This window comes from Hymenobacter gelipurpurascens, assembly GCF_900187375.1.
Classification (GTDB): Bacteria; Bacteroidota; Bacteroidia; order Cytophagales; family Hymenobacteraceae; genus Hymenobacter; species Hymenobacter gelipurpurascens.
In genome coordinates this window covers 922,746-1,037,819 of record NZ_FYEW01000002.1, presented here as the reverse complement: position 1 = coordinate 1,037,819, position 115,074 = coordinate 922,746, and the positions used below count along the sequence as shown (strand labels likewise).

Annotated in this window: 97 protein-coding genes and 1 tRNA gene (2 of these 98 running past the window's edge); 55 read left to right on the top strand and 43 right to left on the bottom strand. The window is 57.5% G+C overall.

Annotation, left to right across the window (positions count from 1 at the left end):
- From CFT68_RS16200 to CFT68_RS16190, 3 genes are all read right to left on the bottom strand, one after another.
- Nucleotides 1-543 carry the 5' portion of a DUF1206 domain-containing protein gene (locus CFT68_RS16200; protein WP_088844569.1) on the bottom strand. 294 nt of this gene lie to the left of the window's left edge, so 543 of the gene's 837 nt are visible here — the first part of the coding sequence; its start codon is at nt 541-543; its stop codon lies off the left edge, out of view.
- 46 nt (nt 544-589) lie between these two features.
- Nucleotides 590-1,042 (bottom strand): hypothetical protein, encoded by a 453-nt coding sequence (locus CFT68_RS16195; RefSeq protein ID WP_088844568.1) that lies wholly within the window; start codon nt 1,040-1,042, stop codon nt 590-592.
- Between the two features lie 441 nt (nt 1,043-1,483).
- On the bottom strand, nt 1,484-2,485 hold the full coding sequence (locus CFT68_RS16190) for a DUF5694 domain-containing protein (protein WP_212590424.1): 1,002 nt from the start codon (nt 2,483-2,485) through the stop codon (nt 1,484-1,486).
- A 469-nt stretch (nt 2,486-2,954) separates the two neighbouring features.
- Between CFT68_RS16190 and CFT68_RS16180 the strand changes: the two genes are divergently transcribed.
- Nucleotides 2,955-3,278 carry a hypothetical protein gene (locus tag CFT68_RS16180; protein ID WP_088844566.1) on the top strand — a complete coding sequence of 108 codons (324 nt, stop codon included), beginning with the start codon at nt 2,955-2,957 and terminating at the stop codon, nt 3,276-3,278.
- 112 nt (nt 3,279-3,390) lie between these two features.
- Here the strand turns inward: CFT68_RS16180 and CFT68_RS16175 are convergent, their stop codons facing one another.
- Nucleotides 3,391-3,609 carry a CsbD family protein gene (locus CFT68_RS16175; RefSeq protein ID WP_088844565.1) on the bottom strand — a complete coding sequence of 73 codons (219 nt, stop codon included), beginning with the start codon at nt 3,607-3,609 and terminating at the stop codon, nt 3,391-3,393.
- Nucleotides 3,610-3,740: 131 nt separating this feature from the next.
- Nucleotides 3,741-4,046 carry a hypothetical protein gene (locus CFT68_RS16170; protein WP_088844564.1) on the bottom strand — a complete coding sequence of 102 codons (306 nt, stop codon included), beginning with the start codon at nt 4,044-4,046 and terminating at the stop codon, nt 3,741-3,743.
- A gap of 219 nt (nt 4,047-4,265) precedes the next feature.
- On the opposite strand from CFT68_RS16170, the gene CFT68_RS16165 reads away from it, so the two are divergent.
- A complete protein-coding gene (locus tag CFT68_RS16165) occupies nt 4,266-5,801 on the top strand; it encodes a hypothetical protein (RefSeq protein WP_088844563.1) in 1,536 nt (511 codons plus the stop codon).
- A 246-nt stretch (nt 5,802-6,047) separates the two neighbouring features.
- On the opposite strand, the gene CFT68_RS16160 is transcribed toward CFT68_RS16165, so the two are convergent.
- Nucleotides 6,048-6,377 (bottom strand): hypothetical protein, encoded by a 330-nt coding sequence (locus CFT68_RS16160; RefSeq protein ID WP_088844562.1) that lies wholly within the window; start codon nt 6,375-6,377, stop codon nt 6,048-6,050.
- Between the two features lie 231 nt (nt 6,378-6,608).
- Here CFT68_RS16160 and CFT68_RS16155 point away from each other — a divergent pair, with 231 nt between their 5' ends.
- Nucleotides 6,609-7,061 carry a DUF6799 domain-containing protein gene (locus tag CFT68_RS16155; RefSeq protein ID WP_141106592.1) on the top strand — a complete coding sequence of 151 codons (453 nt, stop codon included), beginning with the start codon at nt 6,609-6,611 and terminating at the stop codon, nt 7,059-7,061.
- A gap of 38 nt (nt 7,062-7,099) precedes the next feature.
- Here CFT68_RS16155 and CFT68_RS16150 read toward each other — a convergent pair whose 3' ends face one another.
- A complete protein-coding gene (locus CFT68_RS16150) occupies nt 7,100-9,187 on the bottom strand; it encodes a WG repeat-containing protein (RefSeq protein WP_088844560.1) in 2,088 nt (695 codons plus the stop codon).
- A 65-nt stretch (nt 9,188-9,252) separates the two neighbouring features.
- Between CFT68_RS16150 and CFT68_RS16145 the strand changes: the two genes are divergently transcribed.
- Both CFT68_RS16145 and CFT68_RS16140 read left to right on the top strand, forming a co-directional pair.
- Nucleotides 9,253-9,654 (top strand): hypothetical protein, encoded by a 402-nt coding sequence (locus tag CFT68_RS16145; protein ID WP_088844559.1) that lies wholly within the window; start codon nt 9,253-9,255, stop codon nt 9,652-9,654.
- A gap of 170 nt (nt 9,655-9,824) precedes the next feature.
- A complete protein-coding gene (locus CFT68_RS16140; RefSeq protein ID WP_088844558.1) occupies nt 9,825-10,853 on the top strand; it encodes a hypothetical protein in 1,029 nt (342 codons plus the stop codon).
- Between the two features lie 15 nt (nt 10,854-10,868).
- On the opposite strand, the gene CFT68_RS16135 is transcribed toward CFT68_RS16140, so the two are convergent.
- Nucleotides 10,869-11,267: an RlpA-like double-psi beta-barrel domain-containing protein gene (locus CFT68_RS16135; RefSeq protein WP_141106591.1), complete on the bottom strand. Its 399-nt coding sequence runs from the start codon at nt 11,265-11,267 to the stop codon at nt 10,869-10,871.
- Between the two features lie 579 nt (nt 11,268-11,846).
- Here CFT68_RS16135 and CFT68_RS16130 point away from each other — a divergent pair.
- The 3 genes from CFT68_RS16130 to odhB all read left to right on the top strand — a co-directional run bounded on the left by CFT68_RS16130 (nt 11,847) and on the right by odhB (nt 17,902).
- Nucleotides 11,847-13,043, top strand: coding sequence for an L-dopachrome tautomerase-related protein (locus tag CFT68_RS16130; RefSeq protein WP_170934831.1), 1,197 nt, complete (start codon nt 11,847-11,849; stop codon nt 13,041-13,043).
- Nucleotides 13,044-13,250: 207 nt separating this feature from the next.
- On the top strand, nt 13,251-16,100 hold the full coding sequence (locus tag CFT68_RS16125) for a 2-oxoglutarate dehydrogenase E1 component (RefSeq protein WP_088844555.1): 2,850 nt from the start codon (nt 13,251-13,253) through the stop codon (nt 16,098-16,100).
- A gap of 131 nt (nt 16,101-16,231) precedes the next feature.
- The gene (odhB, locus tag CFT68_RS16120; protein ID WP_088844554.1) at nt 16,232-17,902 is read left to right on the top strand and encodes a 2-oxoglutarate dehydrogenase complex dihydrolipoyllysine-residue succinyltransferase; all 1,671 of its coding nucleotides are present in this window, start codon (nt 16,232-16,234) and stop codon (nt 17,900-17,902) included.
- A 367-nt stretch (nt 17,903-18,269) separates the two neighbouring features.
- On the opposite strand, the gene CFT68_RS16115 is transcribed toward odhB, so the two are convergent.
- The 3 genes from CFT68_RS16115 to yedA form a co-directional block, all read right to left on the bottom strand.
- Nucleotides 18,270-18,659 (bottom strand): group III truncated hemoglobin, encoded by a 390-nt coding sequence (locus tag CFT68_RS16115; RefSeq protein WP_088844553.1) that lies wholly within the window; start codon nt 18,657-18,659, stop codon nt 18,270-18,272.
- Between the two features lie 229 nt (nt 18,660-18,888).
- The gene (locus CFT68_RS16110; RefSeq protein WP_245815418.1) at nt 18,889-21,636 is read right to left on the bottom strand and encodes an alpha-L-rhamnosidase-related protein; all 2,748 of its coding nucleotides are present in this window, start codon (nt 21,634-21,636) and stop codon (nt 18,889-18,891) included.
- A 111-nt stretch (nt 21,637-21,747) separates the two neighbouring features.
- Nucleotides 21,748-22,671 carry a drug/metabolite exporter YedA gene (gene yedA, locus CFT68_RS16105; RefSeq protein WP_088844552.1) on the bottom strand — a complete coding sequence of 308 codons (924 nt, stop codon included), beginning with the start codon at nt 22,669-22,671 and terminating at the stop codon, nt 21,748-21,750.
- 235 nt (nt 22,672-22,906) lie between these two features.
- Between yedA and CFT68_RS16100 the strand changes: the two genes are divergently transcribed.
- The 7 genes from CFT68_RS16100 (at nt 22,907) to CFT68_RS16070 (ending at nt 28,427) form a co-directional block, all read left to right on the top strand.
- Complete coding sequence (locus CFT68_RS16100) at nt 22,907-24,568, top strand: M1 family metallopeptidase (RefSeq protein ID WP_245815417.1); 1,662 nt, start codon at nt 22,907-22,909, stop codon at nt 24,566-24,568.
- A gap of 360 nt (nt 24,569-24,928) precedes the next feature.
- A complete protein-coding gene (locus CFT68_RS16095) occupies nt 24,929-25,426 on the top strand; it encodes a Crp/Fnr family transcriptional regulator (RefSeq protein ID WP_088844551.1) in 498 nt (165 codons plus the stop codon).
- Nucleotides 25,426-25,638, top strand: coding sequence for a helix-turn-helix domain-containing protein (locus tag CFT68_RS16090; protein WP_088844550.1), 213 nt, complete (start codon nt 25,426-25,428; stop codon nt 25,636-25,638). Before CFT68_RS16095 ends, CFT68_RS16090 begins: the two co-directional genes overlap by 1 nt.
- 542 nt (nt 25,639-26,180) lie before the next feature.
- Complete coding sequence (locus tag CFT68_RS16085; RefSeq protein WP_088844549.1) at nt 26,181-26,564, top strand: hypothetical protein; 384 nt, start codon at nt 26,181-26,183, stop codon at nt 26,562-26,564.
- A 159-nt stretch (nt 26,565-26,723) separates the two neighbouring features.
- On the top strand, nt 26,724-27,164 hold the full coding sequence (locus tag CFT68_RS16080) for a hypothetical protein (RefSeq protein ID WP_088844548.1): 441 nt from the start codon (nt 26,724-26,726) through the stop codon (nt 27,162-27,164).
- An 84-nt stretch (nt 27,165-27,248) separates the two neighbouring features.
- A complete protein-coding gene (locus tag CFT68_RS16075; RefSeq protein WP_088844547.1) occupies nt 27,249-27,935 on the top strand; it encodes a carboxypeptidase-like regulatory domain-containing protein in 687 nt (228 codons plus the stop codon).
- A 36-nt stretch (nt 27,936-27,971) separates the two neighbouring features.
- Nucleotides 27,972-28,427, top strand: a complete 456-nt coding sequence (locus CFT68_RS16070) for a hypothetical protein (RefSeq protein WP_245815416.1) — start codon at nt 27,972-27,974, stop codon at nt 28,425-28,427.
- 127 nt (nt 28,428-28,554) lie between these two features.
- Here the strand turns inward: CFT68_RS16070 and CFT68_RS16065 are convergent, their stop codons facing one another.
- Nucleotides 28,555-29,304 carry an SDR family NAD(P)-dependent oxidoreductase gene (locus CFT68_RS16065; protein ID WP_088844546.1) on the bottom strand — a complete coding sequence of 250 codons (750 nt, stop codon included), beginning with the start codon at nt 29,302-29,304 and terminating at the stop codon, nt 28,555-28,557.
- Between the two features lie 277 nt (nt 29,305-29,581).
- On the opposite strand from CFT68_RS16065, the gene CFT68_RS16060 reads away from it, so the two are divergent.
- Together CFT68_RS16060 and lpdA are read left to right on the top strand one after the other, a co-directional pair.
- Nucleotides 29,582-29,962: a winged helix-turn-helix transcriptional regulator gene (locus CFT68_RS16060; protein WP_088844545.1), complete on the top strand. Its 381-nt coding sequence runs from the start codon at nt 29,582-29,584 to the stop codon at nt 29,960-29,962.
- A gap of 414 nt (nt 29,963-30,376) precedes the next feature.
- Complete coding sequence (gene lpdA / locus CFT68_RS16055) at nt 30,377-31,783, top strand: dihydrolipoyl dehydrogenase (RefSeq protein WP_088844544.1); 1,407 nt, start codon at nt 30,377-30,379, stop codon at nt 31,781-31,783.
- Nucleotides 31,784-31,848: 65 nt separating this feature from the next.
- Here lpdA and CFT68_RS16050 read toward each other — a convergent pair whose 3' ends face one another.
- Nucleotides 31,849-32,322: a TlpA family protein disulfide reductase gene (locus CFT68_RS16050; RefSeq protein ID WP_170934830.1), complete on the bottom strand. Its 474-nt coding sequence runs from the start codon at nt 32,320-32,322 to the stop codon at nt 31,849-31,851.
- A 220-nt stretch (nt 32,323-32,542) separates the two neighbouring features.
- Nucleotides 32,543-34,219 carry a vWA domain-containing protein gene (locus CFT68_RS16045; protein ID WP_088844542.1) on the bottom strand — a complete coding sequence of 559 codons (1,677 nt, stop codon included), beginning with the start codon at nt 34,217-34,219 and terminating at the stop codon, nt 32,543-32,545.
- Between the two features lie 304 nt (nt 34,220-34,523).
- On the opposite strand from CFT68_RS16045, the gene CFT68_RS16040 reads away from it, so the two are divergent.
- From CFT68_RS16040 to CFT68_RS16030, 3 genes are all read left to right on the top strand, one after another.
- A complete protein-coding gene (locus CFT68_RS16040) occupies nt 34,524-34,910 on the top strand; it encodes a hypothetical protein (protein ID WP_088844541.1) in 387 nt (128 codons plus the stop codon).
- Between the two features lie 90 nt (nt 34,911-35,000).
- Nucleotides 35,001-35,261 (top strand): hypothetical protein, encoded by a 261-nt coding sequence (locus CFT68_RS16035; RefSeq protein ID WP_088844540.1) that lies wholly within the window; start codon nt 35,001-35,003, stop codon nt 35,259-35,261.
- A 77-nt stretch (nt 35,262-35,338) separates the two neighbouring features.
- Nucleotides 35,339-35,773 (top strand): hypothetical protein, encoded by a 435-nt coding sequence (locus tag CFT68_RS16030; protein ID WP_088844539.1) that lies wholly within the window; start codon nt 35,339-35,341, stop codon nt 35,771-35,773.
- Nucleotides 35,774-35,834: 61 nt separating this feature from the next.
- Here CFT68_RS16030 and CFT68_RS16025 read toward each other — a convergent pair whose 3' ends face one another.
- Complete coding sequence (locus CFT68_RS16025; protein ID WP_141106589.1) at nt 35,835-36,692, bottom strand: hypothetical protein; 858 nt, start codon at nt 36,690-36,692, stop codon at nt 35,835-35,837.
- A gap of 249 nt (nt 36,693-36,941) precedes the next feature.
- Here CFT68_RS16025 and CFT68_RS16020 point away from each other — a divergent pair, with 249 nt between their 5' ends.
- A complete protein-coding gene (locus CFT68_RS16020; RefSeq protein WP_088844537.1) occupies nt 36,942-37,589 on the top strand; it encodes a porin family protein in 648 nt (215 codons plus the stop codon).
- 91 nt (nt 37,590-37,680) lie between these two features.
- On the opposite strand, the gene CFT68_RS16015 is transcribed toward CFT68_RS16020, so the two are convergent.
- Complete coding sequence (locus tag CFT68_RS16015; RefSeq protein WP_088844536.1) at nt 37,681-38,385, bottom strand: LytR/AlgR family response regulator transcription factor; 705 nt, start codon at nt 38,383-38,385, stop codon at nt 37,681-37,683.
- Nucleotides 38,386-38,526: 141 nt separating this feature from the next.
- The gene (locus tag CFT68_RS16010) at nt 38,527-39,621 is read right to left on the bottom strand and encodes a sensor histidine kinase (RefSeq protein WP_088844535.1); all 1,095 of its coding nucleotides are present in this window, start codon (nt 39,619-39,621) and stop codon (nt 38,527-38,529) included.
- A gap of 224 nt (nt 39,622-39,845) precedes the next feature.
- On the opposite strand from CFT68_RS16010, the gene CFT68_RS16005 reads away from it, so the two are divergent.
- The gene (locus CFT68_RS16005) at nt 39,846-41,192 is read left to right on the top strand and encodes an erythromycin esterase family protein (RefSeq protein ID WP_088844534.1); all 1,347 of its coding nucleotides are present in this window, start codon (nt 39,846-39,848) and stop codon (nt 41,190-41,192) included.
- A 143-nt stretch (nt 41,193-41,335) separates the two neighbouring features.
- On the opposite strand, the gene CFT68_RS16000 is transcribed toward CFT68_RS16005, so the two are convergent.
- Nucleotides 41,336-41,794, bottom strand: coding sequence for a cold-shock protein (locus tag CFT68_RS16000; protein WP_088844533.1), 459 nt, complete (start codon nt 41,792-41,794; stop codon nt 41,336-41,338).
- Nucleotides 41,795-42,194: 400 nt separating this feature from the next.
- Between CFT68_RS16000 and CFT68_RS15995 the strand changes: the two genes are divergently transcribed.
- A complete protein-coding gene (locus tag CFT68_RS15995) occupies nt 42,195-43,325 on the top strand; it encodes a putative sensor domain DACNV-containing protein (RefSeq protein WP_088845105.1) in 1,131 nt (376 codons plus the stop codon).
- A 104-nt stretch (nt 43,326-43,429) separates the two neighbouring features.
- Here the strand turns inward: CFT68_RS15995 and CFT68_RS15990 are convergent, their stop codons facing one another.
- The 6 genes from CFT68_RS15990 to CFT68_RS15965 form a co-directional block, all read right to left on the bottom strand.
- A complete protein-coding gene (locus tag CFT68_RS15990; protein WP_170934829.1) occupies nt 43,430-45,703 on the bottom strand; it encodes a T9SS type A sorting domain-containing protein in 2,274 nt (757 codons plus the stop codon).
- Nucleotides 45,704-46,329: 626 nt separating this feature from the next.
- The gene (locus CFT68_RS15985) at nt 46,330-46,950 is read right to left on the bottom strand and encodes a pseudouridine synthase (protein ID WP_088844531.1); all 621 of its coding nucleotides are present in this window, start codon (nt 46,948-46,950) and stop codon (nt 46,330-46,332) included.
- A 124-nt stretch (nt 46,951-47,074) separates the two neighbouring features.
- A complete protein-coding gene (locus CFT68_RS15980) occupies nt 47,075-47,596 on the bottom strand; it encodes a DinB family protein (RefSeq protein ID WP_088844530.1) in 522 nt (173 codons plus the stop codon).
- Between the two features lie 58 nt (nt 47,597-47,654).
- A complete protein-coding gene (locus tag CFT68_RS15975) occupies nt 47,655-48,629 on the bottom strand; it encodes a helix-turn-helix transcriptional regulator (RefSeq protein ID WP_088844529.1) in 975 nt (324 codons plus the stop codon).
- 41 nt (nt 48,630-48,670) lie between these two features.
- On the bottom strand, nt 48,671-49,477 hold the full coding sequence (locus tag CFT68_RS15970) for a hypothetical protein (RefSeq protein ID WP_141106588.1): 807 nt from the start codon (nt 49,475-49,477) through the stop codon (nt 48,671-48,673).
- A 166-nt stretch (nt 49,478-49,643) separates the two neighbouring features.
- The gene (locus CFT68_RS15965) at nt 49,644-50,792 is read right to left on the bottom strand and encodes an MFS transporter (protein ID WP_212590423.1); all 1,149 of its coding nucleotides are present in this window, start codon (nt 50,790-50,792) and stop codon (nt 49,644-49,646) included.
- A 310-nt stretch (nt 50,793-51,102) separates the two neighbouring features.
- Between CFT68_RS15965 and CFT68_RS15960 the strand changes: the two genes are divergently transcribed.
- Nucleotides 51,103-52,596 (top strand): pectate lyase family protein, encoded by a 1,494-nt coding sequence (locus CFT68_RS15960; RefSeq protein WP_245815415.1) that lies wholly within the window; start codon nt 51,103-51,105, stop codon nt 52,594-52,596.
- A gap of 86 nt (nt 52,597-52,682) precedes the next feature.
- Here CFT68_RS15960 and pckA read toward each other — a convergent pair whose 3' ends face one another.
- Nucleotides 52,683-54,296, bottom strand: a complete 1,614-nt coding sequence (pckA, locus tag CFT68_RS15955) for a phosphoenolpyruvate carboxykinase (ATP) (protein WP_088844527.1) — start codon at nt 54,294-54,296, stop codon at nt 52,683-52,685.
- Between the two features lie 363 nt (nt 54,297-54,659).
- Between pckA and CFT68_RS15950 the strand changes: the two genes are divergently transcribed.
- A complete protein-coding gene (locus tag CFT68_RS15950) occupies nt 54,660-55,583 on the top strand; it encodes a helix-turn-helix domain-containing protein (RefSeq protein ID WP_170934828.1) in 924 nt (307 codons plus the stop codon).
- A 177-nt stretch (nt 55,584-55,760) separates the two neighbouring features.
- On the opposite strand, the gene CFT68_RS15945 is transcribed toward CFT68_RS15950, so the two are convergent.
- Nucleotides 55,761-56,438 (bottom strand): head GIN domain-containing protein, encoded by a 678-nt coding sequence (locus CFT68_RS15945; RefSeq protein WP_088844525.1) that lies wholly within the window; start codon nt 56,436-56,438, stop codon nt 55,761-55,763.
- Nucleotides 56,439-56,701: 263 nt separating this feature from the next.
- On the opposite strand from CFT68_RS15945, the gene CFT68_RS15940 reads away from it, so the two are divergent.
- Nucleotides 56,702-57,379: a hypothetical protein gene (locus CFT68_RS15940; RefSeq protein WP_088844524.1), complete on the top strand. Its 678-nt coding sequence runs from the start codon at nt 56,702-56,704 to the stop codon at nt 57,377-57,379.
- Between the two features lie 105 nt (nt 57,380-57,484).
- Here CFT68_RS15940 and CFT68_RS15935 read toward each other — a convergent pair whose 3' ends face one another.
- A complete protein-coding gene (locus CFT68_RS15935) occupies nt 57,485-58,621 on the bottom strand; it encodes a hypothetical protein (protein ID WP_088844523.1) in 1,137 nt (378 codons plus the stop codon).
- Between the two features lie 239 nt (nt 58,622-58,860).
- Between CFT68_RS15935 and CFT68_RS15930 the strand changes: the two genes are divergently transcribed.
- Nucleotides 58,861-59,478, top strand: a complete 618-nt coding sequence (locus CFT68_RS15930) for a GrpB family protein (protein WP_141106587.1) — start codon at nt 58,861-58,863, stop codon at nt 59,476-59,478.
- A gap of 143 nt (nt 59,479-59,621) precedes the next feature.
- Here CFT68_RS15930 and CFT68_RS15925 read toward each other — a convergent pair whose 3' ends face one another.
- Nucleotides 59,622-60,488, bottom strand: coding sequence for an AraC family transcriptional regulator (locus tag CFT68_RS15925; RefSeq protein ID WP_088844521.1), 867 nt, complete (start codon nt 60,486-60,488; stop codon nt 59,622-59,624).
- Between the two features lie 664 nt (nt 60,489-61,152).
- On the opposite strand from CFT68_RS15925, the gene CFT68_RS15920 reads away from it, so the two are divergent.
- Nucleotides 61,153-62,412: a tetratricopeptide repeat protein gene (locus tag CFT68_RS15920; RefSeq protein ID WP_088844520.1), complete on the top strand. Its 1,260-nt coding sequence runs from the start codon at nt 61,153-61,155 to the stop codon at nt 62,410-62,412.
- Nucleotides 62,413-62,498: 86 nt separating this feature from the next.
- Here CFT68_RS15920 and CFT68_RS15915 read toward each other — a convergent pair whose 3' ends face one another.
- The 5 genes from CFT68_RS15915 to CFT68_RS15895 all read right to left on the bottom strand — a co-directional run bounded on the left by CFT68_RS15915 (nt 62,499) and on the right by CFT68_RS15895 (nt 69,414).
- Nucleotides 62,499-63,086 carry a phospholipid scramblase-related protein gene (locus tag CFT68_RS15915; protein WP_088844519.1) on the bottom strand — a complete coding sequence of 196 codons (588 nt, stop codon included), beginning with the start codon at nt 63,084-63,086 and terminating at the stop codon, nt 62,499-62,501.
- Nucleotides 63,087-63,243: 157 nt separating this feature from the next.
- Nucleotides 63,244-64,056 (bottom strand): subclass B1 metallo-beta-lactamase, encoded by an 813-nt coding sequence (bla, locus tag CFT68_RS15910; protein WP_088844518.1) that lies wholly within the window; start codon nt 64,054-64,056, stop codon nt 63,244-63,246.
- Between the two features lie 206 nt (nt 64,057-64,262).
- The gene (locus CFT68_RS15905; protein ID WP_088844517.1) at nt 64,263-65,786 is read right to left on the bottom strand and encodes a hypothetical protein; all 1,524 of its coding nucleotides are present in this window, start codon (nt 65,784-65,786) and stop codon (nt 64,263-64,265) included.
- 80 nt (nt 65,787-65,866) lie between these two features.
- Nucleotides 65,867-68,722: a TonB-dependent receptor gene (locus tag CFT68_RS15900; RefSeq protein ID WP_088844516.1), complete on the bottom strand. Its 2,856-nt coding sequence runs from the start codon at nt 68,720-68,722 to the stop codon at nt 65,867-65,869.
- Between the two features lie 236 nt (nt 68,723-68,958).
- Nucleotides 68,959-69,414, bottom strand: coding sequence for a DinB family protein (locus tag CFT68_RS15895; RefSeq protein ID WP_088844515.1), 456 nt, complete (start codon nt 69,412-69,414; stop codon nt 68,959-68,961).
- A 155-nt stretch (nt 69,415-69,569) separates the two neighbouring features.
- Between CFT68_RS15895 and CFT68_RS15890 the strand changes: the two genes are divergently transcribed.
- From CFT68_RS15890 to CFT68_RS15880, 3 genes are all read left to right on the top strand, one after another.
- The gene (locus CFT68_RS15890; RefSeq protein ID WP_088844514.1) at nt 69,570-71,015 is read left to right on the top strand and encodes an aldehyde dehydrogenase family protein; all 1,446 of its coding nucleotides are present in this window, start codon (nt 69,570-69,572) and stop codon (nt 71,013-71,015) included.
- A gap of 294 nt (nt 71,016-71,309) precedes the next feature.
- On the top strand, nt 71,310-73,355 hold the full coding sequence (locus CFT68_RS15885; RefSeq protein ID WP_170934827.1) for an FAD-dependent oxidoreductase: 2,046 nt from the start codon (nt 71,310-71,312) through the stop codon (nt 73,353-73,355).
- A 79-nt stretch (nt 73,356-73,434) separates the two neighbouring features.
- Complete coding sequence (locus tag CFT68_RS15880; RefSeq protein WP_088844512.1) at nt 73,435-73,845, top strand: hypothetical protein; 411 nt, start codon at nt 73,435-73,437, stop codon at nt 73,843-73,845.
- Between the two features lie 173 nt (nt 73,846-74,018).
- Here CFT68_RS15880 and CFT68_RS15875 read toward each other — a convergent pair whose 3' ends face one another.
- Nucleotides 74,019-74,807, bottom strand: coding sequence for an SDR family oxidoreductase (locus tag CFT68_RS15875; RefSeq protein ID WP_088844511.1), 789 nt, complete (start codon nt 74,805-74,807; stop codon nt 74,019-74,021).
- A 147-nt stretch (nt 74,808-74,954) separates the two neighbouring features.
- Here CFT68_RS15875 and CFT68_RS15870 point away from each other — a divergent pair, with 147 nt between their 5' ends.
- From CFT68_RS15870 to CFT68_RS15855, 4 genes are all read left to right on the top strand, one after another.
- Nucleotides 74,955-75,467, top strand: a complete 513-nt coding sequence (locus CFT68_RS15870; protein ID WP_088844510.1) for a hypothetical protein — start codon at nt 74,955-74,957, stop codon at nt 75,465-75,467.
- Between the two features lie 212 nt (nt 75,468-75,679).
- Complete coding sequence (locus CFT68_RS15865) at nt 75,680-76,795, top strand: DUF3616 domain-containing protein (RefSeq protein WP_088844509.1); 1,116 nt, start codon at nt 75,680-75,682, stop codon at nt 76,793-76,795.
- Between the two features lie 68 nt (nt 76,796-76,863).
- Nucleotides 76,864-77,379: an acyl-CoA thioesterase gene (locus tag CFT68_RS15860; RefSeq protein ID WP_088844508.1), complete on the top strand. Its 516-nt coding sequence runs from the start codon at nt 76,864-76,866 to the stop codon at nt 77,377-77,379.
- 154 nt (nt 77,380-77,533) lie between these two features.
- Nucleotides 77,534-78,100: a type 1 glutamine amidotransferase domain-containing protein gene (locus CFT68_RS15855; RefSeq protein ID WP_088844507.1), complete on the top strand. Its 567-nt coding sequence runs from the start codon at nt 77,534-77,536 to the stop codon at nt 78,098-78,100.
- Between the two features lie 79 nt (nt 78,101-78,179).
- Here the strand turns inward: CFT68_RS15855 and CFT68_RS15850 are convergent, their stop codons facing one another.
- Complete coding sequence (locus tag CFT68_RS15850; RefSeq protein WP_088844506.1) at nt 78,180-78,710, bottom strand: DUF6992 family protein; 531 nt, start codon at nt 78,708-78,710, stop codon at nt 78,180-78,182.
- Nucleotides 78,711-78,803: 93 nt separating this feature from the next.
- Nucleotides 78,804-79,508, bottom strand: coding sequence for a porin family protein (locus tag CFT68_RS15845; protein WP_088844505.1), 705 nt, complete (start codon nt 79,506-79,508; stop codon nt 78,804-78,806).
- A gap of 203 nt (nt 79,509-79,711) precedes the next feature.
- Between CFT68_RS15845 and CFT68_RS15840 the strand changes: the two genes are divergently transcribed.
- From CFT68_RS15840 to CFT68_RS15825, 4 genes are all read left to right on the top strand, one after another.
- Nucleotides 79,712-79,786 (top strand) — tRNA-Val (locus tag CFT68_RS15840).
- 700 nt (nt 79,787-80,486) lie between these two features.
- Nucleotides 80,487-83,690: a SusC/RagA family TonB-linked outer membrane protein gene (locus CFT68_RS15835; protein WP_088844504.1), complete on the top strand. Its 3,204-nt coding sequence runs from the start codon at nt 80,487-80,489 to the stop codon at nt 83,688-83,690.
- Nucleotides 83,691-83,762: 72 nt separating this feature from the next.
- The gene (locus CFT68_RS15830; RefSeq protein WP_245815413.1) at nt 83,763-85,226 is read left to right on the top strand and encodes a RagB/SusD family nutrient uptake outer membrane protein; all 1,464 of its coding nucleotides are present in this window, start codon (nt 83,763-83,765) and stop codon (nt 85,224-85,226) included.
- Nucleotides 85,227-85,344: 118 nt separating this feature from the next.
- Nucleotides 85,345-86,253: a histone deacetylase family protein gene (locus tag CFT68_RS15825; RefSeq protein WP_088844502.1), complete on the top strand. Its 909-nt coding sequence runs from the start codon at nt 85,345-85,347 to the stop codon at nt 86,251-86,253.
- 99 nt (nt 86,254-86,352) lie between these two features.
- Here the strand turns inward: CFT68_RS15825 and CFT68_RS15820 are convergent, their stop codons facing one another.
- The 3 genes from CFT68_RS15820 to CFT68_RS15810 form a co-directional block, all read right to left on the bottom strand.
- Complete coding sequence (locus CFT68_RS15820) at nt 86,353-87,054, bottom strand: methyltransferase domain-containing protein (RefSeq protein ID WP_245815412.1); 702 nt, start codon at nt 87,052-87,054, stop codon at nt 86,353-86,355.
- Between the two features lie 27 nt (nt 87,055-87,081).
- Nucleotides 87,082-88,272 carry a type III polyketide synthase gene (locus CFT68_RS15815; RefSeq protein WP_088844501.1) on the bottom strand — a complete coding sequence of 397 codons (1,191 nt, stop codon included), beginning with the start codon at nt 88,270-88,272 and terminating at the stop codon, nt 87,082-87,084.
- A gap of 175 nt (nt 88,273-88,447) precedes the next feature.
- A complete protein-coding gene (locus CFT68_RS15810) occupies nt 88,448-89,563 on the bottom strand; it encodes an NAD(P)/FAD-dependent oxidoreductase (RefSeq protein ID WP_088844500.1) in 1,116 nt (371 codons plus the stop codon).
- A 174-nt stretch (nt 89,564-89,737) separates the two neighbouring features.
- Here CFT68_RS15810 and CFT68_RS15805 point away from each other — a divergent pair, with 174 nt between their 5' ends.
- Nucleotides 89,738-90,124 (top strand): T9SS type A sorting domain-containing protein, encoded by a 387-nt coding sequence (locus tag CFT68_RS15805; protein WP_088844499.1) that lies wholly within the window; start codon nt 89,738-89,740, stop codon nt 90,122-90,124.
- Nucleotides 90,125-90,492: 368 nt separating this feature from the next.
- Here the strand turns inward: CFT68_RS15805 and CFT68_RS15800 are convergent, their stop codons facing one another.
- The 3 genes from CFT68_RS15800 to CFT68_RS15790 are packed head-to-tail and all read right to left on the bottom strand — an operon-like array spanning nt 90,493 to nt 96,552.
- Nucleotides 90,493-91,560 carry a flavin-containing monooxygenase gene (locus CFT68_RS15800; protein WP_088844498.1) on the bottom strand — a complete coding sequence of 356 codons (1,068 nt, stop codon included), beginning with the start codon at nt 91,558-91,560 and terminating at the stop codon, nt 90,493-90,495.
- Between the two features lie 16 nt (nt 91,561-91,576).
- Entirely contained in the window at nt 91,577-95,158 is a 3,582-nt protein-coding gene (locus CFT68_RS15795; RefSeq protein WP_088844497.1) for a PAS domain-containing hybrid sensor histidine kinase/response regulator, read from the bottom strand.
- A gap of 23 nt (nt 95,159-95,181) precedes the next feature.
- Nucleotides 95,182-96,552, bottom strand: coding sequence for a sigma-54-dependent transcriptional regulator (locus CFT68_RS15790; protein WP_088844496.1), 1,371 nt, complete (start codon nt 96,550-96,552; stop codon nt 95,182-95,184).
- A gap of 355 nt (nt 96,553-96,907) precedes the next feature.
- Between CFT68_RS15790 and CFT68_RS15785 the strand changes: the two genes are divergently transcribed.
- Together CFT68_RS15785 and CFT68_RS15780 are read left to right on the top strand one after the other, a co-directional pair.
- Nucleotides 96,908-99,139, top strand: coding sequence for a T9SS type A sorting domain-containing protein (locus CFT68_RS15785; RefSeq protein WP_088844495.1), 2,232 nt, complete (start codon nt 96,908-96,910; stop codon nt 99,137-99,139).
- Between the two features lie 378 nt (nt 99,140-99,517).
- The gene (locus CFT68_RS15780) at nt 99,518-100,402 is read left to right on the top strand and encodes a DNA/RNA non-specific endonuclease (protein WP_088844494.1); all 885 of its coding nucleotides are present in this window, start codon (nt 99,518-99,520) and stop codon (nt 100,400-100,402) included.
- 407 nt (nt 100,403-100,809) lie between these two features.
- Here the strand turns inward: CFT68_RS15780 and CFT68_RS15775 are convergent, their stop codons facing one another.
- Nucleotides 100,810-101,376, bottom strand: coding sequence for a DUF4468 domain-containing protein (locus CFT68_RS15775; protein ID WP_088844493.1), 567 nt, complete (start codon nt 101,374-101,376; stop codon nt 100,810-100,812).
- Between the two features lie 721 nt (nt 101,377-102,097).
- On the opposite strand from CFT68_RS15775, the gene CFT68_RS21830 reads away from it, so the two are divergent.
- The 13 genes from CFT68_RS21830 to CFT68_RS15715 all read left to right on the top strand — a co-directional run.
- The gene (locus CFT68_RS21830; RefSeq protein WP_170934825.1) at nt 102,098-102,262 is read left to right on the top strand and encodes a hypothetical protein; all 165 of its coding nucleotides are present in this window, start codon (nt 102,098-102,100) and stop codon (nt 102,260-102,262) included.
- A gap of 381 nt (nt 102,263-102,643) precedes the next feature.
- Nucleotides 102,644-103,507 carry a dihydroorotate dehydrogenase gene (locus CFT68_RS15770; RefSeq protein ID WP_170934824.1) on the top strand — a complete coding sequence of 288 codons (864 nt, stop codon included), beginning with the start codon at nt 102,644-102,646 and terminating at the stop codon, nt 103,505-103,507.
- Entirely contained in the window at nt 103,495-104,256 is a 762-nt protein-coding gene (pyrF, locus tag CFT68_RS15765) for an orotidine-5'-phosphate decarboxylase (protein ID WP_088844491.1), read from the top strand. The genes CFT68_RS15770 and pyrF overlap by 13 nt, the downstream gene beginning before the upstream one ends.
- A gap of 170 nt (nt 104,257-104,426) precedes the next feature.
- Nucleotides 104,427-105,041 (top strand): orotate phosphoribosyltransferase, encoded by a 615-nt coding sequence (gene pyrE, locus CFT68_RS15760; protein ID WP_088844490.1) that lies wholly within the window; start codon nt 104,427-104,429, stop codon nt 105,039-105,041.
- A gap of 124 nt (nt 105,042-105,165) precedes the next feature.
- Nucleotides 105,166-108,195: a phosphoribosylformylglycinamidine synthase subunit PurL gene (locus CFT68_RS15755; RefSeq protein ID WP_088844489.1), complete on the top strand. Its 3,030-nt coding sequence runs from the start codon at nt 105,166-105,168 to the stop codon at nt 108,193-108,195.
- A gap of 2 nt (nt 108,196-108,197) precedes the next feature.
- Nucleotides 108,198-109,247, top strand: a complete 1,050-nt coding sequence (locus CFT68_RS15750) for a phosphoribosylformylglycinamidine synthase subunit PurQ (RefSeq protein ID WP_088844488.1) — start codon at nt 108,198-108,200, stop codon at nt 109,245-109,247.
- Between the two features lie 46 nt (nt 109,248-109,293).
- Nucleotides 109,294-110,223, top strand: coding sequence for a phosphoribosylaminoimidazolesuccinocarboxamide synthase (locus CFT68_RS15745; protein ID WP_088844487.1), 930 nt, complete (start codon nt 109,294-109,296; stop codon nt 110,221-110,223).
- Between the two features lies 1 nt (nt 110,224).
- The gene (locus tag CFT68_RS15740; RefSeq protein ID WP_088844486.1) at nt 110,225-110,608 is read left to right on the top strand and encodes a nuclear transport factor 2 family protein; all 384 of its coding nucleotides are present in this window, start codon (nt 110,225-110,227) and stop codon (nt 110,606-110,608) included.
- Nucleotides 110,609-110,622: 14 nt separating this feature from the next.
- Nucleotides 110,623-111,120 (top strand): GNAT family N-acetyltransferase, encoded by a 498-nt coding sequence (locus CFT68_RS15735; RefSeq protein ID WP_212590422.1) that lies wholly within the window; start codon nt 110,623-110,625, stop codon nt 111,118-111,120.
- Complete coding sequence (gene purD / locus CFT68_RS15730) at nt 111,113-112,402, top strand: phosphoribosylamine--glycine ligase (RefSeq protein WP_088844484.1); 1,290 nt, start codon at nt 111,113-111,115, stop codon at nt 112,400-112,402. The genes CFT68_RS15735 and purD overlap by 8 nt, the downstream gene beginning before the upstream one ends.
- Nucleotides 112,386-113,099 carry a phosphoribosylglycinamide formyltransferase gene (purN, locus tag CFT68_RS15725; RefSeq protein WP_245815411.1) on the top strand — a complete coding sequence of 238 codons (714 nt, stop codon included), beginning with the start codon at nt 112,386-112,388 and terminating at the stop codon, nt 113,097-113,099. Before purD ends, purN begins: the two co-directional genes overlap by 17 nt.
- Before the next feature lie 105 nt (nt 113,100-113,204).
- The gene (purF, locus tag CFT68_RS15720) at nt 113,205-114,716 is read left to right on the top strand and encodes an amidophosphoribosyltransferase (RefSeq protein ID WP_088844482.1); all 1,512 of its coding nucleotides are present in this window, start codon (nt 113,205-113,207) and stop codon (nt 114,714-114,716) included.
- 151 nt (nt 114,717-114,867) lie between these two features.
- Nucleotides 114,868-115,074, top strand: partial view of an AIR synthase-related protein gene (locus tag CFT68_RS15715; protein ID WP_170934823.1) — the 5' end (the start) only. The gene runs 897 nt beyond the window's last position; the window shows 207 of its 1,104 coding nt (coding positions 1-207); the start codon lies at nt 114,868-114,870; its stop codon lies off the right edge, out of view.

Sequence of the window (115,074 nt, the reverse complement as noted above, 5' to 3'; positions counted from 1 at the left end):
GCCTGAGTAGGCACGGTAAATCTGATAAATGCCGCTCCCGATGGTGATGAGGCCTATGGCTATGATAATCCAGTCGCCAGCAGGCCAGCTGAGTACTTTGGCGGTGAGGGTTTGTTGGGTGCTGCCACTTCCGCCACTATCAGCGCTGCCGCTGAAGGCTAACTGCGCCGCGTACCAAGCTACCCCGGCATAGAGCAGGCCACTGCCTGCGTACCCAATGCGCCGCCCGATGCCCTTAGCACCGGAACCCTTGCTTTCAGTGTCGCGCACGGCTTGCGTGAAGCGCCATACAATGTAACCGAGCAGGCCTAGCGCCATCAGACCTAGCAGCACTTGGCCGCCGGGCAAATCCTGCAGCGTTTGTACGGCCTGCTTTTTATCGGCCGTTTGTCCGCCGCTCTGGCCGGTGGCGGCCAGCAGCGCCAACAGGCCCATTAGAATATATACAACACCTTTCGCTGCAAACCCAAACCGGGCTAGTGCCTTGATGCCCGATGAGGGAGAATGTGGAACAGAAGCAAGTAGAGAGTCAGTGGCGGTCATATGTAAAGGGCTCAGGGAGTAAGTAGAGCCTTCTGTACGTAAGAAATCAACTTAAGGGATAAGAGCGCCGCAGGGGCAGCGCTGGCTGAGCGCCGGAGTGGCCTAGCAGCTGAGCAGGCCGGTAGATGCGGGCGCCGCGCTTCAGCAGTCCCTTGTTAAATGGCAGGTCGAGGGTTAGGATGGGCTTGCGGCGGGCTGCCGGGGTCTTCAGCAAGCGCTCTAGGCTGCCGCCGGGCGTCACGTAGGGCACAAACAGCTCATCTGCCAGCTCTACCATCAGCAGATTGCGCAGGTGGGCGGTTTCCTTAGTTACCATCGCCAGGCTGGCATCAAACGGGCTGATAAAGAGCAGGTGCCCCTCCTTAATTTCCTTCGCATACTCCATCGATAGATTGGGCTGAATACCCCGGGCAAGGGCATACAGAATGGGCTGGCGGGCCCCTTGGCGCAAATAGCGGAATACTGACTGCTCCAGCTGGGAATGGAATCCCGACAGCACGCATCGACTGAGCATGCGTTGCTCCAGCGCCCACAGATACGTGGACCGCTCAATACTTGCGGGGTATGAGCGAGAGCAAAAAAAAGCTGTTTTAGGCAATCGAAGTAAATTCCTGTTCCCCAACGTACACAACTCCTCAATTGGAACGGGCATTTCTCAAATGTCTGAAGTACAAACTGTTACACGCTGTATAAACGATTGGCTTATAAATATGTTTTGTATTGATGAGCTTTTTTGCGGTGGTATTTCAATTGGCCTCCGACTACAGCAAACCGTATCACGCGCCTGCATCGTCAGTTGCCACCCCACGCTACACTGCCACTGTAGCTGTAAGCAGATGCGTATGTGGCTGTCTGTGGAGGTGCAAAAGCAAAAAGGTCCGGCGCCAAAAGCCGGACCTTTAAGTAAAACGGGTGGGCGCTGATGCCCTCAACTCGCCGCTTATTTACCTGCCTGCCCCGATGAAGTGGGCCCCGGCGCGCCAGAGAGCGGGCGGTTGGTACCGGCTGCATGCGGCGCAATGGAGGCCTGGAGGTACTTGGTTTTGTTGGTTTTGAGGTAATCAGAAGCGTGTTTCACCTGGTAGTCGGGGTTGGCGGCAAACATTCCTTCCAGCACGCCCACGTGGGCCGCCCCCATGATTACCATCGCCCGCTGTGCATTGGTTTTGCGCTGGGCCCGCAGAATATTGGAATAGATTTTCAGGTTGCGATTGTAGAGCAGCGTAATGTAGTGCGCCCCTATGTAGGCCGTGTCTACCTGGCCTAGGTTGTTGGTATTGGTAGCGGTAGGAGAAAAGGTGCCATCCGTAACCCAGGCCGGCGTATTGAACTGGGCCCGGTGCACAGTGGCCACGGTCGTTAGGTGGTTGCAGAGCGCTATAAAATCGTACAGAGACAGGCTATCATGCTGGGCCATGCGCTTGAGGGGGCGGTACAGCTGCTGCATAAGCTTCAGGTCTTGGTTGTATTTGGCAATATTGTCTCCATTCGTCAGCAAAGATTGCGAGGTAGCGGCGTAATAATCAACACACTGGGGTGCGGGCAAATTAAGCTCTTTGGCCAGCACAAAGCCCATCTGATACCGCTCGCTGCGGCCCGTAGGCAACGACGAAAGCTCCAGCTTGCCGGCGCGGTACAAGGCATATAGGCTGTCTACCTGAGGCTGCTCCCGGGGCTCGGCCTCTACCATCAGCACATCGGGCCGGAAGCGCTTCAGATGCTCGCGCAGCTTGGCCAGCTCGGCCTGCTTCTTGGGGCCATACACATCCGATTCGGGCGTTTTGTTGTAGAGCTGGCTGAGATGGTCGAAGCCAACCACCATCACCTGCTTCTGAGCGGGCGTGGTGCGCTGCGCATTACCGGCGAAAGCAGTGCCGAGCAGCAACAGAACAGCCAGCATTAGGCTAAATGGAATAGAGCGAGGAGCAAATGGAAATAGCATGAGTTTGGAATGAGAAGGTGGTATAGAAAGAGTGGATGTAGTTATCAGGAGAGTGGTGTCCGGTTTCATTCGTTGTATGCTCCAGATATTAAGAGTAATTCAAGCTGTGTGCCGTTTTTATATGGTGTTGATATATAAACACTTGTTTCTATAATCGGCCTTGGGTAGTAAGTGAAAACTGTTCAGAACCGGACAGGTGTCCGGTTCTGCTTAGCCAGCTTGCGCAAGTAGTAGCCAAAACCGGACAATGTCCCGGAGCCTGCATATAGGCTGGGCTGTTGGTAGATGAAATGGCCTTTCCGGGCGATAATCTGCGGCTCTATAGAGAGGAAATCGGGGGGTAGCAGCGGTGGTAAGAACTGCTGGCACAGCGCTTGCAACTACTCTGGCAAGCGCTTAAGTATTCTAAAAAACGGCCTTCTCTTATCTGTAGCGGGCTTTTCTCTACCACTTTCCCTTTCTCTTCGTCATGAAAATCTTCCTGCTTTCGTTTGTTGCTGCTCTAGGCCTGTTCGCTTCTTCTGGTGCCTATGCCGCCGCTCCTGCTTCTGATGGTCCTTACAAGGCTCGCAAAGAAGCCATTAAATATGACCGCAAAGCGGAAGTAGAGCGGGCCCGCCGCGAAGCTGCCCAGCGCAAATATGAGCTGGAACGCCAGCGCCAGTACGCCTTAGAACGCCAACGCCTGGAAGCTCAGCGCCGCCAGCAGCAACAGCAAGCCGCCGAGCGGGCCCGCTGGGAAGCCCAGCACCGCCACGACGACCATGGCCACGATTATGGCTACCGCCGCTAGGCCACTCTCCCTTCCTCACCAGACAAAAAAGAAGTCCCGGCTCATGAGCCGGGACTTCTTTTTTGTTAGCGCCATGTGCTGGTGTGGCACATAGGCCTACAGGATGCTGGACTTAGAAAGTGCGGTGAAACCACGCTTTGATATCGTCGATAGCATCACCAGTTTTGTGCTGCAGCTGTCCGAACCACTCGTCCTGCTTGCCTTCTTCGTAGGTCAGGTCGTCGTCGGTGAGGTTCGACCATTTTTGCTTGGCCTGGCCTTTTACTTCGTTCCAGTTGCCACGAGCCCGCAGCTCCGTTGAGTCGTTGATGTTATTATTATTAGCGTCCATGATTGAAAAGGAATAAGGTGAAGGATGGGAATAGCTATGTATACGGGCCGCGTAGTAGTTGAGTTTATAATCGATCGGCTAATAAGCGTATAAAGGGTATTTGCTTGATAATAAGCCAGCTAAGGCAGCTGCTACTGCTTGCGCTTGCGCCGGAAAGCCCCCATGGGCTCCGAGTTGTGGGTAACGGCAAAATCCTGGCTGGCTAACAGGAACTGGCCTACGGATGGAGGGAGGGCAGTATCGTTGGTTACAGAAGTATTCACGTCGTTGTCCACCACCGGTTCGGCTATTTCTGCATGGCCTAGCGAGGCCAAAACGGGGGCGCCGGCAACGGCGGAGCTTTCCGTCCAACGCTCACGCGGGGCGTGTTGGGCGGCGGCTTGGGTAGCGGTGGCCAACAGGCCTAGCATAGAAAGAATGAGCAGACGATAGCGCATCGGTAGTGAGTAGTTGGATGTGGAAGCAATGATACAAGTCGGCGCAGCAGTAGCCCGACCATAATGCCGCTAAATCGGACTTCTTTAGAAGCGTATTTTGTGATTCAATGACCTGATAGTCAGAGATAAATAAATATTATTTCAGATATATTGAAATAGAATAATTCCATCGGATATTGAGGCAATATCAAGCAGTTAGCTGTTGTCGCGCTACCCATAATGGATGATTTAAGAACTACTCTCGCTACCTTTTCTCCCGACGACCGCACCGATTTCGCCCGCTTTATTCAGCGGCAGCGGCGCAAGCAAAAAGGCCGGATGGATTCGCGCCTCTACGAGCTGCTTTTGCACCAGAAGGAGTACACCACGGAGGAGCTGCTGCTGCGCCTGTACCCCGAGGAGCCCAACCCCACGGCTTACTATGCCCTGCGCAAGCGCCTCATGCGCCACCTCACTGATTACTTACTGCTGCGCCAGCGCCAGCAAGATCCCACGGCCGCCTCCTCGGTGCGCGGGTTGCTTTCCCTGGCGCAGTACCTGTTTGAGGTGGGCGTGCCGCGCCTGGCCTGGAGCACCCTGCGCAAAGCCGAAAAGCTGGCCTGTCAAAACGAACAATATGAGCTGCTGAATACCGTGTACAACCTCCAGATTTCGCAGGCCGGCAGCAAGCACGCCGACGATCTGGAGGACATCATCCGGCGGCGCCACCTCAATAAAAAGTGCGCCGATGAAGAGGAACGGGCCAACATCGTGGACAGCCTGATCCGGCAACGGCTGCGCGCCGCCCGCATAAAAGGGCGGGCCGGTGAGTCGTTTGATAAGATTCTGCAGGAGTTGCTGCGCGAATACGACCTGCAGGAAGCCTTTGCCCGGCGGCCGGCGCTGCTCTACCGCCTGATGTCCATCACACGCTCGGCCATGCTCGTGCGCCGCGACTTCCTCTCCTTCGCGCCCTTCGTGATGCGCTGCTACCACCTCATGGAAAAGCGCCACGGTTTCCAGACGGCGCACCGCGAGGCCCAGATGGGTTTACTCTACATGATTGCCCACGCGCTGTACCGCACGCGCCGCTTCCGCGAATCGGTGGAGTATCTGGAACGGCTGCGCGAGGTGATGGATGCCGGTCCGCGCAACCGCCCGGCGGGCCTCGTGCCGAAATTCACCTTCCTGCTGGCCGCCAACTATGCTTTCCTGCGCCGCAACGCCGAGAGCATCCAACTGATGGAGGACATCCTGCGCACGCCGCTGGCACCCCGCGAGCAGCTTACGGCCCGACTTGGGCTTGGCTTTCATTACTTCGCCGAAGGCCAGTTCCAGAAAACCAACCAAACCCTACTTGCCATTGGCCGCTCCGACCATTGGTGCGAGCAGGAAATGGGCGTAGAATGGGTAGTGAACCGCAACATGGGCGAGATGCTGGTGCAGCTGGAAATGGGCAACCCCGATCTGGCCCTCAACCGCCTGCGCGCCATTGAGCGGCTCATGCGTGAGCGGTTCGGCCAGGATGGTGGCCCCTACGCCACGGTGCTGGTGTACCTGAGCCTAGTGCGCGAAATCATTGATGATCCGGCCGCTGCCCGCCGCCCCGGCTTTGCTGAGCGCGTGACCAACGTACCCGCCTTCGCGCCCCTGGAGCAGGAAGATTTGCAGGCCGTGAGCTTCTACTGCTGGCTGCGCGCCCGCTCCCTGGGCCGGCCCTACTACGAGGTTCTGCTCGAAATTGCCACCGCCCCGGAACCGGTGGCAGTGGCCTAGGCAGTGTGGGAACAGTGGAGCGTAAATAAACAGACTGTCATGCTGAGCTTGTCGAAGCATCTCTACCGCTTCGTTGCAGAGGCCTAGGCCAGTTGAGTTAGCCAGAGGTAGAGATGCTTCGACAAGCTCAGCATGACGGTCTACTTTTTGCTGATAGTTCTTACACTCCGGCTAACACAAAAAAGCCCGTCCCTATCAGGTAGGAACGGGCTTTTGCCGTAGCAACTGGCCTAGGCCAGTGCTGGATTAGTTAGGCTTGGTAGCCTCGTGAATTTCTGCTTTGGCGTCGCTGGCAGCTTCCTTGGTTTCGGCAGCAGCTTTGTCGGCGGCGGCCTCCGTTTTAGCAGCGGCTTTGTCGGCAGTGTTTTCTACGGCTTGGCCTGCGTTTTCAGCGGCGGCTTCGGTGTTTGCGGCGGCGTTGTTGGCTTCAGCAGCGGCAGCATCACCAGCGTTTTCGGCAGCGGCTTCGGTGTTTTCGGCAGCAGCATCAGCGTTTTCTTTACCTTCCTGGGTGCAGGAAGAAGCACCAAACGTAACGGCAGCAGCAACGAACAGAGTCTTGAACAGAGCTTTCATGGGGAGTAAATGAAGGTGAGGTAGATAAACTGCAGCACGACAATGCGCGCCTGTTGAGCTTAATCATCTGGACCGAAAAAAGTAACCCACCGATAGCCAAAAGTTTTGGCCTTGCGTTTGCGCCCTATAACGCGGGCCCGCGTTGTCGCGTAGCCCGTGCAAAAGGTGGCCTAGGCCACTTCAGCAGCTCCCTCTCGTATATTTGTCGCCTTGTTCTTTTCGCCTTTTGCTTTGCTTACTTACCTGCGACCTATAAGCCTGGGCGTATTTCTGTTGATAGCGGCGCCTCAACTGGTGCAGGCGCAATCCAACGATGGCTTCCGCCGCCTCGATGGCACCATGTACATCGTGCGCAACGGCGAGGCCCGCCCAATGTCGCGCGATATTCATCTGCCCAACGGCCGCACCATCACCCGCGACGGCTTTATAGTAGAACGCGACGGCAAGCGCACCGAGCTGGCCGATGGCCGGGGCTGCACACTGCTAGGCCAGTCTACGGCCGTGGCTACCCAGCCCAACGGCCGGCTGGCACTGGCGGCACCCGGCGTACAGGAAAGCTCCCCCGAAATGACAGAAGCCACCCTAATCAGCCAGTTTCAGCGCTGGTGGGGCGGCCCAGGCCGCGGCAAAGGCAAGGGGCATTTCAAGAAGGGCAAGAACAAGCGCAAGCACGACGACGACTAACAGGAAAGTGGCCTAGGCCACTCAGCTGGTGGGGCAGTTCACTCTTTCACTTCCTCGCCTTCCCGATTAATAAAGAAGCTGCGGCCAGCTTGCATCACGCGGGCCCGGTCGTGCTCATCAAAATCGGCCGCATTGGCATAGCGCGAAAACGGCTTGATGCCTTCCGTGGTATCGGCCAGAAACTTCGGCGTGATGAACGTGAAGGCGCCCTGGGTTTTCACGCGAGCCAGCCCCTTGCTGAAGGAATAGGCCTCCTGGAACGTAACTGGTTCTGCGGCAGGCTCATCGGGCCCCGTTATGTAATACCAGCCGCGGTAGTCCAGGACGGCCGCGTGGCCTTCGGCGAAGTCGCGGGCGCTGTAGTAGTAGGCCCCAAACTCCTCGCCTTTCTCATCCAGAAAGGTATAGAGCCGCCCGATGCGCGCCCTAGCATACCCCTCCGAATAGGGAAACAGCGCATCGTAGGCCGGTTTCACGACTTCTTGGCCTTGTTCGTTTACAAAGCCCAGCACCCCGTCGTGCTCCACCACTGCTCGCTTTTCCTTGAACTCCCCGATAGCTCCATACTGAGCCGGCACCAACGTGTCGCCGCCGGCTGAAATCAGCCCCCAGCGGTTGCCTTCCCGGAAAGGAGTAGGTGGCGTGTTGCTGGAGGTATGCAGGCCCCACCAGCCCAGCACCAGCACCGCCGCCCCGGCAGCGGCCAGGCTCGCTCGCGGATTGCGCTTGGCCGCGCTACGCAGCTGCCGCAGCCGAGGGCGCCATTGCCGCAGCCCAGCCAGTAGACCCTGGGCGGCATCGGCTGGGCGGCCTATCTGCGGCCGCTTTAGTCCAGACCAGGGCTTAGGAGAAGGAGCAGTCGGTTGTGTCGGAGTTGGAGTTGACTGCGAGGCGTCGCCAGTAGGCACTGCCGATGAAGCCACAGCGGCAGGTGGTGGGGGAGCGGTGGCTGGTTCAGCGGTCGGCTTGAGCTGCCCGATGAGTGCTTCCAGTTGCTGAATCTTCTGTTCCAGCTCCCGCGTGCGGGCCGCCGACTGCTCCTGGTAGGACTGCATGGTGGCCTCAATGGTGGCTTTTTCCTGACTTTCGACGGCCAGCCGGGAGGCCAGGGTGGCTGCTTCCGGAGCAGCCGGTGCGGCGGCCGACAGCTGTTCTCGCAGGCGGGCAATGCTCTGCTCACGTTCGGCTTCGCGGCTTTCCAGTGCCTGGAGCTGCGTGTTCAGATCGGCCTGCAGACTGGCCCTCATCTGCTCCAGTTGCGCCTTTTCCTGGTTCCTGACGGCCACAATATCCACTTCATAACCCGAGTCGGTGCGGTCGAGCTCGTTTAGGTCTTCGGCCCCGAGCCAGCGCCAGAGCTGCCCGGCTTTCTGGCGGAGCATATCAGTTGGGCTAGGTTGGTAGGGCGTAGGTTGGTCCGGAGTAGGCAGGGAAGGGGCAGCCGTAAGGGGTGGCGCTGCTGACGATAGGCCTAGGTGGGTCGTCAGCTGCTCCAGATCATTTGGCGTCAGATCTATTTCAGGCGTAGCCAGTTGCGCCAGCCGCCGGGTAAAGCGGGCCGGGTCGGGGAGTAGATGGAAGGTAGAAGCCGCTGGCACGGCACTCATGCGCTCCTCTACCTCGGGCCCAAAGCGTACGGGTTCCGCAAACAATACCAAGCCACCGATGAAATTCAGATTGGCCGCATCAGAGGGCAGCAAAGGCGCCAGCCAGGCAGCCAGGGCATCGCGCTGCTGCTGAAACTGTTGGAAGGGGTTGTCGGTGCCGTGCGTACCGGTTAGGGGAGCATCGTTCAGGCGCCACGCGCTAAAGCGGAAATCCGGGATGTGCAGTAGGCCACCCTGCGGCACCAGCAGCAGCAGCGTGATGCTACGCGGCCGCACCACCACGGCATCTAGCTGTAGGGTTTCAGAAGGGGTTTCTACAGGAAAGTTGCCGAGCAGGATGGTTTCCGGGGCCTGCGCTTCTGCGGCTAAAGCGGCGGCAATGGCCTCGAATTGGCGCTGACGCACCGGGTCGGAGAAGGGAGCTGATTGGTAGGTGTGGAGCATAAAGAACAGGCCCGCCCGCAACTTCGCGGCCGTGCTGCTGCGGTACCGGAAGGGGAGCGCAGTACAGTAGGCCAACTTTTCTACGGTTGGGCAAGTATAGCCCTTTACGCTCTCCCGCTCATTTGTTTTCTACTTCTCTCATGGATTCTACTGCCTCCACTCCGCAAACACCCCCTACGCCTACCATTCCGCTGGAAGTAACCGATCAGCAGAACAGCGCGTTACTGGAAGATACCCTGGCTCTGCTCAACACGAACGATCCGAAAAAAGCCGACAAGCACGGCCTCACGGAAATCGACCGGTGGGAAGAAGTGCTCCGCGCGTCGGAACGCCCCGGCCTGGCCAAAATCATTCAGGAACTCGGTACGCTTCGTGAGCAGCTAAATGCCTCAGATACCGAGCCGCATGATTTGGCGGAAACCCTGGCTACCCTGGGCGCCGAAACCAACAAAGTAGCCGACGAAACCTCCGATAATTACAGTGCCCCGCTCAACCAGCTCGGCAAGCTGCTCATCAAGCTCAGCAACGTATTGTCGCGCTAGGCTTTCCCTTTTTCTAGAAATAAAAAAGCCCCGACCAATCAAGGTCAGGGCTTTTTTTGTTGTGGGGCTGCACAGGGTGGCCTAGGCCAGTAGCCACGAGTTTTCGCTGGGTTGCTAGGCCAGTGCTGAAGCCACCGTGTAGCTTTGCACGTTCGTTTGCTTTTTGAGTTATGCCTGATTATCCGCTTTCCGCCGCCGATTTAACGCTCTACGACCCATTTGAGGGGATGCGCTTCAGCCAGCACCTGTGCTTTCTGTGCGGCACGCCCACCACGCCGCCCACCGACTCGGTGCCGGTATTTGCGGAGTGGCTCATGGAGCGCTATAACCTGGCGGAGCGCCCCATCAAGCTGCTCGATATGAGCATTGTAAACTATCAGGACCTGCGCATAGCCTGCTGCCCACGCTGCCGCACGCAGCACGTAGAGCCGCTGGAAGCCCGCGTAGAAGCAGCTGCCAATGAGGGTATTAGTGGCCTACGCCGCCTTGATGAGCAAACGCTGTTCCTGTGGCTGGGCAAAATGTTCTACGGCATCCTGATTACGGAACTGCTCAATGAGCTGGATCCGCTGGCAAAGCCCCAGTACCCATTGGCCGAGAATGCGCAGATGCTGCGGCGCTTTCAGGCTTTCTTTCAGCCCTTGCAGGCCTTGCGCGTACCTATGGAGTACGATGACTTTGTGCCGGGCTCCATCTTTATTCTGGAAGCCGACCCGCGCGAAGACACCATCGCCTTTGAGTACGATGACGACCTGAGTACCATTGCCTTCAGCATTAAGCTTGATAACACGGTGCTCATGGCTTGCCTGGTGGATAATGGCATTATCTACCAGACCATGCGGCGGGTGTACCAGGACGCGCAGCGCCCCTTGCACCCCCTGCAGATTGCGGAGTTTAAGGCCCGCGTGTATTACGCCGCGTATTTGTTGAATGTTATTCCGGATTACTACCCGCGCGCCGTGCAGCCCGGCGATACGGAAGTGGTGATGGATACGCTCATTGACGACGTAACGGGCTCGATTTTTAACCCGTGGGAAAATTCGGCCTACGCGCAGTCGTTGCTGGAAATGTGGAAGCGTTGGCAGATTTCATTGGACGAAATCATGCACGATCCGGCTCAGCCCTTATCCTTCCTATATGACGCGGATGGACACCCCCAGGTGCTGGAGCAGTATTCGGCCGGAGCCGGTAAAAAGTAATGGGAATCTGCGGGCTTAACCAGCCTGCCAGGTAGGCTCAATTGCGGGTAGTTTGCTGAGCTTAATGCTCGGCCAACGACCTTCTAGGCCGTTTTTGCACTCGCGTTCATTCACCAGCACATCCACGCAATGGCGGTGGCGGCGGTTCATGGTGTCATGGATGATATAGACGCCATCCAGGGCGTCGGAAATGCCACTTACCCGTACTTTATCACCGTAGTTGAACGGGCCGCCCCACTTGTCAAGCAGGTCGCGGGATACAGCAAGCCAGCGGGTTTTGCTGGAGTGGCGGGTTGGGATGATGGAGCCATCGGCGGTTTCCATCGGGTTGTCATCGGTCTGGCCCGTTTCAGGCCAGTAGGTAGTAGCCGTAACCGTGTACGACAAGGTCTTGGGGGCCTTTTTTAAGGGCATCACCGGTATAGCTACAGATACCGGGCGGGGGCTCAGGCTGGCAACTGTGGAGGGCAGCGCCAGTGCAGGGACAGAAATAGTGCGGGGGGGGAAGAGAAAGGTCAGTAGGAATAAAGCAATGGACATGATGTGTAGGTTCGTGAACTCTCGCTTGGTCCGGAGAGAGTGGACAGCCGGCCCGACTCGGCTTATGGGAGGATCAAAACCGATTTTCAGCGAAAATAGTTTGTCCTGTGTATGAATGATAGCGGCGCTAGGACCACGAATCAGCAGATAGAAAGCCTAATTAAAGTATAAAAATAGACAATTGATATAATTAATTGCACTTATAATATTTTGTTGTTTACGAGGGGCCAAAGGTAAGGCTAAATTTTTAAATGGTTGATAAGGCCCTTCTAGGCCACCAGGGCCCACTTTATAGCTGAACAGATAGGTTAATGGATCCGCGCTTACGTGAGTGATGGGAGAAGAGTTACACAAACCCGCCACAAACAACCGGCCAAGAGAGGTTTCGTAAAGAGGGCTGGCTGTGCTAGATCCTGCACTGCTTCAATTCCTTCTACTAAGTCCATGTTTGCTATGAAGCGTACTTCTGCTTTGTCATTTGGCTTGCGCGCCACTTTAAGCAGTGGCCTAGTAGCCACCGCACTACTGGCTTCCTGCTCCTCGCCATCCAGCTCCGATACCACCGTTGGTACTACAAATGCTTCCGACACAACTGCGGCGGCTGCTCCAGTGGCGCCTGCCAACTCACCTTTGCAGGTCGTTGCTCAGTTTCGGGAGCCCCAAATGGTGGGCGTAGCGGTGCTGCCCGATGGCCGCATCTTCGCTGACTTCCCCCGCTGGGATAATAACCCGGTGGCGCCTGTGGCGGAAGTAGGCCCCAATAGCAGCGTCAAGCCCTACCCCGATGCCAACTGGTGCACCTGGAACGAGACAGTGCGCAACGAGCCCCAAAAGCACTGGATCTGCCCCCAGAGCGTGTACGCCGACAAAGCCGGAATGCTCTGGGTGCTGGACCCCGCATCGCCGGGCCTGAAAGGTACCGTGCCCGGCGGCCCCAAGCTGGTCAAGATCGACCCAGCCACCAACAAAGTGGTCCAAAATATCAGCATTCCCGAAAGTGTGGCTTCGCGTAAGTCGTATCTGAACGATGTGCGCATTGATACGCAGAACAACTACGCTTACATCACGGAATCTGGGGTGGGCAGCCTGGTGGTGGTAGACTTAAAATCGGGCAAGGCGCGTAAATTGCTCGCCACGCACCCGTCCATGATGGGCGACACCACGCTCAACATTAAGGCCGATGGTCATGAAATGATTGACCCGACCGGTAAACGAGCCCGCTTCAATGCCGATGGTATTGCCCTAAGCCAGGACCTGCAGTATCTGTACTGGAAACCCCTGACCAGCTACAAGCTCTTCCGCATCAAGACGGAAGCACTTCGCAACCCAGCGCTTTCTGATGCTCAGCTAGGCCAGCAGATTGAGGATTTAGGCAAAGTGTCGGCCTGCGACGGAATGGAAATTGATGCTCAGAACAACCTCTATCTGACCGCATTCGAGGATCATTCTATCAAGCGCCGCACCCCCGATGGCAAGATAGAAACCGTATTGCAGGACCCGCGCCTGGAGTGGCCCGATACGTTTGCGTTTACTGCCGACGGCACAATGTACGTTACTACCTCAGCCATTCATAAAACGCCCACCTGGAACAAAGGTGTGGGGAAGCAAGACCAGCCTTACACCATCTTTAAGATGCAACTACCCAAATAGAACCTCCGTATTTCCTCGGACAAAAGCCTTCTCTGCAAACAGGGAAGGCTTTTGTTTAAAATGACTAGATTGGCTGAGCTAAGCCTTTATTATAAGAGTAGATGAATTATTGAGTTGACTCACAGGTTTATTTGAGTATGCGAATATCAGTTTTTGCTTTTTAGTCAGAGACTTTACCTTTACCTCGACCACACCAGCTCCCACCGCATGGACGCTTACTCTTATATCGCCAACGCCCACGGCGAATACATCGACCAACTGTACCAAGCTTATAAGAATGACCCCGAGTCGGTTGACTTTGGCTGGCGCAAGTTTTTCGAGGGCTTCGATTTCTCTCAGCAGTACCCCGAAGGTGGCCTACCGCAGGCTGATGGCGAAGGCGTACTCACCACGCAGGCCAGCACCAACCAAGCCGGCCAGATTCGGGCCGTTGACACGGTATCGGCGGATAAGGAAACGCAGGTGCGTAACCTGATTCATGCCTACCGCAGCCGCGGCCACTTGGTGGCTCTCACCAACCCCGTGCGCCCCCGCAAGGACCGGAAGGCCCGCCTTTCTCTCACCGACTTCGGTCTGAGCGACTCCGACCTAGATACCGTTTTCAAGAACGGCGAGATTCTCGGCCTAGGCCAGTCGGCTACGCTGCGCGACATTGTGGCGGCGCTGCAGAAAATCTACACGCGCACCATCGGGTTCGAGTACATGTACATCCGCGACCCGCAGGTGCTCGACTGGTTCCGGGAGAAAGTGGAGAAGGACTCGCTGAGCTTTAATCCTGGCCTGGACTACAAAAAGCGCATTCTCAAGAAGCTGAATGAGGCCGTTGTATTCGAAAACTTCCTGCACACCAAATTCCTAGGCCAGAAGCGCTTCTCCCTGGAAGGCGGCGAAACGACCATTCCGGCCCTCGATGCTATTATTAATAAGTCGTCGGAGCTGGGCGTGAAGGAAGTGATGATCGGGATGGCCCACCGTGGCCGCCTGAACGTGCTGGCCAACATCATGGGCAAGACCTATGAGCAGATCTTCTCGGAATTCGAGGGCACTGCCGTTCCGGACCTGACCATGGGCGACGGCGACGTGAAGTACCACATGGGCTACAGCTCGGAGGTAGAGGCGGAGAACGGCAGCAAGGTAAATCTGAAGCTTGCCCCGAACCCCTCGCACTTAGAGGCCGTGAACCCCGTGGTAGAGGGCTTCGTGCGTGCCAAAATCGAGCACCAGTATGGCGGAGACTACCACCAGATTCTGCCCATCCTGATACATGGCGACGCCGCGTTAGCTGGTCAGGGCATTGGCTATGAACTTACGCAGATGTCGTTGCTGGAAGGCTACAAGACCGGCGGCACCATTCACTTCGTAATTAACAACCAGGTTGGATTTACTACCGACTTCGAAGACGCCCGCTCGTCTATCTACAGCACCGACCTCGCGAAGATTATCGACGCGCCGGTGCTACACGTGAACGGCGACGACCCCGAAGCAGTAGTATTTGCCGTGCGTTTGGCTACGGAGTACCGTCAGCAGTTCCACGCCGATATCTTTATTGATATGGTGTGCTACCGCCGCCACGGCCACAACGAGTCAGATGAGCCTAAGTTCACGCAGCCCACGCTCTACAACCTCATCTCGAAGCACCAGAACCCCCGCGAGGTATACAACGCCATGCTGGTGCAGCGCGGCGACGTAGACGCGGAACTGGCTAACCAGATGGACCGCGAATTCCGCGACCTGCTCCAGGCCCGCCTGGATATGGTGAAGCAGAAGCCGCTTCCTTACAACTATCAGGCCCTCGAAAATGAGTGGCGCAGCCTGCGGCGCAGCAAGCCCGAGGATTTCGAGCAGTCACCCCAAACGGGCATCAGCGAAGAGGTAGTGCAGAAGGTGGGTCAGGCCCTGACCACGTTGCCCGAAGGCTTCCGTCCCCTGAAGCAGATTGAGAAGCTGATGGAGGAGCGCAAGAAAATGTTCTTTGAAAGCCGCGTGCTCAACTGGGCCGCCGGTGAGCTACTGGCCTACGGCTCGTTGCTGCACGAAAAGCACATTGTGCGCGTAAGCGGCCAGGACGTGCAGCGCGGTACGTTCTCGCACCGTCACGCCGTACTCCACGATGCTGAAACCTCGGCACCTTACAACTCGCTCAACAACATTGAGGAAGGCCAGGAGCAGCTAAGCATTTACAACTCCTTACTAAGTGAGTATGCAGTGCTGGGCTTCGAGTTCGGTTACGCCATGGCTAACCCGACTGCACTCGTGGTGTGGGAAGCGCAGTTCGGTGACTTCGCCAACGGTGCCCAGACGATGATTGACCAGTTTGTGGTGTCGTCGGAGAGCAAGTGGCAGCGCATGAACGGCGTGGTAATGCTGTTGCCCCACGGCTACGAAGGCCAGGGCCCCGAGCACTCCAACGCCCGCCCCGAGCGCTTCCTGCAGCTGGCTGCTGAGAACAACATCATCGTGGCCAACATGACCACGCCGGCCAACTTATTCCACGCGCTGCGTCGTCAGCTGACCTGGGAGTTCCGCAAGCCGCTGGTAGTAATGTCGCCGAAGTCGATGCTGCGCCATCCGCTGTGCGTATCGCCGGTAGAGGAGTTCACTTCTGGCTCTTTCCGCGAGGTGCTAGGCGATGTGTACGCCGATGCCAAGAAGGTGAAGCGCGTGCTGCTGTGCTCAGGCAAAATCTACTTTGATTTGCTAGAAGAGCAGCAGAAGTCGGGCCGCACCGATGTGGCGCTGGTACGCCTGGAGCAGCTGCACCCCTTCCCCAAGAAGCAGCTGGACGCTGAGCTGGCCAAGTATCCGAAAGCCAAAGTGTACTGGGTACAAGAGGAGCCGGAGAACATGGGCTACTGGAACTACTTGCTGCGCTTCATGCGCCGCGAGCTGGAAGATGTGATTTCGCGCAAGCCATCCGCGTCGCCGGCTACCGGCTACAACAAGGTACACGTGAAGGAGCAGAAAGAGCTCGTTGCCCGCGCCTTCGACAAGCCCCGCGAGGAAGTAGCCGATTCCATCATCAAGGAAACTGCCGCCAAAGCGCAGAAAACCGACTAAATAAGCTGACATTCCAAGCAGAGGGAGAAATCTGAGTTACTGGCCTAGAGCCTCGACCCAGATTCCTCGCCTCCGGCTCGGAATGACAGTTCACACGACATCCTCCCGAAAACCCTTCAAAACTCCCACCTATGGGTCTGGAAATTAAAATCCCCGCCGTCGGCGAGTCCATCACTGAGGTTACCATTGCCAAATGGCTCAAAGCCGACGGTGAAACCGTAAAGCGAGACGAAATTATTGCCGAGCTGGAATCCGATAAAGCCACGTTTGAGCTGCCTGCTGAGGCAGATGGCGTCCTGAAAATTCGCGTGGCGGAAGGCGAAACCATCGGTATCGGAACTACCATTGCGGATATCAGCGGTGACGGCGCAGCCAGCGCCCCAGCGGCTCCGGCCCCGGCTGCTAGCGCTCCGGCGGCTTCTGCGGCTGACCCCATCAGCAAAGGCGAAGAAAACCCCGCGGCCAGCGACCAGGCCGGCTACGGTGGAAAGCCTGAGGGTGGTGCAGCTGCTCCGGCCGCTTCAGGTGCTTCCGCCAGCAATGGCGGTGGTACTACGGTGGAGATGAAGATTCCGGCGGTGGGCGAGTCCATCACGGAGGTGACCGTGGCCAAGTGGCTGAAGGAAGACGGCGCCCAGGTACAGCGCGATGAAATCATTGCCGAACTGGAGTCGGACAAAGCCACGTTTGAGCTGCCCGCCGAAGGTAGCGGCACTCTGCGCCACGCGGCCAAGGAAGGCGAAACCATCGGTATAGGCGCTACTATTGCCCGTATCGAAGGGGGCAGCGGCGCTTCAGCTCCTGCTGCTGCACCAGCTGCCGCTCTGGCCGCTAGTCAGGCTGCTCCGGCGGCTGCCGCAGTTTCTGCTTCCAGCACTACGAGCTACGCCACCGGTACGCCTTCGCCGGCAGCTGGTAAAATCCTAGGTGAAAAAGGCATCAACCCCGGCGACGTGCAAGGCTCCGGCCGCGATGGGCGTATTACCAAGGAAGACGCCCAGAACGCCCAGGCTCGTCCGGCTGCACCGGTACCCGCTGCCGCTCCGGCGTCGGCACCTGCTAAGGCTGCGCCTGCACAGGCGGCTCCGGCAGCCAGCGGCAACCGCAACGTGCGCCGCGAGCGGATGAGCAACCTGCGCAAGACAGTAGCGCGTCGTTTGGTTTCTGTGAAGAACGAAACGGCCATGCTCACCACCTTCAACGAGGTGAACATGCAGCCCATCATGGACCTGCGCAACAAGTTCAAGGACAAGTTCAAGGAGAAGCACAGCGTAGGCCTCGGCTTCATGTCGTTCTTCACCAAGGCCGTGTGCGTGGCCCTGAAAGAGTGGCCCGCCGTGAATGCCCAGATCGATGGCACCGACATCCTGTACAACGACTTCTGCGACATCAGCATCGCCGTATCGGCCCCCAAAGGCCTGGTGGTACCGGTAATCCGCAACGCGGAGGAGCTGTCGTTCGATGGTATCGAGAAGGAAATTCAGCGCCTGGCTGGCCTAGCCCGCGACAACAAGCTCACCATTGAGCAGATGACCGGCGGTACGTTCACTATCACCAACGGGGGCGTGTTCGGCTCGATGATGAGCACTCCGATCATCAACGCCCCGCAGTCGGCTATTTTGGGCATGCACAACATTGTGCAGCGCCCCATTGCTGAGAACGGCCAAGTAGTAATTCGCCCGATGATGTATCTGGCCCTGAGCTACGACCACCGCATCATCGACGGCCGCGAGTCGGTGTCGTTCCTGGTGCGCGTGAAAGAGCTGCTCGAAGACCCAACGCGTCTGCTGCTAGGAGTGTAAGCAACTGGCCTAGGCCACTATAACATGCGGTTCGCCGCCTTTTGCCAGTTCGTTAGGAATAGGTAGAAGGCGGCGAATTTGCTTTGAGTCAATATACTAAACACCATAAAGCACGTCATCCTGAGCGGAGCGAAGGATCTTTTCATGCGAGAATAACTGGTCTAGGGCCTCGTGTTGAAATGAGAAGATCCTTCGCTCTGCTCAGGATGGCATTCTATTTATCAAAGGAAGGTTGGGGTAAAATAAAAAAGCCCGCCGGATGTGGATCTGGTGGGCTTTTTTATGGGTGGGATGGGTGGATAAGTGAGGAACGGAGTAAAGGTGGGTAGGTCGGGAAGGAAGGGGAAAGCGGGAAAGTCAGGGTAGGTCAGTCAACGGGCAGGTCACGTGAGCGGGTGGCGCTTAGGCGCGTGGCCAGCTGTTTGGCGAGTTGCTTGGCTTCCTCGGCTTTAGAGCCGGAGAAATGCTCTTCAATGGTGGAAGAGAAAATGGTGAGCCAGTGCTGAATATGTTGGCCGCTGCGGGGCAGGGCTACTTGCTCGGGTAGGGGCTCGCCTTCGGTGCTGCCGTGGCCTAGCAGGGTGCTGCTCCAGTAGCGGTACTGGGTGGTGAGGTAATGAGGCCAGTGAATACGTGCGGCGGCGCCAAAACTAGCTCCCAGCAGCGTGTCATTCGTAGCCTTTTGGCACAGCGTATCAACCAGCGTTTTGATATCACGCTCGGTGCAAATGTCAGGCAGAGTAGCAGAGGTTTTCATAGCTGGCAGAGTGACTAAACTGAGTGGGCTTTCGGATACGTAGCGAATTTACGCAGGTTGCGTCACATTCGCCAATAATCAGAAAAATTTAATTTAATCTTTTTACAATGCAGTGTAGGTATAAGCCGTACACAGAGTGCAAAGTTCCTAAGTTGCTATAAAACAGTGTAGTCAGGCTAAAAGCCTGACTACACTGTTAAAGAGAATATTTTTTGTGGATACCTCCGGATCATCTGACGCGAGTTACTCGCAGATAGTCAAGCATAGCTTGGTTTACTTCGCCATTCATATTGGTGTTGGCTGGCTCGTAGGCCAGGGTAAGCGGGTGGCTTCCTTTCTCAAGCCGCACCAGAACTGGGTTCGAGAAGCCCCAATCCGACCACTCCTCCACGCCACGCTGCGGCAGCACCACAGTGCCCAGTTGCTGCCGGCCCAGGCGCAGCGCCCGGATAGCACATTTGTTGCTGGTGTTGATGGGGCCATTGCCGTTGGCATACCGGAAATCGATGGCGTAAAGCCCGGTTTCCGGAATCTGCACGCGAGTGGTTAAGCTCCGGTTTTGAGTAGTACTGGTTTCCACAAAGCCTTTGCCGGTGTAGCCTTTGTAGGATTTAGGCGATTTACTGGCAGTAGTTTCCAGCTCATAAGTGCGGCGGAATTTATCGGCACTCACGGGCAGCGGCTCGCTGGCGAAGCTCTCAAACCCGGCAGCATCCACGGCCAGCACCTGGTACTCTGTGTAGGCCACTGGCGCGGGCACGGTAAACTCGGGGGTAGTAGTACGGCCTACAAACTGCCCGTTGCGCAGCACCTGGTAGGCTTTGGCACCTTCGATAGGGGCCCAGGTGAGGCGGCCGCTGCTGTAGGCCACTGCCGGCGTCATGGGAGCCACATGGTGGGCCACTTTGTTCTGCGATGCGGTGGCCGGAGCTTCATTAGCCAACTCAATACGAATGCTGTGCGAGCCGGTGAGCGTAGAGTGCACGGTGGCATCGGGGAGGGGCTGGCCGTCTAGCGTGATGCTGCGGATGGTACGGCCGTAGCCGATCAGTTCCACATCCAGCAAAGCTTGGCGGTACTTGAAGCCAGCGAGTTTGCGCGTGCCTTGCAACGCCTGCGGTACGAAAGGCCGGAACGTCAGGCGGTCGGCCTGAAAATCCATCCCGAATACGCCTTTATACACTAGGCCTAGCGTGCCGGAAAGGCTCCAGAGCATATTGCTGCTGTTGATCTGGGTGCCCGCAAAGTCGCCGTTGCTGGCTACAAAGTTCTCCTTGTCCGTGAGGAAGAGCGCAGCCGGGCGGGCCACGGCCATCAGGCTTTCCAGGAAGGAGGCTTCGTTGCCCACTTTGGCGGCGGCCAAGCCCCAGTAACTCTGCACGAAGGGCCACACGGCATTATTATGGTAAGGCGGAATGCCCGAAATCTGGGGGTAGATGCAGGGTACGCCGTAGTCCATGACGGGCGTGCTGGCCACAACCGTACGGGCACGGGCTTCATCAGTTACGCCAAACAGCACCGTCAGGGCCTCGCCCAGCGCCTCCGCTTTCGGCGATACAGAAAGGAAATTGCGGCCGTACAAGAACTGGCCATAGTAACCTTTCTCCTCCAGCCAGAGGTGCTGATTTATGCCGGCTTTGATCTGCTCGGCGGCCTTCCGGTGCTTGGCGGCTACCTCCGAGTGGCCTAGCTTCTCGGCCATCATCGCCAGTACCTGGTTCCCCTGGAAGTGCGCCGCGTTGGTGCCCAGCGTTTCGCTCTGGTAAATGTCCACGGGCTGCATCCACTTGGGGTAGGTTTGCTCGCGCCAGTCCAAGAACGATGACTCGCCGCGCACGAGGCCCGTAGCGGGGTCGTAGGCCACTTGCTGATCATCCTCAATGGAGTTCTTGATGATGGGATACACCTGCCGCAGCCAAGCCTCGTCGCCGGTAGCCTTGTATATTTCCCAGGCCGCGGTGGCCCAGATGATTCGGTCGGTGGAGCAGGGGTAGGCGCCGCCGGTGCCGGTATCCTGAATGATGCGTCCAGTTTTCGAGACCTTGCGCAGCAGGCTAGTTTTGGCTACTTCGGGCTGCAACAGGGCTTGAGAGAGAATGATGCTGTAGCTGATGTCACGCGTCCAGACGCCCGCCCATTCCTGGCCGGTCCGGAAGGTGCCGTCGGGCTCCACGGAGCGCTTGGCCTCTTCCAGGGCCAGGTTATATAGCGCATCCAGCAAAGGGTAATCAGAAGTCAGCTTGGGAAAGGCCGAGACATCCAGCGTGGCTTTCCAGCGGCCGGCGGTGGTTTTGGCATCGGAGTGGGCGTTGAGCACCACGGTGGCTTCGTAGATGCCGTTGCCATCGGGGTCCTTCAGCTCCAGCTGGGGCTTGTTGATGAGGTTGTCGAAGTCCCAGCTAAGCGGCGCGGTGTTGCCGGCCACGAATACGTGCTTGAAATCTTCCTTATAAAGCTTTTGGCCGTTGTAGAGTGGGTAGTAGCCCTGCTTCTGAAAGGCCGCCAGCATGGGCCGCAGGTCCAGCCGAATCTTCAGGGGTGTATTGGGCGCTAGGTAGGTATCGGCAGGTACGGGCGTTTTATCCACGTAGTGCTGCCCAAACACGATGACGGGCGTTTCCAGGCCAGTGCCATCGGCTTTCGGAATGGCCATGAAGATGTGGTCCTGGCCGGGCTGCATCTCGTTGTCCTTGCCGTTGAGGCTGAACTTGAAGTTGACCTGCGGGCTTTGGAACTCGTTGGCCGGGCTTTGATAATCAGAGGTTAGCTCTGTGCGCGATAACGCCCGCGCTGTGTGGCTGCCCTGGACCAGGGAGTCGCGGTACACGGTATAGGCGGCCGACTGCCACACGGGAGCAGCCACTACAGAGGCGGCCGGTGCGGGGGCGGAAGTAGTTGGGGTGTTTTTTGGCATCTGGCAAGAGCCCAGCAGGCCCAGGGTCAGGAGAAAACCGGCGGGGAGGAACGGATTGCGCATAGGAAAGAAGCGAACGGGCGGGAGTCTTAACGTACGAGTGGAAGCGCGGAAAGATGAGGCTCCGGCGCCTGATAGCTGCCTGATACTTGCCTAGGAAACTAGTTGAGGCAGCTACTCCAGTTTTTTCTGCCGCCCGCCCAGGATAACCAAAGCTACGGCCACCACAATGAGGGCAGCTCCGCCCAGCATCCCGGTGTTCAGCTGCTCCCCCGCAAAGGCCCAACCCAGCAGCACCGCCACCACCGGGTTCACGAAGGCATACGTGCCTGCCAGGGCCGGCTCCACCACGCGCAACAGCCAGATATAGGCCGTAAACGCCACAATCGACCCAAACGTAACCAGATACGCGTAAGCCACCCACGACTTGGTAGTGACCTGCGCCACCTCGAAGCCAGCAGCTTCCCCTTTTGCCAGGCCCGCCACCAACATAACGAGGCCGCCACATAGCATCTGCATCCCGCCTGATACGAACGGGGAAGGTGCTGGCTGATGCTTCTTGGAATACAGTGAGCCAATGGCCCACACCAGCGCCGCTATCAGCACCAGCGAAATGCCCAAGGTTTCGTTCCCCGGCAGCGCTACGTGGCTGGCACCGGGCGTGCGGGCCAGCAGATACACGCCGCCCAGGCCCAGCGCTAAACCCACTGCTACCAGCGGCGCGGGCCGGCTGGCTAGGCCACTCCACCACCCCAGCACCGCCAGAAACATGGGCACCGTGGCGACTAGCAGCGCCGTGAGCCCCGAGGGAATGTACTGCTCGCCCAGCGTCACGCCGCCGTTGCCGAAGGCCAGCAAACAGGTACCAATAATCAGGGCCGTGAGCCAACCCTGCCGGGTAGGAGCGGGCTCGCCTTTCCACCGCATGTAGCCATAGAGCAGCGCCCCCGCCAAGGCGTAGCGGGTGCCGGCCATCAGCAGGGGCGGAATGGAATCAATAGCGAACCGGATGCCCAGATACGTGGAGCCCCAGATGATGTAAAGGGCCGCAAAGGCCAGCAGAATGGAAGCGCGCGAAGGGGAGGCAGAAGCAGACATGCCACAAACCTACGTTGGTTTTGCAGAGGTGGCCTAGGTTATGACGCGAAGCATCTGGCTTCGTGCCATATGAGTGAACTTCAAGCAGAGTGCAGCCTCTCGTATGTTAACGTTGCCAAACTAACCGTCATGCCTTTTAGATTCTGCGATGTTCCTAGGCCAGTCTTACCAACAACCAAGCAGCGTTTCGCTCCTGATGCCGTTCTTTATGGCGTACTCACCTCCTGTATTTCCCGTGCGTCCTTTCCTACTGCTTCTCCTGACGGGCCTGCTAGGCCTGTCGCACTCCGTTTCTGCGCAGCTGCTGCAATCCAAAGCCGCCTACTCGCGCGCCGATTCGTTGCGGGGCACGCTCACGCCGCTGCGCACCTGCTACGACCTCAACTACTACCACCTCGATGTGAAGCTTGATGTGGCCAAGAAGTCGTTGAGCGGCTCCAACGAATTCCGGTTCACGGCCACCCAGGATTTCACGCGGCTGCAGTTTGATCTGTTCGCCAATCTGAAAGTGGAGAAGGTGGCCTACGAAGGCAAAGAGGTGCCTTTCACCCGGGAGGCCAATGCCGTGTTTGTCACGTTTCCGCAGCCCATCCGCAAAGGCCAGCGGGCCGCCTTCACGGTGTTTTACTCCGGGCAGCCTACCGTGGCCGAGAATGCGCCCTGGGATGGTGGCCTCGTTTTTACGCAGGACGCCAAGGGCAAGCCGTGGGTAGCTACGGCCTGCCAGGGCGTGGGCGCCAGCATCTGGTGGCCTACCAAAGACCACCAAGCCGATGAAGTGGACAGCATGCTCATCAGTGTCTCGGTGCCGAAGGGCCTGAAGGACGTCTCGAATGGCCGCCTGCGCAAAACCACGCCCCTAAAAGGCGGCTACACCCGCTTCGATTGGTTCGTGAGCAACCCCATCAACAACTACGATGTGGCTATGAATGTGGGCGACTATCAGCACTTCTCGGGTGGTACCTACGCCGGCGAGAAAGGACCCCTCACCCTCGACTACTGGGTGCTGCCCGAAAACCTGGCGAAGGCCAAAAAGCAGTTTGCCGATAACGTGCCGCCCATGCTCAAATCGATGGAATACTGGTTTGGGCCCTACCCATTCTATAAAGACGGCTACAAGCTGGTAGATGCGCCCCACCTGGGCATGGAGCACCAGAGCGCCGTGGCCTACGGTAACAAATACCAGAACGGCTACCTCGGCAAAGACCGCTCCGGCACCGGCTGGGGCCTAAAGTGGGACTTCATCATCATCCACGAAAGCGGCCACGAGTGGTTCGGCAACAACATCACCGCCAAGGACATAGCGGATATGTGGATCCACGAGGCTTTCACCACGTACTCCGAAGCCCTGTTTGTGGAAAGCCAGTTCGGCAAGGATGCCGCCCAGGCCTACATCCACGGGCAGCGCCGCAATATCCGCAACGATGAGCCCATCATCGGCCCCTACGGCGTGAACAAGGAAGGCTCTTCTGACATGTATGACAAGGGCAGCAACATGCTCAACGCCATCCGCACTGCCCTCAACAACGATGAGAAGTGGCGCCAGATTCTGCGCGGCCTCGGCAGCACGTTCTATCACCAAACGGTGACTACGGAGCAGGTAGTGGCCTACATCAACCAGCAGAGTGGCCGCGACTTCACCGCCGTATTCAACCAGTACCTGCGCCACACGGGCATGCCTACGCTAGAGCTGCGTTTTGAGCAGGGCCGCACCCTTGCCCGCTGGATTGCCGAAGAACGAGCTTTCGATATGCCCGTGCGCGTCCGCTCCAAAGGCAGCAACTACCAGTTCATCAAACCCACTACCACCTTCCAGCCCATTGAGGTAAGTGGCCTAGCGAAGGACAACGTGGAGGTAGATACTCTGAATTACTACATCGGGGTGCTGGTAGAATAGACCAACGCGCTACCTGTGCTGATGAATGTTTTTTGTCTTATTTATAGAAATAAATCCCATAGTGGGATGAATTAGCTCTATATACTTATTCCGTATTGAACTCAGTTATATTCTTGCGCTAGAATTAAAAAACTTTAATTTTGTTTGATTTTCGCCTGTGATGGATGTTTTGAGGCTAATGATTTAGCTTCTCTAAAAGCATTTGTAACAGGTGAATTGAATTTTTGGCCAGATTATAGAATGGGACTTTTTAGAGTCCTGTCCCAATAATGGTATATCATCGTCATGCTTGTCGCTCCATGAAAAGAGCAAGGTGTTGGTAGGTTGCTGTGTGGTTAGTGTATCCTTTATCTCGTTAGCATGAAATCAACTTCCTCGGCACCCGCCAACTGTCAGGAGTGCCCGCACCTACAGCAGTCCTTGATGGGCTCGTGCCAACTGAGCGAGTTGTCCTTGGTCTCGGTGGGCAAGGTGTATCAGGTGTACCAGAAGGGACAGGTGATTTTTCGGAAAGGAAGTCGGCCGGGTGGCCTATACTGTATCCGGGAAGGCAAGGTGAAGCTCTCGAAACTTACTGGCGATGGCAAGGAGCAGATCATTCGGCTGGCCAAGGAGGGCGACGTGCTAGGCTACCGCTCTCTCATGTCCAACGATATTTACACCACCACAGCCGTAGCTCTCACCGACTGCGTGGTGTGCCAGGTGCCCCGCACTGACTTCTTCAGTATAATTGAGCAAAACGCGCAGTTCTCGCATTCCTTGATGCGCCTGTTGGCCAAAGCCTTGGGCGAAGCGGAAGAGCGCATTCTGCATACGGCCTACAAGCCCTGCGCGAGCGGCTGGCTGAGGCCTTGCTGATGTTGCACCACATCTACCAGCCCGCCGACAACGCCCTGTTCAGCATCCCAATTTCTCGCGAGGATCTGGCAGCGCTTATGGGCACCGCCAAGGAAACGGCGAGTCGGCTGTTGTCAGATTTCCGAGATGAGAGCTTGATCAGGACCCAGGGCAGCCGCATTACCATTCTGGATGTGCAAAAGCTGGCCAAAGTATCGGCACTTTACGATTAAGCACTAAGCGCACCTACCTATTTGCGCTAGCAAAAGGCGGGCGCCGGAAATCACTACTTCCGGCGCCCGCCTTTTGCTGTTTTCATAAGTAACTCGTCAGTAAATAATATAATTCGATTGCCCAAAACCGGATAGCCAACTTCTCCCGTATAACAACTCAGGTTGGCAAGAGGACGAAGCCTAGAAAGAGCGAAGTGGGAGGTGAAGCAAGGCACACTGCAAGAATAGGAATAGCAGACGGTATCATCCCAAAATGGTCTCCCAGGCGAAAAGGATTGGGAAAAATTTAACTACAATCATTTCTCAAAATGATGTCAGTCATTTTTGCAGGCTGAGATAATCAGGAGATTTGTAGAACAAGTCGGGCAACTTGGGTGGTGTTCAGCACCTAGTAGCTTTCTTTTAACTTGTAAATATTTCCTTGTATAATCCTAAATGAGTGGAGTGGCCAACGCGTGGGCCGGAAACCAATCGATGATGGATGGTGGGAAAGCAAGTGTACTCGATTTTTTCTCCTCCTTTTTTCTCTTTCTTATTGAAACATGGCTTACTCAGTTAACAATCCTGCTGGCAAAGTAGTACAGGAAATCCTCAACGATCTGCCCGGTTTGATGGCAGTAGCGGTGGTAGACGTTACCTCCGGCATGAGCCTGGCCTCGCACACCAATGTGCCCAGCATCAACCCCGACACTGCCGCTGCTTACAACACCGAAGTAGTAAAGCAGAAGCAGAAAGCCATGTCGGCCCTGAAACTGCAGGGTGAGTCCATTGATGACATCCTTATTACCCTCTCCAACCAGATTCACTTGCTGAAGCTGACCGAAGCTGGCAACAAGTTCATTTACCTGGTAGTGAACTCCCGCGATACCAACCTGGCTATTGCCCGCGAAGTACTGCGTAGCCACGTAGCTGGCCTAGCCAATTAATACTGGCCAACCAAGTTGGGTAGGGCCGGTGGGGAACCGCTGGCCCTGCCGTGCTTTCAGCTGGTTTGAGTGGCCTAGCCGGCCTAGGTAGTCTGGCAGGCGGGCCCTTTTTCTTGCTCGGTAGCGCGCTAGTGAAGTAGCGCTTATTCGTAGGCCTTTATGCAAATTCCATTTTTACAACGCTTACAGGGGCTCACGGGAACTCCCGTCAACAAGATTGTGGCGGCGGGTGCAGGTGCGGAGAAAGCTGCATCGGAGCGCATGTTGCAGCACGTGCTAGCCGGGTTGCCCGAGGTGCTGGGTGCTGCGGTGGTACAAGTGGCCTCGGGGGTAGCACTAGCTACCTACACGTCCTCCCGCGAGTTTGCTCTCAGCAAAGCCCTAGGCTTCAATGCCGAAGTAGTAAAACAGCAGCAAAAGGCCTTGGCTGCCCTGCAACTCGGGCCCGAAGAGCAACTGGAAGAGATCCTGATTACACTCCATACGCAACTCCATCTGTTGCGCCTGTTGCCAGATGGCAAGCGGTTCCTCTATGTGGCCGTAGACTGCCGCGATACCAATCTGGGTATTGCCCGCGAAGTGATGCGCACCTGCGAGTAGTACTGCAGACTGGCCTACATCGCCTCGGGGAGGAAGTTTCGATTACTCCTGTTCGATCCATTCACTTAACCCCCCATTTTGCTTATGAAATTGACGGCTTCTCCTTTTGATCCGAAAACCGGTGAACTGTTGCCGGTATATCAGGATGCGTACCTGCGCGGCGACCTAAGCAAGGCCTCGGCCAAAGCGGTGGAAGCATACCTGCATCGGGATTCCGATCGGGCGCATACCACGCTCACCCGTTTCCAAGAGCTGCAGGCCGCCGAAGAGGCGGGAACGGCCCCCAGCTGGGTGCAGAAACAATTGCAATACATCCGGGCCGAGCCTGTGCGCTTCCGGCAGCGTGCTACGGCCATGGTGGCCTCGGCGGTGCTGGTAGGCACAGTGGTTTTCGCGGGTACCAACACGCCCACTGAGCGCCTGCCTTCGGATAACATCCCGACGGAAGTAGCCACCGATATGCTGGCCACTTCTGCAGAAGCTGCCGCAGCCGCTTCTGCTATGCGCATGATTACCGTGCGCGGCCAAATCCTGAACGAGAATGGCAAGCCGCTGGCTGGCGCCACCGTGATGCACCCCGGCAGCCGCTACGGCGTGTCTACCAACGCCCAGGGTGAGTATGTGCTGTCGGTGCCCGCTAACACTAATACGCTGAAGTATGGCTACGGTGGCTACCAGGATGAAGAGGTGGCTGTACAGGGGACCAGTACAGCCAAGGTAACCTTGCTTCCGCGCGACCAGCAGAAGAAGCACCGGTGGTTATTTTTCTAGGCGTCTGCCGCGCCTGTGCATGTAGTAGAAGCGTGAGTGAAGCCTAAATCGTACCGCAAAAAATCCTCTCGTCGGCCAGATAAAGCCCCTAAGCCGCTGGCGCCCGACCCTTACGCAACGCAGGTGGTGGAGAATGTGCTGATGGAGCTGCCCGGTCTGCTGGCCGTGGCCGTGGTGGATGTAGCCTCGGGCACTAGCCTAGCGGCGCATACCAACTCCGCATCCATCAACCCAGTTACGGCGGCCATTTACAATGCGGAGGTAGTAAAGCACAAGCAAAAGGCTTTGGCCGCGCTCCAACTATCCGACGAAATTATTGAAGACATTCTTATTACGCTCTCCAGCCAGTTGCACCTGCTCAAAGTCACGGAAGACGGCGGGCGGTTCATTTATTTGGCCGTTAACTCTCACGATACCAACCTGGGCATTGCCAGGGAAGTGTTGCGGGCGCAAGCCCAGCAGCTGGAAGCGCACAGTGGCCTAGCGGCCTAGTTCACAGTCTGTATATAAAAAGTAAGCTCCTCTTCTGGCCACGGAAGAGGAGCTTTTTGCTTTAGTCAAAACGGGTGTGAACCAAGGATAGGGGCCATTTAGCAATGCTGTGGCCTAGAACTAGATCCTATATCTGGGCGGCGCCGCCGTCCACGAACAGCTCAATGCCCGTGATGAAGCTGCTCTCATCGGAGGCGAGGAAGGAAGCGACTTTGGCTATTTCATCCGGGTCGCCTAGGCGGCCGAGGGGGATGGTGCTGACCAGGTGCGTCTTAATCTGCTCCTTTTCTTCTGGGGTGCTGCCGATGCCATCGAGGCCGGGAGTGTCAATGGGGCCGGGGCTCAGGGCATTTACCCGAATCTTACGCTGCTTCAGGTCCAGCGTCCAGTTGCGGGCGAAGGAGCGTACGGCTGCCTTGGTAGCGCTGTACACGCTGAACGCCTCGCTGCCTTTGATGGAAGTAGTAGACGCATTCAGGATAATGGAGCTGCCATCTTTCAGCAGAGGCAGAGCCTTTTGCACCGTAAACAACAGGCCCTTCACGTTGCTGTTGAAAGTTCTGTCGTAGTGTTCTTCGGTGATGGCGCCCAGAGGGACAAGCTCGCCGCCGCCGGCATTGGCAAACACAATATCGAGAGTGCCTTTCTCGGCTTGTACGGTGGCAAATAGCCGGTCGAGGTCGGCGAGGTTGGCCACGTCGCCCTGCACGCCGGTTACGTTGCGGCCGATTTCCTGCACTGCGGCGTCCAGCTCCTGCTGGCGGCGGCCCGTGATAAATACGTAGGCGCCTTCTTCTACAAACCGTTTGGCCGTGGCTAGGCCTATACCGCTGTTTCCGCCCGTGATAACAGCTACTTTTCCTTCTAACTTTTTCATGTGTGTATCCTCGCTGAAGAGAAGTTAAGCTAAGGTTGTGAAAGCTCGCGCGCTTGCTTTGCGCCGGCCGATAAACCAGAGTGGCCTAGGTCACTCCATCCGGAGTCAGCCGCTGATCAAATCGGCTTTCTGCGGCGCCATGCAGGGAGTTGCTAGCGGCTCGTCTGCATTGGTTACACAAAGGAACTGATAATGGTATGGATTTGTATCTATTGGGTAGTATGTTTGTGAAGAAACTAGTTACAAGTACGTTACTAGTAACCTAGAGGTAACTACCATGAAAACTGACCAACTGCTGAACTCTACCTGCGCCATGACCCGCACCATGGGGGTACTCGGCGGGAAATGGAAGCCCCTTATCATCTGGGGAATAGGACGGCGCCGCATCCGGTTTGGGCAGCTGGCAGCCCACATGCCCCTGATATCGCGCAAGGTGCTAGCCGAGCAGCTCAAGGAGCTGGAAGAAGCGGGCCTGATTCTGCGCGAAGCCTTCAACGAGGTGCCACCCCGCGTAGATTATTCCCTTACTGAAAACGGACTGCGCCTGCTCCCCATCCTCAAATCCCTCTGCGACTGGACCAGCAGCTGCGAAGCCGCTGGAACCGCTGCTTCCACCGATGTCCCCATAGCGGAGACAGGATATAACTGCGCTTTATAACTAGAGCTAGAAAACGAGTTCCTCTCCTCAGCTGAGGAGGGGCTAGGGGTGGTTGACCTGGCCTAGAACGAGCCTACACCCGCACGTCATCCTGAGCTTGCGAAGGATCTTCTCACGCCTAAACGACTGGCCTAGCGCCTCGTGCGGACGTGGTAGGATCCTTTGCAAGCTCAGGATGACGTGCGGGTGTAGAAGTCGCCATGGCAACCTCAGCACGCGAGATGTCTCGATAAGCTCTATAAATCGTTCTAGGCCAGTCAACCACCCCTAACCCCTCCTCAGCTGAGGAGGGGAACTCGTTTTCTAGCTCTAATAGCAGCCGAACCCGGTCAGTATTTCACAAATTCACCGCTTCACAACTTCGCCGTCCGTACCTTCGTGCCCGTTGATTTCCACCGAATTCACTCGCTGAATATGAACCAATACGACGTTACCGTCATCGGCTCCGGGCCAGGCGGTTATGTGGCGGCTATCCGCTGCGCCCAGCTAGGCCTCAAAACTGCCCTGATTGAGAAGTACGACACCCTGGGCGGCACCTGCCTCAACGTGGGCTGCATCCCCAGCAAAGCGCTCCTCGATAGCACGGAGCATTTCCACAATGCCGGCCACACCTTCAAGGAGCATGGCATTGAGCTGAGCGACCTGCAGATCAATATGAACCAGCTCATCGACCGTAAAAACGGGGTGGTGAAGGCCAATACCGACGGCATTCAGTTCCTGATGAAGAAGAACAAAATCGACGTCATCAAAGGCGTGGGTTCGTTCGTGGATAAGAATCACATCAAAATTCAGCCCACCGCAGGCGGCGAAGAGCAGCAGATCGAGACGAAAAACGTCATCATTGCGACTGGCTCTAAGCCCACCGTGCTGCCCTTCATCAAGCAGGACAAGCAGCGCATTATCACCAGCACCGAGGCCCTGAACATTCGGGAGGTGCCTAAGCACATGATCGTGATTGGCGGCGGCGTAATCGGGCTGGAAATGGCTTCTGTGTACGCCCGCCTCGGCGCGAAAGTATCGGTGGTGGAGTTCATGGACTCCCTCATTCCAACCATGGACCGCGCCCTCGGCAAAGAGCTGAAGCGCATCCTGGGCAAAATCGGCATCGAGTTCTTCCTGAGCCACAAAGTAACCGGCGCTACCCGTGAGGGCGACGCCGTGACGGTAACCGCTACCAACCCGAAAGGCGAGGAAGTGAAGTTTGAAGGCGACTACTGTCTGGTGGCCGTGGGCCGCGTGCCCTACACCGCAGGCCTGAACCTAGAAGCTGCCGGCGTAGAAATGGAAGAGCGCGGCCGCATTAAGGTCGATGAGCACCTGCAAACCAACGTGCCTGGCATCTACGCCATCGGCGACGTGGTGCGCGGGGCTATGCTGGCCCACAAGGCTGAGGAAGAAGGCGTGTTCGTGGCCGAAACCATTGTAGGCCAGAAGCCGCACATCAACTACCTGCTCATCCCCGGCGTGGTGTACACCTGGCCGGAAGTGGCCGGCGTCGGCTACACCGAAGAGCAGCTGAAGGAGCAGGGCAAGGCCTACAAAACCGGCAACTTCCCCTTCCGCGCCTCGGGCCGCGCCCGCGCCTCTATGGACCTCGACGGCTTCGTGAAAGTCCTGGCCGACAAGGAAACCGACGAAATCCTGGGTGTGCACATGATCGGCCCCCGCATCGCCGACCTCATTGCCGAAGCCGTAACGGCCATGGAGTTCCGCGCCTCCGCCGAGGACGTAGCCCGCATGAGCCACGCCCACCCCACCTACGCTGAGGCCATGAAGGAAGCCTGCCTAGCCGCCACCGAGAACCGCGCGATTCACATGTAATTTCGCGCCGACAACACATACAAAAGAGGCTGCAGCTCCTAGAAGCTGCAGCCTCTTTTGTGTTTCTATTTGCTGTAAGGTTTGTTATCTATGCAAGCTTGAATTATAGGTGAGTACGTTTCTATGATCAGACTCGCACTTGTGGGATTACCTGAGCTTATTTTAACAACTCTTCCCTGAGTATTCACAAAAATGACACAAGGAGTTCCATTCTGAGTTAATTCTATATGTTTATCACTGGTTATTTTATCGTCATAAACTTGAGGGAAATTCAGAGGGTGTGCTTGCAAATGGCGTCTTACTGTTGAAGAGTCATTAAAAGGAAAACCAATAAAATTGACACTCTGATTATATTTCCGGCAAAGCGCATTCATGGCCGCAAATGAAGCTAAATCAGACTTTTTAAAGACAGCGGGAGCATCATCAAGCGTTGCTAACCAGAAGAATAGAACCACCGCCTTATTCTGCATCGGTGCTGTGATAATACTATCGCCAGTATACGTTTGTACCTTAAAGTTAGGGCCGATAGAGCCCTTCATAAACTCACGAATTTGCTCCTGAAAGTGAAGCTTTGCATTCGCACCTTCAATGCTAGTGGTATCAATTCCTTTGGGAAAGTGGCCTAGCTTGTTCGTGCAGATGGCTAGATTTTCTTCAAAAGTGTTTTCTCTCTGAGTTGAACAGGAACATAGAGTACAAAGGAATATGAGGAGTAAAAGTCTAAATCTCATAGTATAAGGTTGGGTTGATAAAGCAGTCCTACGTCTTCTGCACCAGCATAAACCCATCCTTCGTCACTTGGTACTGTTGGCCCTGGATGGTGATGGTTTCGCCTTCCAGTAGTTTGCTCAGGTCCTCAATGTCGCCCTCGATGGTGTGAAGGGAGAAGCCGTGCTTGCGGGCCAAGGCGAGGTAGCGCGGGTTGATGTAGTCGCGCACCCCGCACAGGATGATGCGGACGTGGGCTGTGGTGTTTTTGAGGAGCTTGGCGTCGCGGGGGAAGGTGTAGTTGTCGGCAAGCAGGATGAGGTCCGTGGGGGTGGAGTTGGGGCCGGTGAGCTGCTGGGCGTAGAGCAGGGCTTCAGCGTCGTTTTCGGGCGCGTCGCCGCCCCCGCCGGCCTTCATCGTTTCGATGAGCTTGTTTTTGATGGCCTCGTAGCTGTCGGTGCGCACCTGGAAGAGGCCGCCGGTTTTGCCTACGCGCTTGTCTTTGTCGGGCTGGTCGTTGCCGTCGTTAAAGAACACGAAGGTTTTCTCGTCTTCGAGGGCGCTGAGCTGCAGCCAGGCCAGCAGGTCGTAGGTGTAGGGGAACATGCTGCCGGTGACGTCGGTCACTACCACTTCCTTGCTCCACTCGGGGTGGCGCTGCATCACGCGGGTTACCACGTTGGCATCGGGCGGCAGAGGCAGCTCTACGGCGGCGGTATCGGAAGCGGCCAGTAGCTCGCCGGATTTCGTGATGCGCGCTTCGCAGTAGTCGTTTTTGTGCTGCTTGTTCTTGTGTTTCAGGAACACCCGGTACAGCCGGGCCGCCGAGTCGGGGAGGGTGAAGTTGGTGAAGCCCATGTCGGCTTCACCCAGCAGCTGCAAGGGCCCGATGGGCAACCGAATAGCGCCTTTAGCACTGAAGGGAAACACCTTCCCCGCCACCAGGAAACCAGAGTGGAACGCCACGCTTTTCCGGATGGCTTCTTCCAGCTCAGCGATGCATAGTGGCCTAGCGGAGGGCAGCACCTTCACCGTCTGAATGGTGCCATCGGCGGCTACTGCCAGCTCAAACTTCACCACCTGGGCGTCGCGCTGGGGGCAGTGGTAGAGTCGGCGCAGGCTGCGGGCCATCTGGCGGTTGCTGAAGCGGCTGGCGGGCAGGTTGCAGGCCACCTTTTTGCCGAGGGCTTTCTTGGCGGCTTTAGGGCGCTTCTTTTCCAGGATTCGCAGCTTGCGCGTGAGGCTGTCGAGGTCGGCGCGGCTGGTGGCGGCGGTGGCGTGTCGGGCCACGTACACCACAAACCCATGGAAAAACGGCTGGCACTCGGTGGGGCTGTTGCAGCCGGTTTGCTCCACCAGCGTCCAGGTCACAGACTCATCTTGCAGCAGCCCCGGTAGGCCACTCGCCAGGTTGCGGATGCGGCTGAGGTTTAGCTGACGCTGATTAAAGGTAGGGTTCAGGCGGAAGGCCGTGTACACCAAATCAACCCGCACAATGTGGCGCTCCTGCAGGTGCAGGGCCTTAAGGTCGGCGCCCGAGAAGGTGGAGGGCAGCTGCAGCGCCTCCAGGTCGGGGAGGGGCTGGTAGCGGGCGGTGCGGTAGGCGTTGAGCTGGTCGTAGAAGGTGTTTAGCTCCGCGTCAGATGGTGTGGTTTGGGCGTTGGTGACGCTGGTGGTGAGCAGGAAAATAAATCCACAGAGAAAAGCCCGGAAGGAAATAGAAAACATTAGATAGAATAACGGAGGCACAAGGGAGTGCAAAATAGAGGTTTGCCGGGAGGTGGCCTAGCGTGGGCCGGGGGTAGGGTGCCCGGCGCAGAACATTGGTGCCGGTTTAGTGGCCTAGACGGAGAAGGTGGAACAAGAATCGGCGGCTATTCAGCGTTTGCGAAGCTCGGCAGTGTGTCCATTTACATAGAGTTGTAGAAACCTTGAAGGGCGCCGCTGCGAATACGGTACATACTGCGGAGCCGCCCGGAACGAGCCGACGTGCCACTACAAATTGTCCTGCTGCTTATTAGCCTGCATTCCTATGTCTAAGCACAAGAAGAAGCACTCGAAGAAGGCCAAAGCTGTTGTGCCGGACGACATTTTCGCGGCGGCGGCCCAATCGGTGAAGCGGTTCCGGAAGGTGACCAACGAAATTGCGAAACTCAGCCTGGGGCAGAAGCTGGTAGGCAGCCTGGTGCTGGTGGCCGCGGGCCTGATCTACCTGGATCAGCGTAAGCCCGACGACGACCGACCACGCCCCGCTTCCCGGTTCAACTGGCCTAGGCTGCCCGAAGCCCCGGAAACCGCTGGCGTGCAGGAGGCGGAAGTGGAGCCAGCCCGCGCGCCGGCCGCCCTGAAAAGCCCCAAACCTCGCAAACACCACAGCTCCGCTCCCCGCAAGCCGCTAAATGACGCCGACAACGGGTAGCCCGTAGCTGCGTAGCCCATGCCGCCGTTGCCACGGGCTGCTAGGCCACTTGGGGCGCCCACTACTTTCTCTCATCCTTCACTACATGTCATGAAAAAGACCAAAAACAAAAAGAAGTCGGGCAAGAAGAGCTTGTTCGGCGGGGCCGCCAAGTCGCTCAAGAAGCTGGGCAAAGGCAGCGGCCTAGGCCGCCTGAGCACCACCCAGAAAGTACTGGGCGGGGCGGCGCTGGTAGCCGTGGGGCTTAGCTACTTCGGGAAGCGCCGCATCAGCACGCCGGCCACACCACCGACCTCCGACGCTACGGCCGCCGAACAGAGCCTGGCCTCCATGGAAGGCGCGGATCTGTAGCGGGTTTTCATCAGGCAATTCTAAAAGAAGACCCGGTGTCGGCAGAGGGCCGCATCGGGTCTTTTGCTTCGGAACAGATGAAGCGACTGATAGCAGGTATAGCAGTGAGCATGCTGTTGCTCTGGCCCCTACTGGCCTACGCCAATGACCGGGAGGTGAAATACACGCTGCTGCTCACTGGTGGCATTGGGGGCATACTGGTAGGGGCGGGCCTGTATGCCTTGCTGATGTTTCTGGCGGCCGCTTTCCTGCGTCACCAGGCGCTGCTGGTGGGGGCCATGGTGGGGTGCGTGGCCATTTTTGTCTTCAGCGAGTACACCTCCGTGCAAACGCTTCGGGTGGCGCTAGGCCTACGGGAAAGCCCAGCGGCTACTCCTGTGGCCTTTACCATCTGGTGGCAACTGGGGGTGGTGGTGCTGATGGTGTTTGGTGGGGCTGTGTTGTGGTATTCGCTGCGCCTGTGGCAGAAGCGTCAGCGTAGAGCCATCGGCAAAGACCGGAAACGAGCTTGATGAAAGCGGAGGCGCGCTCTGGCCTAGGCCTGTTTGCCCGGCCTCGCGCTATACCAGGGCGCTAGAGCTTGCGCTTAAGGGTGAACTGCTTGGCCGAGTAGGGCTGCATGGCCGTGAGCTCCTGCTCAATTTTTAGCTGCCAGCCCGGCAGCTTGTTGTGGTCGGCGTATACTTCGCTGTCGTACTTATCCTGCAAGAGCTGGCACTCCACCATCAGCTGGCGGTAGAGCCCCTCTTGTTGGCGCTCCAGCTCCTGGGTGTTGGTAAGCTGCTCCTGCAGCAGCTTGGCAAAGCGGCGGGCGTAGATCTCCGTAATATCAAAATGAAGCTGTTCGTGCGCCAGCGTGCGGGCGTTATTGGGGGAGGGCTTGAAGTACGACTGTTGGCAGTCGAAGTACGTGTCGATGGTGAACTGCACAGTGCCCTGCAGCAGGTTGTTGGCCGCACGGTAGCGCAGGCTACTGCTGGTAGCGGCCTGAAAAGGACGCTCCTCGATGCTGCCCTTAAAGTCAGCCTGCCGGAGGCGGCGGGCTGGGTGCCACAGTACCTCCTTCTCGTAGGGCGTGATATCGGCCACGCGTAGGGCTTTGGCCCGAATGCGGTGGCAGCTGCTCCCATACAGGCTGGGCGCCCGATGCTCATAAATCCGGAGTACGTTGGCTCCCATCTGGCGGGCTTGCGTAGTAGCTAGCTCCAGCACAGTTTCGTAGTCGCAAATCAGGGATAAGCCCACGTTGTCCTTGATATGAATATCGCCGAGTTCTTGCGCCGTATCGGTAAACTCTTCTGTTTCCTTCACCACCAAAAAGCCCTCGTACGCCTTCAGCGGCTGCATAACCTGGGTAGTATGCACTACGGCCTTGGGAGCACAGGCGGTTAGCGCCAGACAAAGCCAAACAACGGGTAAATAATATTTCATATAGAAATAGACAACAAAACTGGCCAGGCGGCCAAACGCCTGTGCCGCAGATACGGCGGCAAAGCTCCTGAAAACGGCGCGCAAACCCTAACGCCGAGCTACTTCCCAACGGCATCCGGCAGCTTTTTCTGCTGGCCTACAACAGCCTACCCGACAAGTACTACTGCGGAGGGCGTTGGTGTATGCAACCGTGGAGGCCAGCCGGAGCTCTCTGTTACAGGAAAAGCCAAATTCTTAAGCCGCTACACTATGAAATACCTTGTACTACTTTCAGCCGGGATGTTGCTGGCTGGTAGCGCGCACGCGCAGTTGGGCCTGAAAGCAGGGCTCAACACCTCACTGCTTTCTACCTCCTCCAGCAACCAGGAGCGCAACGCCAGCGCCGATGGGCGGCTGGGCTACCAAGTGGGCGTGTATTATGTACACAAGCTGACGGAGCACCTCTCGGTGGTACCGGAAGTGGCCTACAGCCGCCAGAATATGCAGCTAAAGCTCGACGACCACAGCATAGCCGATGGCGGCTACGGTGCCGATTATCGTCTGAACCGCTCCTATGTAAATGTGCCCATCATGCTGCGCGCCACCTTCGGGAAGTTGTATCTGGAAGCAGGGCCCCAGGCCGGCATGCTGCTAAGTGCCCACGAAAAAGGCACCGTATATGGCAGCACCATTGTAGGAGGCTACCAACAGGATATTGACCGCGCCGCCTCCGATAGGTACCGCCGAATTGATGTGAGCCTGACCGGTGGGCTGGGCCTGCAGCTGCCCGCCGGCTTCGGGATAGGCCTACGCGCTTCTACGGGTCTGGTGGCCTTCAACCGGGAAGACCAGCCCTACCGCGGCGACCTGAAAAACCAGGTGCTGCAGGCTTCGCTCAGCTATCAGCTTAAGCCCTAGAACAGAGTGGCCTAGCGCCGGTTTGAAGCTGCTAAAAAAGGCTGAAGCTCCAATAGGGGCTTCAGCCTTTTTTAGTGCCATACCAATAGCCCTACTTCCTGAAAAATGTCTGCACCTCAGGCTTATAGGAGTTGCCGATAGGAATGAAGGTGTTATCCGTCAGGACCACGTTTTCGGGTTGGAGCAGCTTGATGTGAGCCGTGCCCACAATGAAAGAGCGGTGCACACGCAGGTAGCTGGGGCCCAGGGTTTCCACCATCTCCTTCATCGTCTGGTGCAGTAGGTAGGTTTTGGTGGCCGTAATGAGCTTCACGTAATCCTTGCAGCCCTCCACGTACACAATATCCCGGTGTGGCACTTTCAGCAGCCCTTGCCGCTCTTTCACCAGCAGGTACCGTTCCTCTGCGGCATCGGCGGCCGGAATAGGTTGCACGGCCGGCAAGCGCGAAATGGCCTTCATGAACCGCTCGTAGCTGAAGGGCTTGAGCAGATAGTCCAGTACGTCCAGCTCGTAGCCCTCGTAGGCATACTCGCGATAGGCCGTTGTCAATACGGTTTTGGGCGGGTTCTGCAGGCTTTTCAGAAAGTGTAGGCCACTCACCAGCGGCATCTCAATATCCAGAAAGAGCAAATCTACGGGGTGCTGCTGTAGGTGCTCGTGCGCCTCAATAGCGTTGCGACACTTGCCCGTGAGTATCAGCCCCGGCGTCTGGCCAATGAACTGCGTGAGCACTTGGTGGGCCAGCGGCTCATCGTCCACAATCAGGCAGCGAACGGGGGCAGGAGTAGTAGTCATAAGGTAGGATGGCAATGTAGTGGATAAGCTGGTTCTACTGCCTGACCCCACCCCCGGCCCCTCCCCTCCGGGAGAGGGGTGCGTTCTGGAACGTCTATCGTCTGGCACCCCTCTCCCGGAGGGGAGGGGCCGGGGGTGGGGTTACACCTGCAGTGTCAGCTCGGCGCGGTAGCGGCCGTTGTGCTCAGAGAGTTGCAGATTGTGGGCGTTGGGGTAATACAGATTCAGGCGCTGCCGGATGTTCTGGAGGCCGATGCCGCCGCTCCGGCGGGGACTGGCCGCCGGGGCTTCGGGCAGCATGTCGTTTTCGATGAGGAAGTGCAGGTGGCCGGGCGAGGCCGTGAGGGTTGCTTCTACGCTGGCGGCATCCGAGAAATGGTGGCGGCCATGCTTAAAGCTGTTTTCTACCAGCGGCAGCAGCAGCAGGGGCGGCACCTGTAGGCCAGTGGCGTTGCCCTCAGTGCGGAACCGGATGCTGGCGCCGGCATATTTGCGCTGTTCCATCTCGAAGTAATTTTCCAGAAACGTAACCTCCTCGGGCAGACTGATGTACTCCTTGCCGCTGTCGTAAAGCACGTAGCGCATCAGCTCTGAGAGTAGTAGAATAAAACGCGGCGTTTCCGGCGAGCCCGCCAGGCTTAGGCCGTAGATGCTGTTGAGCGTGTTGAACAGAAAGTGGGGTTGCAGCTGGCTCTTGAGCTGCTCCAGCTGCAGGGCCAGGTGGTCTTTCTCCAGGTGGCGGCGGCGGTACTCTTGCTCGAAGGCGGAGCGTACGAAGGCCACGCAGCTAAAGGCCAGCAAATCAGTCAGCAACAGGCCTAGCTGCGGATTAGCCATGCTGAAGAACTGTCCGGCCCCATGTAGCGCATACTGCTGGTAAAAGGCCGTGAGCGAAGGAGGCGCGGCCAGTGGGCTAAACAGCAGAGCCGCTAGGCCAGTGTTCAGCTTGATACCCCACCACAAATACACCAACGAAACGCCCACCAGCACGGCATAGCGCCGCTGGCGCAGCAACACAGGCAGCAGCCAGCGGTAGTACGGCACCACATACAGCGTGGCCACCAGCGCAAACAGGAAAAGCTGCGGATACGGGAATACATCCAGTACCGGCCGGGGCAGCTTGGGTGCCAGCTCCAGGTAATACGCATACTTATACAGGCCTACATACAAGCCCCAGATCAGAAACTCGAAGAAGAGAGGGAAACGGCTAGGCCGGTCGGTGGCAGTGGTGGGCATGCGGCGAAGGTGGTGGTTTTTTCGCCTGTGGGCCACTAGGGTTCCTCCGTTTTTCGACCAAGCGGGGTGTTTTTTCGACCAAAAAATGGCTGGTCAGCATTGGTCGGAAATGGGCCTGTACTGGTCGAAGAAAGCCGGTAGGAGCGGCCTGGGGGCTGTTGCTTTGCATCGTTCCCCATCGGCAAACGAGGGGCAATCCAGACATCCTTCTTTCTCCCATACCCATGAAAACTTCGCTTCGCTCCCTGCTCGCTTCGGCCCTGCTCTCTACCGCTTCCGTGGCGGCCCTAGGCCAGTCGGCGGCTACACCCACTGCACCCGTTGCCGCTGCTACCGATACGGCCCGCATCTCCCTCAATCCTAGCCTCATCAACGCCGTGAGTGTGCAGAGCTTCGAAGAGTTCCGGGCCACGGTTCAGCCCCTGGTGAAACAGATGGCTGGCAAGAAAGTAGTGGCTATGGGCGAAGGCACCCACGGTACCGCCGAGTTCTATAAGCTGCGCTTCTGGCTGACGCGCATCCTGATGGAGGAATATGGCTTTTCGCAGGTGGCTCTCGAGAATGACTACACCGACACCTATCTGCTCAACGAGGGCCTGCGCCAGCCCAAGGCCGCCGTGGAATCCCTCATGAAGGCCCACCTGTACAGCATTTGGCAAAACCAGGAAACCGCCGAGCTGCTCACCTGGATGCAAACCCACAACCGCACGCACCGCCGCCAGGTGCAGGTACGCGGCATCGATTTCGGCTACGTACTGCCCGAAGCCCGGGAGCTAAGTGCGCTGGCCGCCCGCTACCCTAAGAGTGGCCTACAGGAGCTAACCGCTACGCTTACCAAGCATGCGGCCTTGCAAGACTCTATCTGGGATAACCTGAACAAGAAAGACTTCAAATTTCCACGGAAGCGCTGGCTTGCCGGTGGCCTGGAGGGCTACTACACCGCCGAGAAAATCCAGCAGACCTTAACCACTGCCCGCCTGCCCCGCAAGCAGCGGGAACTGGCCGAAGGCTTTGCGCTTGATGCGAAGGTGGCCTTCGATGTGTTCTACCAATTCACGGTGAAAAAGCGCAACAGCTCCCGCGACAGCCTGATGGCTGAAATGACCAACTTCATGGTGCGGGGCAAAAACGAGAAGGTGATTGTGTGGGCTCACGATGCTCACGTTTCTCGCAAGATTGCCATGGCCGATGATCCTGGCAACGGCGGTGGCACGGGTGCCTTTCTGGAGCGCATGTTGCCCGGGCAGTACTTTGTGCTGGGCACCAGCACCGCTACCGGCACCTTCGCCGCTACCACCGATAAACGCATCACCCGCACCAGCCCCATGGCCAGCTACCCCCTTGAGTCGCCGCTGGTGGGCTCCTGGGAGGCTTTTTTGAGCGAGGTAAGCGCGCCCGTGTTCTACCTCAGCACCAAGCAGCTAAGCACGCAAAACCTGAAGCGTCCCCTGCGTTTCGTGGGCTATATGCCTTCCAGCGGCAAAGACGATTACTCCAACTTCAAGCTCACGGAAGCCTTCGATGCCCTACTGTTTGTGCGCCAGACTACGGCCGCCACGCCCCTGCGGTGAGCACAGTGGCCTAGGCCATTGGCAATAAGCTGCAATAATCGAAGTGTGTACTATTTTTTTTGGCCTATAGCTAGTGACCCATAAACGGAAAAAGGCTGGAGCTCCGGGAGCTTCAGCCTCTTCTGGTTGTGAGGGAATGGTACTTACGCTTGGAGCTTCACGCCGAAAGCGCTAGGACCTTTAGGACCCATTTCTACCTCGAACGTCACTTTGTCGTTCTCCTTGATAGTAATGCCGCTCAAGCCGTTCGCGTGCACGAAAATGCTCTGCTGCGTCTCGGAGTCCTTGATGAAACCGTAGCCTTTGGAGTCGTTGAAGAACGTAACCGTGCCTTTGCGGATCGGGTCTTCCTGCTCCATATCCTCCTGCTTCATCGCGCCGATGCGGATGTCCTCGGTTTTGATTTCCTTCTTTTTCTTGGGATCCGGAGGAGTAGAGGAAATGTTGCCGTTCTCGTCTACGTAGGCCAGCATTTCTTCCAGAGCCTGGCCCTTTTTGGCGTTGGCCTGGCGCTCTTCTTTCTTCTCCTCCTTGTCCATGCGCTTTTTCAAGCGCTTCTTTTCGTTTTCCTTTTTGCCGAAGGTGGCTTGCGATTTACCCATGCGTGTTAGTGGTCGTTTGTATGCGCTTTGCTAAGCGTAGTCAGTGAGAAAGGCTCGTTCTGTGTTCTAATAGGACAAAATATAACTATGGTAGGTTCAATAATCAAATTTCTTAATATAAAGAAATCCGCTTACTCCCAGTTTGCGGGTAATAAGTAGAGGAGGCCAGCGGCTAAGCTGGAGGCGGTAAGGCCAGCGGAGGGCGAAAAAGCCAGGCTGAGGCGCGGGCTAAAGTGCCGGGCGCGGCTGGGGGTGGGGCCGGATGCGAGGTGTAACTAATACTGCAAATCTACCGCTTATTCTCGCAAGTAGTAGAGCCCTGCCGCAGAATGCTGCTGGAAGCTGCGGAATAGACCTTCTGGAGTAGGTTTCGCCCCGAAAAGCCCCGAACTTGGCCAGCATGCTTTCAGAACCCTCGTACCTGGCCGCCCGCGTGGTAGCCCCTATGATTGAAACGCATTTTGCCCGGCACCGGGCGGCCGCTCAGCCCAGTGAGGTGGCCCGGCTGGCCCCACCGCCGCAGGGGCAATGGGTAGAAACCATCATTGATGTGGCGTTCTGGGCCAGTCTGCGCCGGGAAGAAGGCTACTCGCCCAAAATCTCGCTGGCCCTGCTGCCGCCAGACCAAGCCACGCAGCCCGTAGTATTTGCCCATCCGCGCCGCCTGATTCCTTATAACCTGCTCAAACTGGCGCCGGCCGTAGCGCAGCCGGGCATTCATCTGGGCGTGTGGTTTGATGACGATGGGCTGTACGTGTGGGGCACCGCCATCGGTATTCCACCGCTGTGCTTTGTGCTGGAAGTAATAGAGCCGGGCCTGCTGGTAGTGAAGCACCGCCGCACCGATGGCTTCGGCAAATTTGTGAACGTGGCCATCCTGCGCGGCGACCAGTTGCAGCTCGTAGATGCCGACAACGCCGCCGTGGCCGATTGCCCGGCCCTGGATGCGTTTCTGCCCGGTGGGTTTGGGGAGGAGGCCGATGAGCATGATACAGTGCTTCTGGAACTGGCCTCGGCCATGCGGGCTCATGGCCGCGGGGGCCTAGTGCTGGTGGTTCCGGCTCAGTCAGAAGAATGGAAAGCCTCCATTGTGCAGCCCATGACTTACCCTATTACTCCTGCCTATCGGGGCATTGTGGAGGCACAGGAGCAAGACCAGTCGGAGCGGAAGTGGCAGGACCGGCTGCTGCGCAACATTGGCATCGTGGGCGGCTTCACGGCTGTTGATGGGGCCACGGTCATCACGCGGGAATACCACCTGCTGGCATTTGGGGCCAAGGTATCGCGCGCGGACGGCAGCGCCCCCGTAGATAAAATGGTTCTGACGGAGCCCGTGGTGGGGAGCAGCATGCAGCATCTGCACCCGGCCCAGAACGGCGGCACGCGCCACCTCGCCGCCGCTCAGTTCGTGCACGACCAGCGCAATGCCCTGGCCCTGGTGGCCTCCCAGGATGGCTACTTCACCGTTTTCGCCTGGTCGGCCTCGCTCCAGATGGTGCATGCCCACCGCATTGATGTGCTGCTACTGTAGCTAGCGGCTGGAAGAAAACCCGATAACTACGGTATGAGCACGCGCCGAAAAGCCTCCCCCAAAATATGGGGGAGGCTTTCGTAAGCCAGAGCTACCGGAAGGCCTTATTTAGCGAGGCTTATGCGGTTCGTCTGGGTTTTGCCATGGCTCGTGACGCGGTAGTAGTAGGTGCCCGTAGGCAGCGCGCCGCCTTTCATCACCACCGACCGTTGCTCCCCGGCTTTCACCTCTCCATCGAAGAGTACGCCTACCTGCTTGCCCATGGAGTTATACACGTTTACCAGAACGCGCCCGCTCTTGGGTACTGAAAAGTTGATGGTGGCATCGGAGCCAGTAGGGTTGGGGTAGGCCTCCGTCTGAATGACTTTTTCCGGGGCCTCCACTGCCTGCTTCAATTGGGTGCTGGCCTTAAGGCCGGCCACCGGATAATTAGGATCGGGGGTACAGACGGCCGCCGCTGATTTACACTCCGTGTTCTTCGTTCTGGCCACAATGCTGTAGCCCTGTCCGGCATTGAAAGTGAAGGTTGCCTCAGACTGATACGCACCTCCCTGGTTGCTGTACTCCACATTGGGGCCTACTGGGCTCGTGACGGTTACGGTGCCGGTCATGGAGGAACAGCTAGGCTGCACAACCGTCACGGCGGGTTGGCCAGGCTGATCGTTTACGGTTACAGAGGAAGTCGTCGTGTTAGAGCAGGAGTTGGCATCAGAGAAGCTGTACGTGACGGTGTAGGTGCCGAGAGTACTGGCTGCTAGGTTTATGAGACCAGAGCTGCTGATGCTGAGGCCGGACGGGCTGGCGCTGAAAGTGCCAGTGGTAGGGCCACTCGTTATCGAGAGCTGAGTGGTGCCGTTTTTACAGAAGGTGCCTCCTGTAATACCTGCGGTAGGCAGGTCATTCACCGTGATGGTAGCGTTGTCAGTGGAGGTGCACCCCCCAGCACTCGTGAAGGAATAGGTGACGGTATAGGTGCCCGCCGTGAGTCCGGCTGCATTGAAGGTAGAGCCCGAAACATTGGCACCACTCCAGGTTCCCCCACTCGGACTGCCTGTCAGCTGCACCGTGCTTCCTACGCACACGGGCTTATCGTCGGCCGTCACGGTCGGAAGTGGGTTTACGGTTACCACATCAGAGCAGGAACTACCCACAAACCCTGGGGCCGTGATAGTGGCCGTGACGGTGAAGGTTCCGGCAGTGGTGCCTACATCGGAGGCTTTCACCTTCACGGCTGTGGTATTGCCGGGAGTGGTTGGCGCGCCGCTCGCATCCACAAATGTTCCACTTCCTTGAATCGTCCAGGTAATGGTAGCGCCCGAAGCATTTGTGGAAACGCTGTAGTCCAGTATTGAGCCGGCGCAGGTATTGATATTATCAGCTAGGGTGCAACGGGAGGCTACAAAAATAGTGATGGCGCCCGACTGGATCTGGTTGTCCTGATTACCCAGGCTGATGCCGTCCAGCTTATCCAGCTTGAAGTGATAAGGCCCACCGCTGATGAAGGAAGCGCCTTTGCTGTTATCGTAGCGAATTTCGGCCAGCGTTACGGGGCCGCTCTGCCCGCTGAGGGCCAAGTGGCCACCCATCAGCAGCAGCAAGTCGGGAGAAGTGACGGTGGTGCCCCGCTTAAATTCAAATTCTAATTCATACAGCGCATAAGAGTCCTGGTCCTTGTCCGGGTTTGTGTAGCTCATCAGGCGTAAAACCGGAGTGCCTACAAACTCCTCATCGCTATAGAGTTGTACTTTTCGGGCATCGCCAGGGTAAAGCCCGTCATATTTATTGACAATGTACGCGGTGGTTTTGCTGGTACCCACGGCACCCTTGTGCTGAGCAGCTGTAGGAGCTGTAGCCAAGGCTTTGAAGGGCCCGGTTTTGCCATACAGTGCCGCCAGCAAGTCTTTTTCTCCTTGTGTTGATTCGCCACTTACTGTAGGGGTCAGGTCGGGGCGTTCCGTGCCGGTTATGGCGTCATAGTCCACTTTGGTTTGGTCGTAGCTAACCAGAAAGTCGTAGGCATTGATGCCGCTTTTGGTGGCCAGCACCCGGAAATACAGCGTATGCTTATCGGTGCCCGAGGCAGTGCGCGGAATGTCCTTGAGCAGGAGGCGCTGAGGAGTAGAAGTGCCCTCGAAGTATTCGGAATTGTTGGGGTTAAGAATGCCGAAGATCCACTGCTCTTTCGTCGGCTCATTGCCGAACTGGGAGAACAGGGAGCCCCCAAACCCCGTTTTCTGAGCACTGGCCGACAGGCCGGTAAGTAGCAGGCCTACCACCAACGCATAGCGGCAGAGGCCTACAGCTATGTTGTTGATTTGTGTCAGAAACTGAGTGAAGCAGGTGTGGGTGGTAAATGCAGAGTGAGAAGTAGAGCGCATGAGTTTTTCATTCAAGAGGAATGCCCGAAACATCAATTATCCGATTGGCCGCCAAGCAGCACACCAAGGCGGGCCACACACTATTGTAGCCTTGGTCCCGATCACCAGAAAAGTAGTTCTGCGCAAGTAGCTCTGCCCTTGTAGGGCCACGCGGGCACAAGCCAGAAGGTGTTTAGTCTACCCCGTTCTAGAGCAGCTTGCCATCAAAAGGGACAAGCTTCAGCAGCGGGTATGGTACTGGCCTAGCCACCCCAAAAACTCGTGCTGGAGTAGTGCAGGCAAGGGCAATAGGGGGACCGGAGCAGTATGCAGATACTGCTGGAAAACAAGGCCGGCGTGAGGGAAAAAAGGCTGTGGAAGCAACTGCGCAACGCCAATGAAGGCTGCCCGCCGTGGGGAATAGATCAGGTGCTGGGCTCCGGCAATAGGGAGCCTAGAACATCATTTGCCGGAACCACAAGTACATGTACCTAAGGTAAACATATAAAAATATATATTGATAATATTTAAATAAAAAATTATACTTATTCAATAAAAGCTCTTCTGTACGCTTCCTAGGCCCTTTCGCCTTAAAAAGTATAGTGAAAGGCCAGGGTCCAACGCACTGCCAGGCGTTAACAGGAGATTTATATACTAGGTTGAGCCGCCGTAGCCGCTGGGTCAGGACCGGGTAGTGCAAAATCAGCTACCTCCTGCACGTCGCCGGGGCCTAGGCCACCCAGCCAGATAGTGCCCACGCGCACCCGCACCAACCGGAGCGTAGGAAAGCCCGCAGCGGCTGTCATCTTGCGGATCTGGCGAAACTTGCCTTCCGTCACGATAAGAGAAACCCAGCTGGTGGGGCCGTGGCGGTCGTCGCGGATTTTGCGGCCCCGGGGTGGCAGCTCGGGGGCCTGCTCCAGGCGGCGGACGCGGGCGGGGAGCGTCTGGTAGAGCACGCTGCGGTGGGCAATTTCGATGCCTTGCTGGAGTTGGGTTACGGCCTCATCTGTCAGAAGACCGTCTACCTGGGCGTAGTATTCCTTTTCTACATCCTTGCGGCGCACCCGCTCACTCACGCGGCCATCGGTAGTGAGCAGCAGCAGACCTTCGCTATCCTCGTCGAGGCGGCCAATGGCCATGGTGCCTTCCGGGAATTCGTGCAGCTCGCCCAAAAACTTCTTTTTTCGGGCCTCCCGCGCATTTTCGCTCACAAACTGACTGAGGTACCCAAAGGGCTTGTAAAGCAAAAAGTGCTGGTGCGGCATCACAATTAAACAAAAAAGTTGGCCTTGAAAACTTAGGCAACTGCTGTGGGCCAGTAACAGCTAACGGCGCCCAAAGCTACGAAAGCTTCGGGCGCCGTTGGGTGCGGGTGGAGTGGCCTAGGGCCTAGCGTGCTTCAGTTTCATCAGCCGATGGGCCGTAGATGTAGGGCACGGGCACATCAAGCAGGCGCAGGTATACGGAGAGCTGGCCGCGGTGATGGATGGTGTGGCTGATGAGGTGGCGCACAATACCGGCGCGGGACTGACTCATAATAACCTGCTCCCCGAATCGCAACGTCCAGAGTTGCTCGAAGTCTTCGGGGGAGGCTTCCATGAGGGCTTGGCGGGCGGCGGCTCCATTTTCTGCCAGACGTAATACCAGTTCCTCCGTGGTGGTGGGCTTCGCCGGAGCGAGGTCGGTGTAGTTGGCCAGGTTTAGCTCGGTGGTTTCGAAGGTGGTTTTAATGCCGCCCAGCAAGTCGGTGGTGTGGGCCGCGAGGTGGCCTAGCGTCATCGATTTTACGTGAGGCTGCCAATCGAAATGCTCGGCGGGCAGGCGCTCCAGCACACGGCGCGTGAGGGTAAGCTCGTGGTCGAGCTCAGGCAGTAGGGCAAGGGCATGCGGGGTGACAAGGGTGGCTTCCATGGCAAGTGATGAGGTTAGGTGAAGGATGTCCCAAAACTCGCGTAGGCCACTGACAGCCCTATGTCAGCAGGTTTTCCGCAGTGCCAGAAAAATGTTCGTAGGCCTCCCGGGCAATGTCGCGCAGGCGCTGCTGCAGCTCCGGCGGCGACATTACTGTCACGTTGGCCCCAAACAGCATCAGCCACCGCGCTATGCTTTCCAGGTGCATGGGCTGAAGCGTCATTTCCACCAGACCTTCCTCGGTTTCCTGCTCCTGCAGCCAGCCGAAATAATGCTTGTTCTCATGAGCGTAGGCCAGTGCTTCGGGCCGGAATCGGGCTACCACCGTGGTGCCGGGCCGCTGCCGCGCCTGCTCGGCCCAGTACGACTGCAGCGTCTCGGGCCGCGGCTCGAAGTGCTCGTCTCGCAGCTGCAGGCTGGTGATGCGGTCGAGGCGAAAATCCCGGTATTCCTGGCGCAGGCGGCAGTAGGCCACTAAGTGCCAGTATTGCCCATAGTACAGCCCGATGGGCTCTACCTCGCGCTGGGTGGCTGCGCCGTGGTAACCGGCGCGGTAATCAATGGCGGCTACACGATGGGTAGCGATGCTGGAAAGCAGGAGCTGATGCGTATCGCTGGAGGGAGGGGCAGAGGCGCGATGCAGCCAGGGTTTCAGCACCGTTACGCGCGGGCTTAGCTCAGCCAGGTAGTCGCGGTCGGAGTGGCCTAGCACAGCGCGCAGCTTGTCCATGGCGGCCCCGGTAAGGCGTGCCATATGCGGGTTGGTGAGCTGGGCTGCCAGCTTCTCGGCCGTGAGCAGGGCCGTAGCTTCTTCGCGTGTAAACAGCACGGGCGGCAGCCGGTAGCCTTCTACCAGCGAGTAGCCCACGCCTGCCTCCCCGTAAAGCGGCACTCCCGCTTCTTCCAATGTGCGCAGGTCGCGGTACACCGTGCGCAGACTGACGCCAAACCGCTCAGCCAGCTCCTGGCCTTTCACCACCCGACGGGCTTGCAGCTGAATGAGAATAGCCGTGATTCGGTCGAAGCGGTTCATGCCGGCAAAGTAGCAGTTAACTAGCTGAGTGCGGCGGAACCCTACGTCGTTTTAAACAGGTACCAGCCGTTGCCCAGTGGCTTGATGACGATGATATGATCGGGGGTCATGGCAGGCACCTGTTCGGGTTTGGGCTGATAGAACAGGCCTACGGTGTTGCCAGAAACGCCGCCGATGATGAACTCCAGGCAAGTGGCGCAGCCCAAGTACCGCCGGGTTACGCGGCTGATGTAAAGCGGCTGGAGCAGGGCCTGCAGCTCCACAGCGGAGTTGGCCGCTTGCTCCCCGAGGCCGGCCGTATCGGGGGCGGCGGTGAAATACTGCCGGGCTTGGATGAGCTGAGCAGCTCGCTGGAAAGCCGCCTGATTGCGCCGAAAGTGCTGTTGAATATCGGCATCAGAGCCAATCCAGAGCCGGATGTTGCCGAGCATAAAGTCGTGGGGGGCGGCGGGGTGCTTCTGGTTGTACTGGGCTACTTCGGCGGGAGGCATTTCGGTGAGCAGCTTGAGCATAGGCGGGCCAAGCTGGGTCATGGAGAGACTGCGCACGGCTTCCAGTTTCCAGGGAGCTTTGGCGGTAGTGGAATCCCGGCGGAAGTGCAGGTAGATATCGTTGCGGCTTACTGAATCCAGGAGTTCTACGGCCACTACGGCGGTGCGCTGGTCTTGCTGCAGCAGCTGGCAGCGGCGCTCCAAATTGGCCGGAATCTGCTGGCCCAGGCTCTGGTTACGGGCCTGTCCGGCGGCTTCTCCGCTGAGGTAGTTTTTCATATCGGCCCACCCGCTTTTGGCCACAAACTGCTCGGCAATTTGCAAGGGTTTGAGCGGCTGGGCAGCCTGCGTCAGCAAGGGAAGGCACCAAACTACTAGCACAAAAAAATACTTCATCACTCGGCGCAACTTCCCTGTTTTTTCCATGCGAGCACGGCTTTCTACCTTCCAAGGTACACAGAAAGAGTGCGGTATGTAGCAGAATGACAGCGGAGTTTGTGCAATAGGCCACTACTTGGCGGCCTTACTGTTCTATTTTTCGCACCAGCCACACTACGCCGCCCCCAAGCAGCGCCATAAGGGCAAACGACCAGCGCAGGTTGGCTGCCTCGGCAATGAACCCTACCACCGGCGGCACCACCAGAAACCCGAAGTAGCCTACCGTAGAAACCGCCGCAATAGTAGAGCCTGAACTGAGCGCCGCCGAGCGGCCCGCCATGCCAAACACCAGCGGAATCACGCACGACACGCCCAGACCTACCAGCACAAAACCCAGCCCCGCCACCACGGGCGTAGGTACCGCCGCTGCCAATAGCATGCCCACCAGCATAAGTAGGCCACTGCCCTGCAGAAGAGGCTTTACCCCGAAACGGTTCACGAGCGGGTCGCCGGCAAAGCGGCCTGCCGTCATGGCCACCATGTACACAGCAAACCCGAGGGCGGCCTCTTCTTTGGGTACCAGCACGGCTTTCTGGAAATAGATGCCGCTCCAGTCGTACATGGTGCCTTCGCAGGCCATGGAGGCAAAGGCAATGAGCCCGAACTTGAGCAGGGCCGCACTAGGCCAGCTGAAGCCCGCCCGTCGTTCTTCGGGTGCCGGCGGCAGCGGCAGCGTACGCTGGTAGTTATAGAGCGCCACACCCGTAAGCAGCACGGCTACCACCGCGAAATGCGGCCCGGGCCCTACGTGCTCCTGCACCAGAGCTGCCCCCACCGCAGCGGCCGCAAAGCCCGCCATACTCCAGACGCCGTGAAAAGTAGCGATGATGGATTTATCGTACTGCGCCTGCACACCCACTGATTGCGCGTTGACGGAGATATTAAGCAGGTTTCGCGAGCTGCCAAAGCAGAACAGGAGCGCGACCAGCTGCCAGGTGTGCGTCGCGAAGCCCAGCAGGGCCAGCGCCGTGTTGTAGAGAATGGCACCCACCAGCATCACCTGCCTGCTGCTGAAGCGGCGCAGTAGCATCCCCGTGACGGGGAGCGTAAGCATGAGGCCAGTAGGCAGGGCCAGCAGCACACCCCCCAGCTCTGCCTCATTAAGGCCCAACTGATGCTGAATGGTGGGAATGCGCGAGGCCCAGGTAGAAAAGCCAAACCCCGACACGAAGAAAAACAGCGCAATAGCCACCCGTGCCTGCTTAGGCTTCACCTCTTCCAGAACCTGCATCATACTTCACTTGGCAGCAGCTTTAGCGCTGCAAACGGGGATACAGACGCGTAGTCGGGGCTTTTCGTTGCTGTCGGGTTTGGTGGGGAGTGGCCTAGGCATGCTAAACGGTTCGGCTTCAGGCCACGGTGCGCGCTAGTGAATCGGGCTTTCCCCGCCATGGCAACGTTGCCGGCATCGATTGCACAAAGAAATGCGCGTAGGCCAGCCAGTTGGGCGTAGTATTTGGGTAATATCATCGTGCCATAGGCCTACAGTGTGCTGCTGGGCTCCCGGTAACTCGCCCTTCCACTCCTCTCAAATTCCCTCGTTTATGGTTGATAATTCGCTGCTTCGCCAATTAGGTCGTGCGGCTCTTTGGCCCACGGCTGCAGTAGGTTTCGTCGCATTGCTGGCGGCTACAGAAGCTCCCGTGGCAAGTCTGCAGCTGGCGTTTCCGGGCGCGGAAGGAGCGGGCCGGTTCACTACCGGCGGGCGTGGCACGGTGGCAGTGCCTACCACAGTATTTGAAGTAACCAACCTCACCGATGATGGCCAGCCCGGCAGCCTGCGCTATGCGCTTACCAAAGCGGCGCCGGCCCGCACGGTGGTGTTTCGGGTGTCAGGCACCATTCATCTCACTTCCCCGCTCACTATCAGTAAAAGCAACACCACCATTGCCGGCCAAACGGCCCCGGGTGATGGAATTTGCCTGGCCGACTTCCCGGTAAATGTGAAGGCCAACAACGTGATAGTGCGCTTTATGCGCTTTCGCATGGGCGACAAAAACCAGAACCAGGGCCAGGTAGATGGCGGCGGTGGCGACGATGCGTTTGGTGGAATTCGCAACAACCGCCTCATCATCGACCATTGCTCCATGAGCTGGAGTACTGATGAGGTCTTCTCGGTGTATGAGGGCGACAGTACCACGCTGCAATGGAACCTCATGAGTGAGCCCCTGAACTACTCGTACCACTTCGAGAAGGGGGATAAAGACTTCGAGCGGCACGGGTTTGGCGGTATCTGGGGCGGGCAGCACGCCACCATGCACCACAACCTGTTTGCGAGCTGCAACAACCGCACGCCACGCTTTAATGGCAGCCGCTACACGCACCCGGCCGGCTACGAGAATGTGGATTTCCGCAACAACGTGCTCTACAACTGGGGCGAAAACAACGTGTACGCCGGCGAGGGCGGCAACTATAACATCGTCAATAACTACTACAAACACGGCCCCTCCACTAAGGAAAGCGTGCGGGCGCGGGTACTGAACCCCTACAAGCTGGAGAAAGGCCCCAACCCATTGCCCTATGGCAAGTTCTACCTCTCCGGCAACTATGTAGACGCCAGCGCTGAAGTCACGCGCCACAACTGGCGCGGCGTCACGATGCAGGACGGCACCGCCGCCGATACCACCCTGGCCAAAGCCGACAAGCCCTTCGACCTCGGCCCCGTCACGACGCAGAGTGCCCAGGAGGCCTACACTGTGGTACTAGCCCAGGTAGGTGCCACCCGCCCCCGCCGCGATACGCTGGATCAGCGGATCGTGCGCAACGTGATGACGCGCACCGGCCGCTTGATTGATGTGCAGGGTGGCTACCCGCACGGCACGCCCTATAGCGTATCGCAGAAGGCCTGGCCGGAGCTGAAATCCGCAGCCGCGCCCGTTGATACGGACCATGACGGCATGCCCGATGCCTGGGAAACCAGCCAGCGCATCAACCCCAAAGACGCCTCAGACCGGGGCAAAACCAGCCCAAATGGCTATACCATGCTCGAAAATTACCTGAACAGCCTAGCCGCGCTGCCGGCCGCCAAAGGGAAGTAGGAGAGTGGCCTAGGCCACTGTAAAACACAAAAAAGCCCCGCCGGCCATGAGCCAGCGGGGCTTTTGCTTATGCAAGTAGCCAGTAGTTATACGCCGGCCGTAACACGCACTTTCGGAGCACCCGCCAGGATGTCTTCGTTGGCGTAGGAAGCATACTTTTCGAAGTTCTTCACGAACTTCTCGGCCAGGTCGGCGGCGGTGTTATCGTAGGCCTCTTTGTCGGTCCAGGTGTCGCGCGGGTCCAGAATTTCGGCGGGCACGTTCGGTACGGAGGCAGGAACCTCTACCCCGAAGGTGGGGTGCTTATGGAACTCCACGTTATCCAGCTTGCCTTCCAGCGCGGCCGTAATCATGGCGCGGGTGTAGGCCAGTTTCATACGCGAGCCGGTGCCGTAGCTGCCGCCAGTCCAGCCGGTGTTGATCAGCCACACATTCACCTCGTTCTCGTCCATTTTCTGACCCAGCATCTCGGCGTATTTGGTGGGGTGCAGGGGCAGGAACACAGCGCCGAAGCAAGCCGAGAACGTCGTCTGAGGCTCCGTGATGCCCATTTCCGTGCCGGCTACCTTCGCGGTGTAGCCCGACATGAAGTGGTACATGGCGTGGCACTTATCCAGCTTGCTGATGGGAGGCAGCACGCCGAACGCATCGGCCGTCAGGAAGAAAATGTTCTTGGGGGTGCCAGCCACCGAAGGCTCCACCGCGTTCGGGATGAAGTTGATGGGGTAGGCCGTGCGGGTATTTTCCGTCACTGACTTGTTGGCGTAGTCCACGGTCCGCGTGCCGGGCACGTAGCGCGTATTCTCCACGATGGAACCGTAACGGATAGCATTCCAGATTTCAGGCTCTTTCTCCGCCGAAAGGTCGATTACCTTGGCGTAGCAGCCGCCTTCAAAGTTGAAGATGCCGGCATCAGGAGTCCAGCCGTGCTCATCATCACCAATCAGGCCACGGTTGGGGTCAGCGGAAAGGGTGGTTTTGCCCGTGCCCGAAAGGCCGAAGAAGATGGCCGTGTCGCCGTCTTTGCCTACGTTGGCAGAGCAGTGCATGCTCAGCGTATTCTTCTCGTGGGGCAACAGGTAGTTCAGCACCCCAAAGATGCCTTTCTTCATCTCGCCAGCGTAGCCGGTGCCACCAATCAGAATCATCTTTTTGGTGAAGTTTAGGATGGCGAAGTTCTTCTGGCGCGTACCATCTACGGCTGGGTCAGCCTCGAAGCCGGGGGCGCAAATGATGCTGAAGTCGGGCGTCCAAGTGGTGTCGGCGCCTTCTGTGGGGCGCAGGAACATGTTGTAGCAGAACAGGTTGTGCCAGGCCAACTCGTTTACCACGCGCAGCTTCAGCTGGTAATCGGGGTTGGCGCCGGCGTAGGCCTCGCGCACAAACACCTCTTTGTCAGCCAGGTACTTCGTCATTTTCTCCTGCAACTGATCGAATTTATCAGCGGCAAACGGAATGTTGATATCACCCCACCAAACCGAGTCCTGGGTGTTTTCGTCTTTCACCACGAAGCGGTCCTTGGGCGAGCGGCCCGTGAAGGCGCCGGTGTCGGCCATCAGTGCGCCGGTGTCGGTGAGGGTGCCTTCGCCGCGGCGGAGCGCGTGCTCAATCAGCTCCGAGGGCGAGAGGTTGAGGTGTACCTGAGCGGTGTTGGAGAGGCCTAGCGGGGCAAGTCGGGTGGAAATGGGGGAGGTTTCCATGTGGGAAATGGGAATTGGGTGGGAAGTTGGGGGGAAACAGGAAAGGCCGAACCTGGGTGGTAACAGGCGTATCGGTGGGAACAAATACGCCGGACCTTACTTGCTCCTAGTAACAAAAAGAACCTCTTTATACGAAGCAATTATGCCTCGGGGTAAAGAGTAAACAGGCTTTGGTACTAGGTAGGACAAAAATACGGCGTACATGTCTGGAGGCACTGAAACATTTCGCTATTTTGTCAGGACAAATCAAACATCGAAATCCTGAATTAGCGGTTTTTGATGCCGATATGCCAAGATTTTACTCCTGAAAATAGGAGAAATCAACAGCTCACTTTTCACGAGTATAAGCAGCACACAAACCGCATGGCTGGCACAAAAGAACCCATAGCGCGCTACGACGGCATTTACGGCGACAGCAAGGCGCAGGTCTCGCACGACTACTTGTGCAGCCAACTGATTTCGCCCCGCAACCGCACCTCCGACTGGGGCCTGAAGCCGCACCTGCACGGCAACCTGTTTCAGATGTTTTTTCTGGAAGCCGGGCAGGCATCGTTTCAGGCGGCCGCCGAGCCGGTGGAGCTATCTACGCCGTGCCTGGTACTTATTCCGGCCAATACGGTGCACGGCTTCACGTTCAGCCCCCAGGTAAAAGGGCGCACGCTCACCCTCTCGGAGGCCCTCATGGACACGATTCTGCAGGCTACTCCGGCCGTGATGGTCGAGCTGAACTCGGTGTATATCCTGTCATATTTCGATGCCGACATCCCCTTCTCGCAGCTGCTCGACCTGGAGCAGCAAATTCACACCGAAATCAACTCCGATTTACCGGGGAAGCAGTTGGCACTCAATGGGTACTTCAAGCTGCTGTTTGTCAAGATTTTCCGGCTGCTGCAACTCAACCGCACCAAAGAAGACAGCCCCAACCGGGCCCTGCATTACTTCCGCGAGTTTCAGAAGTGCATCGCCCGGTCGGCGCCGTTCGAGAAGAAGATTTCGCAGTTTGCCCAGGAACTGAAGATTACGCCCGTCCACCTGAACCGCATTTGCCAGACGGTAAAGGGCAAATCAGCGCTGGAGATTGTGCAGGCACACACCGTCCGGCGAGCCCACAACTTACTGGTCTATACGTCGTTGTCGGTGTCGGAAATAGCCTATGAGCTGCAGTTTGCTGATGCGGGCTACTTCGCCCGGTTCTTCCGCAAGCAAACTGGCCTTTCGCCCATGGCCTACCGCGCCAAAGCTTACCGCGGCGAGGGCCAGCCCCGCACGCCCCGTACGGAAGCATAGAACGACCTCTCTTAATAGCATTGAACCCAAAAAGCACGTCATCCTGAGCGGAGCGAAGGATCTTTTCCCGTCAGCACGAGGCGCTAGGCCAGTCGTTCTTACCTGGTAAGATCCTTCGCTCCGCTCAGGATGGCGTGCTTTTCTATAGGTACTAAGCCAGCCAACCAGCCTAGGCCACTATTTCCGCACCCTTGGGTTGCCTTTATAATGAATGTCGCTGGCGCCGGAGCTGCGGGAGGAAAGCTCGTTGGCTACGGCCACGTAGGCGTCGCTGGCCCCGGAGGCTTCAACTTTGGCATTCTGGCTTTTCAGGTCGTAGGCCTGGTAGTCGCTGCTGCCACTGATGTGCACCTGCTGCTGCTCGGCGCGGCCGGCAAGGCGCAGGTCGCTGGCCCCGGAAGCGCTGGCGTTCAGGTTTCTGACATCGAGGGTAAGCGTTACCTCGCTGGCCCCGCTGGCCCGCACCGTAAAATCGTCGGCGCGGAATGGCGTGGTACTCTTGATTTCGCTAGCCCCGCTCACTTCCACGGAGTTCAGGCGCGGGCACGTGACGTACACCTTCACCTTGTCGGAATCGGTGAGGCGCGACCAGAGTGAAGAGCTGCTGTTGTCGCGGTAGATAACCAGCTTATTGCCTTTTACTTCCGTCTTGATGGAAGATAGAACATCGGACTCGGCTTCCACTTTCACAGAAGTCTGGGAGCCCTGGCGCAATACCACGTCGATGGCCCCGGAGGCCTGAATCGCCTGAAAATCGCCCACGGAGCGAGACTGTGAGGACTGCGCCATACCAACTCCAGCGGCAAGGGAGAAGAAGGTGGCGGTCAGGAGGCTGCGTACATGGGCTGCGTGCATAGTCAGGAAGGGTTAGTGAGTAACAGGTTATAAGCTAGATGGCAACAACTGGCCTAGGGTTGCCTGGCTACTTGCCGGGTAGAGGGCTTTTTCCAACGGCTGACTTGAGTGCGTTAGCTGTCTTCTAAAGTAATACTAATGAATGTCTTATACAGCCTCGTACTCCTCTCCGGAAAACCTAGTCGAGAAACTATATAGAGAAGCCCTGCGTAACAGCGCCAAACTTCGGCTTCCGGGCAGAAGTCTCACTAGTTTTTGACTCCATGAACAAGACGCTCCTTTTCCTCTCGTGTGCTGCCACCTTCACCGCCGTTTCCTGCAATCAGGATAAGCAAGCGGCGGTAGACGCAGCCACCACACCTGCTGCCGATACGGCTGTGGTAGTGAATGACAACGTAGCTGTCACCACCGACACCGATACGGTGGCCTACCGCACCGAAGCCGACCGCCTCGCCGACCGCATTGCCCAGGACCTGCGCCTGACCGATACGGTAGTGGTAACCAAAGTGCAGAAAACCTATTACACCCGCGGCCGCCGCATTCAGCAGGCCAATACGCGCTACGCCACCGATACCACGGGCCGTTACGCTGCCCTGCGCACCATCAATGATGAAACCGACCGCTCGGTGAAAACCATCGTGACGAACCCGGCTCAGTACAATACCTATAGCTCGAACCGCGACGCCTACTACGCCGGCACGCCTTATACCGCTTCCGAAACGACGGTGGAAACGACCACCACGCGCACGGCAGCAGCCCCGGCTCCTCGCCGGAAAGGCCCAGCTATCGTGAAGTATGAGCGCGACGGCGGCGACGTGAAAATTGAGTATGCCAACGGCACCAAAGTCAAGATTGACGAAGATGGCGAGCGGAAAACCAAGTATTCCAGCGGCAAAAAGGTCAAGGTTGACGACGACGGCGAGCGGAAAGTAAAGAACTAGCTTTCGGCCAGCCTGATTCAACAACACACGAAAACGCTCCCACATCAATAGGTTGTGGGGGCGTTTTTTGGTTGAGTTGAAATTGCTCCAGGCGGCCGGAGTGGCCTAGCGCACGCCATATTTGCGCAAGTCATCCTCAATGCGGCGGTTCCAGCGTTCTTGTGCAGCCACATCGAGGCCACCGTGGGTTTCGGCATCGTACTGGTCTTGGAGGTGGTTCATCTCGGTGAAGGACTTGAGGTATTGCAGCTGCAGGATGCTGTTGTAGTCTTCCACCGTCAGGCTATCGGGGGTGGCTTTGCGCCGAAAGCGCTCGGCCACCAGCCGCACCAAATCGAAGTGGCGCTGCTCGTGATTGAGGTTGTAGGCCGTTTGCTGGCCTGGCGCTACCCACGAGGAACTGCGCACCGTGAACACGGACAGAATCAACTCAAGCTCTACCACGCCATTCCGCACTCTAGGCCTGCCCTGGTAAGCAAAACCCGGAAACACAGACGCCGCAAACCGGCCCTTGGGCCGGGGCTGGCCCGTAAAATCGGCCCAGGTGAGTGGCCTAGCGGGGTCGTAGAATACGGTGTCAGATTCCGTCCGGCGGGTTTCGTACCGGAACGTAGGCCGCACGGCCGTTGCCAGGCGTACATCGGTTGGGGCGGCCTTGTTGAGCCAAGTATTCAGGTAGGTGAGGGAACTAGCCAGCGCCTGCCGCAGGGCCGGTTCCACAGGCGTACGGTCGGTGGCGGCGCGCACGTAGCGGGCACCACCACGGTATTCCGTCAGAAATATAGTGCGCTCGGGGGCCTGGTAGTCGTAGGCCAGTACCAGCGTAATGCGTCCCTCTACTGCCCCATTGGGCGCTGGTGTTTCCTGCACCCGGCACTCGCGCAATCTTATTGCAATAGGGCGCAGGGCTGGGTTTTGAGGTAAGCTCTGCCGCACAAACCCCTGAATGGACGCTAGGCCACCTCCTTGCAAATCTACTGGCCTGGCAGCCAGCAATGGAGCACCCGGCTTGGTAGGTGCCGGCAGCAGCCATGCTACCGCCGAGCGGTCGGGGCGCTCATCGCGGATAGTGGCTACATAGAATTGGGTGGGCGTGAAGGGCAGCTTTACGGGCAGCAACACCAAGGGGTTTTCGCCCGTTCTGGTGGGGGCAATGGCGGCCGTAAGCAACAAAACCGGCAGCAGAAGCAGCCACCAGCCACGCCGAACTAAGGTCGGCCAACTGACCGTAAAAGCAGGCATACGATAGTAAACTAGTATTTCCCGCTCTAACAGTGCAAGTGGCCTACCGCGTTCAAGAGTAGCAATTTGCCGTAACCAGAAAAGAAAGGTGAGTAACCCGGCAAAGCAGCTAGCTTGCGCTGCTAAGGTGGCTACCCTGGTGGTGGTGGCGAAAAGCTCTTGTTCTGCCTGATTAACACTCACCTGCATCTGAATTGAGCGTGGCCGTGAAGCCAGCCGCTATACCTGACAAGAAACGTATGAGTAGCCTGCCAATCTTTGCTTCCTCAAGGCCAGTGGTAGTACTACCCTATCAGGTAGAGTGGCCGCAGGAGTTTAGCTTGCTTGCCCAGCGTATTCGGGATGCGGCAGGGCAAAACCTATTGGAAATTAACCACATTGGCTCAACTGCCGTTCCTGGGCTGTGTGCCAAGAACGTGCTGGATGTACAGCTACAGGTAGTCAGTCTGGCAAAGGCAGGATCGCTTATCCATCAGCTCCGGATGGCGGGTTTTCGGCAGGGCGAGCACCTAGTGTATGACATATTTCATGGCCTGCCAGACCAGTCTCCTGAACTTGAAAAGCTCTATATGCGTGAGCCGGTGGGGGAAAGACGCATACATATTCACATTCGGGAGAAGGGACGGTTCAATACGCGCTACGCCTTGCTTTTTCGCGACTACCTGCGTGCCCAAGCCTCCGCCCGAGCCGAATATGGCGAACTGAAGCTCCGGGCCGCCGCATTGTTTCCTGATAGCATTGCTGGGTACTTGTATGTGAAAGAGCCCATTTTTCACCTACTCTACTACGCCGCCGACTTGTGGGCGGAGCAGGTCGGCTGGAAGCCAGCAGATGAAGCCTACCAACTACTCAGCTGACAAAAAACTATCTGCTGAAGCCTAAGTTGAGGCAAGGCCGAACAGAAGGTTATCAGGCTATTTGGCCACGCTCTGCTGTAGGGTTCTGCACGTTATACAGTCTCCTTCGTTAAGCAGTAGTCTACTCTAGGCCACTGCTGCACCTATACCGCTAGGCGTTGGCGGCGGTATTCCGTGGGGCTTTGGCCGGTGTGGCGGCGGAACGTTTTGTTGAAGTGCGATACGTTGCTGAAGCCGCTAGAGTAACACACCTCCGTCACGGGAATATCTTCCAGCAGCAGGCGGCAGGCGTGGCCTACGCGGTACTCCTGCAGAAAATCGGTGAGGGTGAGGCGCGTCATCTGGCGGAAGTAGCGGCAGAACGCCGGCACCGAGAGGTTCGCCACTTCGGCTACTTCCTGCACCGAGAGCGAGGCCCGCTGGTAGTGCTGCTCCAGAAACTGGTACACCCGGCTTAGGCGCTGCTGCTCCTTGCCCTGCCGCCCCAGGCCAGCATGGCCGGCGTGTAGAGAAAGGCAATCGGAGGCGGGCGCCTGGGCCAGGGTCTGCATCACGCGCAGCAGCGTGAGCAGGCGCATGAAAGGGGGCTCGTGCAGCAGCCGGCGCAACTCAGCGCCAACGGCCGCGCGGGTTTCGCCCCCAAACGACAGCCCTTCATGAGCGCGGGCCAAGAGCTGTCGGATGTCAGCTAGCTCGGGGTGCTGCCAGAAGTTTTCGCCCAGGAAGTCGGAGCGCAACTGCACCACAATCTCCTCAAACGGAATGCCGGCCGGCTGTCCGTAGCTGAACGTGAGGTGGGGCAAATCGGGACCAATGAGCACCAGCTCGCCTTCCTCGAACCGAGAAATGTGCTGCCCGATATGGCGCCGGCCACTGCCCCGCGGCAGATACACCAGCTCATACTCCGGGTGGTAGTGCCAGAGCAGGTCGCCTTTCTCGACGTTGGTATAATGCAGCAGCGTAAATGAGCTGTCGGCAGTAGGCTGAATGGGTTCGAATTGGAGCTTCATAGCAAGGTTTGGTGCCCAACTGACGGCTAAGTTAAGAAAAATTAGCATGAAATGTTAACAGAGCACTATAACTGGTGAACCAAGCGGTAGCCAGACGCCCATATTATCAGGACCTTGTGACTGTATTTTAGCTGAGTCGTAGGCAGTGTCTGCGGCAAGCTGATTCTGGGGCCGCGCAATACGTGCGCAGCCCCGATTTGTACACCAATATTTAGCTGGCTGCCTAAGCGCTGGCTTGGGCTCGGTGCCCTAATCACTGAGCCAACTTATACAACGACGGTGGGTGGGATCCTGTCGTTGTATCGTTTCTCCTGCCGTTGGTGGGATCCGGGTGATGGAGAAACAATGAAGAGGTTGAAGCTGTGGGAGCTTCAACCTCTTTTTTTTGCCCCTAGGCCTCTAGGGCCGGCTACTCTCGGCAAACGCTACTCATGAGCTTCTGGTAGGTAACAGGTTGATATACTTATGGCTTCCCGATTAATATTCAGTTGGCCCGAATATGCTAGGGGAGTAAGTGCGGTCGTTATAGGAGATGTAAGCAATTGTGATAGAAGTGTTTCCAGTTAATAAAATCAGCGGGCGTCCGCAAAGCGCGCCCACAGCCTGCCTTCTGCCGAGAGCAACTGCGACCTTTTTCCTAACATTAGGAGTTCAAGTGGTTGCTATGCGTCTTAAACTAATTTGTTTGCTCTTGCTGGTGGGGTTGCGTGTGCAGGCCCAGCAGCCTGTACCGTCCGTTCCTACCCAGCCAGAGCCCACTCGCCAGGTAGATCTAAGCAACGTGGACATTGCGCCCAATGCCGTCGATACCAAAGGGTGGCTTTTGCTGGATAAGGATATCCAGACGGAGCTGGAAGGGGCGGTGCAGAACCTCTACAACTTCAAGTACGACAAAGCGGAAAAGCAATTCCGCTCTTTGCGGCGGCGCTACCCCAACCACCCCATGCCGTATTTCCTGCTGGGGCTCACTACCTGGTGGAAAATTATGCCCACCAACATCACCACGCAGGTATACGACAAGACCTTTTTTGCCTACATGGATACCGCCATCACCAAAGGCGAAAACATGTACCAGAAAGACCGCAAGAACTACGAAGCCTGCTTTTTCCTCTCGGCTGCGTATGGCTTTGATGCCCGCCTAAACGCCGAACGCAGCAACTGGCGCAAGGCTACCCTTTCCAGCAAGCGCGCCCTCGACTATCTGGATAAAAGCCAGGAAGCCAATGGCCTGAGCCCGGAGTTTCTGTTCGGGCAGGCGCTTATTAATTACTACGCCGTCTGGATTTCGGATAATTATAAGCTGCTCAAGCCCGTGCTGCTGTTCTTCCCGAAGGGCAACCGCCAGCTAGGGGTGCAGCAGCTTCGGCATGTGGCGCAAAACGGCTTCTACACCTCCAACGAGGCCAAAGTGTTCCTGATGAAGATTCTACAGAATCAGGAAAACAAGCCCGAAGAGGCTTTCCCCATCGCGCAGCAAATGTGGAAAGCCTTCCCGGATAATGGCTACCTGGAGCGGTTTTATGCCCTCACCTGCTACCAACGCGGGTATTTGCCGGAGTGCGAGCAGGTGAGCAAGGATATTCTGGACAAGATCAATCGGGGCATGCCGGGCTATGAGGCCATCAGTGGCCGCTACGCCACGTTTTTTCTGGGCAGCCTGATGCAGAACCAATATCAGGATCTGCCCAAGGCCAAGGACTACTACCAGCGGTGCATCGTATTCTCCGAAACGTCCGGTGATACTACCCAGGGCTTCTACCTATATGCGCTCCTGAACCTGGCCCGTATCTCCGAAAAGCAAAAGGACACTGCCGAAGCCATTCGCTACTACAAAGAGGTGGAAGCGAAGTCGGAGCGCAAATCAGACGCCGCCAAAGAAGCCAAGGCCTACCTGAAGAAGAATCGCTCAAAGAAGGGCAAGTAAAGGTGTGACAGAGAGAAGAACGAGAAGGGGGAAGTGGCCTAGGCCACTTCCCCCTTCTCGTTCTTCTCTTATAGGAGAATGTAGGACTATTGCTGCTCGTTGAAAACGGTATCGATGGCCAGGCCAGCCGCCAAGAGCAGGGCATTGGAAGCGGCCTGGGTTTCGCCCATATCGTTGATGGAAATCAGGTAGTTGTCGGCGTTGGTGAACAGTTCCTGGCCTAGGCCGGCCCACTTCTTCGTCACCATCCCAATTTCCTGGCCTGAGGCGCTGATGAATTTGAAGTCCCAGCTTTTCCAGCTGCCTTTTATCTCGGCAATCTGCTCATCCTGGAGGTTATAGACGTAGAAGCCGCCGTTGAAGGAGAACAGCTTGCTCTTGAAGTAGCCGATTTTCTGCTCCTGCGCATCCAGCACGTGCACCTTGGAGCGCAGAAACGTCCAGCCCCGCTGAATCTGAATCAGGGGTGCCGACTCCGACTGCTCCCGCACCGCAATGGTAACGGGCAGCATGTGCTTCTTCAGGAGTAGCCGCAGCCACACCGCCCACGAGGGCGTGGCCTCACTGGCGAAGCCAATTTGCTCGTTGGTTTCGGGGTCGAGGATGTCGTAAGTATCCTTGAGCTTAAACAGGCCTACGTGTTCCCGAATAAAGTAAGTACGTCGATTCAGCATCTGGCAGAGAGAGTAAGGTTGCTGCAAGCTACTGAGGATAGTTCAAGAGAAATAGGTTTTGTTCTATATAAATGAAAATGCCAGCGGGGCAGCGGAGAGAAGTGGTCTAGGCTACTTCTCTCTGCTGCCCCGCTGGCACAATACCCAACGCAAGCCTCTATCTGCCGAGGGCCGTTTGGGCCTGGCGGCCGGGGGCGCGCAATACCTCCAGAGTGTGCGTCAGAAGTTCTAGGCCACCCCAGGCGCCGTGGCCGGGTACTACTACGGCGGCTTTTGGGTAGCGGGCGGCTACGGTTCGTACCGTGCTAGGCCACTTTTTCAGGTCGGCATCGTCGATGTTGCCAGGAGTGGGAGCCGCCATTTCCTTTACCAGGCAGCCGCCAAACAGCACGCGCTGGCGCGGCAGCCACGCCACCAAGTTATCGGGGGCATGGCCGGGGCCGGGGAAGAACAGCTCCAGCTTGGTGTTGCCGGCCTTGATGACGGTAAAGGGCTTGAGCGCGGCCGTGGGTACATCTAGCTGGCGGGCCGCTGCACGTTGGGCCGTGGCCTTGCTGCTGATGACCTTGATGTGGTTGGCGCGCAGCGCCGGAATGCCACCCAAACGGTCTTCGTGGGCGTGCGTGATGACCGCCATCCGTACCCGTTGGTGTAGGCTATCGGCCACCCAGCGCAGGATTTGCAGAGTCTGGTCAGAGTCCCAGCCCGTATCTACCAAAATAGCGCCTTTGGTGGTGCTAATGATAAGGCCGTTGGCTGGCACGGGCTCCTTGTTGCCCGAGTAGTAACGGTAGGAGGTGTGCACGTACACCTTATCGGCAATGGGCCGCACCTGAATGCGCGGCTGGGGTTGGCGGCCCGGCCCGGAGGCCGCTGCAGCAGGCTGCATAAGCCCGAAAAACCCCAGAAAAAGAAAAGAAAGCAGAAAGGCAGTACGGCCCGAAGGCCAGGCAACAGAAGAAAACGACATCAGCACAGGTAAAGACAAGCTTCGTAAACGCGGGTCGTCTCAAGAATAGTGCCCTTCCTAGGCCACTCATTTTTTCCTTCATCATCAGCTACCCGGTTTCATGGCCCGGCTCAGCTTACTTCAGTGGGCCTAGGCCACCCAAAAAGCCAAAGACCGGAACTGTAGGCCAGTTCCGGTCTCGGCGGATAGAATAAGGATATATAAACTTAGTAGTCGGTGTTCTGCGGATCGAAGTTGGTCCAGTTAGCCAGCCAGTTATCGGAGGAAGCACCCGAGCCGGAGAAGGCACCCACGTAGGCTACTTTCGTGAAGAAGGCATCCGATACTTTGCTGTCCGTGAAGTCAGCCGTGACGCCGCCGGTAGCTACAATAGGAGAAGCGCTGCGGGGCAGGAAGCTAGGAGCCGTCAGATTGAAGGGGTTCAGCAGCTGCACGTTATCGGCCGTGGCGTAGCGCTTATTGCCATTGGTCTTCAGCCAGGTAAGCGGCCCTACGGCACTGCCCCACGCCGAGGAGTCGGAGGCCATGACGTTGTTGGTAGTGAGGCTGCCACCACCCCCCGTGCCACCGATGTAGATGATGCTGCGCTGCCCGCCGGTGGAGTTGGAGCCCGTAAGGCTGCCGGCCACAATATTGTTTTTGAAGTGCAGGTCGCCGTTGGCAGCGTTGGCCGCCGTCTGGGCGTTGTCAATCAGCACGTTGGTGGGGTAGCCCATAATCACCGAGTTCAGAATGCTGATGCTCGAGTTGCGACGAATATGGGCGCCAGCCGTGTACTGAGGGCTGTAGCTGCCGCCGGTGGTGTTGATAATGGGGCCTACCGCCGTTACGTTCGTGAATACCGCAGAGGTCTGGGGCTTGACAGGATTCGATTTGCTGTCGTTGTCCGACTCAAACGCTTTGGAGCCCGATTGGTCGGCCTGCAGCGGGTCGCGCAGGGATACGGCAAACTGTATCTTGCCCGAGAAACCATTGTCGGTATCAAAGTCGTCGTCAAACGTGCGGTGCGAAACCAAGTATTTGGCATTCACCGTGCCACCAAACCACTCGAACGCATCGTCGCCGCTGTACGATACCTGCACGTGGTCAATCGTGGTGCCGCTGCCTACGCCGGCCAGGGTCAGGCCGTTTACCTCGTTGTCGGGGGAGAAGGCTACGCCACCAAACTCAATCCGCACATACTGCAGCGTACCCGAGTTATCGGCAGCATCAGAGCCGCCGTACTTGGTGTCTACTCCGCCTTCTACTACCGGCTGCGCCGTAGCCGTCACGGCGTTATGCGGTGCTTTGCCGGCAATAATTACTCCACCCCAATCACCATAGTTCCGGGAGCCTTTCGGCTGGTTCGAGGTAAAGATGATGGGCTTTTCAGCAGTGCCCACGGCTATAATCTTCGCGCCCGGCTCAATGATGAGGGCGCCTTTGGTGTCTTTGTCACCTTTAATAATGGTGCCCGCCTCAATGGTCAGGGTAGCGCCCGATTGCACATACACGAAACCTTTCAGCAAATACTTGTTGCTGGCCGACCACGTGGTATTGGTGGTGATAGAGGTTTTGCCGCTCCCGCCCACGGTCACTAGCTGTCCGGTGTTGGGAGTGGTTGGGGTAGTGGGGGTAGTGGTGCCGCCGCCCACTACGTTGGGAGCTGGCGTGGTGTCTTCCTTGCTGCACGATGCCAGTCCGGCCAGCAGAGTAGCTGCCAGGGCGAGGGAAAGGGTGTTCTTTTTCATACAAAGGGGTGAAATGAAAAGCAGGCTAGGAAAGAGTTGGAAAGGAAAAGCTGGAAAGGAAAAGCTGGAAAGGCGAAAGGCTATGGCAGGGGCGTAAGCTGGCGGGCGCGGGGCTCCAGATTGAAGCGCAGGCCTACGGTGTAGTAAGTGCCGCGGCGGTAGCTGCTCAAGGAGGGGTCAGCTTTAGCTTCGTACTTCTTGTCGCGGTTGAAGTCCTGCACCAGGTTCACTTTCTGGTTCAGCAGGTCCTGGATGCCCGCGTTCAGGGTCAGGCGGCTCGTCACGGTCTTGGTGAGGGAGAGGTCCACGGTGTGGCGGGGCATCTCCACTACATCGGGGTAGTCGTTGCTGCCGGCGAATAGGATGCGCGGGCCAAACACGTTGTACAGAGCCGTAACCTGCCAGGCGTTATTAGGCGTGTTGTAGTAGAAGCCTCCATTCAGCACGTAAGGCGACTGGCCCTGCAGGGCGCGCTTATTGTCCCAGGCCACAAAGTTGTCGCCGAGCTGCACTTGGCTCTTGATGAGCGAGGCGTTGAACACCGCCGAGAGGTTGCGCAGGCCAGTCGTCCCGAAGGCTTCGTCCAGAAAGCTCAAGTTTTTCTTCAGGTCCAGCTCTAGGCCATAAGCGTAGGCGCTGGGAGCGTTGGCGAAGGTGTAGGCCAGGTTAGTGGTCAGGACTACCGTGTTTTCAATCGGGTTCGTGAAGTTCTTGTAGAATGCGCCGATGTGGATCAGCTCTCCGCTGCTGGGGTACAGCTCATAGCGCACATCAAAGTTGTCGATGCTGGCTACTTTCAGCGGCTGCTCGGGGTTCAGGTACAGCGAGCCGTAGTTGAGGACGTTAAAGTCAAAGTCGTAGTAGAAGAACGGCGCGGCTTCGCGGAACTCGGGGCGGTTAAGGCTGCGGCCGTAGGAGGCGCGCACCAGGTTCTTCTCGTTGAAGCTGTAGCTGAAGTTAGCTGAAGGCAGCACAAAGTTAGTTGTCACATCCTGCTTCACCGGCTGGCCGTTGATGCCCGTCTCGATGGATTGCACGTTGTGCTCGTAGCGGGCACCCGTCACCACCTTCAGCTTATCGGTTAGCGGAATGTTGAGGGAGAGGTAGCCGGCAGCCAGCTGGTTGTTAGCGTTGTAGCGGTAAGTCGAGTTCAGGTCTTCCGTCAGGCGGAAGCCATCCGTGCCGATGTTCTGCGGATCAAAGATGTTGCCTACTGCCTCGCTGCGCAGCCCCTGTAAGCCACCTGCGTTCAGCGAATAGCCGAAAGCGCGAGCCTGGAAATCACGTTTGCGGTACTCCAGGTAGGTGCCGGTCCCAATCTCTACGGTGCGCTCCGCTACCTGTACCTGGTGCTTCAGGTTGGCGTTGATGGTGTAGTTGTGCTCGTTGAGCTTCTGGTAGAGGCGGCCAGCATTGTTCACGTCTACCTGTCCCGTAGCAGGCGTCAGCACGGTTTCAGTAGCCGCGCCACCTTCCGTAGCCGCCGGAATCGACTGGTACGACACGCGGCGCAGGTCAGGCTCGTTGCGGTTCGAGTAGCCGTAGCCCGCCACCCAATCGAAGTTGGTTTTGTCTTTGTTGAAGGTATGCTGGCCGGCCAATTGGCCCGTGTAGGTGGTGCGACCCTGGTAGCCCATCTGGTAGCTGTTGCGCACCAGGCGGCCGTCGTTATCGAAGCCCCGGCGAGTGGTTACTTGGTTGCGCGCCTGCTGGTTGAACAGGTTGCGGAACTCCAGGCGGCCACCATTATCGAGCACCAGGTTGAAGTTCTGGATGGCGCCCAGCCGGATGTTGTTCGACGACTGGTTGTCCTTGAACTGATCGGTGCGCTGACCCGCGCCATCGAACAGATTGCGGTCGATGTTGAAGTTGGTGAAGGTGTTAGTGTAGTTGACCGAGGTGATGCTTCCGATGGCCAGGTTCTTGAGGTTGATCTGGTCCATATACGCCGCGTTGAAGCGGATATCGGGCATGGCCTTCAGCTTATAAATCGGGAAGGTGTTCTCGATTTGCTTGGCGTAGAAATCACGCTCGTATTGCTGGTAAGCCGTGCTCAGCTGCGGAAAGCCGCCCGGCAGTTCCCGCTTAATGGCTCCAAAACCAAAGGCGTCGCCAGCCTGGGTTTTATCGGTGTAGAAGTCTTTGCCCGTAGTGCCGTTGCGGTAGCCCGAGGAGTAGTTTACCGTCAGGAGACGCTCATTTTGGGCGGGTTTGCGCAGGTACACTTTCACTAGGCCACCTGCGAAGTCGCCGGGCAGTTCCGGCGAAGGGTCCTTGAACACCAGCACCCGATCAAGCAAAGAGCTAGGTACGATGTCGAAGGAGAAGGATTTGCGGTCGGTTTCGGAGCTGGGGGCGGCCACATCATTGAGCCACACCGCGTTGTACCGGTCGCTGAGGCCCCGGATCTGGATGAAGCGGTTATCGACGATGGTCACGCCCGGAATCCGACGTACTACCTCGGCCGCGTCGCGGTCCTGGGTTTTCACAATCTGCTCCGACGACACCCCGCTGACCACCACGTTGGCCTGCTTGATTTCCGAAATCACCGACATTTCGGTGTTGGTGCGCCGCACGCCCGTTACTACCACCTCGTTGAGGTTCTGCTGGTCGGTTTCCAGCTTGTAGTTGACGGTGGTGGCCTGGCCGGCTTTCACGGCTACCTTCTGAATAGAAGCCGTTTTGTAGGACACCGACGACACGATGAGCGTGTACTCGCCCACGGGCACCTTGTCCAAAGAAAAGCGGCCATCCACATCCGTGGGGCCGCCGATAGTGGTTTTGTCCAGATGCACCGTGCCGCCGATGACGGCTTCCTGTGTTTGGGCATCGGAAATGGTGCCTTTTATACTGCCTGTGCCCTGGGCCAGCGCCGTAGCCAGGGTCCCAAAGCACAACAAAAAGACGAGGCTGATCTTGGTAATGGTGTCCTGCATAATGAGGGCAAAGGTAGATTCGCCCTATTACCCCAATGTGCCGCCTGGTTTATCTAATTGTTACGCCATTAGGTTTTTGATGATTGTAATTATCTGATAATTAATAACTTGGATAAGATGCTGAAATCAGGGAAAGCAGCCTGAGCGTAGCGCTAGGCCACTGCTGAAGGCCATTTCGGTAGGAAGTGCCGTGCCAGTGCGGCAGGTTGCAAAGCGCCCAAGCCGCCTGCTGCCACTCAGTAGGATACCGGGTTCAGAATCTGCTGCACGTGGTGCTCCAGATGCATCACGTAGTCTTCCGCCAGCCAGCTCAGCGTCACGCTGTAGCCGTTATCGAACTCGCAGCGCTGAGCAGCAGCAGTGGAGGGCAAATTCTCCAGCAGCCGCGCAATTTGCTTATTAAGCAGTGTCCAGAGGTTAAGCAGTTCCAGGTTAGGCGTAAACTGGTAGCGGGCCAGCGCTACCCATTCGCGCTGCTCATAGGGAGTAATCAGCAAAGGTTCAGGCCCCAATTGGCTCATCACAAACCGGCGGTGGTTGTTCATGGCCGAGTCGATGAGGTGGCCTAGAATTTCCTTCTTCGACCACCGACCAGGGCCAGGCGTATACACCAGTTCAGTTTCCGGTAACTCCGGCAGCCTGCTGTTTAATAACTCTACTAAGTTTCGGAGCCGGTGGCTGATATCTTGCATCTCTAGGCCAGTCTAGCACATAGCGGGGCGGGATAGTTGCCCTGCGGAACCCGGCAGCCGCCGAACTCTGCCACAAAGATGCTGTTATCTGACTGCAAGTGCAGTAGCCTGCGCTGAATTTAACGTACCCAGCCGTATTATCTTTTCGCTTTCCCATGGAACCTACCCTCGCTCCGCCACCGGTCACTGTTGATGCGGCCACTATTCAACGGCTGTTTCAGCAGCAGCGGGTCCGCGCCGAAGTACTTCGGCGGGAGGACCATGCGCCACGAGCGGCCCGGCTGCGCAAGCTCAGCCACTGGATTGAGGAAAACCGCGCCGCCATTCAGCAGGCCCTGTACGCCGATTTCCGCAAGCCGCTCCCCGAAACCGATGTCACGGAAATCTGGCCCTCGCAGGTAGAAATCAAGCACACGCTAGGCCACCTTCGCCAGTGGATGAAGCCCCACAAAGTGGGCACGCCCATGGCCCTGATGGGCGCGCGTGGCTGGGTGCAGTACGAGCCGAAAGGCGTCTGCCTGATTATCGCGCCCTGGAATTATCCGTTTTATCTGGCCATCGATCCGCTGGTTTCGGCGCTGGCGGCTGGCAACGCCTGCATCATCAAGCCCTCCGAGATGACGCCCACGGTGGCGGCGCTGCTGGCCCGCATGTGCCGCGAGCTGTTCGACCCCGCCGAGGTAACTGTAGTGGAAGGCGACAAAGACGTGGCCACCGAGCTGCTGAAACTGCCCTTCAACCATATCTTTTTCACGGGTAGCCCGCAGGTGGGCAAAGTGGTGATGCGCGCCGCCGCCGAGCACCTAACCAGCGTTACGCTGGAGCTGGGCGGCAAGAGTCCCGTTATTGTGGATGAAACCGCCAACCTACGCGATGCCGCCGAGAAGATTGCGTGGGGCAAGGGCATAAACGCCGGTCAGACCTGCGTGGCTCCCGATTACTTATTGGTGCAGGAGTCGGTGAAGGAGCCATTCATCCGGGAAATGAAGGCCGCCGTTGCGCGTTTCTATGACCCCGAAGGCCAAGGCGTCGCCGCTTCCGAATCGTATGCGCGTATTGTAAACCAGCACCATTTTCAGCGGGTGGCGAGCCTGCTGGAAGACGCCCAGGCGCAGGGCGCCAACATCGTTTCGGGCGGAATGGTAGATGCCGGACAGCGCTTCATTGAGCCCACGCTGCTACTGGATGCGCCCGCCGATAGCCGCATTATGCAGGAGGAAATCTTCGGCCCGCTGCTGCCCATTCAAACCTTCAGTACTCTCATGGAGGCTGCCGACGTGGTAAACTTCCGCCTGCAGCCCCTGGCGCTCTACGTGTTCAGCCAAAACGCCGAAAACCAGCGTTACTTGCTCCGCAACATTCCCGCTGGCGGCGCCTGCGTCAATGAAACCATTCTGCACCTGGCCCACCCCGACCTGCCCTTCGGCGGCTTTGGCAACAGTGGCCTAGGCAAGGCCCACGGCCACGCAGGTTTTATCGGGTTCAGCAACGAGAAATCAGTATTACAACAGCGCGTGGGCCGCACCGGCATCAAAACCATGTACCCACCCTACACCCCCAAAGTAAGGAAGCTGATCGGGTGGCTGCTGAAGTATCTGTAAGGATTGCTAAGTGATGAGGTGATAAAGTCAAATGGCACGTCATCCTGACGAAGGAAGGATCTTATCACGCGTGAACGACTGGCCTAGCGCTTCGTCCTTGCGTGATAAGATCCTTCCTTCGTCAGGATGACGTGCAGGTGTAAACGAACGTGCTACTCAGAGTTCCGCCACTTCATCTCACCATTTCGCCTTTTCGTATGCAAGCCGAGTAGTTTCGGGAAAAATTGCCGAACTTTTCCAGGGCCGGCCCCATCAACCGCCGCCGGATCAGTTCTCTATCCCGCTCATCAGGTTATGCAGTTCACCGAAGCTCAGCGCGCCACCCTGCGCGCCCTTGCCGATACCTTTATCCCGGCCGTACCCGGCCACGAAACCGACGACGCGACGTATTGGGCGCGGCGCGGCTCCGAAGGCGTAGACCTGGAGAAGATTGCGCAGGTGCTGGAGGTGCAGCCGGCCGGAGCCCGCAAGGAATTCCTGCAGCTCCTGACGCTCCTGGAAACGCCGGCTGTGGGTCTCACGTGGTTTGGCTCGTTGCGGCCGTTTAGCCGACTGGCGCCGGAGCAGCGCGAGAAACTGCTGCAAAGCTGGGCCGCCAGCAATGTGCCCCAGTTTCGGAAGGGGTTTCATGCCCTGCGTAAGCTGTTCACCTTCTTATTCTATGGCAGCTCCACGCCGGAACAGGGTAACTTTGTGTGGGAGCACATCGGCTACCCCGGCCCGCAGCAGGAGGAAATAGTAGACACGCCTAGGCCTATCAAAACCATGAAGCCAACCCAGGATGTCACCTATGAGTGCGACGTGCTCGTGATTGGAAGCGGGGCCGGTGGGGGAGTGGTAGCCGGGGAGCTGGCCGCGGCTGGCCACGATGTGCTGGTGCTGGAAAAGGGGCCTTACTTCCACGGCGCCGAGTTTTCGCAGCGCGAAGTAGATATGCTAGGCCACCTCTACGATGGTCGTGGGGCCCTGAGTACTCAGGATGGCGGTATTGCGCTGCTGGCTGGCTCTTGCTTGGGCGGGGGCACCACCATCAACTGGGCCGGCGCCTTCCGCACCCCCGATTACGTGCTGCAGGAATGGGCCAGGGAACACCAATTGCCACATTTTGCTTCGCTTGATTTCAAGAAAAGCCTCGATGCCGTGAGCCGGGCCCTGAGCGTGAACATCGACTACCACCGCCACAACGGCCAAAATCAAGCCCTCTGGGATGGCTCCACCAAGCTAGGCCAGGAGGTTAAGCTGATTCCGCGCAACGAAAAAGGCCTTACCGATTCGGAAAGCCACTACGAGAGCCTGGGCTACAGCTGCTTCGGAGACAGGCACGGCATCAAGCAAGGCACGCTCAATACCTACCTGCAACAGGCCTACAACCACGGAGCGCGCCTTCTCGCCGATACGCACGTAGAGCGCATCACCATTGTCGGCAACCGCGCCAACGGAGCCGAAGCCGTGCATACCACTTCCGATGGGCGCCAGGTGCGCGTGACCGTGCGGGCGCGCCGGGTAGTGGTGGCGGGCGGCTCCATACAGACGCCGGCGCTGCTGCTGCGCAGTGGCCTGAAGCACCCGCACATCGGGGAGCATCTGCATTTGCACCCCACGGTGGCCGTTTCGGCGCACTATGCGCATCGCATTAATCCCTGGCACGGGCCTATGATGTCGGTGGTGAATGATTGCTTCACGATGCTGGACGGCACCAACTTTGGCGTGAAGCTGGAAACGCCGCCCGCCCATAGCGGGCTGATGGCCATGGTATTACCGTGGCGTTCCGGCGAGCAGCACAAACAAATGATGCGCCAAGCCGCCCACCTCGGTTCGTTCATTGTGCTCACCCGCGACCGGGATGGTGGCCGCATTACGGTGGATAAGAACGGGTGCCCCCTCATCGATTATACCCTCAGCGACTTCGACCGCGGCCACATGCTGCAGGGCGTGCGCGCCGCCGCCGAGATACACGTAGCCGCCGGTGCCGATACCGTATATCTGCCCCACGGCACCCTGCCTACGTTGCATGCCCAAAATGGAGTGCTCCAAAACCCCGAGCTGCTGGACCAGCTGCCCTACTTAGGCTGGAAACCAAACCAGTTCAGCCTCTACAGCGCCCACCAGATGAGCACCTGCCGCATGGGCGGCGACGCGGGCACGCACCCCACCAGCCCTACCGGCGAGCTATATGAAGTCGGGAACCTGTTTGTGGCTGATGCCTCGGCGTTTCCGGCGTGCAGCGGTGTAAACCCCATGCTTACCATTATGGCGCTGGCTCACTACACGGCGCAGCACCTGAAAACCAGCAATCCGGTTATGCGCTCGGGAGCAGCCAGTACCGTGGCGGTGGGGTAGGAGGGCTTGGGGAGTAAAATAGCATAACCGCTATGTGTGTTTTTCGCGTATGCGCAGGCACACCCCTCCCTATTGTACTATGTCTGCTGCCCGTTTTCTCCTCGCTCTGGCCGTTACTACCACCCTGGCCACCGGCTGCGCCCGCCGCAATAAAAACATTCCCGAAGCCCGCTCGGTAGCCACACCCGCGCCCGTGGTAGCCTCTTCCGCCGCCCGCGACCTGACCGACGTACTTACCGAAGAACTCAAGCTCACGGATGAGCAGCGCCGTAAAGTGCGGGGTGTGTTCACGGAAACCGCCGAAAAAGCCAACGCCGCCCAGCGCCAGTACAGCACCAACCGTCCCGCCCTGATGGCCGAGCTAAAGCGCATCAATGCCGCCTCCGACAAGGAGCTGCAGCAAGTCCTGACGCCACCCCAGTACCAGCAACTCAAAGTAAAGCAGCGCCAGGTGCAGGAGCAGATGCGCGCCCGCAAAGCCGGGCAGTAGGCCACTATATATAGAAGTACAAACGAATAAGAAGTGATAGTAGAACGTCATTCCGAGCTTGCCGAGGAATCTCGCGTGCTGATGTTGCAATAGTAATCCATGCGTCAGCACGCGAGATTCCTCGGCAAGCTCGGAATGACGTTTTTGTTTACAGGTACTGTTGCGGGACTAGCCTAGCGCACTTTCGCGCGACTTAAAAACCGTGTGAATAGTCCCGGTGCCAGCCGTTTCAGCAGCACGCCCCAGGTTTCGCGGCCTCCTATGTACACCTCGTTGCGTCCTTGTGCGATGGCGTGGGCGGCTTGCCGGGCGAAGTCGGCGGGAGCCAGGCCTTTCGCCGTGGCCTCATCCATGGTGCCGAGGGGAGTGCCGTCGCCGGTGAGGGCGTTTATAGAAACGCCCGTGCGAATAAAGCCCGGGCAAATAATGGTGATGCCCACGCCAGTGACCGTCAGTTCTGCCCGCAACGAGTCGAAAAAGCCATGCAGCGCGTGTTTGGAAGCTGCATAGGCCGAGCGGTAGGGCGTCCCGAATTTGCCTACCAGGCTGCTTACTACGGCCACCCGTCCGGCGCCCTGTCGTAGCAGGTGCGGCAATACCGTTTTCGTGAGAGCCATTGTGCCGAAGTAGTTCACTTCCATCAGGCGGCGGTCTACGTCTAGGCCAGTTTCCAGCGCCAGGGAGCGTTGACTGATGCCGCCGTTGTTGATCAGAATATCGAGCCGCCCGAACTGCGCCAGCACCTGACCTACAGCGGCGGGAAAATCGAGGGGCTGCGCCAGATCAAGCGGGAGTACCAGCGTTTCGGCGGGGGCACACGCGGCGGCCACTTTTTCCAGCGCCGCCCGGTTGCGCGCTGAGAGCACCAGCCTGGCTCCTTGGCGGGCGTACTCGTAGGCCAGCGCTTCGCCGATGCCCGTGGAGGCACCCGTAATCCAGACAATTTGTGGCGGTTTATTCATGGGCGGAAGATAGCGGAATACGACGCTAATCAACTGGCCTACAAAGCCCAGGCAACCCTTTCGAAGCCTGCTGCATCTGCCCTGGTGTTACCGCTGGGGCCCACTGCCGGGCGCAGGGGAATGTCTCACTTTTGTGTGCTGAATAGTATGAAAAAGCTACTGCTTCTGGCCGGCCTGCTTCTGGCGGGCACCGTTGCCCAGGCCCAATCTTCCGCGGAAGTACAGGCCCTGACCCGCCGCCTCAACGAACTGGCCCGCGACCCCGACGAACCCGCCACTGAAATCAGGGCCACGCTCAGCAATTGCCACTTCACTGAGGTCATCCGGAAATACCGCACAGCCGGCAGTGGTGAGTCGGGCAACTTCCAGGTCAGCCACCAGAAAAACGGGGCCGATTGGGCCGTGAAGTCCGATGACAAAGTGGAGTTTGAGCTGCGCCTGGGCGTAGAATGGAGCCAAGTAACCAGCCTGACCTACGTGCCAGCCCACAACGACAAGAAAGACCGCCACTACTACGAGATAAAAATCAAGCGCCAGCCCCCAGGCAAATCCGACTCTACCACCCTGGAAATGCCCGTGTACACCACCGATGAAGCCGTAGTGCGCGACCTGGTGCAGCGCCTGGAAAAGGTGCGCCGCAGCTGTGGCGCGAAGGGGTAGGGCACTGAGTTAGAGGACAGCCAGGGTTTCTTTTGAAAATAGCGTATCAAGCAGCACCGAGGCCCCATTCCAACCTTTCCACCAAAGGGATTAGGGTAGGGGCTCGACGCTGCTTGATACACTTATTATAGTGCCCGGAAGAGCACAGAGCAGTGGCCTACAACCCCACGGAGGCGGGGCCGTTTGTAGGTTACTGCCTCACGTCCCCTCATATGCCCTCCCCTCCCTACACTTTGCGCTTCGATCCGAAGCTGAGCATCAACCCCAACGGCGACGACGTTCGCGACGGCCTTTCGGCGGCCGTTATAACCGGCAATAACCTCTGGGTATGTTGCGATGAGCGCACTACAATTGAACGGTTGCGGCGTACCGGACCGCGTAGCTTTGGCAAGCATTGCAGCTATAAGCTGGCCGACTTGGTAGACCTACCCGAAAAAGCCACCGAAGAAGTGGATCTGGAGGGTATGGGCGAAGCCGAAAACTACCTTTGGGTGATGGGCTCGCACAGCATCAAGCGTAAGAATGCCAAGCCCGAAGACCCCAATATTGCCAAGCAAATTGGGCGGCTCGCCAAGATTCAGGTGGCGCCCAACCGCTGCCTGCTGGCGCGCATTCCGCTGGTGCAAAATGCCAAGACCGGCGACTTCGAACTGCTGAAATCTGCCCCGCACCCCACCGCGCCCGACCAGAAGCTGCGTGCGGCCCAGCTCCGCGGCGACACGAAAGGCACCAACGAGCTACTGCAGGTGCTGGCGAAAGATAAGCACATCGGCCCCATGCTGAAGGTGCCCGCCAAAGACAATGGTTTCGATGTTGAAGGGCTAGCGGCTTCGCCCGATGGCCGGCTGTTTCTGGGGTTGCGTGGGCCAGTGCTGCATGGCTGGGCTATAGTGCTCGAAATCAGGCCCGAAGACCATAAGAAGGGCCAGCTTCGGCTGGGCCAGGTAGAAGGCGGGGAGCACAAGCTGTACAAGAAGCACTTCCTGGATTTGCGCGGAATGGGGATCCGCGAAATCCGCCAGCAAGGCACTGACCTGCTGATTCTGGCCGGTCCCACCATGGACCTCGATGGCACCATTGCCGTGTACCGCTGGCGCAATGCTCTGTTTCAGGCCCACGACAGCCTCACGCCCGCCGATCAGCTGGAGCGCCTCTTTGATGTACCTCATCTGCCACACCTCGACCGCGCCGAGGGTATGGCGCTGCTGAGTGAGCAGGAAATGCTGGTGGTGTTCGATAAGCCCGCGCCCAAGCGCAAGCCCCGGCCGCACGTCACGCTGGCCAATATATTCCCTTTGTCTTCCGCGCCCTCAGCAACAGAAGGGTAGAGCAGAGTGGCCTAGGCCACTCTGCTGCCAATTCCAGACCTTTGCTCTTTCTACCAACTGCTCTCCGTATGGCTGCCAAATCTTTGGTGCGCACACCCGAAACCACTCACCGCATCCGCTTTCAGGATTGCGATATGCTAGGCCACCTCAACAACGCCCGCTACCTCGACTATTTTCTGAATGCCCGCGAGGAGCACACCATTCAGCATTACGCCCTCAACCTGGGCCAGATATCCCGCGACCTGGGCGCCGCCTGGGTTATCACCAAGCACCACCTGGCCTACCTGCGCCCCGCCCAGCACGCCGAAATAGTGCGTATCCGGACCCAGCTCATCCATTTCGATAACTCCAACTTGGTGGTAGAAATGCAGATGCTCAGCGAGGACGGCCTGCGCCTGAAGGCCGTGCTGTGGTCGGAGATGGCGTTTGTGAAAGTGCCCGGCGGCACCCGCACCGAGCACAATGATGACCTGATGGATATGCTGGACGAGCTAGATGTGGAGGACATCAGCTACGACCCCGACGGTTTCGATGACCGCGTGAAGCGCCTGCGCAAACAGCTTAAGCACGAGCGCAACGAGTAACCCGGTAGTGGCCTAGGCCACAATTTTATAGGTCAATAAGCTCAACAAGAGAGCCCGTTTTCACAACCACTGTTGGGGGCTTTCGTTAGATAAAAGCCAGTGCTGCCCTGTGTAGCGCTGGCTTTTTTATTCTCGAACATAAACACAAACGGATATGAGCCTCTTTGGAAGCGACGCCTTGAAAGGCAGGAAAATAGCCATTATTGCTACCGACGGTTTTGAGCAGTCGGAACTGGAAAAGCCCAAGAAATACCTGGAAGGTGAAGGCGCCGAAACCCACGTCATTTCCCTGAAAAGCGGCTCTATTAAGGGCTGGGACGAGAAAGATTGGGGCGACAAAGTATCAGTAGATAAAGTAATCGGCGATGTGAGAGTGGCCGACTACGATGCCCTGGTGCTGCCCGGCGGCCAGATGAACCCCGACGTGTTGCGTACCGAAGCGGCCGTCATCAGCTTCATCGGTGAGTTTGTGCGCTCCGGCAAGCCCGTAGCCGCCATTTGCCACGGCCCCTGGACGCTGATTGAGGCCGATGTAGTGCGCGGTAAAAAGCTCACCAGCTGGCCCAGCCTCAAAACCGATATTAAGAACGCCGGAGCTACCTGGGTGGACGAAACGGTGGTGGTAGATGGTAACCTCATCACGAGCCGCAACCCCCAGGATATTCCCAACTTCAATGAGAAGATCAAGGAAGCCCTGGTAAAGGAAAAAGCCCACGCCTAGGCCACCCACTGAGTTGGCTTAGCCTAGAAAAAAACGCCCCACTGGCCTAGCGGCTAGTGGGGCGTTTTTGCGCAGTGGCCTACGGGAGTTCCGCCAGTAGTTGTCCGGCAAATGGGTGATACACCAGATAAAAGCCCACATCAAACAGAAACAGGAATCCGCCTTGCAGCCACAGAGAGCGGCCAAAACCTGCCAGACGCTCTGGCCGCTCATCCGCTGAGTCGGCGCGGGCCCGCAGCCAGCTGCCGATGCACACGTAGGCCACATCGAGGCCCGCATTAAAGAGCAGAATCTTCTCGAAGTCGAACTGCGCTGCCAGGCTTTCCGGCAGCGTCATGGAGGCCACTTGCGCGGGGTGGGCGCGCAGAATGCCCCACACGGCCAGCAGCACGTTCACCATGTTCCAGCCGATATTCATCAGGTGGAAGTAGTAGTCTTCGGAGCGAGGAGCTGCTCGCTTGGCTAGGTAGCCACTCACCACCAGGTTCAGCAAGCCCCAGGTGCCCAGCACAGCCATACCTCGCTCGGCCAGCAGTTCGCGGGCGTGGTTAATAAGCTGCAGCGCAGCAGAGGTGGGTTCAGAGAGAAACAACAGGAAAGGAGCCACCATGGAATGCCGCAAATTGAGTAAGCCAGACAACGCAAAAGAGGAAGCCCAGCGGGCTTCCTCTTGTTACTATGTACGAAACGGAAACAGTTGTACTTAGTTGGAAATGCCCAGGCCTAGGTATACCTGGAACATGCCGTTTTTGATAGCGCTAACCGTTTTGGTACCCGTCTTGGACAAGTCCTGATCCTGAATGATATCGGCGAAACCAGCGGTGTAGCGGCCACCTACGCGGGCGGGGCCTACGCGTGCTTCCAGGCCGGCAGCCAGACCGTAGTCGAGGCTGTTGTAGCTGTAGCCGTACACATTGTTGTCGTCGGCGATTTTACGTTCCCGGTCGCCTTCCTTTACTTTGGTCAGCAACGATACCTGCGGGCCTACGTGCACACTCACGTTATCGAGGAAGTTGTACACCAGCAACACTGGCACCTGCAGGTAGTCGAGGCGGGTGGTATAGGAGCCCGTCTGGGCGGTATTGGCGGGGTTGCTGCCCTTGAAGCCCTGGCGGCTGTACAGTATTTCGGGCTGGATAGAGAACTTATCGTTGAAACCAAACTGAGAGTACACGCCAGCATGGAAGGTGTTGTAGATACCCTCGTTGCCGAAGTTCTTCTTGTCGTCGCCGCGGAAGTTGGAGGCGGTAAAACCACCCTTCACCCCAAAGCCGTTGTTGCGCGAGTCGCTGGTGCCCGGCGAGTAATCCGTAGAAGAGGCAATGCCACCAGCGCGGGGGCCTTCGGTTTGAGCTACGGCGGCGGTGCTAAGAGCGCAGAGTGAGAGGAGGAGTGCTGCTTTTTTCATAGTGAGGGGCGGTGAAGCAAATAGAGAATAACCGGTTCTGGCACTGTACCAGGGGAGGCATCGGTAAAGCGCTATACTAACTCCCCGACAGAAGGTTACAGGGTGTAGCCCAGCAAAGCATAAATTTTACACCAGGAAATACTAGAAGAATATGCCCCATAATTTTACCTTTGGCTCTTTACGGCCGCCAGCCTGGTTTTGTAGGGGCGTTAGCTCAGTTGGTTCAGAGCATTACCTCGACAAGGTAGGGGTCACTGGTTCGAGCCCAGTACGCCCCACTTCAAAACCACCTGCTCAAGTACCCATCCGGAAAGAGAGATTCCGGTCTCGGGCACCCCTTGATGCAGACCCGAATCTCAGTAAAGCCCGACTTTCCAGTCGGGCTTTTTGCTGTTTAGGGCCCCAGCAGGTGGCCTAGACCTGTGGGGGAATTGCCAGGCTCCTGCGTTTCCTGCCGCTACCGCCCCAATTAAATTCTTGCCAGCCTGGCAAGAGGAAAAAGAGGATTGAGCCGCAGGATGTAATTGTACTATTTTAAGTAAGGGCGTGCTGCCTGGTTTGTGCCGCTAGGCACCGTTACTGTTCGGCTCCGAAATAGTTACAGACAAATTTTATAATGCTAAAACTAAACCCTCTACCTAAGCAGGCGGCTTTTCGGGGGTCCAAAGCATAAAATGCGCGTATAGGATAATATAAGTGATTACGCACTTACACTTTGCGAAAGTCTGTGGGCTGACTAATAAGAAGATAGGTGCTAGGAATATGGATGTGTTTATTAAAAAAGTTATATAAAATTATGATAGAAAGTGGTGTGATATATTCAAGAAGCTACCATTGGTTTAGATTATATATCTGTTGAATATACATCAATGAAATAAGGCATTAATTGAAATTTAATCTGATAAGTTTTGCTAATGTTATGAATGTGTTAGTTATTGGGTGCAAACACTGCAAATTCTCAATCTTAACACAGGACACATGAGGAAAACATTACTGTTGTTCCCTTTTACGGTTCTCGCAATGGCTGGCCAAGATGTGCAGGCCCAAACGCGGACTGTCTCCGGGCAAGTAGTTGCGGCCGATGGCGCAGCACTGCCAGGTGTTACAGTTATTGTAAAAGGAGGCTCACAGGGCACTTCTACCGATACGGATGGGAAGTACTCCCTCTCAGTGCCAGCCGACGCAAAAACACTGGTGTACTCGTTCATTGGCTATACCTCTAAGGAGGTAGCTATTGGTACACAGTCGTCCATTAATGTGTCCTTGGCTTCAAATGCTACTGGCCTAGATGAGGTAGTAGTAGTAGGCTACGGTACCCAAACCAAGCGTGAGCTAACGGGCTCCATTGCTACCGTTAGCGGGAAAGAAATTGCTACGGCTCCGGTACAAAGCTTCGACCAAGCCTTGCAGGGTCGTGCTTCCGGGGTGAACATCACGACCCCCAACGGTGTGCTCAACAACCCGCCCGTAATTCGGGTACGGGGTGTAAACTCTATTTCGCTTAGCTCGGAGCCGCTTATCGTAATTGATGGTATCCCGGCCTTCAGCGGCAACAGCTCCGCCGTAGGTAGTGTGGCCAACAACCCGCTCGGCAACCTGAACCCCGCCGATATTGAGAGCATGGAGGTGCTGAAAGATGCCTCCGCTACGGCTATCTATGGCTCTAGGGCGGCAGGTGGCGTTATTCTGGTGACCACCAAAAAAGGAAAGCGCGGCCAGAGCCGTATCTCCCTTGATTCGTGGGCCGGGGTATCGAAGCCAGTACGTCTCTACGATGTGCTGAATGCCCAGCAGTACATGGATATTAAGAACGAGGCCGTTCGGAACCTGAACGCGAACCGGGCTGCTATTGGGGCTGCTGCTACCAACGTCGAGGGCTTCCGGCCTACGCTTGATGGCAACGGCAATACTGTGGACACCAAGTGGTATGACTACATCTACCGCACGGGCTTTGCTACTTCCAACACCATCAACTTCTCGGGAGGTACCGAAAAAACGACGTACTACACGTCGGTAGGCTACTCCGACCAGAAGGGTATGTTGGAGAAGAACGAGTTTAAGCGCATGTCGGCTCGTCTGAACCTGGATCATAAGGTCTACAAGACTTTCTCGATTGGTGCTCGTATCGGCTATTCCAATACCAAAAACTCTTCGCCCAACTCCGGTTCCGTAGCCGATGGTGCGTTCGGTACGGCAGGCCTAGGCCGCTTGCCGCTGGTGTTGCCGCCTAACCTGCCTGCCTTCAACCCCGATGGCAGCTATAACACCTACCAGGCTGGCATTGGCCCAGGCGCTAACCTGAACCCCGGCGGCCCGACTGGCGCCGCTCTGTACCCTGGTTACTATAACCCGGTAGTAGATCTGGAAAACAACTATTTCCGCTCCGATGGAAACCAGATCGAGGGTAGCGTATATGCCAACTGGGAAGTAGTTCCGGGCCTGAACGCCCGTACTACCTACGGTATCAACAACATCAACTTCGAAGACCGCGCATTCTACACGGCCATTGCCGGCGACGGTTACTCATTGGGTGGGCAGGCACTTAACTATTCCCGCACCAACCGGCGCTGGAACTGGCAAAACACACTGCAATACGACAAAACCGTTGGCGACAATCACAACTTCTCCCTCTTGGTAGGTAGTGAGCAGCAGCACACCGAGATTCTGCGGTGGGGCGCCAACCGTACGGGCGTAGCCGATAACTTCTTCAACACCTTCGAAGGCAACTTTACCAACGTCGCGGTAGCGGGTAACTTCCAGGGCGAGAACTATCTGCTCTCGTATTTCAGCCGCCTGAACTACGACTTCGGCAAGAAGTATCTGGCCTCCATCAACTTCCGCCGCGATGGTTATTCGGCCTGGGCGGATAAGTGGGGTAACTTCTATGGCGCCTCGGTAGGCTACATTGTTTCAGAAGAAGGTTTCTGGAAAAATGCTTCGTTCCTGAGCTCTGTTAACTTCCTGAAATTCACGGGTAGCTATGGTGAGGTAGGTAACAGCCAGGGTATCGGCGATTATGCTTCGCTACAGACCTACGGATCTGGCCTGTACGGCCCCTCAGCTAGTATCTTCTACAACCTGGCCGGCAACCCTGCCCTCACCTGGGAAACCAGCAAGAAGACCGATGTCGGCATGACCTTCGGGCTGCTGGAAGACCGGATTCAGGGCGATGTGACGTACTACCGCAACCTGGTGGACGGTCTGATTCTGCCCGTGCCTCAGGCCCCATCGAAAGGCGTGCCCAACAACAGCATCGACTCCAACGTGGGCTCTATGCGCAACACGGGTATTGAGGTGAACCTGAAGTTCAACGCCATCCAGAAGAAGGATTTCAGCTGGACGATGAGCGGCAACTTCACTACCCAGAAAAACCGGGTGTTGGAGCTAGCCACTGAAGGCCAGCGCATTGGTACGGCCACCTCGGGTCTGGAAACGGTGAACTACACACTCGTAGGCCACTCCGTAGGCGAAATTCTGGCGGTGAAGTCGTTGGGTGTGAACCCAGCAAACGGCCAGCGCATGATTCAGAAGGCTGATGGTACCGTAGTGCAGTACAACCACTTGGGGACTACCGGTCCTGGCTCTACAGGCTGGACTACGCTGGATGGTAAAAATACCAGTGCTCCTACTCAGCTTACTGATGGGCAGTATTATGGACCTGTATTGCCGAAGTGGTTCGGTGGTTTTGACAACAACTTCCGTTTGAAGAACTTCGACCTAGGCGTGTTCATCCAGTATTCGGGTGGCAACTATATCTACAACGGCACCAAGTCTGGCCTACACGACCAGCGCTTCTGGAACAACGATGTAGACATTCTGGAGCGCTGGACGGAAGCAAATACCGATGCTAAATGGCCACGGGTGGTGTACGGCGACAACGTATCGAACGGATCGGCGCTGGTGATGTCCTCGAACGTGGAGAAAGGCGACTTCGCCCGTCTGCGCAACGTGACCCTGGGCTACACCTTCAACCCTGAGCTGGTTGGCCGCCTGAAAATGGCTAGCGCCCGTTTCTACGTGCAAGTGCAAAACGCCGCTCTGCTGACGAAATACTCCGGCATTGACCCCGAGATTTCCAGCAACACCGCGGTAGGCCAGACCGGTAACACGGGTGCAGGCGTCGACCGCAACTCAGTAGGCCAGGCGCGCACGTTTACGGCCGGCTTCAACGTTGGTTTCTAGGTTTCAAAAAACAGCATTCTGATGCATACATCTATAAAAAGAAACGTTACGGTAGCCGTTATTTCCTCGCTTATGGCGTTTGGAAGTTCCTCCTGCCAGAAAGATTTGCTTGATCCGGTTCCTAAAACTCTGTTTTCGGACCAGGTAGTATTTGATACACCAGCCCGCATTGAGCTGCAGATGGATGGTCTGTATAGCTACGTAAAAACGGGTAGCTTTTTGGGTGGGCGTTACCAGGTATATGGCGACGTGCGCGCCAATGACTTTGTGAACCGTACCTCCAACGCCGTAACGGCGCTGAGCGTTTGGAACCACACCGTTACAGAAACGTCGCAGAACGATGTTATCAACCTCTGGACTTCGGCCTACGCTGCTATTAACCAGGCCAATGTGTTCCTGGCAGGCTTAGATGCCAACTCGGCGAAGTTTGTGGCCCCCGTGTTCGCCGCTGACTTTGCTGCGAAGAAGGTGCCTAACTATCAGGGCGAGGCCAGGTTCCTGCGCGCACTTTGCTACTACTCATTGTTGCAGCTATATGCGCGGCCTTATGCGGATGGCAACGGTAGCAAGCCCGGCTTGCCCTTGCGCCTGCTAGCCGAAACCAACGCCCTGAACAATGATCTGGCTCGCAGCTCAGTAGCCGAAGTGTACGCGCAGATTCTATCTGACCTGGACTTTGCTGAGCAGAACTTGCCCCTTTCGTACACGGCGGCTGTGCAAAGCGTACCAGCTACTACCCTGAACGTGACTCGGGCGCACCGCAACACGGCTATTGCCCTGAAAACGCGGGTGTATCTCTCGATGGCGAAGTATGCGGATGTGATTCGGGAAGCCGATAAGATTGTACCAGCAGCAGCTCCTTTCACAGCGGCTACCGGGGTTCCGAATTCGTTGAACGCCTCCATCGCAGCCGTATTCGCGCCACCACAGGAAACGACAGAAAGCATCCTGAGCTTCCCCTTCACAGCGCAGAACACGCCTGGTACCCAGAACCAACTGGCCTACTACTTCTCGCCCGGCCCCATCGGCAACGGCGAGTACGGCCTGAACACAGGTGCCGGCGGAATCCTGTCGAACCCGGCCTGGGCCGCTACGGATGCTCGCCGCACTAACTTCGTAACGGTTGTGAACTCAGAGTCATTCCTGAAGAAGTATGCCACTGGCTCGCCTTACACGGACAAAGCGCCCGTAATTCGGTACGCTGAAGTGCTGCTGAGCCTGGCAGAAGCCCGCTTCCGTACGGCTGGCCCTACCGATGCAAGGGCTTTGGCTTTGCTGAACGCGGTGCGTACCCGCTCGAACCCGGCAGGTGCTTACGCCGCCTTTGCCTCAACAACTGAGGCAGTTGATGCCGTACTACTGGAGCGTCGGATTGAGTTCCTCGGCGAAGGTATCCGCAACATCGATATCATGCGCCTGAATGCCACAATTCCCGGCAAAGGCACCGTGAGTGCCGTAGCGCCTGATAACCCGTTGTACGTGTGGCCCATTCCGGCAACGGAACTAGCTACCAACCGGGCCATGACGCGCAACTAACCAGGCGTAGCGCAATTAATACATGCCGATCAGGCTCCTTCATAACTTGAAGGAGCCTGATTTTTTATGGCATACGTGGCCTAGAAACATTGCCTGATGCCTCCGGTTCTCGAAGCCTATGCTTTCAATTGCCTGGGCTCCGCTCTATGCCCACCCGCTGCCCGCCAACCACCGCTTCCCGATGCTCAAGTATGAGCTACTGCCCGAGCAATTGGTGCGCGAGGGCACCGTGCCGGAAAGCGCCTTCTTCCGGGCAGTGCCGCCCGACGACGCCACGGTTCTGCTAACCCACGATGCGGATTACTACCAACGACTGCGCCATGGTAGCCTTACGCGCCAGGAAGAACGCGCCACCGGCTTTCCGTGGAGTACGCAGCTTTTTGAGCGCGAGGTAACCATATTGGGCGGCACGCTGGAGTGCACGCGCCGGGCCTTGCTGCACGGCGTAGCCCTAAACATTGCGGGTGGCACCCACCACGCCTTCCGCGACCGGGGCGAAGGATTCTGCCTGCTCAACGACCAGGCCGCTGCTGCCAACTACCTGCTAGGCCACCCCGAGTTGGGCGTGAGCCGGATACTGATTATTGATCTGGATGTACACCAGGGCAACGGCACGGCGGCCATCTTCGAGCACGAGCCGCGCGTATTTACCTTCAGCATGCACGGCGCCCGCAACTACCCGCACCGTAAGGAGCGCTCCGACCTCGACCTGCCGCTGCCCGACCACACCGATGACGCCACGTACCTGGCGTTGCTACGCGAAACGCTGCCGCGCCTGCTCGATGAGCATCAGCCTGACTTTGTGTTTTACCTGAGCGGGGTAGATGTGCTGGCCACCGACAAGCTAGGCCACCTGTCCCTCACGCGAGAGGGCTGCCGCCAGCGCGACCAGTACGTGCTCGAAAGCTGCCATCAGCACCGGCTTCCGGTAGTGGTGTGCATGGGCGGCGGCTACTCCGTGCGCATTGCCGATATCGTGGAGGCCCACGCCAACACGTTCCGCGTAGCCGCCGACTTGTGGAGCTAAGGTGAAATAGTGAAACGGTGAGTTTGACGTTCTGCCTGCGCAGTTAGTGCCATGTGGGCCACTAAAACGTCAAACTCACCGTTTCACTATTTCACCACTTCACCTGATAATCACCTGCCAGCGGAAGGCCCAGCGCCAGCGTAAGGCGTAGCGCGCAATGCCGGAAGCGCGCAGCAGTTGTTGCCAGTCGTGGCGCGTGAAGGCGCGGGCCACCGAAAGCGGCGCGTCGTGCTGTACCAAGTAGGAGCCGCGGAAGAGGCGCGTAAGCCACCGGATGCTGTAGTAGGCCAGGGGGTGGCGGTGCAGGTCGTTGATGACGACGGCCAGTTGGGCCTGTTGTTGCCACAGTGGCAGCATGCCAGTCAGCTGTTCCGACGTGAAGTGGTGGCAAAACAGGCTGGCCGTCAGAATGTCGTAGGGTTGTTGCTGGAACTCCTGCGAGAAAATATCGGCTTGCTGGTAGCTGATTTCCGGATATGCCTGACTTTTGCTGGCGGCATACTCCAGCATGAAGGGGTTGGCGTCGATGCCCGTCAGTTCTATGGCTAGGCCACGTTTGCGGGCCCAGCGGGCAATCTGGCGCAGGGTGTCGCCGCCGCCGCTGCCCAAATCGGCGAGGCGCAGGGGCCGGCCCGCCGGGAACTGCGGGCGCAGACGCTGCAGCGCATCCAGCACGGGCGCGTACCCTCCCAGCCAAGTATTGATGGTTTCCAGCTCGTCCAGGTTACGGCGCAGCTCGTCGGAGGCAAGGGACAAGTCGTCCATCAACTCTTCCGCCGTAGCACGATGACGAAAATTCATGCGAAAAAAGCCAGCGGAGAAATTAGGTTACGAAACGGGCTGCGCGGTAAGGCGGGCGGTAGGCTCTGCCAACAGGGCCGTGCGGTGGCCATCAGCAGTCCGGACTTCCGGCAAAACTACTTTCAGCAGCATGGCCTCCAGCGTGAGGCCTGGCCCAAAGGCAAAGCTCAGGACTGGGGCACCGGCATCGGCAGGAGTGAGGCTGTGCAGTAGCTTCTGCAGCACAAACAGCACCGTGGCCGACGACATATTGCCGTAGTCGCGCAGTACCTCGTAGGCAAAGCGGTTGTCGTGCGTGGATAGGCCTAGCTCCTGCTCAATGGTTTCCAGGATCTTGCGTCCACCCGGATGAATGGCAAAGGCGTGAATATCAGAAAGCTGCACGGGTAGGTTCTCCAACAGCTGGTCAGTAAGTTTCCGGATGCCGCGCTGGATGAGGTGGGGCACGTAAGAAGATAGCGTCATCTCAAACCCGAAGTTGTTGATGTGCCAAGCCATATCCTGCTGGCCATCGGGCTCTAGGCCACAATGGAACGCTTCTAGCGCCAGGCTGGGCCCTTTGACTGCCGGCTTGCCCAGCACCAAGGCAGCGGCAGCGCCATCCCCGAACAGCGCATTCGAAACCAGGTGGTCGTCTTCCTGGCTTTTCTGGAAGTGCAGGGTGCAGAGCTCCGTGCACACAATGAGCACCTGCGCCGACGCATCAGCGCGACAAAAGGCATCGGCCAGCTTAAGCGCATTCACGGCCGCGTAGCAGCCCATAAAGTTTACGCAGGTGCGCTGCACATTGGGGTTCAGCCCGAGCGCCGCCACCAACTCAATGTCCAGCCCCGGTGCATACATGCCGGTGCAGCTTACCGTAACCAGGTGCGTAATACCTCCCACTTTCACCTCTGGCTGCTGGCGCAGGCACTCGCGCACGGCCTGCACCGAAAGCGGCAGCGCATGCAGCCGGTACTGGGCCATGCGGTGACCTACGGAGGGAAAGGGCTCCAGATCAGGCGTGTTCGGGAAGAACTCATACGCACCATTTTCCCGCCCATAATCCGGCAATACGGTGTAGCGCTGCGCAATTCCCGACACCCGATACAGCGCACGGAGCTTGCGCGTGCCAGCTTCGTTAAGTTGCAGCGCGCCTGCCATAAAGTTGGCAATATCGGTTTGCGGAATACGGTGGGGCGGGTTGGCAGTGCCGATGGCACAGAGGTAGCTGGTCATTGGATGTAGTTTACGCAAATTCTGCCCACGGCGCTGTCTCTATTGGCAAACCCCCAAATCATGTAAGAGGTGACATGGCGAAATAGTGAAATAGTGAAATGGTGAATTTGACGTGCTGGCGGCCTAAACCGCGCCACTTTTGCAAGCAGAACGTCAAACTCACCATTTCACCGTTTCACCAGGCTTGGCCATGAGTGCGCTGCATGAGGGCGCGCACAACACCAGGCCAGAACCGCAAGGTACCTACCGCAACCTCGCTCAGGAGGGGTTGCCCAAACAGGCGCTGTACCGCCCGCCCTACCCGGAGGCGCTGTCCGAAGTGGCGCTGCCAGTCTTGCTGGTAGGCCACTTCCAGCGCCGGCCGGTTCAGGCGGCCCTGCAAAAAGGAGTGCGTGTGCTCAGCTGCCACACTTGCTCCGTGAATAGCCATAGCCATACCATTGCCGCACAACGGCGTAATGAGGCCCGCCGCGTCGCCACACATCAGCACATGGTCTTCCACGGCCTTTTTGGGGGCAAATGATATTTCGTTGATGACTTCGGGCTGCGGATACAGGAATTCGGCTTCCTGCAGAATGCGGCGCAACTGGGGGTTGCGGGCCAGCACTGCGGTTTCCAGGGCCGGAATAGTGCCATGCACTTTCAGATTCTGGCGTGTGGTGAGGTAGCAAAAGCAGTATTTGTCGTCCTCAATTGCCGAAATGCCCGCGTAGCCGTCCGCGAAGTTGTGCAGGGCAATCAGGTTGCGGGGCTGGTCGTAGCGCAGGTGGTATTTCACGCCCAGGTAGGGGGAGCGTTGCTGAAAGAAGGCGCGTTGCAGCTGTCTGTCGAGGGTGCTGCGCTTGCCGTAGGCCCCTAGCACCACGCGTGCCGTCAGCTGCTGGCCGCCCTGCAGCTCCACCACATGCTGGTCCGTAGCCGCCTCAAAGCGCACCGCCGTAGCGGTAGTACCCTGCAGCACCGTAACACCGCGGGCCTGGGCCAGTTGATACAGATGCTCATCGAGCACGTAGCGGCTGATGCCAAAGCCTCCCAGGTCAAGAGGTAAGGAAAGCGTGCGGCCTGCCGGTGCGCTCAGCTGAAACTCGGTGATGCTGGCCGGAGCCAGAACCTGCGGGTCGGCGCCCAGCCGACGCAGGTAGGGTAGCACCTCATTGGAGATGTACTCGCCGCATACCCGATGAAATGGGTAATGGCGGCGTTCCAGAACCGTAACGCCATGGCCGCGCTGCCGCAGGTCGAGGGCAGCGCAGAGGCCTCCCAGGCCTCCGCCTATAATGACAACGTCCAACTTAATTTGGTGGGTAAAGTCGTGAGAGAGAAGATAAAAGCTGTTCTTTTATCGAAGATGCGTTATATTTCAATTCAGCAGCCAAAATAGGTTGTTACCTTTGTCAACCTAATTCCGTACCCGTCGTTATTGAGTATTCTGCTCTGTACGTATCCCACTCCTTTACGAGCACCTATGATGAAACGCCTACGCTTCTTTTGTTTATTCGCTTTGCTGGTTATCGGGCCCATGCACCGCACTATTTCGCAGGCCGCAGCCCAGCCAGCTACCCCTGCGCCAGCAAAATCACCCGCTAGGTCTGCCGGTGACGAAAAAGCCTTGTTGGTGTACCCCAACCCCAGCACCGGCATTGTGCATGTATCCATCAATGGGTTTGAAGGCCGGAAGCTGGAGCTGCGCGTCCTGAACGTAATTGGCTCGGTGCTCTACCGCGAAACGCTCACCGAGCTCAACGACCGGTACATCAAAGTACTGGACCTGAGTAAATTCACCAGTGGCCTCTACTACGTGAAGCTGGAGTCCGAATCGGGCAGTGAAATGCGCAAGCTGGTAATTCGGTAACCAACCTGGCCTAGGATATACAGTTGAAAGCGGCTCCGCGAGGGGCTGCTTTTTTTGTGGCCTACGCGCCCGTAACGGCACAAAAAAAGCGCCCCAACTGAGGCGCTTTTATTATGGCAGGCAAGAGGATGCTATTTACCGTTGTTTGCCCGAACTGGCACAGGCTTCAGCATTTCCTTCACGTTGTTCACCGTGTCGAGAGCCAAAAAAGCAGTAGCCAGCAGTATTCCGAAAAAAATCAGCAGAGTCATACAAAAAGGATTTAAGGCAATGTGAGTTCCTAAACGCCTATCGGGTCACCGATGGTATCCGGTAGGTGCAAGGTATGCTGTAGTAACCCGGAATGGTGCGTTGGAGTTTCAGCATAATTATGTGCTTTTAAAAAGCTGCTCAACCACATACCGTGCATCGGCCGCAGCGCCGCCCATCAGGGCCGAGCGGCGAGTATTCAGCCAGTCGAGGCCCAGAAAAGCCAGCCCCGGAACCGGCGAGATGCCCCGGAAGTGGCGCGGCTTCCCATCGGGCAGGAGCGCTGCCGGTACGTGAAGCCACCTGTAGTCTGGCCGGTAGCCGGTGGCCCATACCACGGCCGCCAGGGGTGGGGTGGCGCTCTGGCGGCCCGCTAGGCCACCCGCAGCCGTTGCCGCCAGTGCCCGACCAATAAAGTGCACATTGGGCAGGCGCCGAAGCCGCTGCAAATCTCCTCGCACTACCGGCTCCTTCTGCTGCCGCATAAACCGGCCCAGCCACGTATGGCCCGGCACCTGCAACAAGCCCGTGCCCAGCAGAGAGAGCCACGTAGCCGTGTTGTTGGGCACAGCCGGTGTCTGTTCATCAAAGGCTATGTAGACTGGCCTACCGGTGGTGGCCAGGTCGGCGGCAATCTGCAGGGCGGAGTTGCCGCTACCCACCACGGCCAACGGCCCATCGGCGGCTATCTGGGCCGGCTTTTGGTAGAGGCTGCTGTGCAACTGATGTACCGATGCCGGCAGGTTTTCAGCGAAAGCCGGAACAGCGGGAGCCGTATAAGGCCCGGTACACACGATAACGCGCGGTGTGTGGTAGCGCTTGCCGGACGCGGTCTGTACTTCAAACCCGCCGGCCGTTGGGCTTACCTGTGTCACCCGCTCATTATTCTCAATAGGCAGCCGGAAGTGGGCCGCATACTGGAGCAAATACTGGGCGGCTTCGTCTTTGGAAGGATAAGTAGAGGCGGTGCTAGGCCACCCCAGGCCCGGTAGGCCACTCGCCCAAGTAGGCGAAAACAGCCGCAACGAGTTGTAGCGGGTCGCCCACACGTCGCCTACGGCGGGGCGTTCATCCAGTACCACAAAAGAAGCTTGGCGCTGCTGCAGGTAGTAAGCTACCGCTAGGCCAGTCTGGCCGGCTCCAATAATAACCGCATCAGCAAAAAGGAGGGGGGGAGAAGCGTTCATGCCTAGTTAAACAGCGTCAGGCCGGAAACTCCTGCCGCAGCTGGCTTATCACGCGCTCCAATATTTGCTGCACCTGCTGTACCCAGCCGCTTAGGGTGGCTATTTCGGGCGCTTCTGCGTCGGCGTTGGCCGTTTCCAGGTTCCGCAGCACGGTGTAGAGTGACTGCACCCGTAGGCCATCAACGGAGCTTTTCAGGTGGTGGGCCGTGGCCGCTATTTTCTCCCGGTTCTGGTCGGCCACAGCTGCCTCCAGCTCGGCCACGATGGGCGGCGTGGTCTGAATGAACAGATCCACCAGACGGCGCACAAACCCCTCATCGGCATTGGTGTGGCGGCGCAGCATGCTCAGATCGTAGAGCGGGGCGGTAGTAGTATCGGGTGGGGAAGCTGGCAACGCGGGGGAGGAGAGGGGCACAGGCATTGGGGCACCGTTGAGCAGGCCGGCAATGGTCCGGAACAGGTCTTGTTCCCGGAACGGCTTCGAAAGGTAGGCGTTCAGGCCGGCGCTCAGGTAGCGCTCCGCCTCGCCTTGCATGGCGTGGGCCGTGAGGGCTACCACGGGCGTAGCAGCCCGGGCGGCGTCGGGGTGCTGCCGCAGGAGGCGGGTGGCCGCTACGCCATCCAACCCCGGCATCTGAATATCCATCAATACTATATCATACACCTGCTGCCCAAACATGGCCAGCGCCTCCGACCCCGACGAAGCGACATCCACGTGCATGCCCCAGCCTTCCAGCATGGCGCGTGCCAGCAACTGGTTTACGGCATTGTCTTCGGCCAGCAGGATGCGAAGGTGGCCTAGGGTCTGGTAGTTGAGGGCCGGCTCCTCGGCAAGGGTGGGCTCATCGTAGGCCACCTCGAAGGGCAGCGTGAACCGGAATGTGCTGCCCTTATGCAACTGGCTTTCGGCCGTCAGCTCACCTCCCAGTAACTCAATCAGGCCCCGGGAAATGCTCAGGCCCAGACCCGAGCCCCCGTATTCGCGGGCAGTGCTGGCCGAGGCCTGTGCAAACGGCTCAAACATCTGCTCCAGCTGTCCGGCCGGAATTCCAATGCCCGTATCGAGCACGGAAAACTGTAGGCGCAACGGCTCCGAGGGCCCGCTGACGCGCTGGCAGGTCAGGAGCACCTGGCCCCGCTCCGTAAACTTAACGGCGTTGTTGAGCAGGTTCAGAAGTACCTGGCGCAAACGATACGGGTCGCCGAGTACACGCTTAGGCACATCGGGGGGCAGGGGCTGCAACCGAAGCTGAACACCTTTTTTGGTGGCTTTGTAGAGCAACGACTGGCAGCTGGCCTTCAACTCCTCATCGAGCTGGAAAGGCACGGTTTCCAACCGAATCCGGCCGGCGCCCAGCTGCGCCATGTCCAGAATGTCATTGATGACGACGAGCAGATTTTCGGCCGAATGTCGGATGTGATGCAGATAGTGGTGCTGCTGATCGGTAAGCGGTGTCTTTGCCAAGAGCTCGGCTAGGCCCATAATCCCGTTCATGGGCGTCCGGATTTCGTGGCTCATATTGGTCAGGAAGTTCTGGCGAGCCTGGGCGTTTTCTTCGGCTACTTCCTTGGCTTTCTGCAAGGCATGCTCCGTGTTTTTCAGGGCCGTGATATCATTATCTACGCCCAGCACCTGCACCGTACCATCGGCCAGTAAAAACGGCCGCTTGATGCTATTGAGCCAGTGGACTTCGCCATCGGGCCCCGTAAAGGTTTCTTCCTGCGCTATTTCCTGGCATGTATTGATTACCCGCTCATCGTCGGCGCGGTAGCGCGCCATGTCGGGAAAGGCTATTTCCAGTTCATCGCCCGTAGCCTGCACCAGCGTTTCGATGCTCATATTGTAGAGCTGAGCGGTGGCCTGGTTGGCAAGTACGTAGTTCCCCAGCCGGTCTTTCAGATAAATCAGGTTGGGAGCGGCATCTATTACCTGTCGGAACAGGCGGTTTTGTTCGGCCAGCCGGCGGTTGGCCGAGCGGCGCTGCTCATCGGCCACCTTCCACCGGGTAATGTCCTCGGCAGAGCCCACCGCCTGCCGTACCTGGCCCCGCGAGTCCCGGTCAAACGACGTGCTGTTGATGCGCAGCCAGCGGATGGTGCCGTTGCGGTGGTAAAGGAAAAACTCTAGATTCAGTACCTCGCCATCGGCGGCCTGTCTCACCTCCCCAAAGTGGCGGCGCAGCCGCTCTGCCTCGGGCGCCGGCGCCAACCTGGCGAAAACCTCTGAGCCCATGTCCTTCAGCTCTGCCTCGGTGTAGCCCAGCATGGTTTTCACGAAGCTGTTGCAATACGCCATCGACTGCTGCTGCAGGTCATAGATGTAGATTAGGTTGGGCGTGGTATTCGTAACGCGGTCCATGAGCAGGCGGCTCTGCCGCAGCTGCTCCTCCGTGTTGCGCCGCTCCGATACGTCGGCGGCAGAGCCTACTGCCTGCGCCACTAAGCCGTCGGCATCCCGCATAAAGCTGGTGCTCTTCAGACTGATCCAGCGCCACTCTCCGTTGCGGTGGCGCATGCGGTACTCCGAGTTGAGTACTTCTCCATCGCCTAAGTTCCTCAGGATATTCTGCTTGCGGCCAACCGTGCGCAAATCGTCGGGGTGAAGCAGACGGGCTGCCAAATCGGGGCCCATGTCCAGCAACTCGTCTTCCGTGTAGCCCAGTACATGTTCGCACTGCCGGTTGCAGTACAGCAAGCTGCGCGTGGCCATATCCAGAAGAAATACAATATTGGGTACCGTATCGTTGATGCGGCTGGTAAACAGCTGGTTGCGGACCAAATCGGCCTCGGCCAAGCGCCGCAGCGTAATATCAGTGAGGTACACATTCGCCCCGTTCTCGTGGCTTAGCGGGGCTACCGTCCAGAGATAGTAGCTGCCGTCTAGCCGCATTTCAACGGTGCGCGGCTTGCCTTCAGTCAGGGCCTCATTAATTTCCTGATGGAGTAGTTGCTTCGTGGCCTTCTCGGTGGGCTGGGCCAGGGCTGCCAGAGCGGTGGCGGCGGCCGGGTTGGCATAGCGGGCTTCACCGCTGGCATCGAACCGGATAATGGGCTGCGGGCTTTGCTCGGCGAGGTAGGAAAGCTCCTGCACGCGTTCCTGCGCCTGCTGGCGCTGGGTCACGTCTTCGTAGCTCCAGATGTGCAGCACGGTGAGACCATTCTGCACCACCGGCAAATAATCCTGCTGAATAATAGTGCCGTTTAGGAGCGTAAACAATCGTCCGCTCACGCGCTCCTGAGCCTGCTCAGTAGCCCTGCGCGACTCCCGGAAGTGTTCGGCATTCTGAAAGGAAACCGGGCAGTTTTCCAGTAGTTCTTTGCCGGAGAGGCCTACATAGAAGCTAGGCTCCTCGGGCAGCCCGAACAGCTCACAAATCCGGTGGTTAAGCAGCGTTACGGTATGGTGCTGGTCTTCGGCCAGAATGGCCGTCGTCATGGTTTGCAGCAGGGCCGCCGCTTGCGCCGCAGCGGTTTGCGAGCGGCTCATAAACTCCCGGAGCTGCTGCTGTGCTTCCTGGCAGGATTGCTGTGCCTTCTCGTGGGCGCGTTGGGTAAGCTGTAAGCGGCGGGCTAGTTGTCGGTAACTGATAGAGGACATGGCCTAGAGAATAATGACACGGATCAGCGAAGGCTGACCTCATTATTCTGTACCATACGGTAAATAGTAGACTTCCCGATTTGCAATTTGGCGGCCACCTGCAAAATATTCCCGTTGTGGGCATCCAGGTAGCGCTGTACAATACTGGCCATTTGTACCCGCAAAGGGGCATTGGTTACTTTCTCCTCGGTGTCGGTGGCGCTTAGGGCTCCGGCCCGCAACGACAGGTCCTGGGGCTGAATAACATCTCCTTCGGCCAGCACTGCTGCCAGCTCTACCACTGCCTTCAGCTCCCGCACGTTGCCCGGAAACGCGTAGTGCAACAGCTTCTGCTGCGCTGCTGGCGAGAAAGTGCAGGAGGCCATATTATTCTGCTCGCAGAAGCTTTGCAGGAAGGCCTCCGCTAGCACCAGCACATCGTTGCCTCGCTCCCGTAGCGGCGGCAGCAGGATAGGCAGGCCTAGCAGACGGTAATACAGATCTTCGCGGAAGCGGCCTTCTTTCACTTCCTGGGCCAGGTCGCGGTGGGTGGCTACCATTAGGCGGGCATCAAACGGAATGCGCACGTTGCCGCCCACGCGGGTAACTTCGCGCTCCTGCAGTACCCGCAGCAGCTTTGCCTGCAGGCTCAGTTCCAGGTCAGCAATTTCATCCAGGAACAGTGTGCCGTTGTGGGCTTCCTCGAAACGCCCGATCCGGCGGCCGATGGCGCCGGTAAACGAGCCTTTCTCATGACCGAACAGCTCGCTTTCAACCAGCTCACGCGGAATAGCGGCCACATTTACCGCCACAAAGGCGCCTGTGCGCCGCTCTGAGCGGAAATGAATGGCTTTTGCCACGAGCTCTTTGCCCGTGCCGGTTTCGCCGCTCAACGACACCGTGATACTGGTGCGTGCGGCCTTATCAATCAGGCTGTATAGCTGCTGAATCTGGGGGCTCTCTCCCAGAATGGCCCGCTCCGGCGAATATTTTTGGCCTATCTGCTCGCGTAGGCGGTTGTTTTCGCGGCTCAGGGCCAGCTGCTTCCGAATGTTGCTGACGGAGTTCCAGAGCCGGTCTACGGTTTCCTCGTCCTTTACCAGGTAGTCGTAGGCCCCTTGGCGCAACAGTGCAATGGCGGTGCGCACATCTTCCTGCCCCGAAATAACAATGACAGCCACTTCCGGCAGCCGTTCCCGAATCTGGCGCAGCACCTGGTCGCCTTTGCCATCGGGCAGGGAGTAATCCAGCGTGATAATGTCGGGCTTATCAGTGAGGTGTTCCAGGCAGGCCTGGGCCGTAGTAAAGCGTTGGATGTGGTAATCTGGGTTCTGCGCGAGCTTGTATTCTAACAGCTCGCCATACCAGGCATTGTCTTCAACTATAAAAATAGAGACAGATTGAGAGGCGCTCATAAGGAAGGCAGGGGAACGGCAACCGGCTGCACATTTCAGAGCTTGGCTCCTGGGGTAAGAGCTAACTTCAGAATGTTCAATTCCGGTCTGAGGGTTTTCAGTAGCTCGGGTGGTAGAGAAAATGCGTCGGGATGCGAGTATAAGCGGGAAATATGGGCTTACCAAAAATTCCCAATTATAGAATGGAAATCTAACGATGGGAGAATATATAGTTCTGCTTATTAAAGTAACCATCTGAATATCAGCGGTAAGTTATGGTCGAATAAAGTTGGAAGCGGAATTGAAATGTGGTTGGCCTGAGTGCCTTGCTGCTTGGCATTCTACCTGTCCCATATCCCACACTTATTCGTCTTGCATGAAATCAATGCTATTCATCCGAACTCTCGGCATCAGCGGATTACTGCTGTTGCTAACTTCCTGGAGCGCACAGGTGCTGGCCACAAGCGCTCCTATCTATTCCTTCAGTGGAAGTAGTGGTGCTAGTGTTAAGCAAACCTGCACAAGTGTTACGGTGATTGTCCTGGGCCTGCCAGTTGTTCAGACGACTTGCTTTGGCAGCGTTTCTTCTCCGGCAAAGGCCACGGACTCTGACTTCTCGACGCCCGCCACCATGAACATTCCGCTTTCTACCCTAGGGGAGAAAGTAGCGTTGAGAATGGATATGCAGCGGGAGGTGCCGGCCAACTACCGGGCTGGCGTACTGGTGCAGCGCAATGGAGCCCTGTTGAACCTGCTGAATCTGAACCTAGTCAACCAACTGCGCATCCGTACTTATCTGAAGGGTTCTGATGATGTAGTAGAAAGCAGAATAGTAGATGCCGCTTTGGTAGGAGAACTACTTGATGGAAGCGGCCCCATTAGATTAGAGTTTATAGCCTCAAAGCCATTTGATCAGATTGAGATTGAGGCCACTTCTTTTGCATCAGTGGCCTACGGCCTTGATGTGTACTATGCTTATGGCATTGATGCCAACCAAGTGACAACGGCCAAGGGGTATGTGTCGCGCTTCACTAGTAATCTAGCTGATAACTACAGCACTAAAATTCAGCCGGTTGATATTCTGAAGGTGTGTGCCAACAGTAATATCAGCAATCCTGGTAATGCTGTAGACGCCGACCTGACCAACTATGCTACGTTCGGGACATTCTTGGGCATTAATTGCCCTACTACCCTACAAACCCAACTGGAGGGTAAAGCGCCGGCTGGCTACGAGGCTGGCTTTGTAATTGGGAGCGGTAGCCTGTTGGATGCCAACGTCCTATCTGGCCTAAGTGTAACTACGTACCTAAATGGCGTGGCGCAAGAAACCGCTTCCGGCGCTCAGTTGCTAAACCTGCAGCTTTTGTCGAACGGACAGTACTCCGTGAACTTTGAAACGATAAAGGCATTTGATCGGGTAGAAATTCGACAGAACAGCCTCCTCACCGCTCTCAACGACTTGCGCATTTACTACGGATATGGCCTAGAGCCCAGCGTGTTCCGTGACCAAGAGCCAATCCTCTCTAACTTTCCCTCCACTACAAATCAATTTCAGGCCAGTCGTTACAAAGCCAATGGTGTACTGTGCGTGAGCTGTGGTGTTACCAATCCGCAGAACGCCGCAGACAGTGACCTAAAAAACAACTTTGCCGTGATAGATAATGGCATTGGCGTTATTGGTACTACTGCCCTGAAGCTGAACCTGAACGGACCTGGCCTAGCGGGTAACACAGCGGGCGTTGTGCTGAGCAGAGCATCTGGCTTGCTAGATGCTAACCTGCTGTCCAACATTCGGGTGAAAACCTATTCTGGCGCTAACGGAGGCACACTGGTAGAAAGTGCCAGCGGGTCCAGCCTGCTGCGCCTAGAATTGCTCAGCGACGGCCGACAGGAAGTGTCATTTGCCACCACCCAAAACTTCGACTGGGTAGAAATTGAGATTACCAATGGCGTTTCGCTACTCGATGCGACCAAGATCTATTATGCATTTGCCGAAGACAGGCCTACCGGCTTCCCCACCAAAATTGTGACGCCCGCGCCGCTACCAGTAGAGCTGGTGCAGTTCAAAGCAGCTCCTTCTGGTACGGCGGTAGAGCTGGTGTGGCAAACGGCCTCGGAGCGAAACAGCAGCTACTTCGTGGTAGAGCGCTCCATAGGAGGAAAAGAACAAAGCTTCAAAGCCATTGGGCGAGTGTCGGCGGCTGGCGCCAGCACGGCCCGGCGTAGCTACGTCCTCCGCGATGAGCAAGCCGCCGGCCAAGGTGTATCGGTACTGTACTATCGTTTGCGGCAGGTAGACCAAGATGGCAGCGAGCAGTTCTCCGCTGTTGTGGCCGTCAGCCTGAAAACTCCTAGTCAGGTAACCCTATACCCGAACCCCGCCGCTACCACCGACCAGGTGCGCGTGCAAGTGCCCGGCACTGCGGCCGAAGGTCTGAAGCTTACTATTTACAATGCCCAGGCTCAGCTGGTAAGCCAGCAGCTAGTACAAGAGCGTGAGGCCGTGCTGACTACTGCTGGCCTACGGGCCGGCATCTATCAGGTAGTGCTGGTAGATGCTGCCGGGCAGCGGGTGTCCGCGCAGCGCTTGGTCATTACGGGCCGCTAGGCCAGGCTTTCCATATTTCTCACGCTTATTCTTATATCCACCCTATTCATTATGTTATTCGAAAAGCCCCGCTGTTGCAGGTCAGCGGGGCTTTTCTTGTTTTGGGAATTCGCCAGGTGATGGCAAGTGGCTTAGGCCACCAAGTAGTAGATGGAAGCTCAGCGCGTGAAGATGTAAGCATATTACCAACCCTGAAGCAACCAAGGGCCAGTAGTTGAGTAAAAGGCAGCAATAATTTATGCGCTTCGCTGTCGTTGAGGAGATGGCGTAGGAAGCTAAAATGATAACCATCCGGTAACATCCTATTTTAGATCAAGTGCCACCTTTGTTTTCTCCGTTTCTTCCACTCTTCTCCTTCCAACCAAAACCCAAGTCTGCATGAAGCGCACACTTTCCCGCTTATCGGCACTGCTCCTGTTGGGCACCCTGGCCGTGTCCTGTTCCAAAGACACTATTGCGCCAGCGCCAGACCCCATGGCCTCGCAAACCGCCGATGCCACCGCTACCCGCGACAATAACTTGGCTATGGGCAACCCCAGCGGTGCCGTAGCCAACTCCGCAAACTATTGGAATTACCTGGTCACCAAGTCCCAGTACACTATGTCGTATCACCGCGACCGGGGCACGCCGAACTGGGTGAGCTGGCACCTGAGTAGTGCATGGCTGGGTAGCACGCCGCGCCAGGATAATTTTGGCCCCGACAACGGCCTGCCGTCGGGTTGGTACCGCGTAACGAGCACCAGCTACACCGGTTCCGGTTTCGATCGGGGCCACAATTGCCCTTCAGCCGACCGCACGGGTTCCGTTGCTGATAACTCGGCTACGTTCCTGATGAGCAACATGATTCCACAGGCACCCAACAACAATCAGCGGACTTGGGCCAGCTTAGAGAACTACTGCCGTACGCTTGTTGATGCCGGCAACGAACTGTATATCATCATGGGAAGCTATGGCAAAGGCGGTACGGGTTCGGCCGGCTACGCTACCACCCTCGATGCTGGCCGCGTAACGGTACCGGCGCGCGTGTGGAAAGTGATTGTGGTGATGCCCAACGGCACCGGCGACGCCTCCCGCGTAACGACCAGCACGCGCGTTATTGCCGTCAATACCCCCAACGATAATTCCCTGAGCACTACCTGGGGCAGCTACCGCACCACCGTAGATGCTATTGAGCAAGCTACGGGCTACGATATTCTCTCTGCCGTTTCTACTACGGTGCAGAGCACGATTGAGGCGCGCGTAGATAGTGGTCCAACCAGCTGATTGTAAAGTACCTCGCTAGGCCAGCCCCGATTACCTTCTGGTAGTCGGGGCTTTTTTGTGTTGATCGGGTAATGCGCGGCATTCGTCTTTAACATATTGTTATTAGTCTAATTGCCTTAGTTCACGCCACTTGCTTCCCGTAGTTTTGTGGCGAGTGAAAGAGTGAAGGGGAGCTGTGTAGAGGATAGTATAGAAAGCCGCGCTGCAACGCGGCTTTCTGCATGTAATACCCATCAGGTAAGCCTGCTAAACTGAAGTAGCGCGCCATTTCTGGTGTTAGCGCGCCTTTGCGTAGCCAAACACTGGCCTAGAAGCTAAATGCCGACCACACCAAACACCAAGAGGGCCTGCTACATAGCTGCAGCAGGCCCTCTTGGTGTTTGAATATATAAGGCGGAAAGACTGACTTAGTTCTCGCCGGCTAGGCCTACATTTCCTTCAGCCGGCTGGCTATTCATGTAGGAGCGGAAGCTCATAGCTGCCTCGCTGGCAATAGAGGTGGCCTGCGCTGTTACGCGCCGGTCGTTGTGCGTCTGATCGTTTGTTTTTTCGGCCCGCAGCTTCGCAATGTAAGCATCAAGCGGCATGGTTTGGCTGGGCTGTTCCGGATCGGGAATGGCCTGAAACGATCCAACGCTGTATTCATAGCCATTATCCGAAGCCCGAAACGTGAAGTCAAACAGAATCGTGATGGCCTGCTCGCGGGCTTTCTTGTCTACAGGCTTCACCTTGCTGGTGCCCGTCAGGCGCAGGGTGCCAGCGGTGGCATCCGCCTTTTGTCCGCTTTTTGGGCCGTAGGCGAAACGGTTTTCCGTCCAGTCGAGTGCCCGCCGGTAAAGCGCCGAGCTTCCTGCACCTTCAGCTGGTACTCGCTCACTGTATTCTACAGGAGCCGGAGCATCAGACTGAGCATAGGCTGAAAGCGAGAAAAGCATCAACCCGCATAAAAGCACACTGAGTAAAGAGTTTTTCATAGGAAGGCATGAAGTTGAATGTCCTGACGAGGTGCACAAAGGTAATCGACAATCGACGAATTGTACTAAACCTAAATAATTATGAATATGTTAAGATAATAAGGGCACCGCACTTCTCCAAATCAGCGAAGAGGGAGGATCTTAGTGAAAATTGAAATTGTATTGCCTTTTCAGGACGTCGGTGGGACTGTCACTGATGCATAAGGGGTTAGTTAATGCTGAAAATTGCACTTTTTTGCTAGCTGGTAGGCCAGTGTATAGATAATATGCGCCTTCAAACGAAGATTAAAAGGTAAAGGTACTAAGGCCATAGAAGAAACAGGCAATAAACAGCGGATAATTAAATTTCCTGAAATACAGGAACATAGCTAATAAAATTTTGTCCTAGGCCACTCTGGTGCTCTCAAAAAGGTAGTAACATTAAGGTAACATAAACTTAACATGGTTTCAGTTGGTGAGCTCAGGCGGAGTAGTACTTTTGCGTCGTGCTTCAGCTAAAACAACACGATCTGATGAAGCGCGGGGCCTTCCACGAGAACGTCCTGCGAGATGACCGCAAGGTCATTTCCCGCGTTGGCTCTTTTGTTTTTTCTGGTTTTGCTGCTTTCACCGCTTCGGTTTTCGAAGCGGTTTTTTTATGTCCTGTCAATTCGATAGGCCTAGGCAGACCCAGCACCCACTCTTGTATTTTCTAACGCCTGATCTCAAACTGATAACCACCATGAACGACACCGCCCTCTGTTACCTCGACTTCCACAAAGAGCACGAGGTAAAGCTGCACTCGGGCGCTGGCGTAGGCATGGCCCGCGTAGCCCAGTTCATCCTCGGCCAAACCGACATCCAGGACTGCGTACCGTTCCTCATCAACTGCGCCAACGTCATCTAGTCTGACTTTCCAGCAGGCGCCCGATAGTAGTCGGGCGCTTTGCTTTTACTAATTGCCGGTTGCCGACTACCAGTTGTCAGGAAAGTAATTCCATACTGCCACTGACAACTGGTAACCGGCAACTGAATAATCCCGAACTTCCCGTAGCCTACCCAACGGCGGCAGCGGGGCGGGGTGGTACAAGGAAGCGGGGTGATAGAAATCAGGGGGATTCTGACGCAAGTCGGTCCGCGAATTGGCCACCCCGTTTTTTCGGGAGTTTCAATGATAGTTGTTGGCTGCTTCGGGCCTAGGCCAGTAGTAGCGTATTCTTCTGATTTTGCTGGTTGCAGACTCTGCGTAGGAGCGCTGTGGCGAGCAAATCATAGCTGTTTAAAAACTATGCAACTCGGAAAACTCACGCTACAAAATCCCGTGTGTCTGGCGGCCTCGTCTTGGCAGCTGGATGGAGCGGGCTATGAGCGGCTGGGCGCGATTTTCACCCGCACCGTGACCATGGAGCCCAAGCCCGGACTCTACGAAGAAGGCATTTGGCAGGTAAATGAGCAGACCTTGCTCAACGCCACCAACATGCGCACCGAAAGCGCCGAAATTCTGGTGCAGGAGCACCTGCCCAATCTGCGGCGCTACGGCGTGCCCGTGTTCGTAAGCATCACGGCGCCTGGCATCCCGGGCTTTCGCAAGATTGCGCGCTACCTCGCCCGAGAAGTCGGCGACCTGATTGCCGGCGTAGAAGTGTACATAGCGCAGCCCGACACCGGCAAAGGGGAGGAGCTCAGCGCCAGGTTTGTGCGCGAAGCCACGCAAGCCGTACGCAATGAGCTAGGCCCCGCTGCTGTTGTTATCGTGAAGCTGCCGCCGTGGCCGGAGCACATCAGAGGCCTAGCCTTAGGGGCGCAAGCCGGCGGTGCCGATGCGCTGGCTGCTACCAATCTGCTCAAAGCCCTGCACCTGCCAGATGATGCCACGGCCGCACCGGTAGCCGGCGGCTTGTCGGGCGAGGCGCTACGGCCGGTAGCCTTGCGCTGCGTGTGGGAACTAGCGCATGACGAGAATATCACACTTCCTATCTTCGGAACAGGCGGTGTGTTTACCGCCAGCCACGTCACGGACTACCTGCGCTGCGGGGCCAGTGCCGTGCAGATTGCCAGCGGCGAATGGCTGGAACCAGGCCTCACAGCCCGCCTAGCCACCGAGTGCGCTCATCTTCAACCTGAAACCATCACTTCAGAATGGAAAAGCTAACCCAACGCGTTCAGTACGCCAATTGCCTCCTCTGTGTAGGCCTCGACCCCGTAGGGGATGATGCCCAGGTAGCGCGCCGCCTAGCTGAGGTTATCGACCAAACCAGCGAATACGCGGCGGCCTTCAAACCCAACCTGGCCTTCTTCTTGAGCCGCGAGGATGGCGTAAAGCTGCTGCGCGAAACCGTGCAGCGCATTCCCGAAAGCATCCCGGTGATTCTGGATGGTAAGTTTGGCGACATTGCCAACACCGCCGACCACTACGCCAAGTTCGCCTACGACATCGTTGGGGCCGACGGCGTGACGGTAAACCCTTACATGGGCGACGATGCCATTGTGCCGTTTGCTAGGCCAGGTAAAATGGTGTTTGTGCTGGCTAAAACCAGCAACAAGCCCGCTCACTCTCTGCAAGATGTGGCCCTCACCCGCGGCGGCTCTCTCTCCGATTGCGCCGCTACCATAGCCCGCAAGCTCGACGAGCAGCACGGCGGCATAGGCCTAGTGGTAGGCGCCACTAATGCCGAAGCCGTTGCCCGCATGCGCCGCCTCACCCCAGAACAGTGGTTCCTAGTACCGGGCGTAGGCGCCCAAGGCGGCGACTTGCAAGCCACCTTGAAAGCCGGCCTGCGCGCTGATGGCTCCGGTCTTCTTATTAATACGTCACGCGCGTTGTGGCAAGCGGCTGATGCTGACCTAGCCGCTCGGGAGCTGGTAGCGCAGATCAACCAGTTCCGGCCGGTTTCAGTATAGCCTAGGCCTAGTAGATGGTAAAAAGAATGTCATGCTGAGCGGAGTCGAAGCATCTTGCGTGCCGACGTTGCCACAGTAATCATACGTCAGCACGCGAGGTCCCTCGGCAAGCTGGCATTGACGTTCTACTTAAGTAGCTCTTCACCCTACAATATAATAGCATACTTCCCTTGGCTTCCACCTCAACCACCCTCACCTCCGAAACGCTAGAGCAGCAACTGCTCCAGGAAGATGCGCTGCTGCGCGGCCACTTCCGTCTTTCCTCCGGCCTACACTCAGATACCTACGTGCAGTGCGCCCGGTTCTTGCGCCGGCCTGATTTAGCAGCACCAGCGGCAGCAGAGCTGGCCCGGCAGATTCAGGAAGCTGGCTTGCAGCCCGATGTGGTGGTGGGTCCCGCCATGGGTGGCGTGGTGATTGGGTATGAGCTGGCTCGCCAATTGGGCGTTCCGGGCATCTTTACGGAGCGGGATGATACCGGGCAGATGACCTTGAGGCGGGGCTTTACCATTGAGCCCGGCCAAAAAATTGTTATTGCCGAAGACGTGGTGACTACCGGCAAGAGCACCAACGAAGTAGCGCGGGTGTTGGAGGGGTTGGGGGCAAAAGTTTTGGCCGTGGCAAGTTTAATTGACCGCACGGGTGGGCAAGCCTCACTTTCTTTTCCGAACTTTGCCCTGCTGCCGGTAACGGCGGCCACCTACGCACCCGATGATTGCCCGCTTTGCCGGGCAGGTATTCCGGTGGTGAAACCCGGCAGTCGGCCGGAAAAAGCGTTTTCTTAAACCTACTTCGCTGCAACCGGTAGCTAAGCAAGGCATTTTCGGCGTACCCTGCGCGGGTATGCTTCCTCACGTGGGCAACTGGCCTAGGCGTGGGAAACCCGAAAAATAGATAACCAACCTCCTTTTGGACTCTACCCAAAGAACCATACAGCTTCTGCTCAAGCCCGGCCAACATGATGGCGAGGGCCAACGTGTAGCCGAAGCTGCCCAACGCCACCTAGGCCTCTCTACCGGCCGGGTGCAAAGCACCGCCCTCTACACGGTGCGCTACCCCGTGAGCGACGAGCAACTGCGCGACTTCGCCACCCACTGCCTCCAGGACCCAGTGCTGCACGACGTGGCCCTCGACGAGTTCCGCCACGGCGCCGACTACAAAAGCTACATTCTGGTGGCCAAGCTGCCCGGCGTGACGGATGACGAAGGCATATCGGCCCAGAACGCCCTCGGCGACTTTCTGAACCAGCCTCTGGACACCCATACCCAGCACATCTTCAGCAAACGGCTCTACTTCCTGGAGCACGAGCTGACCGAGAGTAGTCTGCGCCGCTTGGCCGAAGACCTGCTCGGCAACAAGATGATTAACCGCTTCGAGGTCGGCCCCATAGCCCAGATTCGCGACTACACGCCGCGGCCGGGTGGTGGGGCCGAATCTATTACGGACACCGTGCGCCTCGTAGGCCTCTCCGATGAAGAGCTGGTCAAGCTGTCGAAGGATAACCTCTATGCTCTGAACCTAGAGGAAATGCGCGTCGTACGCGACCATTACACCAGCATTCAGGACGAACGCCAGACCGCCGGCCTGCCCCAGGACCCGACGGACTGCGAGCTGGAAATCATTGCTCAGACTTGGTCGGAGCACTGCAAGCACAAGGAGTTCAGCGCCGTTATTAAGTACCGGGATGCCGATACCGGCGAGGAGTTCGAAGTAGACTCCTTATTCAAGACCTACATCAAAGACGCTACCTCCGAGGTGGACCGCCAGCTCCGCGCTAATGGCAATGATTGGTTGATTAAGGTGTTCAGTGACAACGCCGGCGCCGTGCGCATCAACCCCGAGTCGTTGTTCGTGTGGAAGGTGGAGACGCACAACTCGCCCTCGGCCATTGACCCCTACGGCGGTGCTATTACCGGCATTCTGGGCAACAATCGCGACCCGCTGGCGACTGGCATCGGGGGCGCGCAGCTGCTGTTTAATACCAACGTACTGTGTTTCGGTAACCCCGAGTTTTCGGGCACGCTGCTGAGCAACCAACTGCACCCGCGCCGCATTTTTGAAGGCGTGCGCAAAGGCATTGAAGATGGCGGCAACAAGTCGGGCGTTCCGACGGTGAATGGCGCTATTGTATTTGATGACCGGTATGCTGGTAAGCCGCTGGTATATTGCGGCACCGGCGCCGTAATGCCCATGCAACTGGCTGGCCTCGACTCGTGGGAGAAAAACATTGACGTCCAGGACCGCATTATCATGGCCGGGGGCCGGGTGGGCAAAGACGGTATCCACGGCGCTACGTTCTCTAGCATCGAGCTAGACGAAACCTCGCCCGCTACGGCTGTGCAAATCGGCTCGCCCATCACGCAGAAGCTGGCCATGGATTTCCTGATCTTGGCTACTCGTCGTGGCCTCATCAAGTGCAGTACTGACAACGGCGCGGGCGGCTTGTCTTCCTCCATTGGCGAGCTGGCTACCATCAGCGGCGGTGCCGTGGTGGAGCTGGAGAAAGTGCCCCTGAAGTACCCTGGCCTACGGCCTTGGGAAATTTTCGTGTCGGAGTCGCAGGAGCGTTTCTCGCTGGCTGTGGAGCCCGCGAAGATGGCCGAGCTGATGGCTCTAGGCCAGGAAATGGAAGTGGAGCTGACCGATATCGGCTACTTCACCTCGGATGGCAGCCTCGACGTGCGCTTCGACGGTGAGTCGGTGGCGCGCATTGATATGGAGTTCCTGCACAACGGCGTGCCGCGCAAAGTGCTGGAAGCCGAGTGGACCAAGCCTACCGCCCAAGAGCCCGCATTACCCGCTAACCTCGACTATACCGACGTACTGAGACGCCTGCTCGGCAGCCTCAACATCTGCTCCCGCGAATCGGTAATTCGACAGTACGACCACGAGGTAAAGGGCCGCACCATCATCAAGCCCCTCATGGGCGCAACCGGGCAAGCTCCGCAGGATGCCGCCGTGGTACGCTTCAACTTCGAGAGCTGGGAAGGAGTAGCCGTGAGCAACGGTATCCTGCCCCGCTTCGGAGATATAGACGCCTATGATATGTCGGCCGGCGCGTTTGACGAGGCTGTGCGCCAGATTGTAGCGGTAGGAGGTAAGCTGCCTAACCTGAGCTACGGTGACGGCAACTTCTGGTCGGTGAACGACAACTTCTGCGTACCCGACTCGGTGTACGACCCCGCCACTAACCCTGATGGCAAGCACAAGCTGGCCAAGCTGGTGCGCATGTGCCAGGCTCTGCGCGATGCCACGGCGGCCTACTGCATCCCGCTCACCTCGGGCAAGGATTCGATGAAGAACGACTTCAAGGCCGATGGCGTGAAGATTTCGGTTCCGCCCACGGTCCTGTACTCCATGACCGCCAAAATCGAGGACGTCCGCCGCACCATCACCTCCGACTTCAAGCAAGCCGACGACGTGGTGTACCTGCTGGGCGAAACCTACGACGAGCTAGGCGGCTCGGAGTTCTACCAGCTTTTCGGTGAGCTAGGCGCCAACGTGCCCAAAGTTCGGTTTGAAGAAGCTAAAGCCCTCTACACCCTGATGGGCCAAGCCAACGACCAGGGCCTCATTCAATCTTGCCACGACCTATCTGACGGTGGCCTAGCGGTTGCCTTGGCAGAAGCCACGTTCGGTCATGGCTTTGGTGCTGATGTGGAGCTGCCCGTTACTGGCCTAGGCCTGTCGGCGCAGCTGTTCTCGGAGTCTCACTCCCGCTTCGTAGCTACGGTGGCTCCCGAAGATGTGGTGGCCTTCGAGCAGCACTTCGGTGGCCGCGCCAACCGCCTTGGTGTGGTAACGCAGGACGGTCAGCTCACGGTGCGCCACGGCAGCCAGACGGTCATTTCGGCCAGCACGGCAGCCCTGCGCCACGAATGGACGAATGGCCCAGTAAACAGAATTATCGGCTTCGGCCAGCACGAAGCGGCTCAGTAATCATGAACGACAACGAGCAACCCAAATTGCCGGATCTGAACACGCCTCCGCGCCCCCAGCATGATGATCCCGGCCACGAAATCGTGAACCGCGAAGGTCAGATTGTGCTGCCGGGCTATAAAAGCGTGGACGCAGGTCATGAATCTACGGAGCCTCTAAGCCACTCCTCAGCCGGAACCTCCTCTGCTCTGTCCGTCAAAGCCCTCATCCTGACGGGCTTCGGTATCAACTGCGAAGAGGAGTTTGCCGCCGCCTACAAGCTGGCCGGTGCCGAGCCGACCATCGTGCATCTGAACCAGGTGCTGCACGGCCACGTCAGCATCCATGACTACGACATCCTGAACTTCCCCGGCGGGTTCAGCTTCGGCGACGACCTCGGTTCGGGTGTGGTGCTGGCCAACAAGCTACGCTACCGCAAAAACGCCGAGGGCCGCACCCTGCTCGACGACATCAAGCAGTTCATTGCTAACGGCAAGTTCGTGATGGGCATCTGCAACGGCTTCCAGGTGCTGGTGAAGCTAGGCCTGTTGCCCAACCTGAGCGGCAACGTGACGCCGGAAGTGACCCTGACGCACAACGCTTCAGGTCGCTACGAAGACCGGTGGGTACGCCTGAAAGTTAACCCCAAGTCGAACTCTCCCTTCCTGAAAGGCATCGAGAGCATGGAAGTGCCCGTGCGCCACGGCGAAGGTCGCTTGATCATCAAAGGCGAAGAAACCCTGGCTCAAATCGAAGCCCGCGCTCTGAACTGCCTGGCCTACACTGATTTCGATGGCTCGCCCACGGACGTGTACCCCCATAACCCCAACGGCGCCGACCTGAACTGCGCCGGCCTGACCGACACCACTGGGCAAGTATTCGGGCTGATGCCGCACCCCGAGGCTTTCCTCTCGCTCTATAACCACCCCGACTGGGCTCGGCGCAAACGCCAGAACCCGAATCTGAGTGAGGAAGGAGACGGCCTGCGCTTGTTCCGCAACATTGTGGAGCACGTGCAGAGCCAGCGCCAAACCGCCGCTACACCCCAGGAAGCAACGCAGTTTTCATCCTAGACACCTCCGCAATCCGCTGACCTAGTGCCGGCTGCTAACTCGTCGTATGAACACCCTCAACCACTTCGATACCCCTCAGCTCGAACTCCTGCACCGCGGCAAAGTTCGTGACTCGTACCGCGCCCCTTCCGGTGAGCGGCTCATCGTGGTAACCGACCGCCTCTCGGCGTTTGACTCGGTGCTGGAAACGCCCGTGGCCCACAAAGGCGCGGTGCTGAACGGGCTGGCCGCTTTCTGGTTCGACAAGACCAAGCACATCATCCCGAACCACGTGATTTCGTTGCTCGACCCAAACGTGACACTAGCGAAGGAAGCCGAGCCGATTCGGGTAGAGATGGTAGTGCGAAACTACCTCACGGGCTCTATGTGGCGCGGCTATCAGCAGGGCCAGCGTACGTTCTCGGGCGTAACGGTGCCGGACGGCCTGACCAAGCACCAGCAGTTCCCCGAGCCCATCGTGACGCCGACCACCAAGGAGGAATCGGACCGCGAGATTACGCCGGAGAACTTGGTGTCGGAAGGCTGGGTGTCGGCGGGGCTGTACGAGAAGATGCGGGTGAAGTCGCTGGAGCTGTTCAACTTCGCTTCGAAGTGGATGGCTGAACGCGGCATCATCCTCGTGGATACTAAGTATGAGTTTGGTTTGCTGGATGGGGAGCTGATTCTGATTGACGAAATCCACACACCCGACTCGTCGCGGTTCTGGAGCGCCGAGGACTACGTCAAGAACCCCGAGGCCGTAGAGCAGATGGATAAAGAGTACGTGCGCCAGTGGCTGATTGCCAACAAGCAGGACGGCCAGTATCCCCGCGCCCTCACCCCCGAAGTTTCCGCCGAAGCCACCCGCCGCTACCTCGATATCTTCGAGCGTATCACGGGCAGCCCACTGCCCATCAGCAACGAAACTACCGGCGACGTACGAGCCCGCCTTGTGGACAACCTCGTGCGTGCCGGCATCATGAAAGAAGCCATCTGAAATGGAATTCTCGCAGGCTAAAAAGCTAGTAACCGATTATATCGAAGCGTACAACCGCTTTGATGTGACCAGTATGCTAGCGCCACTGCACGAGGATGTGGTGTTCCGCAACACCTCTGGTGATGAAGTCAATATGACAACCAACGGTAAGGAAAGCTTCCGTCAGCAGGCCGAGCAAGCCAAGCAGTACTTCTCCCAGCGGGAGCAACGCATCACCGATTGGCAAGTAGCCGACAACCGTGTGGAAGTGTTAATTGACTACACCGGCGTGGCGGCCATCGAGTTTCCAAACGGTTTGAAGCCGGGCGACACGCTACAATTGCAGGGCAAATCTGTTTTCCAGTTTGCCGACGGGCTGATATCTTCCATTGACGACATCAGCTAAGCCATATCTGACTTGTGCCAACCACTGCCACCATACAGCTCGAAGTTTCCTCGCCCCAGGCGATGGAAGCGCAGCCCTTGCTTGACGCTCTGTCGGAGCAGCTGGGTGCGCGCTTCGGCAGCGACGGGCGGGCTTCGTTTACGGAGTGGCGGCAGGATGACCCTCGCTACATATTCCTACTAGCCCGGCAGGATGGCAAAACCGCAGGCTGCGGCGCAGTGCGGCCCCTGGCTGATAGCGTTGGTGAAGTGAAGCGCATGTTTGCCAAGTATTCCCGGCAGGGAATAGGGGAAGCGGTATTACAGCAACTGGAAGCCGAAGCCCGACAGGCTGGCTACACCGAGCTGTGGCTCGAAACGCGGGTAGCTAATACGGAAGCCTGCCGATTTTACACCAAAAACCACTATCAGCGCCGCGCCAACTACGGGCAATACATCGGCCGTGACCATTCTGCCTGCTTCGGCAAATTTCTGACACCTACTGACGCAGCCGAGTTACTCTCTCATGACTAGTTCTTCGAATAAAACGATCGTACTCCTCGGCGGCGGGGCCCGTGAACACGCTATGGCGTGGAAGCTAACCCGCGACGGCGCCACCGTGCACGTGTTGCCCGGCAACGCCGGCATCCCCAACAGTCACCCCGAAATCAGCGCTACCGACTTTCCGGCCGTTCAAGGCTTTTGTGAAGCCAACGGCGTAAAGCTGATTGTGGTCGGGCCGGAAGCTCCGCTAGCGGCGGGCGTAGTGGACCATTTCGCTGGTTCCGATATCCGGGTGTTTGGTCCGGGTAGGGCGGGGGCTATGCTGGAAAGCTCCAAGGTGTGGTCGAAGGACTTTATGCGCCGGCACGGGGTAGCCACGGCCATGTCGTGGAAATACCGGAGCGACAAGCTGGACGAAGCCCGCGCTAAAGCCACCGAGCTGGACGGACAGGTAGTGGTGAAGTTTGATGGCTTGGCGGCTGGCAAAGGCGTATATGTGTGCTCCTCCATAGAGGAAGCACAGGCCGCGCTGGATGATTTGCAACAGCAGCACACCGGCTGGTTTAGCTTCCTGCTGGAAGAAAAACTGACCGGCCCCGAAATCAGCATCATCGGCGTGACGGATGGCAACCGCGTGCGGCTGCTGGCGCCTTCTCAGGACCATAAGCAGCTGCTGGCCGGCGACAAAGGCCCTAACACCGGTGGCATGGGCGCTTATTGCCCCGTGCCGTTCTGCGACGATAATATCTTGGCCGCCATTCGCACCAGCATCGTAGATCCTACCCTACGTGGCCTACAAAACGAGCAGTTCGACTTTAAGGGCTTCCTGTACTTCGGCATCATGCTCACGCCCCAGGGCCCGAAGCTGTTGGAATACAACGTCCGCCTCGGCGACCCTGAGGCGGAAGTATTGCTGCCCGCCCTGGAAAGCAGCTTACTGGAGCTCATTGAAGCAACGCTGGATGGCCGGCTACAGCAAACGGTGGTGCGGCAGCGCCGCGGGTATTATGTGGGCGTGGTTCTGGCTTCGGGAGGCTACCCAGCCGCTAACTTCCCCACCGGCTTTCCAATTACTGGCCTAGATCAGTTGCACCCTAGCATTCTGGCCTTCCACGGCGCTACTCGCCGCCACGACGACGGGCAGTTGGTGACCAGCGGCGGCCGGGTAATGGTACTCGTAGGCCATGGTGATGAGCTGGAAGATGCTGTAAATCATGTGTATCGGGAGGTAGAAAGAGTTAAATTCAAGGATATATACATCCGTACCGATATCGGCCAGCGGCCGGAACCTAGCCTTGCAGGAAACTGGTAAACATAGCATCCGTAAGCAGCGCCTGGCAATCTTATTGTCGGGCCGGGGCTCCAACATGGTGGCCCTGGTACACGCTGTGCAGTTTGGCGTGTTGCATGAGCTAGCCGAAATAGCCGTGGTCTTCAGCAACAAGCCCGATGCACCTGGCCTAGAAACGGCGGCTGGCCTAGGGTGCCCCACGGCTAGCCTCAACAGCCAAGGCCGCAAAAGAGCCGAGTACGATGCGGAGGTTGTGGAGGTGCTGAACCGCTACCAGCCCGACTACGTGGTGCTGGCCGGCTACATGCGTATCCTGTCGCCCACGTTTATTCGGGCGTTTGCGGGGCGCATTATCAACATTCATCCTGCCGACACCCATCAGCACCAGGGTCTGCACGCCTATGAGTGGGCCTTTGAAAATCAGTTGCCGGAAACCAAAATAACGGTTCACTTGGTTGATGAGGGCCTGGATACCGGCCCTGTTCTGGCGCAGCATTGCGTTGACTTGCAGGGCGCTGACACCCTAGCAGAAGTAGAGCGTCGCGGCCTGGCCGTGGAGCACTTTCTATACGCCGACACACTAGCCCGCTTCATTCGAGGCGAGCTGCCACATCACCCCGAAACGGTAGCTGCGGCCGCCGTTTTAGCAACCACCTCCGATCCTCTGCTGCCTGTTTCTGCTGGTTCTTCTTCGCGAGGAGATGTAGCTGCGGGCTAGGCCACTTATCCTCGTCAACTCACCGGGGCCTTGTGCTTCGTTGGGGTTACACTCACCACCCCGGTAGCGGGCCTTACTGCTCACTACCACTTCTCGATACTTCCCATGTGCGGAATAGTAGGTTTTTACGGCCCCGATGACGTCGCCCACGACATCGTATTTGGTCTGACGGCGCTCCAGCACCGTGGCCAGGATGCGGCCGGCATAGCCACCTTCGACGATAATTTTCATCTCTGCAAAGGCAACGGTCTGATTTCCGATGTGTTTCGCAAGAAGGAGCTCAAGAAGCTGAAGGGCAATATTGGCATCGGCCACGCCCGCTACACCACCCAAGGCTCCAATGATGCCGAGCTGGCCCAGCCGTTCACTACCAGCTACCCCTTCGGGCTGGCCATGGTGCACAACGGTAACGTCATCAACTTCCGCTCGGCTGCTAAACGCCTGCATGAGAAGTACCACGTGCTGCCCAAAACCAGCAACGACTTGGAGCTGATCATGTACACCTTCGCCTCGGAGCTGCGCCTGAAGAACCTCGATGCCCTCTCGGTAGTCGACATCTTCGATGCCGTTGAAACGACCCAGGAGCTGGTGAAAGGGGCCTACGCCACTATTACCGTCATTGCCGGGCACGGCCTGCTGGCCTTCAACGACCCATTGGGTATCCGCCCCTTGGTGCTAGGCCGCCGCGAAACCGAGAAGGGTCCCATCTACGCCTTCGCCTCCGAAAGCACTTGTTTCGATTACCTAGGCTTCGAGTTCATCAAGAACGTAGGCCCCGGGCAAGCGGTATTTATTGATAAGGACTTCAAGGTGCACTACAAGAACCCGTACGCCCTGCCCAAGGCGTTTTGCGTGTTCGAGCACATCTACTTTGCTCGGGAGGATTCCACTATCCACGGCCGCCTGGTGGCTCGGGAGCGGGTGCGCTTAGGCAAGATGCTGGCGCGCAAGGTTATCGAGTCGGGTATTCAGCCGGATATGGTGATTGATGTGCCATCGTCTGGCTACTTCTCGGCCTCTGGCCTGGCGGAGGCCATTGGCGTGCCTTACCGCCGCGCCATGGTCAAGAATAACCACATGGGCCGCTCCTTCATTGTGAGCAGCCAGGCGGGCCGCGAAGACATCGTGAAGAAGAAGCTGAACCCCATCCGGGAGTTTGTGGAGGGCAAAAAGATTGCCGTAGTCGATGACAGCATTGTGCGCGGTACCACCTCACGGCGTATTGTGCGCATCCTGCGCGAGGCTGGGGCCGCCGAGGTGTATTTCATCAGCAGCGCGCCGCCCATCATTGCGCCCTGCATCTATGGTATTGATATGGCCATGAGCACCGAGCTGATTGCGGCCAACTACACCGAGGAGGAAATTTGCAAATACATTGAGGCCGACAAGGTTATCTATCAGTCGATTGAGGACCTACAGGAGCTGTTTGCAGAGGACAAAGGCCACGGCGGCAGCTGCTTCGCCTGCTTCACCGGCAAGTACCCCACCGGCGACGTGACCAAGTATTTGCGCCATATTCAGGAGGAGCGTCAGAGCCACCGCCACGACAAGAAAAGCGACGCGCACACGCCAGCCACCTCCGTCAGTGCCAAAGCTCCCGAGCCAACAGAACATTAACCAACCACTGACTGCAATAGCAACAGCCCGTCATGTCGAGCTTGTCGAGACATCTCGCGTGCTGATATTGCCACAGTAATCCTACGTCAGCACGCGAGATGTCTCGACAAGCTCGACATGACGTTAAATGCATACAGAAACCCGACGACGCATGTCATCCGACCTCAAAGAAACTGCTGGCTATTCCATTGAAGAAGGCAACGCGGCCTCCAAAAATGCCTACAACTGGGCGCAGAAAACCTTCTCGACCCGCGCCGGCAAACCCGGCGAGCCAGCACAGGACTTAGCGGGCGGCTTCTCCAATGAAATTCGGTTTGGCGCGGAGCGGCTGGGCATTGGCTCGGATGGTATCGGCACC

What these genes read in the sequence shown, in the direction of transcription:
- CFT68_RS15815 (WP_088844501.1), bottom strand. Translation starts at nt 88,272, where the DNA reads ATGACCAGCTACCTCTGTGCCATCGGCACTGCCAACCCGCCCCACCGT.
- odhB (WP_088844554.1), top strand. Translation starts at nt 16,232, where the DNA reads ATGGGTCTGGAAATTAAAATCCCCGCCGTCGGCGAGTCCATCACTGAG.
- CFT68_RS15740 (WP_088844486.1), top strand. Translation starts at nt 110,225, where the DNA reads ATGGAATTCTCGCAGGCTAAAAAGCTAGTAACCGATTATATCGAAGCG.
- CFT68_RS15860 (WP_088844508.1), top strand. Translation starts at nt 76,864, where the DNA reads ATGGCTGCCAAATCTTTGGTGCGCACACCCGAAACCACTCACCGCATC.
- CFT68_RS15875 (WP_088844511.1), bottom strand. Translation starts at nt 74,807, where the DNA reads ATGAATAAACCGCCACAAATTGTCTGGATTACGGGTGCCTCCACGGGC.
- CFT68_RS15855 (WP_088844507.1), top strand. Translation starts at nt 77,534, where the DNA reads ATGAGCCTCTTTGGAAGCGACGCCTTGAAAGGCAGGAAAATAGCCATT.
- CFT68_RS15745 (WP_088844487.1), top strand. Translation starts at nt 109,294, where the DNA reads ATGAACACCCTCAACCACTTCGATACCCCTCAGCTCGAACTCCTGCAC.
- CFT68_RS15990 (WP_170934829.1), bottom strand. Translation starts at nt 45,703, where the DNA reads ATGCGCTCTACTTCTCACTCTGCATTTACCACCCACACCTGCTTCACT.
- CFT68_RS16005 (WP_088844534.1), top strand. Translation starts at nt 39,846, where the DNA reads ATGAAAACTTCGCTTCGCTCCCTGCTCGCTTCGGCCCTGCTCTCTACC.
- CFT68_RS15880 (WP_088844512.1), top strand. Translation starts at nt 73,435, where the DNA reads ATGTCTGCTGCCCGTTTTCTCCTCGCTCTGGCCGTTACTACCACCCTG.
- CFT68_RS15945 (WP_088844525.1), bottom strand. Translation starts at nt 56,438, where the DNA reads ATGCACGCAGCCCATGTACGCAGCCTCCTGACCGCCACCTTCTTCTCC.
- CFT68_RS15900 (WP_088844516.1), bottom strand. Translation starts at nt 68,722, where the DNA reads ATGCAGGACACCATTACCAAGATCAGCCTCGTCTTTTTGTTGTGCTTT.
- CFT68_RS16075 (WP_088844547.1), top strand. Translation starts at nt 27,249, where the DNA reads ATGAAATTGACGGCTTCTCCTTTTGATCCGAAAACCGGTGAACTGTTG.
- CFT68_RS15885 (WP_170934827.1), top strand. Translation starts at nt 71,310, where the DNA reads ATGCAGTTCACCGAAGCTCAGCGCGCCACCCTGCGCGCCCTTGCCGAT.
- CFT68_RS16065 (WP_088844546.1), bottom strand. Translation starts at nt 29,304, where the DNA reads ATGAAAAAGTTAGAAGGAAAAGTAGCTGTTATCACGGGCGGAAACAGC.
- CFT68_RS15980 (WP_088844530.1), bottom strand. Translation starts at nt 47,596, where the DNA reads ATGGAAGCCACCCTTGTCACCCCGCATGCCCTTGCCCTACTGCCTGAG.
- CFT68_RS16020 (WP_088844537.1), top strand. Translation starts at nt 36,942, where the DNA reads ATGAAATACCTTGTACTACTTTCAGCCGGGATGTTGCTGGCTGGTAGC.
- CFT68_RS15800 (WP_088844498.1), bottom strand. Translation starts at nt 91,560, where the DNA reads ATGAACGCTTCTCCCCCCCTCCTTTTTGCTGATGCGGTTATTATTGGA.
- CFT68_RS16165 (WP_088844563.1), top strand. Translation starts at nt 4,266, where the DNA reads ATGGATGATTTAAGAACTACTCTCGCTACCTTTTCTCCCGACGACCGC.
- CFT68_RS16190 (WP_212590424.1), bottom strand. Translation starts at nt 2,485, where the DNA reads ATGCTATTTCCATTTGCTCCTCGCTCTATTCCATTTAGCCTAATGCTG.
- CFT68_RS15805 (WP_088844499.1), top strand. Translation starts at nt 89,738, where the DNA reads ATGATGAAACGCCTACGCTTCTTTTGTTTATTCGCTTTGCTGGTTATC.
- CFT68_RS21830 (WP_170934825.1), top strand. Translation starts at nt 102,098, where the DNA reads ATGAACGACACCGCCCTCTGTTACCTCGACTTCCACAAAGAGCACGAG.
- CFT68_RS16115 (WP_088844553.1), bottom strand. Translation starts at nt 18,659, where the DNA reads ATGAAAACCTCTGCTACTCTGCCTGACATTTGCACCGAGCGTGATATC.
- CFT68_RS16025 (WP_141106589.1), bottom strand. Translation starts at nt 36,692, where the DNA reads ATGAAATATTATTTACCCGTTGTTTGGCTTTGTCTGGCGCTAACCGCC.
- CFT68_RS16125 (WP_088844555.1), top strand. Translation starts at nt 13,251, where the DNA reads ATGGACGCTTACTCTTATATCGCCAACGCCCACGGCGAATACATCGAC.
- CFT68_RS16060 (WP_088844545.1), top strand. Translation starts at nt 29,582, where the DNA reads ATGAAAACTGACCAACTGCTGAACTCTACCTGCGCCATGACCCGCACC.
- CFT68_RS15915 (WP_088844519.1), bottom strand. Translation starts at nt 63,086, where the DNA reads ATGCTGAATCGACGTACTTACTTTATTCGGGAACACGTAGGCCTGTTT.
- CFT68_RS15975 (WP_088844529.1), bottom strand. Translation starts at nt 48,629, where the DNA reads ATGAACCGCTTCGACCGAATCACGGCTATTCTCATTCAGCTGCAAGCC.
- CFT68_RS15895 (WP_088844515.1), bottom strand. Translation starts at nt 69,414, where the DNA reads ATGCAAGATATCAGCCACCGGCTCCGAAACTTAGTAGAGTTATTAAAC.
- pyrF (WP_088844491.1), top strand. Translation starts at nt 103,495, where the DNA reads ATGGAAAAGCTAACCCAACGCGTTCAGTACGCCAATTGCCTCCTCTGT.
- CFT68_RS16160 (WP_088844562.1), bottom strand. Translation starts at nt 6,377, where the DNA reads ATGAAAGCTCTGTTCAAGACTCTGTTCGTTGCTGCTGCCGTTACGTTT.
- CFT68_RS15825 (WP_088844502.1), top strand. Translation starts at nt 85,345, where the DNA reads ATGCTTTCAATTGCCTGGGCTCCGCTCTATGCCCACCCGCTGCCCGCC.
- CFT68_RS15965 (WP_212590423.1), bottom strand. Translation starts at nt 50,792, where the DNA reads ATGATGCAGGTTCTGGAAGAGGTGAAGCCTAAGCAGGCACGGGTGGCT.
- CFT68_RS16135 (WP_141106591.1), bottom strand. Translation starts at nt 11,267, where the DNA reads ATGCCCTTAAAAAAGGCCCCCAAGACCTTGTCGTACACGGTTACGGCT.
- CFT68_RS16090 (WP_088844550.1), top strand. Translation starts at nt 25,426, where the DNA reads ATGTTGCACCACATCTACCAGCCCGCCGACAACGCCCTGTTCAGCATC.
- CFT68_RS16095 (WP_088844551.1), top strand. Translation starts at nt 24,929, where the DNA reads ATGAAATCAACTTCCTCGGCACCCGCCAACTGTCAGGAGTGCCCGCAC.
- CFT68_RS15750 (WP_088844488.1), top strand. Translation starts at nt 108,198, where the DNA reads ATGAACGACAACGAGCAACCCAAATTGCCGGATCTGAACACGCCTCCG.
- CFT68_RS15830 (WP_245815413.1), top strand. Translation starts at nt 83,763, where the DNA reads ATGGCGTTTGGAAGTTCCTCCTGCCAGAAAGATTTGCTTGATCCGGTT.
- CFT68_RS16085 (WP_088844549.1), top strand. Translation starts at nt 26,181, where the DNA reads ATGGCTTACTCAGTTAACAATCCTGCTGGCAAAGTAGTACAGGAAATC.
- CFT68_RS15820 (WP_245815412.1), bottom strand. Translation starts at nt 87,054, where the DNA reads ATGAATTTTCGTCATCGTGCTACGGCGGAAGAGTTGATGGACGACTTG.
- CFT68_RS16145 (WP_088844559.1), top strand. Translation starts at nt 9,253, where the DNA reads ATGGATTCTACTGCCTCCACTCCGCAAACACCCCCTACGCCTACCATT.
- CFT68_RS16130 (WP_170934831.1), top strand. Translation starts at nt 11,847, where the DNA reads ATGAAGCGTACTTCTGCTTTGTCATTTGGCTTGCGCGCCACTTTAAGC.
- CFT68_RS16140 (WP_088844558.1), top strand. Translation starts at nt 9,825, where the DNA reads ATGCCTGATTATCCGCTTTCCGCCGCCGATTTAACGCTCTACGACCCA.
- CFT68_RS16015 (WP_088844536.1), bottom strand. Translation starts at nt 38,385, where the DNA reads ATGACTACTACTCCTGCCCCCGTTCGCTGCCTGATTGTGGACGATGAG.
- CFT68_RS16040 (WP_088844541.1), top strand. Translation starts at nt 34,524, where the DNA reads ATGTCTAAGCACAAGAAGAAGCACTCGAAGAAGGCCAAAGCTGTTGTG.
- CFT68_RS16035 (WP_088844540.1), top strand. Translation starts at nt 35,001, where the DNA reads ATGAAAAAGACCAAAAACAAAAAGAAGTCGGGCAAGAAGAGCTTGTTC.
- CFT68_RS15995 (WP_088845105.1), top strand. Translation starts at nt 42,195, where the DNA reads ATGCTTTCAGAACCCTCGTACCTGGCCGCCCGCGTGGTAGCCCCTATG.
- CFT68_RS15785 (WP_088844495.1), top strand. Translation starts at nt 96,908, where the DNA reads ATGAAATCAATGCTATTCATCCGAACTCTCGGCATCAGCGGATTACTG.
- CFT68_RS16010 (WP_088844535.1), bottom strand. Translation starts at nt 39,621, where the DNA reads ATGCCCACCACTGCCACCGACCGGCCTAGCCGTTTCCCTCTCTTCTTC.
- CFT68_RS16175 (WP_088844565.1), bottom strand. Translation starts at nt 3,609, where the DNA reads ATGGACGCTAATAATAATAACATCAACGACTCAACGGAGCTGCGGGCT.
- CFT68_RS15930 (WP_141106587.1), top strand. Translation starts at nt 58,861, where the DNA reads ATGAGTAGCCTGCCAATCTTTGCTTCCTCAAGGCCAGTGGTAGTACTA.
- CFT68_RS15780 (WP_088844494.1), top strand. Translation starts at nt 99,518, where the DNA reads ATGAAGCGCACACTTTCCCGCTTATCGGCACTGCTCCTGTTGGGCACC.
- CFT68_RS15770 (WP_170934824.1), top strand. Translation starts at nt 102,644, where the DNA reads ATGCAACTCGGAAAACTCACGCTACAAAATCCCGTGTGTCTGGCGGCC.
- bla (WP_088844518.1), bottom strand. Translation starts at nt 64,056, where the DNA reads ATGTCGTTTTCTTCTGTTGCCTGGCCTTCGGGCCGTACTGCCTTTCTG.
- CFT68_RS16050 (WP_170934830.1), bottom strand. Translation starts at nt 32,322, where the DNA reads ATGAAGGGCTCTATCGGCCCTAACTTTAAGGTACAAACGTATACTGGC.
- CFT68_RS15920 (WP_088844520.1), top strand. Translation starts at nt 61,153, where the DNA reads ATGCGTCTTAAACTAATTTGTTTGCTCTTGCTGGTGGGGTTGCGTGTG.
- CFT68_RS15795 (WP_088844497.1), bottom strand. Translation starts at nt 95,158, where the DNA reads ATGTCCTCTATCAGTTACCGACAACTAGCCCGCCGCTTACAGCTTACC.
- CFT68_RS15940 (WP_088844524.1), top strand. Translation starts at nt 56,702, where the DNA reads ATGAACAAGACGCTCCTTTTCCTCTCGTGTGCTGCCACCTTCACCGCC.
- CFT68_RS15870 (WP_088844510.1), top strand. Translation starts at nt 74,955, where the DNA reads ATGAAAAAGCTACTGCTTCTGGCCGGCCTGCTTCTGGCGGGCACCGTT.
- CFT68_RS16080 (WP_088844548.1), top strand. Translation starts at nt 26,724, where the DNA reads ATGCAAATTCCATTTTTACAACGCTTACAGGGGCTCACGGGAACTCCC.
- CFT68_RS15790 (WP_088844496.1), bottom strand. Translation starts at nt 96,552, where the DNA reads ATGAGCGCCTCTCAATCTGTCTCTATTTTTATAGTTGAAGACAATGCC.
- purF (WP_088844482.1), top strand. Translation starts at nt 113,205, where the DNA reads ATGTGCGGAATAGTAGGTTTTTACGGCCCCGATGACGTCGCCCACGAC.
- yedA (WP_088844552.1), bottom strand. Translation starts at nt 22,671, where the DNA reads ATGTCTGCTTCTGCCTCCCCTTCGCGCGCTTCCATTCTGCTGGCCTTT.
- CFT68_RS16170 (WP_088844564.1), bottom strand. Translation starts at nt 4,046, where the DNA reads ATGCGCTATCGTCTGCTCATTCTTTCTATGCTAGGCCTGTTGGCCACC.
- CFT68_RS15985 (WP_088844531.1), bottom strand. Translation starts at nt 46,950, where the DNA reads ATGCCGCACCAGCACTTTTTGCTTTACAAGCCCTTTGGGTACCTCAGT.
- CFT68_RS15890 (WP_088844514.1), top strand. Translation starts at nt 69,570, where the DNA reads ATGGAACCTACCCTCGCTCCGCCACCGGTCACTGTTGATGCGGCCACT.
- CFT68_RS15845 (WP_088844505.1), bottom strand. Translation starts at nt 79,508, where the DNA reads ATGAAAAAAGCAGCACTCCTCCTCTCACTCTGCGCTCTTAGCACCGCC.
- CFT68_RS15925 (WP_088844521.1), bottom strand. Translation starts at nt 60,488, where the DNA reads ATGAAGCTCCAATTCGAACCCATTCAGCCTACTGCCGACAGCTCATTT.
- CFT68_RS15850 (WP_088844506.1), bottom strand. Translation starts at nt 78,710, where the DNA reads ATGGTGGCTCCTTTCCTGTTGTTTCTCTCTGAACCCACCTCTGCTGCG.
- CFT68_RS15950 (WP_170934828.1), top strand. Translation starts at nt 54,660, where the DNA reads ATGGCTGGCACAAAAGAACCCATAGCGCGCTACGACGGCATTTACGGC.
- CFT68_RS16110 (WP_245815418.1), bottom strand. Translation starts at nt 21,636, where the DNA reads ATGCGCAATCCGTTCCTCCCCGCCGGTTTTCTCCTGACCCTGGGCCTG.
- CFT68_RS16000 (WP_088844533.1), bottom strand. Translation starts at nt 41,794, where the DNA reads ATGGGTAAATCGCAAGCCACCTTCGGCAAAAAGGAAAACGAAAAGAAG.
- CFT68_RS16045 (WP_088844542.1), bottom strand. Translation starts at nt 34,219, where the DNA reads ATGTTTTCTATTTCCTTCCGGGCTTTTCTCTGTGGATTTATTTTCCTG.
- purD (WP_088844484.1), top strand. Translation starts at nt 111,113, where the DNA reads ATGACTAGTTCTTCGAATAAAACGATCGTACTCCTCGGCGGCGGGGCC.
- CFT68_RS15865 (WP_088844509.1), top strand. Translation starts at nt 75,680, where the DNA reads ATGCCCTCCCCTCCCTACACTTTGCGCTTCGATCCGAAGCTGAGCATC.
- CFT68_RS15935 (WP_088844523.1), bottom strand. Translation starts at nt 58,621, where the DNA reads ATGCCTGCTTTTACGGTCAGTTGGCCGACCTTAGTTCGGCGTGGCTGG.
- lpdA (WP_088844544.1), top strand. Translation starts at nt 30,377, where the DNA reads ATGAACCAATACGACGTTACCGTCATCGGCTCCGGGCCAGGCGGTTAT.
- CFT68_RS15775 (WP_088844493.1), bottom strand. Translation starts at nt 101,376, where the DNA reads ATGAAAAACTCTTTACTCAGTGTGCTTTTATGCGGGTTGATGCTTTTC.
- CFT68_RS16030 (WP_088844539.1), top strand. Translation starts at nt 35,339, where the DNA reads ATGAAGCGACTGATAGCAGGTATAGCAGTGAGCATGCTGTTGCTCTGG.
- CFT68_RS15905 (WP_088844517.1), bottom strand. Translation starts at nt 65,786, where the DNA reads ATGAAAAAGAACACCCTTTCCCTCGCCCTGGCAGCTACTCTGCTGGCC.
- CFT68_RS16180 (WP_088844566.1), top strand. Translation starts at nt 2,955, where the DNA reads ATGAAAATCTTCCTGCTTTCGTTTGTTGCTGCTCTAGGCCTGTTCGCT.
- CFT68_RS15835 (WP_088844504.1), top strand. Translation starts at nt 80,487, where the DNA reads ATGAGGAAAACATTACTGTTGTTCCCTTTTACGGTTCTCGCAATGGCT.
- pckA (WP_088844527.1), bottom strand. Translation starts at nt 54,296, where the DNA reads ATGGAAACCTCCCCCATTTCCACCCGACTTGCCCCGCTAGGCCTCTCC.
- CFT68_RS15960 (WP_245815415.1), top strand. Translation starts at nt 51,103, where the DNA reads ATGGTTGATAATTCGCTGCTTCGCCAATTAGGTCGTGCGGCTCTTTGG.